This window comes from Ruegeria sp. CDSA246 (assembly GCF_059611225.1).
In genome coordinates, this window is the sequence record NZ_JBXWPD010000007.1 from 1 (window position 1) to 112,799 (window position 112,799).

Here is a 112,799-nt window from a genome sequence, read left to right on the forward strand (position 1 = left end):
GCAGATCGCCTTGGCCCTGGACAATCTGGAAGCCGTAATCAAAGGCGCCGGCATGGATCTGAGCAATGTCGTCAAGTAGTCAACAATAAGGAGGGCCGATGTCCGCTATGCGGAGAGGCTGTGTGAAAACTCGGGCCCACGAACTCTCTCGTCGCGCTCGTTTTCAGCGCCTGTGCGAATGGTCTCTCATAAGCGCGAGAGAATGCACATAAAAGGAGTTTTCGGCATGTTTCGCCGAACGGTCAGAGTTTTCACACAGCCTCCGGACTAAGCAGTCATTTGTCGATCAAGCGAATACTGTTAGACTTAAATCCATGCGGCCATCCGGGCAACACGTACGCCTAGGCATCATTGTTTTTAGAGGTCATCAATTGAAGAGGCTATTTCCATCCCTTCCCGAGGACGCAACGCTTGGCAGCGTCTTTCAAATGTTTCCGGACAAACTTTCACTCTGGTGCCAGTACGAGAGCCTTGTGATGCGAGGAGCGAGTGAGCTTTCCGCCTCCGAACGAGAGTTAATTGCTGCATACGTTTCCGGGTTGAATGCCTGCTCCTATTGTCACGATGCGCATACTGTATTTGCCCACGCCTACGGCATTGATCCAAAACTGGTTGAAGCGCTGATGGAAAACCTTCATTCAGCGCCCGTCGATCAACGATTCAAGCCCGTCCTGGCTTTTGTAAAAAAGCTCACGCTATCGCCTTCCCGTATGACCGAGGCGGACGCACGGGCAGTCTATGAAGCCGGGTGGTCGGAGAGTGCGTTGTTTGATGCGGTACAGGTTTGTGGTGTGTTCAACTTGGTGAACCGCCTAGTTGAGGGGACAGGTATAAGCAAAGTTGCTCGGGACCCTGAAACGATTGATGGGGAAACCGTCGCAAAGTTGACCAGTACGTCATTCTATACTGACTTCGGCAGGGCCAACGGGCTCGATGTGTGACCAAATGGGTTGGCTTGGGGCTCCGAACCGGAGCTTTGAGAAAACCCAACCGTACGTGATGCGAGTCCAGCAAAGGATGCAAAGTTCGGTAGTGCCGATGGTTCAGAAGTTTATGTCTCTGGTTCCAACCAATGTGCCGCTGTTAAACGGACCTCGTCTGGAATCTCAGCAGCTCTCCGGGTCTCTAGGCTCAATAGAACACATTTGAAAACTGTCTCGAAAGCGATGGTTTCTCCTTCTGACCTGATAAGCTGATGTCTAAATGTCATAGACTTGGAGCCAATCTCGATGACAGATGTCTCCAACCTTATCGCATCACCTGCAGACAGTTCGGCACGAAAGTCGCTTTGTGCGTTGACGACGGCAAATGAAAGTCGTCGACCGTCTCGCATATCATTTGCCGTCAGTCCCATTTCCGATTGGATGGCAAAAACACCGTCTGAGCAGGCAGCAAAGTAACGGGACACGTTCATGTGACCGAGAGAATCACAGTCAGACGGGTCAACTACAGAGCGAAAGGAAATCATCGCTGGCATCAACTCACTCCCAGATATAGTTCGGGGATCATACAGTCCTGGAGGCCTCCGACAAAGATCAGTTCTGGGCTCACAGCAGACATTCGATAGTCAACAATGAGGAACACCGATGTCCGCTGTGCTGGGCAAACCTCTAGTTCACGAGGTGTTTTCTTATGTTCGAATTGAATCAAAAGTTCAAATCGCGACGTCGCTTCTTTCTTTTGTACACGTCGTCAAAAATCGTCTCTACTTTTTTCTACGACCTCAACAAAAGCGACCGCCGCAGGGGATGGCGTTGCGTGCGGATGCATCGCAAGACCAATTTTTCGTGTCCTGACTGAATTCAGCGGTTTGCTGACCCAGCCCTCTTTACCATTCGTTGGCGGCAACGCCATCTCGGCCACGACCGAGACGCCCTGGTTGCGTGCCACCATGGTCAAAGTACTTAGCATCTGCGATGTCCGATACCGCACATTTGGACTAAGACGGGCCTGCGTGAACAAACGGCGAATGATCCGGGCAGAACCCGATTCCGGCATGATGAATGGCATTTCGCACAGTTGCTCCAATCGGATTGAAGATTGCATGGCCAAAGCACTGTCAGCGGCAACCAAGGCGACAAACTGGTCCTGTGCCACAGGCCAGGTCCGGAAGCGTTCATCTGGTAACACGACAAAACCAAGATCAATGCGCCGGTCTTCGATCCAACGGATAATCTCATCGTCAGCGGCTTCTTCAACCAGTACTTCGATACCAGGATGGGCTGCATGAAATGCTTCAAGAAGGCGCGGCAATATCTGCAATGATGACGTTGCACCAAAAGACCCAATGCGCAGTCTGCCGGTCTGCACTCCACGATACTCCGAGGCCTCCTGATGCATAGCGTCGGCTAGCCCAAGAATTTCGCGTGCGCGGGATAGAAGTCGTTCGCCCAACGGGGTCAGTTCGATTGGGGATACGGTGCGATTAAAAAGCGTGATGCCAAGCTCATCCTCAAGACTCTTGAGGGCATGAGACACTGCGGGCTGACTTATCCCAAGTCGCAATGCAGCAGCCGTAAACCCGCGCGTTTCGGCAAGAGTGACAAAAATATCAAGCTGACCAAAAGTCATAAGTAGATACTCATTTGACTATAACATAGTATAACTGAAATTCGGCATGGGCAATCCGATGTTTTAGGTGTTTCCATGTCCCAAGCCCTGTCATATCCCATAGCGTCGCAGAACGCTTTGCTTTACGTCCGGCTCTCAATGGTGGCCTTCCTGTGGGGCGGCACATTTGTTGCCGGCCGCGTCGTTTCGGGTGAAATGCCCCCTCTGGTCGCGGCAACCGCTCGGTTTGGCCTGGCATCTCTGGTATTGCTTTATCTTGTCTGGAAAGCGGAAGGTGGTTTGCCTCGCCTCACTTGGCGGCAGAGCGTGTTGATGGGGCTTCTCGGACTGTCCGGCGTCTGCCTTTACAACCTGTTCTTCTTTGCCGCTCTGGCTGAGATGCCAGCTTCGCGAACGGCACTGTTTGTTGCCTTCAATCCGATAGCCGTGGCTCTAGTCGGGGTACTGATCGCGCAACGGCTCCTACCGATTGGGCAAGTTGCCGGGATTTGTGTGGCACTAGCCGGGGCCGTGATCGTGATTAGCGGAGGGGACGTTGCCGGACTGATGACTGACGTCCGGCAGAGTTTTGGGCAGGGAGAACTGTTCATGCTGGCAGCGGTGGGTAGTTGGGTGGGCTATACGCTTCTTGGACGCAAAGCTCTAGGAAGCCTCTCGCCACTGGCGGCAACCACTTGGGCTGCGCTGATCGGGTTTTTACTTCTGGCATTGGGGTTGCCGTTGGCCGGTCCCGTGCAAGTGCCTCAGTTGCCCACGTTCACCTGCACTTTGGCCATCATCTATCTGGCCATTGGTGGAACAGTCGTGCCATTTGTTTGGTACTATCGGGGGGTACACTCGCTTGGACCTGAGCGTACGGCAGTATTCACCAATCTCGTCCCCGTCTTCGGGGTAGCCCTTGGGGCGGCTATCTTGCGCGAACCGGTTGAGGTTTCCATGCTGGTGGGCGGTGCGCTGGTGATAGCCGGAGTTTCACTCACCAACCGAGGATGACATTATATATGCCAAGAAACAGGCGGCTAGACAGTTTTTCGTAGATTGATTGCTGGCTGTCGCAGCGGACCTCAACGTGTTCAAACATCCGGGGCAATAACGGTAGATCGTTGCTTGGCCGAGGGCCGAAATCTCCCAAAGGGTAATTGGCAGAAGAAACGATCAGATTTGTGTCGCTTCAAAGGGCAGCTTAAATCCCGACGCTTTTCTATGACGAAAGCAATCCCGATAATTTGCTTGCTCCAAACTGCAAGAGCGACAGAAACTGCACTAAACTTTGCATTTCGTGACGCTGGGTTGGCGCGTGAACAGACAATGTTGCCACAAGCCGATTGTGTTTATCCAGGACGGGGACAGCTATTGCGGTCATCCCGGGCATGAATTCCTCGTCGTCCGTTGAGTATCCTTTTTGGGCGATACCCAAGATTTCTGCGCGCAATGCTTCTGGGTCAGTTATTGTTTTTTGGGTGTTCGGGTTCAGCTTACGGGCGGAAAGAAACCCATCCAGCGTGTTTTGACGAAGCGTGGACAGGTACATCTTTCCGCTGGCAGTGCAATGAAACGGAACCTGAGTGCCAATCGGCAATTGAATCCTCAAGGGCCATTCCGTTTCCACCCGGTCCAGATAAATCATTCCTTCCCGATCCGGGATGGCGAGGTTGCAGGTTTCGCCAATTTCGTCGGCGACGCCCCGAAGGATCGCGAGACGAGCAGTTCGAAGATGCTCCGATGACACCGTGTTTACCGAAAGCTCTCGCAACCGTGGTCCGGGTCCATACGATCGGCCATCGAGGTCTCGTTGAAGGAACCCTTCGGCCTCGGCCGTTTGCAGCAACCGATGGACCGTTGGTTTTGCCAGACCCAATGATTCAATCAGGTCTGACGGTTTGACTGCGACACCGCGCCTTGCAACCTCTTCAAGGAGAAATAGCAAACGCAGGTTCGTCGGGATTTGGGTTTCTTTCTCTCGTGTATCTGCGTTTGCCATTCCGCTAAACTCTAGTTGTTTGGCAGAAGTATCAAGGCCAGATCAGGCACCAGAGAAACCAAAATCCATACAGAGAGCAGAGCCACAAGGTACGGAACGGTGTAGCGCAGCAACCGGAAGTACGGCACGCCTGTCACACCTGACGCAACATAGAGGTTCAGACCATAAGGCGGCGTGATAAACCCAATCGATGCACCCACAAGGAAGATCACCGAAAAGTGGATCGGGTCCACACCCACCGACGCAGCAATTGGTGCGAGGATCGGCGCAAGGATAATCGTCACGGGCAAGCTTTCCAGCACCATGCCTGAGAAGAAGACAATGACCATCGATGTGAACAGAACCGCGTAATATCCCCCCATCGAAGTCACGAAATCTCCGATCGTTTGTTGTGCGCCAAGCAACGACAAGATCTGTTGCATGACAACCGAGATCGCAATCAGAGGGGCCAGAATGCCGGTGATCTGGGCCGAACGGATCACGATCGAAGGTATCTCAGGGATCGTAAATCCTTCTACGACGAACATTTCAGCAAAGCTCTTTTCGGTGGGTGAAACATCGTCGCGCGCACCCATTATTCTGTTGATCGGATAACTGACCAATCCGGCGATCACACAGAAGCCAACTGTGACGCCCGCAGCCTCGGTGGGGGAGAATTTGCCAGTATAAATGCCCCAAAGCACAAGCCCGATGGCAAAGAACCCAAGCCAGGCGCCAAAGGCGGTTTTTAGGATCCGGTTCAGTTGCAGCGGGATCAGGTGGCCCCAGCCGTTGATCCGGCAAATGATCCAGCATGCAAACTGCATGCCAAAGACCATCAGCGCGCCAGGCAGGATACCGGCGACAAACAGCTCGGAAATAGGAAGGTTCATCAAGAACCCGTAGACGATAAAGATGATGGATGGCGGGATGATGATCCCGACCGTACCGCCCGCCGCCGCCGTGGCCGCGCTAAAGCGTTCGTCGTAGCCGCCTTTAACCATCTCAGGGTGCAGCATTGAACCGATGGTTGCGGTCGTTGCAGAGTTCGACCCGGAAATCGCCGCAAACAATCCACATGCCCCAAGCGATGCCATAGCCAGCCCGCCGCGTATCCAGCCTAAACAGGAATAGGCAAAATCACTCAGCCGCCGCGCGATCCCCGACTTGTTGATTAGGTCCCCGGTCAGGATGAACAGCGGCATCGCCAACAGGGCGAAGCCTTTGTTGAACACGTTCAGCAGCTCTGCACCCATGTTGTCGAGTGTCAGGCCCAGAACGAATGAGCATCCGATCACCCAGTATCCGATGACAAGCAGTACCGGTACGCCCAACATGAACAGAAACGTCACGCCCAGCGAAATAAGTGTAACTAAAGTTCCGTCTGTCATCAGTCTGCCCCTATCACGGCCTGCTTGATCAGCGGCTCTCCGGTTTTCCAGTTGTGCAAGTCGTCAGCAAGGTTTTGAAACACTCGGCCAACCATCAGAAAGAAGGACACGGGCGCGGCCAACAGAAACCACCACTGCATGATGTTGTCTGTCCCAAGCACGATCTGGAAGTTCGAGGCCGACAGCGCCACGAGGCGTGTTGTGGTCACGATGACGATTACTGCAAAGATGAACCACAAAATGGCATCCAAAAACAAACACGCCAGTTGACCGCCGCGTGGCATCGCGGTGCGAAACTCGCTGAAGCTAAGATGCGTGCGCAGGCGGACATTATAGGACGCACCAAACCAGGCCATTATCATGAACAGAAGCGGAGGAATGGTGGTGGACCAGGGTTCCTGGTCGTTGAAGACAAAGCGGTCAATCACACCCCAAAAGATGATCAGCGCAATGGCCAGATAGGAATAGACCATGATCGACCGTTCGAAGTGGCGTTCAACAAAGGGCACTTTGCGATAGATCAGCATCACGAGAAAACCGCCGAGCGCAGCGGCAACAGTGCCGACAACCCAGGCGGCGTCAGATTCCAATGCGGATTGGATTTCGAATGAATCGCGAGTGAGCAAGGCGCTGAAAATTGCCCCGATATCTGCCCAAAATGACATGAACCCCGTCCTCCCAGTCGGTGTTTAGAGAAACCGGCCCACGAGGGGCCGGTTCGAAATGTTAGATCAGGCCGCGCCTTTCCACCAACGGCGGGGCTCAACGTTTTCGGGCAGTGTGTCTGCCGGAATTTCGCGCGCGATGTCGTAGATTTCCTGATAGGTGTCGATGCCACCGGCCCATTTGTTCAGTCGCTCACGCCACTGCGCCCATGGTTCAGGATTGAAGTTCGGCGCGCACATCTCTTCGGCCAGCTTGATCTGATCGTCAGCCAGGAACGCCGCACGAACACCGTTTTCGGCAAAGATCGTGTTGGGCAGCTGCGGATCCGAGAAACCGACCGTGTTCAGCAGTGCAGCTTCGTTCGCACCCTGAATAAGGGCCTGTGTGAAATAGGACGATTCCATAACGGCGTCCTGCAGCTCTCCACCTAGTCCGTCGAACACCTTGGCTGACATCGACGTGTGTTCGGTTCCGCAGAAGAACTTGAGGTTCACAGATTGGGAAACGACCGGAGCCATGTTCGCGTATGCAACGGCTGATGCCCAGGTCTCCGCCCCGTCAATCAGGCCGGTTTTTAGGGCATCCAGGGTTTCTTCCCACGCCACCGGTACCGGATTCAGGTTCAGTAGCTGCATGGCGATCCGGCCTAGCTGTGTCCCTGTCACACGGTTCTTTGTCCCGAACAGTTCTTCCAGTTTGGTGACTGTAGGTTTGTCAGAGAAGGTCGAGCCCATTTGCAGGCCGCGCAGTTCACAATGGGTGAACAGGAACTTCAGCCCGTGGCGCTTTTCGAGGGGGTCTCGCAGAATGCGCTGGCTTTCGGGACTGTAGAAGAAATGATATTGGGCCGCCCTGCTGGGGAACATATAGGCATAGTCCAGCACGTTCAGATATGGCGCACCGCCCGCAGAGTTCTGGGTCGACGCCGCATAGATGTCGACGATTCCCTGCTGCGTCTTCTCAACACAACTCAGCTGTCCGCAGATCTGGTTGTCGCCAATGAACTCGATCCGAATCTCACCGTCTGTGCGTTCTTCCAGATCTCGGGCGAATTCGATGGCCCCTGCCCGTTCGATCAGCAGGTTGCGCGTATTGAAACCTGATGCACCGAATTTCAGCGTGTGCTTGGGTTCTTTCGAGAACCTTTTTTCATAAGTTGATTCTGCAGCTTGCGCCAAATTGGCCAAACTCATTGCGCCGCCAAAGCCACCCGCTGCCAGCAGCGTTGAACTCATGCCATAGCGCCCGGCTACACGGAAAAAATCCCGCCGTGAGACACCGCTTAGTTTCTTACCGATCTCCATTGCTTACCTCCCTGATCGCAATTATTGAGACGTTTTGTATCAAAAAATGCTAGTATAGTTCCAGCAATTTGCATAGTGTTTTTTTCAGTTACCTTGGGAGGAGACCGTCATGGAGGTGGATTATGCAGTCGTCGGAGCAGGCTCTTCGGGCTGTGTCATTGCCAATCGGCTAAGCGCTGACCCCAGCACAACAGTGGCATTGTTGGAAGCTGGCGGACCTGACACCAACCCGTGGATTCACATACCGGTTGGATACTTCAAAACCATGCATAACCCTTCATTGGATTGGTGTTACCGCACTGAACCAGATCCGGGTTTGAATGGACGCTCGATCGATTGGCCGCGCGGAAAGGTCCTTGGTGGATCATCCTCGTTGAACGGGCTTTTATATGTTCGCGGTCAGAAAGAGGACTATGACCGCTGGCGTCAGATGGGCAACGTTGGCTGGGGATGGGATGACGTCTTGCCTCTGTTCAAACGCAGCGAGGATCAGGAACGCGGCGAAGACGCGTTTCACGGTACGGGCGGCCCGCTGTCGGTATCCAACATGCGCATTCAGCGACCAATCTGTGACGCCTGGGTCGCCGCCGCCCAAGAGGCGGGTTACCCGTTTAATCCTGACTACAACGGGGCCGATCAGGAAGGCGTTGGCTACTTTCAACTGACCACTCGTAATGGTCGTCGTTGCAGTGCCGCCGTTGCATACCTCAAACCGATCAGGAACAGGCCGAACCTGAACATCATTACCCGAGCATTGGTGACCAAGGTCGAACTGGACGGAAAAAAAGCAACCGGACTTCTTTATCGCGACCGGTCGGGTGAAGTGAAGTTGATCAAAGTGCGCCGCGAAATCATCTTGTCCGGTGGTGCCATCAACTCACCTCAGATTTTGATGTTATCAGGCATCGGAGATCCAGATCATCTGAAGGCCAACGGCATTGAACCCGTTCACTCGCTACCCGGCGTCGGCAAAGGGCTGCAGGATCACTTGCAGGCACGCCTGGTTTTCAAATGCAACGAGCCAACGCTGAATGATGAAGTGCGTAGCCTGTTCAATCAGGCGCGGATCGCGCTGAAATACGCACTATTCCGGGCCGGACCTATGACAATGGCGGCCAGCCTGGCCACCGGATTTCTGAAAACCCGCCCCGAAGTTCAGACTCCTGACATTCAATTCCACGTTCAACCCTGGTCTGCCGACAGCCCCGGAGAGGGCGTGCACCCGTTTTCAGCCTTCACAATGTCCGTCTGTCAGCTGAGGCCGGAAAGCCGCGGAGAACTGCGTCTGGATGGCCCCGATCCGGCCAGTTACGTCAAGATCATTCCAAACTATTTGTCGACGGAAACTGATTGCACAACGATCGTCGACGGCGTGAACATCGCGCGGGACATCGCCCGGCATAATCCACTGGCTTCTAAGATTTCTGAAGAGTTCCGACCAACCTCGGATCTATCGCGCGATGACTATGAAGGCACTCTAAATTGGGCGCGCTCGAATTCTGTCTCAATTTATCACCCGACAGGCACCTGCGCGATGGGCACCTCGGAAAGCTCTGTTGTGGACCCAAACCTGAAGGTCAAAGGGATCGAAAATCTGCGCGTCGCCGATTGCTCAATCATGCCGGAAATCGTCAGCGGCAATACCAATGCGCCAGCGATTATGATCGGAGAAAAAGCCAGTGAGTTGCTTAGCGCAAACAAGTGAGTTTTGGGCACTACGTATCGTTATGCCGGTCCGACATAGGTAAGTTCCGCAAGTTGGGACACGTCGCAGAAATTGGCACAAACACGCACGTTGATCGCGGTACAACGAAAGTCTGCTTTGAATCGTTTAGCTATACGGATCAAAAAGCGGCTTACTTGTTGGACAGAAATACAGAGATGGCATTGAGAATGCCAAGGTCGGCCTTTTGACCAATATGATTGGAAAGTTAGTCACGCTGTACTGCTCAAGATCGACGACAATGGGTAATGGCTGTCTGCAACCGGCTGAGACTTATTTCTTTGGGCCGCGACCGTAGGAAAAGAGCGCGGTTGGAATGTAACAGTTTTTGAAACAAAAGCTGGTGAAACCGAGTTGCGGAATTTCGAGTTTCCTTAACAAGATCAGTATCTGAAATGAGTGAGTTATCGCTGAAGTCAGATTGCAAAATTGATATCGCACAAACTTTACGGTAGGGATGACTACAATAATTGAATGAGGTCTGCAGGTGTCGGGAACCCATCCATCTCCGACTGGTCTCATAAAAAAATTTCCAACAGTCCGGACTATCGAGGGCTGAGGCTTCCGTAAACGTTGCACTCATTTTGACGACGATCCGCAAACATCGTTCAGCTTTGCTTTACTTGGTTTTTTGAAGCCCAGTTCCCAACCAGCATCAGATTGAGTGCCGGAACCAATGGGACATTTGACCTTTGGATATGGCTTCGCTCTCACCGGTTTTTCGCCTCGTTGATAGGTCCGGAGGCAATAAGAAGTAGAGTATTGTCATGTCTGGCATGGTTCGTGTTCTCGGCCGCGTAGAGATACAAGCTCAAGGTGGTGAAAACCTACCAATTACCAGTATCCGCTCGAAAGAGCTGATTGCGGCCTTGGGGAACCGCCCGGGGCATCCGGTTGAGCGCCGTCAGGTGATGTCCTGGATCTGGCCTGACAAGGATCCAGACAAAGCACGGCGCGCGTTGAACACCGAGGTCTGGCGCCTGAAGAAAGTAGTGGAAACGGCAGGTACTGACCCTTCTGCGCTTATTGATTCAACACCTCGAACACTGACTTTGCGCAATGATGCCGGCTATATCGTTGATATCGACATGCTGGCCCAGGGCGGGAACACTGCGCTTGAGAGTCTTCTTGCAGGTGAAATCCAGATCGGGCGTTTTGCAGAAGGGGTGGAAGCTGAATGGGTGGAAGAGTTGCGCCACGAGACGCAGGCGCGGATATTCAGGTTTCTGAAAAAGACGATCGAGGCCGCGTTGGAAACCAATCGACTGGCAGAGGCTCGATGGGTCGCAGAGAAGTTCCAGCGCGACAATCCCTATGACGAGGCCGCGACGCGCTGGCTGATGAAGATTGACATGATGTCTGGCCAGAATGGCAACGCGATCCAGCATTTCAACATACTCAAAACCGTTCTGAGCGATGAGCTTGGTGTCGTCCCGTCACCGGATACGGTGGCTTTGGCGCAAAAGCTTCAATCGGCAGATCTACCGGTGCCCAGGCCAGGTTTCAGGTTTGAGCCGGCAACTGATCCGCGTATCAGAGCGGCCTTGCGGCGCGTTGATGCGCTCCACGGGTTGGTGAGCGAGTTACGGCTAGAGTTGTCAGCGTTGACAGACGAGTTAGACCGCCTGGACGAGTGAAACTGCCCTGGCATACTTTCCAAACCTCTTTTGCTGCGAGATATCGACCCCCACTCACAAATTAAACAACGTCGTCTCGAAGTCGCCAGTGTTGAGGCGATGCAGGCCAGTCCCGAAAAGGCTGATCTGCCTGCTCTGAATGCCTGTGCCAGCGGCCGTGTCCTTTTTTCCGCCCAGCTCCTTCGCTCCCACTGAGGTTTTTTCCCAAACCTCCTTTTGTGATCGTTTGCTTGATTGCGTCGTGATTGGCCTGTGATTGCGCCATGCAATGTCTGGGCAGAACGGCAAACGCTGCGCAAGAGAGCAAGGGTGATCAACATGTCCCGCGATGCACGAAACCGGTTTTGGAATGCACCGGCTGAAGACGATTTTGAAGACTTCTTTGACGAAGAGTTCGCGCCAGAGTTTATCGATGCTGATAGCGCGTTCCCGGAGGAAATGGAAAGCGACGCCGAGTGGGGCGCGATTTTCGACGCAGGCTTCTCGCCGGAAGATGTCGCGCGCGAGGCTTTTGCCGAGATTGCTGATGCCGACGACACCGAGGTCAACGAGTTTCTTTTTCAGATGACCGAAGGCATGAGCCCCGAAGAACTGGAGAGCTTTTGGCGGGGTCTGGCCCGGTTCGGGCGCAAGGCGCTCAAGGTTGCGGCACCAGTCGTACGCACCGTCGCCCCGGTGGTTGGCACAGCGATCGGCGGCCCGATCGGCGGTGCTGTTGGTGGATTGCTTGGTCAGGGCGTAGGCGCACTTGCCGGGCAGCTCGGATCGCGTGGGCGGTCCAGACGTGGGCGCAGACGGCCTTCGCGGCGTGGGCGTTCGGTGATGACGCGCAGACCTGCGCGTGGTCGAGTCCGTCGCGCACGTCCCAGAAGACGCGGACGCCGCAGAGCAGGGTTGGCATCGATCGGTCAGCAGGCAGGAGCCATTCTACGAAATCCACAGATTCAGTCGATTTTGGCGGGCCTCATTGGCGGGCGCTCGCGCGAAGTCGTAGGCCGTTCGGGCGAGACGATGTCTGGACCCGTTGCAATCGCAGGGCTTATTGAAGGGTTGACCGAGGCGCTAAGCGAAGCAGAAGCCGCTGGAATCGACCTTGATGATTTTTCCGCAGATTTCGAAGCGGAGGATTTCGAAAGCGCTGCAGATGCATTTGCGCTTTTGGTGGAAATGATTGGAATTGACGAGGACGCCGGCGAGCGTGCCGGCCCCTGCCCCGAGACCGGTGAAGCCATTTGCCGGTGCAACACATGACCGCGCTCAACGAAATACTGCTAAAGGCGCTGACGAGTTCGGGTGAGATCGACCAGGCAGAGATTCTGGCGCATCTCACCGGGGCTGCTCAGGCAGAACAGCCTCACGAAACGCCTGCAGCTATTGATCTTGATGCTTGGCGCGAAGAGGCTGCCCGATCCGAGAAGGTGATCGAAAGCATGAGTGCACAGCTCGACATGCTGGCCTGTGCCTTAGGCGCGTGCCCGTCATGTTGGGGCGACAGCGAAGACTGCGAAGACTGTGGCGGGCAAGGTGCCGGAAGCCCCGGCACATTCCTACCCGACCCTGATTGTTTCAGGGCTTTGATTGTCCCGGTTCTCGAAGTGATGGTGGACCAAGGAAACCGTCGCCGCCGTCCCAGACGGCGTGCGAGGCGGCGTCCTTCGCCTCACGTCTCCGACAAGGTGGCGCATCCATTGACCATAGACGCCACGGTCATTCAACAGAAGGAAAGGTCTGACCCATGAGCTCATCAGGATTGATGGAACAGGACGATCTTTTGCGATTTGCGCTCGCTCAGAGCCAAGTCGCGGAGTTCGACGACGATGATGATGAAGATTTCGACGATGATGACGAAATGTTCGAGTTCGACGACGACGATGATGAAGATTTCGACGACGATGACGAAATGTTCGAGTTCGACGACGACGATGATGAAGACACCGACATGCTGGACATGGCTGATGACTTCGAAAGCGACGGCGAGGACTTTCCTGAACGCCGTCGCCGCCGTCGCCGCCGCCGTCGCTCCTTCCGTCGCCCGCGATTTCGCAGGTTCAGCCGCCGGCGTCGCATGGGCAAGGTCAAGGGGTCACGCTCGACCACAATGCGTGGGCGAAATGGCCGCCGCATGCGGGTGCGCTTTGGCAAGAGCTTTGCCACATCGGCAGAGGTAAACAAGCTGATCGCTTCTACCAACAAACGGTTTGCAGCCGCCATGAAGGAGCGAAAGGCGAACCACAACGCTCTATCCAAGCGAATAGCGTCTGCCACGAAGAACTTAGACGGCAAGGTTTCGTCGCTGCGCAAGTCGGTCAAGACACTTGAGCGGCAAGCCCAGACTTCCAGCCTCTTGGGGCTGTTAGGTGGTGCACCAAAGGCCGAAAAGATCAAGCTTTCGGGTGCAGCGGCAGGGGCTCTTGCTGGTCAGGAGATCGATGCCGAGATCACGTTCAAGAAGCAGGACATCCTGTTGCCGATCCTGGCTTCCGGCGCGTTTGGCAAGTCAGGCGGCGGGGATGACACGCTGATGTACGCCCTTCTCTTGGGCCGGAACTAAGGGGGTGAACAAATGCGACAGAAAGCACTACTGAATATCGTAGCCACACGCGATCTGATCCCGGATCTAACGACCGAGGCATTTCTGGCCTCCCGTGATGGGGTGCTCGGTGTCATGGGGCTCCAGCGTATCGCAGAAAGCCACGCCGAAGTGACCAAGGCGCGCGACACCGCCCTTGGAGAGGCTTCCAAATGGTACAAGGCATTGGAGAATGGCGTGAGGCTGCTTGAGCAGATGCCCGGTGGCACAGCGGTCACGCCAGCTCAGGTAGATGCGCTTGTTCAGCGGCTCGCTGAAACAGTGGCGCTGGATCCCGACAAACGGCCTGACGGTGTTGGAGATCCAGACGACGACGATCCTCAAAACCCACCTGCTGGTGGCCCCGGAGATTTATCCAATCCCGATCCTGATTGATTATCAAATGCTTTCAGACAGGGCGGCGCTGTCGCCCTGTCTTTCTTTTACGCAGGAGGACCGGCCATGTGCGGGTGTCAGTTGATACGTCTGGAGGATGTTAAACCGGTTGCACGGCACAAGCCCCTGAAACCTGGTGACTTCGGCGGGCCTTTGAAATCGTCGCCGCCAGTGCCCAAACCGCTTCCAAAAGGTCGGTTCTTTAGCTCGGGAAAATTGCCCAGGCCGCGCGCGACGATCGAGGCAGTGGCCACCGCTTTTCGTGCGCGAGAGGCCTTCGCGCGGGTGATGCAGCTTTTTCGTCAGCACAAGATCGAAAACGATGATGTTGACCAGGTGGCCCGCGCCATTTTGGCGGTGCCCGAGATGAGCCGCGACGAGATTGCAAAGACTCTTGGTGTTTCGGTCGATCAGATCGAAGAACTAAGCGCGGGCCTGAAAGCCCACGAAACTGCACTTCATGACGCATTAAAGAGTTTGCGAGCGTCAGAGCATCAGTTGACGACGATTAAAGGGATAGGCCCGAAAATTGCCAAACGGCTTCGGGAACATGGTGTCAAAGACTTGCGCCATCTCGCAGGCATGGACGATGCCGCTGTCGAGGCATTGGATCGGGATATCGATGCGCCCACTCAGGCCAAGAGCTGGCGCAACGAAGCACAGCAGATCCTCGAGGAACCCTAGCCATGGACCCGGCGCTGCGTGAACTTCTGGGCAGCGGGCGGCGGCGCGACAGCGTCGAGGCGATCCTCCGCCTGCACCCTGGAGCCAAAGTGCCAGAGAAATGGGTCAGACCGGTGACACGGTTCGGCGACATTCTGACGGTTCGGCTCAGGCGCGGCGACATTTTCCAAGTTTGGTCGCACCCATCGGTAAAATCACTGAAAGCAGCGCGTGTCTTTGGGCAAAGTCGAGAGACACCTCCAACGCCTGAGGTGTTTTCGCGTACGCGCGCGCCCACCCGTCAGGCCCACCCGCGCCACCGTGGGCAAGGTGTTGTGCTTGGAGTGATCGATTGGGGGTTTGATATTGCTCATCCGGCCTTTCGAGACGCCGCAGGTCAAAGTCGGGTACTGGCATTGTGGGATCAACGTGAACCGTCGCGCGGCGTGCAGCCGAAGCCATACGGATACGGTCGCGTCATTACCCGGCGAGAGATCGACCGAGCACTTACAACGTCTCGGCCCTATGAACGCCTTGACTACCATCCCGGTGACGCGGATCGGGGGCGGGGCGCGCATGGAACGCACGTTGCGGATATTGCTGGCGGTTCGCCGCGTTCAGATGGTGAAGGCGGATTGGCCCCAGAGGCTGATCTGGTGTTCGTACATCTCTCGGCGGCGCGTCTGGGCGGGCTTTCAGATCTTGGAAATTCTGCGCGGATCATCGAAGCGGTGGATTTCATTCGTCGCCTGAGCCGGGGGAGAGGTTGCGTCATTAACATGAGCCTCGGTCGACAGGGAGGAGCAAAGAACGGCACCAGCCTGGTGGAACGTGCACTTGATGCCTTTGTCACTGAGCGGGACGATGCAGCTATTGTGCAATCTGCAGGCAATTATTTCCTGGCCAATTGTCATGCCGCAGGAGTGCTGCCTCCGGGCCATATGCGCTGGATCGGGTGGGATATTTCCCGTCACGACCCAACCGACAATGAGATGGAGATTTTTTATTCGGCGCGCGACCGGATGCGTGTAAGTCTGCGGCCGCCAGGACAAGAGGCGATTACGGTCCCCTTGGGTGACACACGCAGCCTTCGCGACGTATTTGGGCGCGAAATTGCACGGGTTTATCATCGCGCGCTTGAGCCGAACTCGGGTGATCATCACTGCGATATTTTTGTCTACGCGAATGCACCCGGCGGGCGCTGGACAGTGGAAATCAGCGCGGATGTCGTAACCGACGGGCGCTATGACGTCTGGATCGAGCGGGACGGCTCTGGCCCGCGCCGTCAGTCCCGATTGGCCCCCGGCGAGGCCGATCAGACCTGCACCATCGGGTCGATCGCTTCGGGCTACCACTCAATCGTAGTCGGCGCCGCGCAGCAAGGCCGGGTGGGCGCTCGGCCTGCGCGTTTTGCCTCGGCTGGTCCCACCCGCGATGGCCGGACAAAGCCGGACGTTGTGGCACCTGGTGTGGCGGTGCGGGCCGCCCGCAATACACCGCTTGGCGAATCCCACCCGCGACCACGTCATACCCATATGTCTGGCGCAAGCCAGGCTGCCCCGTTTGTCGCGGGTCTTTTGGCAGCCTGTTTATCGGCTGCTGGCCCGGGGCAAGGCATTCACGATTTACGCAGAATGATCATTGGTACCGCCCGCCCGCAAGCGGCGCACAAGCTGGTTGACCGTCTGCGTCTGGGTGCGGGTCTGGTCGATCCGCAAACCGCGCTTCGTGTTGCTGAGCACAGTTCCTCACACCCCATAAGAGACAGAGGATTGGTACGATGAAATATGACAGAAGTTCATTCGGACATCGCAGACGCACCTATCGGCGCGGACGAATGGGAACTGCTGAGGCCGGTGGCCATGCTCATCATGGGGGGCACTCCATGACCTTTTGGGTTGATCCCAATCTTATGCGAGACAGGCCAGCGGAAGTGCGTGGATTTGAAGAATCCGGGCCACGCCAATTTACCCATTCGCGATTCAGAAACGATAGCTTTCTGACCCAGGTCCTGAATGGTCGACGTACCATGCGACGTGGGGCACGAGGCGCGTCTGTTCGCAAGGTACAGCAAGCGCTGATCGATCTTGGTTTCCAACTTAGGTTCGGCGCAGATGGTGATTTCGGGCGCGAAACAGATCGAACTGTCCGGGCTTTCCAGACAAATGTCAGAGCGCACAATTCCAGCTTCCTTGTCGATGGAATCGTGGGCGAGAATACCATTGCGGCCCTTGATGCGGCAATCAATCGCTTGCGGTTGCGAAAGGATGTCACTGCGCTGACCGCGACGGAGCAGGCCGCACTTGCTGGAGCGCTTCAGGCGCTGAATGCTGCGGATGAACGCAGGCAGTTCGTCGTTGACCATGCAAGGAGGGCTATCCATGGAAACGCAGGGTTCCTGCCCTGGCACAGGCAGTTCATCCTGAATTTTGAAAGCCGTCTGCGCCGCCATGATGACCGCGTGTCGCTGCCTTACTGGAACTGGTTCACTGACCCCGGGCAACGCGGAGGTGTGCGTATGTGGAACCGCGCGATGGAGCGCATATTGGGTGGCGATGGAGATCGGACCAGACCGGGGAATCGCCGCATCGGCTTTCCTGTCGTGTCAGGACCAATTGGGAGTGGATGGTCAAGCTTCACCGCGACTGGATCAGTCGATGAACCTTTTCTGCGAAGGGTATTTGGGGAACATCGCGGACGACCAAGCGGAGGCGTAACCCGCGCCCGTGTGATGCGGGAAAGAGTGTACGACGTGACGCCATTCGACTCGAGCGACCGACGCGGCTTTCGGCATGTTCTTGAATTTGGCCCGCATGGCGCCGGGCATATGTGGACCGGCGGGCAAATGGCCGATATCACACTGTCGCCAAATGACCCGGCGTTCTTCTTCCATCACTGCATGGTGGACAAAGTCTGGGCGGACTGGCAAGCGGGGAAACCGGCGGCTGCGGGCTATTTACCCAATACTCCTGTGGGTTCGGTGCCGGGGCGGAACACTTCTATGGAGGTGTTTGAAACCAATCGGCCAAGCCCTGGCAGCGTGACGCCTGCAGCGACACTGGATCTCACCAACCAAAGCGATAATCTGGGAAATACAGGGCTCTTGGTTCGGTACGTGTGAAAGCCGCATTGAGTTCTTGGATTATGTATTGGAGGCGAATGGCAACCCGCTATGCCCGGTGCACCAAAACCTTCTTTTCTGCTATCGCTCTCGCGGCAACCGTCATCTATTGGGCATGACGATTGATCGTAGTACGTCGAATGTGTCTTGAGTTCAGGATGCTGCACCGTGGGCCAACGTTCGACATGGAAACAAAAGCATGGGTCCAAGCCTCCAGTTGAACCCTGCCGCCTCTTCGGACACGCCCCACAGCTTTGTTATGACCGCTTATTCGTCAGCGTGGGGATGCAGAGTGCCTTTACCCTCTTGAAATCAAGCCGGAAAGCGATGCGGTGCGATTTAGCTTTTTTGATTTCGTTGCATATTCAGTAACCGATGAAATGTTTGCTCAACATTGCGATCATGAAGATTCTGAGGGTGATTGGCTTCAAATCTTTTCGAAGTCGTTCTTCATAGAATTTGTGGAACGAAGTACTTGGGCGACGCCAGAATTCCCCGGCAAATTGACACACTATCAGATCAATACACTTGATCACACGATTAACATCGCAACGCGCTACTCTCCTGAAATTCTCAAATTTGCACATTGAGGCAAGGTAAGTTCGGACCCGGTGCAGACGTTCACCAAATTTCGCTCACCATCTGATTTGCGGGCAACGTTGTTTGGCGTACCAGCGGCGCGGTTACCAGATCGACCGTCGCCTATTACAATCCAATTTTGGCTGTACAAATTCGGGCGGGCCGAATTCCTAGGACAGTTTGGAGTTTTTTTGCTACCCTAGCTTATTGTCACTGCACTTGGCTTTGCGTGGGGGCGCTGGTCTATTGAAAAAACCAATTTTTACAGCAGCGGTCATTTTGAGTACATTTTGTCCGCTTAGTTCAGATGATGTAGCGGCGGAAACCGCAGAAGAAGTTGAGACGGGCAACCGACTAGCAGCGGTGTTGCGAGCCGGTAGAAGTGTCGTGTCGAACAGTCAGGACCTAATCAACAATCCGGATGTCACGGACAAAGGGCTGTCCGGTGAAGTGTTTTACGAGAAAGTTATTGAGGCCTACTCGGAGGCTAACGGTGAACCACCGCTGCATGATGGGCTGGACCCACTAGAGCGTAAACTTACAGAAACGCAGCTGGACGCTATGGTCACGGTAATCGACGCAAACCAAGAGATAATAAATGCCGAGGGAGTGGCATTTAAAGGATTTATTCCAGCCGTATTTGCGCGGCTGGTAAATGAACAGTTCGCAGATGAAATTGGCACGTCTGCTGTGGTCAAGGTAACGGCGCCCTCGGAACTTGTCCGCAATCGCATGGCCCGTCCGGATTCCTGGGAAAACGCGATCATCGAGGAAAAGTTCAAGGACTCCTCTTGGGCCGAAGGGCAGCCATTTTTCGAAGAAACTGACGTTTCAGGAACACCCGCTTTCCGTATGCTGATCCCCGAATACTACTCTGAGTCCTGTCTTTCATGCCACGGATCGCCAGCGGGTGAAACGGATGTGACCGGTTTCCCAAAGGAAGGTGGGCAACTTGGGGATCTGGCAGGTGCAATCAGCATAACCCTTTTTAGATGAAACAAGATTCTGGTTTGAGTAACAATTGGAAGTGGGTGTCCGAAAACACTATTCCGGTGCGCATTGGGTCACTGTCAGCGCTATTGTTAACCGCTTTGGTCGTGAGCACCATTGTGATGGTCTACGATCTGGCGCGTAACCAAGCCCGCATACAAGACGCAAATACTGAGTTTCACCGGCTGGAAGTAGCTGGCCAGGCCGACCGTCATTTTGGCGAGATGAGGTATTGGCTGACGGATCTTTCTGTCAGTTTACTGACCCTTTCGGAGCGGCGCGCCAACGAAGCAAGGACGATGCTCAATAGCAGCCTCGAACAGCTCGCCGCTTTTGCACCAAAGTCCGCAGCCAGTGTACAAGAGCAGGCAAACTCCTACTACGAAACTTCTATGCAAGCAGCCGATGCTTACACAGATGGTAACCGGGTGCTGGGAAACACTCTACTGGCACAGGCCCGAGTGGCCAGTGATGCCGTCGACAAGACGTTGACGCAATTGGTCGATGACCTATCTGAAAGCGCCGACCGAACCAGAAATGAAGCAACGGTTGCCGCCAAGGCTGCGATGAACCGAGCGATCATTGCGTGTGTCGTCATTGTGATATTGGGAGCGCTTCTTACGTGGCGCGCTCTGAGGTCGATCGTTGTGCCGCTGCATGCAATCAACATCGCGATTTCAGGACTGATCCGGGGTGAACGGGATGTTACTCTGCCGCCCGAAGGCCCTGATGAGCTGGGCCGGATGTCCCAAGCGCTAAGAGCGCTTCGCGACAGCCAGGACAAACGGCGCGAACTAGAAGAAGAAGCGCGTGCGCAGCGCAATACGATTCTGACAGCAATTGAAACAATTCCAGACGGATTTGCGTTGTTCGACAACGAAGACCAACTCATACTCTTCAATGACCGGTTCCGCAGCATTTTTGCACATGTAGACGACATACTTGGGCCGGGCACGCGGTTCGAGGATATCTTGCGGCTGCAACTGGAACGAAAATCGGTTGATACCGATGGTGTGCCTGACGAAGAGTGGATTAGCAGCCGGCTTGCACGACATCGCAGGCCTGACGGAGATCGCCAAGAAGTCTTGCTGGGTGGCGCATGGATTCAGGTGTCAAAACGCCAGACCCCCGACGGGGGCACGGTCGCTGTTTACAGCGATATTTCTGACCTTAAGTCCAAACAGGAACAACTTGAAGAAGCCAACGCGCAGGCGATCGCTGCCAGCTCTGCAAAAAGCCAGTTCCTGGCTTCCATGAGCCACGAGTTGCGCACTCCTTTGAACGCGATCATCGGTTATAGCGAAATGCTGTCCGAGGATGCGCAGGACATGGGATTCGAGACTGCGACGGATGACCTGGAGAAGATCATGGCATCCGGGCGACATCTGCTCTCGCTCATCAATGACGTTCTTGATCTGTCCAAGATCGAAGCGGGCAAAATGGAAATGTACCCGGAACGCTTCGCACTGCGGCCCTTGTTGGACGAAGTCGCGTCGACCGTGGTTCCCTTGATGAGCAAGAACAGAAATGAACTGGTTCTCTCTTGTGATCTCGCAGACACTGACGAGATCGAAACTGATAAAACCAAGCTCCGGCAGAACCTTTTCAACCTGTTGTCCAACGCGGCGAAGTTCACCGAAGGTGGTAAGATTGAGCTTCTCGTCTCTAAACTCCGGAAAAATGATACAGATTTCTTTCGATTTGCGGTGCGAGATCAAGGTATCGGAATGACGCCGCAGCAACGCGACAAGCTGTTCCAAGCGTTCGTGCAAGCTGATCAGTCTACTACGCGGAATTTCGGAGGCACAGGGCTAGGGCTCGCCATTGCGCAGGAATTTACGCGTATGATGGGCGGGCATATTACTGTCGATAGCAAAGAGGGTGTTGGATCGACCTTCTCTTTCGAAATCCCAGCCCGCTACGATACCATTTCTACGTCGACTAACGAATACAGCGAAACGTCACCGGACACTGCTTTGGGCCGCGTTCTGATAGTGGATGATGAAGAAGACGCACGGAACGCGGTGGCAAAAATCGTGCGCGAGGAGGGGTATGATGTCTTGCTGGCATCGAACGCAGCGGCGGGCATGGAAATCGCGCGCTCGCAAAAGCCTGACGTCATTCTTCTGGACGTTATCATGCCTGAACGCGACGGCTGGTCTATGTTGAAGGAACTCAAGGCAGACTCGAAGCTGTGCGAAACGCCCGTTGTCCTAGCCACGATTGTCGCGGATCGCGACATGGGCCTTGCCTTCGGAGCGATCGAACACCTAATTAAACCAATTGATCCAGCGCGGCTGATCGCAACGTTGGATGCTATCGCCTCCGGACGCGACAAGGACGTGCTGATCGTTGACGACGATATGTCAACGCGAAACCTGTTTCGCCGCATCCTAACGCGCAACGGATGGACGATACGCGAGGCGGCAGACGGTCACGGCGCGCTCAGCCAATTGAAATCCAAAAGACCGACACTGATGGTATTGGACATTATGATGCCGAATGTGGACGGTTTCGATGTTCTCAAAACGGTTCGCACAACTGATGAGCTTGCAGATTTGCCGGTTATCGTAGCCACGTCCAAGGACCTGACGCGGGACGAACTGGATTGGTTGAAAGCCCATTCAGATGAGGTCATCCGCAAAGGAGATACCGGTCGAGGTGATCTGATTGCGGCACTGAAACGCCAGTTACAAGATTATTCATAAGTCGGAAAGATTAAGGCGATGGCAAAGATACTTATTGTGGAAGACAACGATATGAACCTCGATATGCTGTCGCGCCGGCTGCAGAGAAAAGGCTACGAAACCGTATCTGCCCGCGATGGTCAGGCCGGCGTTGAACAAGCCCTATCGGATAAACCGGATCTGATTTTAATGGACATGAGCCTGCCCGTAATCGACGGGTGGGAGGCGACCAGACAGATAAAAGCAAACCCAGATACAAACGCTATCCCAGTTGTCGCTTTGACCGCCCATGCGATGCAGAGTGATCGTGACAAGGCCATGGATGCCGGTTGCGACGAATTCTATACCAAACCGATCGAACTGCCCGGGTTGCTGGAAATTATTGAAAAACTGCTGGACGGGTAGCGCGGCATGGTTTCAGAGACCCGAAAAGACAAGTTGGCATTAGCCACCCGCATTTCCCAGAACCTCAATGGGCCGTCAGAAGCGATTGTTGGGTTTCATAATCTGCTGATCGAGGAAGTACGCAGATCAGGACCAGAGGCTGCGCTAGAGGATTTGCAAAAGATTGGCGCCGCCGCCAGCAACCTTGTTCAGTTGGTCGAACTGTTAGGGAAAAGTGCGCACCAAGTCACCGCCGACAAAGACGCGCAGGCAAAATTACGGCATGATTTACGCTCTCCGATCAATGCGATCATTGGGTATTCGGAAATGGTTCTGGATGATTTCGAGGCAGATCTGAAGCCTTCCGCTTGCAGCGACATAAACGCGATCCTGAGCGAAGCGCGCAAGCTGGCGCTACAGATCGACAGCACCATCAGTGATGCAGACATTCAGAATAACGCTGAGGACAGTGACCGGGATCAGGAAATTGCGGCCAACCTTGAACGCAGCCTTGCGAACTCTGATGCCGGTCGCGAAGCCCTGACCGGACGTATCTTGGTGATTGATGACGAGGCGGCCAATCGGGAAATCCTGACCAGGTTACTAGAGCGCAGAGGGCATAGTGTGCGGTCCGTCGGCTCGGCCAGGGAAACTTTTGAGGCACTAAACCGCGAGGGATTCGACCTTGTTCTGTTGGATATTCTTATGCCAGAGGTGAATGGCATCGATGTCCTCGAAAATATGAAAAAAGATTCGTCTTGGCGCGAAATACCCGTAGTCATGGTTTCCGGTCTTAACGAGACCGACGCAATCGCCAAGTGCATTAGTGTCGGCGCCGAGGACTATTTGCCAAAACCTATCGACCCAGTGTTGCTGCATGCGCGCGTCGATGCCTGCATGGAACGCAGCCGCTGGCGCGCTAAGGAATTGGCGCTCGCAAATGAGATAAAATACGAACGTGACAGGGCAGACAAATTGCTACACTCGATGCTGCCCGCGCCAGTTATCAAACGCCTAAACGATGGTGAGACGAACATCGCTGATCGCTTCGCTGGCGCAACCATAATATTCGCGGATATCGTAGAATTCACTCCGCTGGTTGCCCGCATGGACGCTGGTGACTTAATCCGGGAATTGTCAAAATTGTTTACTGCATTTGATGACCTGGCAACCCTGCACGGCATCGAAAAAATCAAGACAATTGGAGACGCCTATATGGCGGCATCGGGGATCCCCGTGCGACGCGAAGACCACGCGCTGGCGGCAGTAGGCTTTGCACGTGACATCCTAAGGAAGATGTCTGACAGCACAGTAAGCAGCGCGGGGCTGCAAATCCGCATAGGTGTCCATACCGGACCAGTCATTGCCGGTCTGATCGGGCGAAAACGGTCAATTTATGATGTATGGGGAGAAACCGTGAACCTTGCCAGCCGTCTCGAGGCCACAGGCAGGTCGGGGCACATCCACATCTCTGCCCAAACCAAAGATGCGCTGGGTGACCATTTGCCCAACGCGGAAGCGCAAACTCATTTTGTCAAAGGAGTGGGTGAGATAACATCCTACTTCGTATCCTAAGGCTTGTAATGCAGCATTGCGTCCTAATCGTTTCGGCGGTTTGATAGTTGAAAACGTCGAATTGGAACTTCGCCGTTCGGCCCAATTTGTGCTGCTAAAATGGGATGATTGCGGTCCAAAACCCTATGCTCAGTATCCACTGAATACCGTTAGGCTTCATTATCCCCGCTTCGAATTTCGAGCGGTGAACATGACTGATCCTGCGATCCGCCATACCCGCCCACAACGACAACCCGACAGTGACGCGAGACACTTTCACTGAATGCTTCCTCACCCCTGAGGCCCGCTTTGAGTCCAAACTAACGGCTTCTACGGGGTGAACGAATTGGCGCAAACCATTACGATTCAGACATTCAAACCTTTAGCCCTGGCCGGGAGAACACCCACTGTTAAAATGATACAGTTCCATTTATTCGCCGCATTTCTGCGCGTCAGTTCAGGGCGCTCCAGGCACCCCAAGTTTTTGTACTTTTCAGCGATGTATTGCCATCCATTCACCCGAATTTTTCGACCTCTATTATCCGTTCTTATTAGTTCCATTTGTTGCGCCGACGATCCCGGTATTCTGACGTACATCTTGCGCAACGAAATTTTTCGTCTACTCGATCGTCAGTTTCCCACTGTCGGGAGTTGTAGATGTTGGGCAAGACGCTGCCATGCCCGTTCAGCATGCTCGGACTGCGCCTCGCGGAGACGTACCAGGCGAATAATCAGAAGTTGCGAAGGTAAGACGTCGTCGATCCGCACCAACCGCCCTTGTGAAAGGTGTTCGACAATCAAGGAGTGCGGCAGCCAGGCAACCCCAATATCCGTTAGCACCAGTTGCAACACCGCCAGTGTCAGGGCGGTTTCGGCGGCCATTGACACGGTGGTGTCCTTGGGCAGGCGCGGATTGATCATCCGGGCGAAAACCTGCCCCAAAAAGACCTCTGACGGGTAGCTAATCGTTGGAAGAACCGCTGAATTGGCCTTGTTGCGGCCGTTCGGCGTTGCGACCGGGATCAAAAGGTCCGTTCCAAGATCCACCGTTTCAAAGGCATTAACCGGTACGGGTGCATCATCACCCGGAAGCGCATACATGATCGCAAAATCGACCTCTCTGGAGATCAAATGCATCAGACATTCATCCTGGTTGCCCGACCGCACCCGTGTCAAAACGTTACCATCCGTACTCAACGCCAGAACCACCTGCGGCGACACTGTGGTGGTCAGCGCATGCTGGCAGACAAAACCCAGTGATTTCGAAGCCTGATCGCTTGCGGTCTGCATGGTTTGGCGCAATTTGTGCATTCTTGCACTGAGATCACGTAACTCGGGCTCAAGCGCCCGTACGCCGGGCAACAGGGTAACCGGTTTGCGGCGGCGATCAAACAGTGCCGCGCCTATGCTGTCTTCAATGAGCCGCACCCGGCGAGTAAAGGCCGACTGCGTCAGAAACCGTTTTTCTGCCGCACGCGCCAAGGAGCCGCCATCAAGCACAGCTAAGATATCGTCTATCCATTCAAGCCGCATGGAACACAGATAGAGCAACCCACAATAACTTGCAATTCTTGCAATATATTGTCGGTATTTCGCATTAGGAGCCGCAATTTTAGACGGATATGTTGAGGAAAGCCAAAATTAGGAGTCTTCTTATGCATCTCGCCCGCTTTCCCCGGCTGCATCTTGCCCATCTGCCCACACCGCTTGAGCCGATGAAACGGCTTTCCAAAGAGTTGGGTTGTGAAATCTGGATCAAACGCGACGATTGCACCGGCATGTCAACGGGCGGCAACAAGACCCGAAAGCTTGAATTCCTCATGGCCGAGGCCGAGAAACAGGGCGCCGACATGGTGATGACGCAAGGCGCGACCCAGACAAATCATGGCCGGCAGACCGCTGCTTTCGCGGCCAAACTGGGTTTTGATTGTCATATCCTACTTGAGGACAGGACTGGCTATCAGGACGGGAACTACAACACCAACGGCAACGTCCTGTTGGATCACCTGCATGGTGCCACAACCGAGAAGTTTCCCGGTGGTCACAACATGGTTGAAGAAATGCAGAAGGCCGCCGAGAAGAAGCGTGCCGAAGGACGCAACGTTTACGTTATCCCCGGCGGTGGCTCAAACCCGACTGGTGCGCTTGGTTACGTAAATGCAGCCTTCGAACTTTTGTCTCAGGCTAATGAGCGGGGTCTTCGGATTGATCGGCTTGTACATGCGACAGGGTCTTCAGGCACTCAGGCCGGGCTGGTCACGGGCATGTGCGCGATGAATTCCATGGTCCCTGTTCTGGGCATAGGCACGCGGGCACCGCAAGCCAAACAGGAACAGATGGTTTATGATCTTGCCTGCAAAACAGCAGAAAAGCTGAGCTGCGCCGGCATCGTCAAGCGTGAAGACGTGATGGCCAATACCGATTATGTTGGCGAAGGCTACGGGTTGCCGACGGAAAGCGGCATTGAGGCGATCCGGATGTTCGCCGAGTTGGAAGGCATACTGCTTGACCCCTGCTATTCGGCTAAGGGCGCAGCGGGCCTAATCGACCTTGCTCGCAAGGGAGAATTCAAGGATCAGCGGGTTGTATTCCTTCATACCGGTGGCGCGGCGGCCCTGGGCGGCTACGAATTTGCCTTCGACCACGCAAATCGCTGGGTTCATATCTAAACCATGGGCGCGCTACGTCCTGTAGGCATACTTGGCGGCATGGGCCCCGAGGCGACAATCCTCCTCCAACGCAAGTTGGTGGAGGCCGTCCCGGCGCGGGATGACAACGACCACATTCCCCTTTTGATCGATATGAATCCGCAGGTCCCGTCGCGGATTGCCCACCTGATCGAGGGGACAGGCATTGATCCAGGGGATACTCTGGCAACTATGGCGCGTCGGCTTCAAACCGCCGGGGCCAAGGCTCTGGCGATGCCCTGTAACACTGCGCACCACTATGCCGGGGCAATCACAGAAGCAGTGGACATCCCCTTACTAAACATGGTCGAACTGGCGGCGGATCACGCCGCACAAAAGCTTGGAGCCGGAGGTTGTGTCGGCATGCTTGCCTCACCAGCGGTACGCCACACCCGACTTTTCGATACCGCTCTTTCAGAACGCGGGCTGTCTGTTGTCTGGCCTGCGAAAGACGATGCCCTGCTGGCGGCCATCCGTACGATCAAGGCCAAGGGTCCAGGCACATGTGCCCGTGACTCGGTGTTCGCAGCTTCGAAAGATCTTGTCAGCGCCGGAGCGGACCTGCAAATCATCGCCTGCTCAGAATTTTCGCTTGTTTCCGACAGTGTCGCTTGGGATGCCAATGTCAGCGATACAGTCGACCTCTTGGTCCAGGCTATCATCGAGGCGGCAACGGCCGACAGCTCCAAAGACATTGGGTAGCGAACGAATGCCTGCTTGCTTCCAACCGTTTACCGGGCGCCGAATTCGCCTGCGTCGAAGCTGCATGAGCGCGTCATGGGCTCAATGTTGAAATTCTCATCACCGCTGCCCGCCGAAACAATAGCGCGTAATATGCAGTTCCGCTAAAGCAGGTCCCACAATTTGCGTGCGGTCACATCAAAGGCGTCAGGGTTAGACAGGGCAGATATGGTTAAAGAGGTGCACCACGTATCGTCGCCAACCGGCACCAGTACTCCATCGGTAAGTTCGGTCGAAATCGCAGTTTCTGGCATCCAGGCAAATCCACTGCCTTTCAAAAGCCGCCGCTTGATCGTTTCGACCAATCCATCGACATAGATCGTCTCGGCATTCAGCATTTGCCGTTCGACTGTGTTCTCAACCACCATTCCCAGAAACGATGATCGCTCATACGCCAGATGTGGAATGGGCGGGCCGTCTGTCTTGCCAAGATCCCATCCGTTGGCCCGGGTTGTTTCAGCGGCGGCGACAGGGACAAGGCGGTCTATTAGTAGGTCTTTTTTTTCGAATGCCGCCTCATCGATCAATGGCGAGACTGAATGGTGATAGTAGCACAGCAAAACGTCGACCGCCCCTTCAACAAGAAGCTCGCAGCAAGTGCTGAGGGAATCAGACACCACACGTGTGCGCAATTCGGGGATTTGCAGCTGCAATTCTTCAATTCGCGTTGCGAGATAATTGACCGAAATTGTGTGAAGTACCGAAAACCGGATGAACCGGCTGTCCCCGCGATCCGCATCCCGTAACAATTGACGGGTCTCGGACAGTTGTGAAATCGCAGCCAAGGCCACCGGCAGAAACTGTTCTCCGGCGTCGGTCAGACGCACAGGATAGGTGGCACGATTAACCAAAGGAAGTCCAACCCAGTTTTCCAAGGCTCTGATTCTTCGGCTGAAAGCCGATTGCGTGATGTTTCTCTCGTCCGACGCCCGGGTAAAATTCAGGGTTCGGGCAAGGCATTCAAAGTCACGGAGCCAATTCAAATCCATTGTGCGTCCCAGTCTGTCTGCTGTGGTTGACGAGTGTAATCATAACTATGCAATGTTGGAATAGTTTGATGAAATGTTCGAATTGGCCTGCGGAATTCGCTTTGCTCTAGACTTTCAAGCAGGAATCGAAGGCCCGGCCTAGCATCGGACCACTGTCCAACAGCCATGAGGAGGTAATTGCTTTCCGGTCAAAGCCATGAGTTGGAGGCACAAAGAGATCAAAAAACTGACGTCGGAACACGGCGCATCTCAACAGAGGAGACTACCATGAGAACCAAACTGAAAACACTGGGTCTGGCGGCTGCAGTCGGCGCGTTTGCGATACCTGCTCTCGCCGCCGAAGAGGTCAAAATCGGCGTGCCCTCCTGGACTGGCGCACAGGCGATTGCTCATCTTCTGGGTGCTGTGGTTGAAACGCGCATCGGTGGTCAGGTTGAATACGTACCGGGCAACAACGCGACGATTTTCCAGGCGATGGATCAGGGCAAGGGAGACATTGATGTGCACCCCGATGTCTGGCTGCCGAACCAGGAAAGTTTCACCAAGAAATACGTTGACGAAGCGGGTACCGTAACCTTGTCGTCCAACCCCTATGAAGGAAACCAGGGCTTCTGCGTTTCGCAGGACTTCGGCAATAAGATGAACATCACCGATATTGCTGATCTGGGCCGCCCGGACGTCGCCTCAGCGATGGATAGCGATGGCAACGGCAAGGGTGAGATGTGGATTGGCGCCCCCGGTTGGGCTTCGGCCAATGTCAACGAGGTTAAGACCCGTGACTATGGCCTTCTTGATTTCATCGATCCGATCCGTGCCGAAGAAAGCGTCAAGACCGCGCGCATCAAGGACAGTATCGCCAAAGGCGAAGGTTATGCTTTCTACTGCTATAAACCACACGCGGTTTGGTACATGTTCGACGTCCAGATGCTGACCGAGCCGACCTTTGATCCGGCCAAATACGTGATGGTACAGCCGTCGGATGACCCTGATTGGTACAGCAAATCCTCGGTTGCCACCAAGGACGCTCTGAAGAACGTTCAGATTGCATGGTCAAATTCGCTTGAAGATCGCTCGCCTGCGATTGCGGAATTCTTTGCCAACTTTGCTCTGACTGCTGATGACGTCAGCGGTTTCGCCTATGAAATCAGTGGCAAGGGCCGTGATCCAGCAGAGGTTGCCCGTGAGTGGGTTGAAGCCAATCCCGACCGGGTCGACGCTTGGTTGGGCCTCTGATCCGGCGTCTGTTAATCATGCCGACACCGTTGATACCATTCGGTGTCGGCTTCTTTCCCCTTTCGCTTTTGCCCCTCAAACTTTGAGATGTCTCGCATGTCCTCTGAACCTGCCGATACCGTTGTCGAAATTTCGAATGTCTGGAAGATTTTCGGCGCGAACCCTCAAGTCGCTTTGCAGGCGATCCGTGACCGAGGCCTCAGCAAGGCCGAGATTCTGGCAGAGTTAGGCGCGGTGGTTGGCGTCGCCGATGTCAGCTTGTCGGTGAACCGTGGCGAAATCTTTTGCATTATGGGGCTGTCGGGCAGTGGCAAATCCACGCTGGTCCGCCATTTCAACCGCCTTTTGGAGCCTACGGCAGGTAAAATCGAAATCGAGGGCACCGATGTCATGGCCCTTGGCCCGAAAGAGCTTCAGGAATTTCGTAACCGAAAGATCGGTATGGTGTTCCAGAACTTTGCCCTGATGCCGCACCGTTCGGTTTTGGACAATGTGGCGATGCCTCTGGAAATCCGCCAGATCGCCAAGAACGAGCGTATGCGACAGGCGGCAGCCATTCTCGATATCGTTGAGCTGGGCGCTTGGGGATCAAAATTTGCTCATGAATTATCAGGCGGCATGCAACAGCGTGTCGGCTTGGCCCGCGCCCTGGCAGCAAACCCAGATGTTCTATTGATGGACGAGCCATTTTCGGCTCTTGACCCTCTGATCCGGCGCCAGTTGCAGGACGAGTTTATTCGCCTGTCCAAAATTTTGAAAAAGACCACGATCTTCATCACCCATGATTTGGATGAAGCGGTTCGTATCGGTGACCGGATAGCAATCATGCGCGACGGCAAGATGGTGCAGATAGGCACCGCTGAAGATATCGTTATGAATCCCGCAGATGACTACGTTGCCGATTTTGTCGCCGGGATTTCGCGGCTTAAAGTCGTGCATGCCCACGCCGTAATGCAACCGCTTGAACAATATACCGCCGCCAACGGACCGGTTCACAGAGATGCTCCACGGGTCGAAGAAGGCGAAACCCTTAGCAATCTGATCAACATGGCGATTGACGACCAAAAACCCATACTCGTGCAGGACGGCGACAGGGACGTTGGCATCATCACACGCGCCGACTTGCTGCGCACCGTGATCGAAGGAACAGAAGTATCATGAGCGAGCTCAACGATCTTGGCGTCAACCCACTTGAAGACACAGAAAGCGAAGCTGCCCTTGCCTATGCCGAGGAACGCCGCGACAACATCCGTGCCTTTGTCCGCACCAGCCCGGATTACTATATACGGAATTTTGATAAGATCGGTGCCTCATCCCGCTTCACACCGACCTTCAACATTATGGCCGGATTATTCGGTCCTATCTGGTTCGGCGCGCGTGGATTGTGGAGCTGGGCGCTGCCGTTCCTGATCATTGAAACCCTGGGCTTTGTTCAGATCGCGCGTGGTTTGTTTGGGGAACTGGCCGCCGACGCCATGCAGCGTATAGCATCCATTGAAGGCACACTTGAGCTGCGCCGCAAACAGCTTGCCGCAGCAATCGAAAGCGGCTCGGACAAGATCGACGTCTATCAGCGCACGGTCGAATCCCTTGAACAAAACATCGGTGGCATTCGGGCCGAAGCCGATGCGCTTGCCGCCCAAGGCCCTATGATCGTTCTAACCGGGATCGTGATCTTGTTGCTGGTTAAAGCAGTGCAATCCATAGTGGCCAATTGGGCGCTTGAGGCGCGGTTTTCCGATTGGCTGTCGGATCGTTCGATCCGGTCGGCAATGCCAATCACTCATATTGTGTTTAGCGCGGTTTTCATGTTTCTGATCGTCACCGCCGCAATGCTGCACTACAGCTTTCCGGGCCGTTTTTCCCTGCTCAGCCATTTTCCCACCGATCCGGCAATTCGCCTGACCAGCATCCAAGGGGTCGAAGACTTCATCGCATGGTGTGTACGCAACAGCGAGGCGTTTTTCGACGGGTTGACCTTTGGCATTCGCGCGCTTCTTGACGCGCTTGAGGTTATCCTGGTTCAGACGCCGTGGATCGTGATTGCCAGCCTGATCGTGCTTTTGACATGGCTCACGGCAGGCATCCGCACGGCCATCTATTCAGGGGCTTTTCTGGCCTATATGGGGCTTTTGGGGTTTTGGGAGGGGGCGATGACAACGCTGGCCCTATTGGGTACGGCGGCCTGTCTGTCCATTGTCATAGGGATTCCCTTGGGCATGTTCGCCGCACGCCGCCCACGTTTTTACGCCTTTATCCAGCCGATCATGGATTTTATGCAGACTATGCCTGCCTTTGTCTTCATGGTCCCGGTAATCGCATTTTTTGGTGTCGGCAAACCGGCAGCGGTGGTTGTCACCATGATTTTTGGTGGCACCCCAGTAGTGCGTTTAACCGTCCTGGGCTTGCGGGGTGTGCCCGAAAGCGTGCGTGAGGCGGCAATCAGCTTTGGTGCTAACAAATGGTATCTGTTGACCAAGGTTGATCTTCCTCTGGCGTCCCCATCAATCCGCGCCGGGATCAATCAGACAATTATGCTGTCACTGGCAATGGTCGTCGTGGCTTCGTTGATCGGGGCCAAGGGATTGGGTGAAGATGTCCTAGAAGCATTGCAATATGCCAATGTCGGACAGGGTATACTCGCTGGCTTCTCGATCCTGTTCTGCGCTATGATCCTTGATCGTATCGTGCAGGGCGGGCGCAAATGACACCGGTCGTTTTTGTGCATGGCTTCATGGGCGGAAGCCGACAATGGCAGGGGCAGGCCGATTCAGCAGTCGGGCACGAGATCATCAGCTTAGATTTGCCGGGATTTGGCGAAAATGCTTGTTGGAAAGCGCTGGACAGTATTGGCGACTATGCTGAATGGGTCCTAGGCCAACTGAGCACGCGCGGCATCGGGCGTTTTAACCTGGTCGGCCATTCGATGGGCGGGATGGTCGTGCAAGAAATGGAGGCGCGCGCGCCAGAGAGAATAGGGCGATTAGTGCTCTACGGTACCGGCGCCACAGGAGTCCTTCCGGGCAGGTTCGAGACCATCGGTACATCCAAACGCCGCGCTCAATTGGACGGACCGCAGGCCACCGCCAGACGGATCGCAGCGACCTGGTTTCTAAATCGGGAATATGCCGATGGCTACAAAGACTGTGCCGCCATCGCCGAGCAATGCAGATTGCCGACCATGCTAAATGGGCTTGACGCGATGGAGAATTGGAGTGGTGTCAAGCACCTGGAGAACATCGAGGCCAGAACACTGGTAGTCTGGGGTGACCGTGATCGAACCTACTCATGGAGCCAGACCGAACAATTGTGGCAATCCATTCCCAACGCCAACCTTCTGGTTATGCCGGAATGCGCCCATGCTGCGCATCTGGAAAAGCCTTGGCTCTTTAACAGTGTATTAAAGGATTTCTTTTCGATCTGATGTGGTGTCGATGTGGACGCTGTGTGTAATCAAGCTGTCATTGACGCAATCACGGCGAAAGTCTGTTTCGTCTGCATCGAGTGTTCGACCTTTCTGGCTGTTACGCCTGCAGCCAATGTTCGGTTTGACCGGCCGCAGCGCGTCGTGGGTTTGGTGTGGCAAAGGTATGAAAAGGGCCGCATGTTCAACAGTGCGAAGCGTCTGGAAAATTTACGAAGGTTAGATACGGCATTTAGTGTTAAGGCGCTCGCTTCAACACAGTCCTTTGCTTCCGCCTAACAGTTGCGTGAGATTTCGGGTCTGGGTTTAAGAAAACTTTGCTCTCTTAGCTGTCTCAACTCAATACTGAAACAAGTAGCTTTTCGGCGGAGATTTAATTGCGATTTAGTGTAGGCATTGCGGTGTCAATTCTGGTGGCTGTGTCTATCGGAGTGTCGACGTTTATTGTCCATTCCCTGTGGTGGACGACAGCGCGCGACAATAGCCGCATGCTTGCGGCAGAAATAAACGGCCAGATCGCAAACACTGTCCGTATCGAGGTGGGCGTGACACTCAGGTCGGCCGAAGCCGCCTGGGCGGCCGTTCGTACGATCTTTGTTCAGAACGTCATCGCGACGCGACAGGCCGACAAGCGGGAGTTTGTTTTTCTGTCACAATTGCAGGCGCAGCCGAATATTTCATGGATGTTCTTCGGCTGGCCTGACGGGAATTTTTTCGCGTCACATCGCCTGGGTGACGGCGGGCTTGAGATGATTGAAATCGATGAGGGAATCCGCGACCGAATGCTGCGGAAAGACCGCTACATCTTCATTCCCGGTGACATACAGTTCGAAGAGCGGACCTTTACCGAAACATCCTATGATCCGCGCGAACACGCCTGGTTTAAAAACTTCATGGGCCTCAATTCCTCTGGGTGGATCGAAGCGCGCGACCTTCCGGATAGTGACAGAACCGTTTACGCCTTTGCCGGTCCGATAGACGTCAATAGAGCGCGACAAGGCGTTCTGGCAGTTGCGATCGAAACGGATCGTTTGTCACGGTTTCTTGCCACGCTTGCGCCCGGCGAATTTGGCGCGGCATTTATCTTGAATGCCGATGGAAAGGTTATTGCGGTCCCCGATGCCGAAGCGGATGAGGTTACTCCGGCGCGCATGGGCGAGGGCAAGCTTTATGAAGTCGCAATGATCTCGGGCGAAAGGCTGTTGGCTGACCCACAAGCAAATGCCTCTGGTACATTGACGAAACGTGTCGTCATTGACGGCGTGCCTTATGCGGTGGCGCTGACGCCTTTGGGGTTTTACGGCTGGCGCGTTGCCACAGTCATACCTGAAGCGGCCTTTCTTTCGGGGATCGACGAGACGCTGATCAATCTGATTTACGTTTTGATCATTGTGGTAGTTGTCGCAACCGGATTAGCGATCTGGCTGATCCGCAAAGTCGTGGCAAATCCGTTGGCCCGCATCGCCGAAGACCTCGGTAAGATTGAGCGCTTTGACGTCGAACAAATTGAGCGCAGACCGTCCAAACTGTCTGAGCTTGCCAATCTTTCTGCGGCCACTGCTAGCATGGCAGCAGGTTTGTCGGCATTCCGAAAATACGTACCTACGGATCTCGTGCGCATGCTGCTTGCTGAAGGTATCAAGATACAGCCAGGCGGAGAGATGAAGCAGATCTCTGTTTTGTTCTGCGATGTCACGGGCTTCACTGGGCTGTCCGAAAAACTTGGCCCCAAGATTGCCCAACTGATGGAGCCCTTCTTCAGCGCAGCCTCGACGGCTATCGCTCACAATGGTGGGACGATCGACAAATTCATGGGTGATGCTGTGATGGCGTTTTGGGGGGCGCCGCGTACGGATGTGAACCACGCTGAAAACGCTTGCCGCGCAGCATTGGACCTTGTCGCTGCAGTGGACGCGTCCGGAATTGAAGATGATGCCGGCAATCCGTTACGTGTCAGGATCGGGCTGAACAGCGGCGAGGCTCTGGTCGGAAATATCGGATCAGAGCAGCGGTTGAACTACACCGCGATTGGCGATGTTGTGAATGTTGCCAGCCGGTTGGAAGGAGCCAACAAAGATTATGGCACGCTGATCCTCATTGGGCCGGAAACGAGACAACAGGCTGCCGGCACAATCGTGGTGCGCGAACTGGACACGCTTACCGTATTCGGACGCATTGAAGAGCTGGTGGTCTACGAACTGATAGCGATGGCAGATGGGTGTGAGGGATCATTTGCCTGGATACAGACCTATGAACAAGGCCTTGCGCACTACCGGGCAGGGCGGTTTGAAAAAGCTGTTGCTGCATTCGAGGTTGCGGACCGAACACGAAACGGAGATCCCGCCTCAGTCGCCATGATGGCCCGCGCCCAGAGCCTGTTAGACAGGCCTCCACCGGAAGACTGGCGCGCAATTACAAGTACCAAAAAATAGTAGTAGTCAGATCCGATCAAATTAAGATGTTCAAGTCCTGGGCTTTTTTGCGGAAATGATACCACCTGATTGCGCGCATGAGCGGCAGTGATTTGGGCCGCGTTCGGGAAAGTCCGACAAGCCGCGTGTTTTATGAGCTCAGCACGCCGCGGACTGCACAGTTGCTGCGAATGTCCGGAATACGGGACACGACCGCAGCATAGTTAAACTTGGCCGAGTAACCGGTATGGGCCAAAAGTGAATTACAACACGTTAATCAGCGTGCACTCGGCAATTAGACTTAAACCACCGAAAGCGCGTCATCCTCAAGCCTGGTTACGTCGACCACGACATCCTCGAAATCGGAGTCGCCCCCTCCCGTCAAGTCCTCGAAACCGATGGTCATTGACTGGCCACCCGACACGACACCCGAAAGCGCGTGTTGCTGATCGTCACTGTTCAAGGCCGCCTTTTCGGCATGAAACGTGGTCACGCCAGCAGAGTTTCCGTTCACCGTCAAAACAAAATCAAATTCGTCGTCCACGTCTGCCATGCCACCGTTGCTGGCAACAAAATTCAAGTCATCGCTGTCTGAAAGTGAATTAGCCCAATCTGCACCATCCTGAACGATGAAGAACCCTAGGCGGTTTCCGTCCGCCAAATTACTTAGCTCTACCGCGCCATTCGCTTCATTGGCGTTTTCAAACAGCAGGCGCACATTCGCGATTTCGCCGTTACTTAGAATATCATAAACGCCCAGGACATTGTTGAAGTCAGCTGTTCCGAGGTCGACCATCTGTATCCGAAAATCCGTCGCGCCATCGCCTTCGAGAAAGGATTTGTTCACGATGCCGTCGATCACGCTGCTGTCGACGCGGACCCCGGGCGCAAGGTCAGGCAGAAATTTAGCATAGCTGACCACGGTGTTTCCATCCTTGGTGATGGCAAAAAAGTCGCCGCCCGACTGCCCGCCGTCCAACGAAATCGTCAGATCCGTCCTACCGTCACCATCAACATCGAATTCAACGTTCGAATTATCGGTCAAGCGAATGTTGGACCGACTAAGCTCAACCCCTTCGATGACGAGGGACTTGCCCACTCCAAACCCGCTGATAACACTTTGATCCAGTTCTTCCGGCGTCACTCTAAGGGTATCCCCGTCGCCAAATGACAGATTCTCTTGCGAAGATGTCGAAACCGGATCTGCCGGTTCGCCCGGATCGGGAACGACCGGTATCGGATCGGAACCGCCGGCATCCGATCCTGCGCCAGTGTCCAACTGGACACTCGCCGTGGTGCGGGCAAAATTCTGGGTCACAACGACGGCAGGAATGCCACCAAATGAACCAATCTCAATCCCGATGCCGATGTATGCCAAGTTCGGATTCAGGATGTTTGCGCGGTGATTGGGGCTGTTCAAAAGCGCGTTGTGCAAATCGACGACATCGTCTGAAAACCCCGGCTCTCCGCCCTGACTTTGCCAGGCTATGTTCTCGGCAGTCGCCCAAGATCCGGACAAAACAAAACCCGCATCGCGCATACGCTGGGTGGCCGAGCTACCACCCTCACCCGTGTGCGAGAAGTTACCGGATTCCAGCATCCACTGGCTATGCTCTTCGGCCGAAGCGTTCAAGCGGAGTTCCAGTTGCACAGAATCAAGGCCACGCGATGCACGTTCTGCATTGATCAAATTAAGCATTTCACGCTCAAGCGTGCTGGCTTGCGACATCGTCCATCCCCTGATTCAGCGCAATCGTCGAAGCAAACTCGTTCAGATTTCCACAAACTGCAGTCGAAAAAACGCGCGCAAGCCTTAAACGGCAGAGTTTCGCTCGACGGGGTAGTGCGAACGGCGATATTTTGCGGAACGCGCGTCCGTTGGATGCAGAAGGTTCCCACGTTTACATTGATAGCTGCCCACGAAAGGCGGCTTAGATCAGGCGATCGATGCGGCGATGGTGCCGGGAATGGGGATAATGGTTGGCGATCCCGGAAGGACTCGAACCCTCAACCTGCTGATTAGAAGTCAGCTGCTCTATCCAGTTGAGCTACGGGACCGCTGGGCCCTTCTTGCTGTTTTTACTTCCGGGGTTCAAGAGCCAAGCGCATAAAGGCGCTGTTTGGGTCGCTTTCATATCCAAAAATCGGACCGCAATAGGAATACCCAAGCCGTTCATACAGCTTACGGGCGGCCGCGTATTCCGGCAGATGTTCCGCACCTGTTTCCAGAACCAAAGCCACCATCCCTTGGATACGGGCCTCATCTGTCAGGTGGTTCATCATCCGACGCGCCAGACCGCGTCCACGCGCCTGCAAAGCGATGTGAACAGATTTCACCTCGGCCGTTCCGTCAGGTAACGCCTTTAACGCTCCGCAGCCGACGGGCTGTCCGTCGTCAAACATGGCCCAGAACCTGATGCCCTCGGCAGCCAGAGCCTGTGCATCCATGGTATGGTTGCTTTCCGCAGGTCCGGCAGTTTCGCCATGGGCGAAATGCGCCTCGATCAATGGGCGCAGCGCGTCCGAGGTCGGGTCGGCCTCATGGATTTCGATCATTCAGTGGGTCCAAGGCGCGCGCCGATCGGTGGCGAAATTCTCACCATAGCCGCGCGAACGCAGGTTGGGTTTGCGTTTGTGCGGTTCGCTAACCTGGACTTCGATGCCATTGTCTTTGGCATAATCCAGGGCCTCTTCTTTGGTGTCGAACTTCAGGCGCACTTGAGTTTGCGTATCGTCGGAAGATGTCCAGCCCATCAGCGGATCAACCTCACGCGACGACGCGGGCGCGTATTCCAGAACCCACTTGCGGGTCTTGGCCATCCCCGAAGTCATTGCGTTCCTGGCAGGCTTGTAAATCCGTGCGCGCATGTCGCCTCTCCGTCCTCAATTGGCTGAGATTATTTATGCGTCAGAGCGTGCGCTGGGACAAGAACGGAATTGTCGCGGCCGCGCACGTTCTGATGTCAAAAACTGTCATCAGCGCCCTGTATTGATCGCGCAACCCCACAAAGAGGACAGCAACATGATCCACTACGAAAAAAGCCTGGAAATCGACGCCCGGCCCGAATCCGTTTGGGCCATTCTAAGCCGTTTCATGCATATCGACGAATTCGCGCCACAAGTCGCCTCGGTGGATGCGCTGACGACTGGGCAAAACGGCGTCGGGTCGAAACGGCGTTGCCACTTTGAAAACGGCACCTCGCTGGTCGAGGAAGTGACCGATTGGCAAGTCAACAAAGGCTATCGCGTACGCTTGTCAGAGATGCCGGCGATGCCTTTGACCCAAGCACATGCGGCCATCACCATCGAACCCCTCGCGAATGGCCATTCGCGAGTCGTCTGGAGCATGGATTACCAGATGAAATATGGCCTGCTGGGCTGGCTGATGGGTCAAACGCTGATGAAGGCGATGATGGGCCGGGTTCTGGAGAGCAATCTGAAAGCGCTGGCCGACAAGGTGCAATCGGTTCAAATCCCCGATGCACAGTATGCCTATTACTGAAACTGAGTTTCTGAACCGGATCAGGCCTTGCAGTTGGACAAAATAAGAACAAATGTAAGGGCCTGACCCGGAGCCTGCCTATGCCCTATGCCCATTCCGACAAGACACAGCTGACCGCTGATGACGTTCGCGCGCGCCTGAAACTCGAAGGCGGCAAGCAGTTCGTCATGCATACCGAGTTCGCGCCTGCTGGTGATCAGCCAACTGCGATCAAGGAACTGACCAGCGGTATCTTTGACGGCGAAAGAGAACAGGTTCTGCTGGGCGCGACGGGGACCGGTAAGACGTTCACTATGGCCAAAGTGATCGAAGAAACCCAACGCCCTGCGATCATCCTTGCGCCCAACAAGACGCTGGCGGCCCAGCTTTATGGCGAATTCAAAGGCTTCTTCCCGGAAAACTCGGTCGAATACTTCGTCTCTTACTACGACTATTACCAGCCCGAGGCCTATGTCGCGCGGTCGGATACCTATATCGAGAAAGAATCCCAGATCAACGAACAGATCGACCGGATGCGCCACTCGGCCACCCGCGCGCTGCTGGAACGCGATGACGTGATCATCGTGGCCTCGGTCTCGTGCATCTACGGTATCGGCTCGGTCGAAACTTACGGGGCGATGACGCAGGACCTGAAGGTCGGCAACGAATACGACCAGCGCCAGATCATGGCCGATTTGGTGGCTCAGCAATACCGCCGTAACGATCAGGCGTTTCAGCGCGGCTCGTTCCGCGTGCGCGGCGATTCATTGGAAATCTGGCCTGCCCACCTTGAGGATCGCGCCTGGAAGTTCTCGTTCTTCGGCGAGGAGCTGGAAACCATTACGGAATTCGACCCGCTGACCGGCGAACGTGCTGCGTCGATGGAGCAGGTGCGCGTCTATGCGAACTCGCACTACGTGACGCCGAAACCGACGATGAACCAGGCGATCATTGGGATCAAAAAGGAACTGCGCATCCGGCTGGATCAGCTGGTGGGCGAGGGCAAGCTTCTGGAGGCCCAACGTCTGGAACAGCGCACCAACTTCGATCTGGAAATGCTTGAGGCCACTGGCGTCTGCAACGGGATCGAAAACTACTCGCGCTATCTGACCGGCCGCGCACCGGGTGAGCCGCCCCCGACGCTGTTCGAATTCATCCCCGACAATGCCATCGTCTTCGCCGACGAATCCCACGTCTCCGTGCCGCAGATCGGCGGCATGTATCGGGGCGACTATCGGCGCAAGTTCACGCTGGCCGAACACGGCTTCCGCCTACCGTCCTGCATGGACAACCGCCCCCTCAAGTTCGAGGAATGGGACGCCATGCGCCCGCAATCTGTCTTCGTTTCCGCCACGCCTGCGAAGTGGGAGATCGAACAGACCGGCGGTGTCTTCACCGAACAGGTGATCCGCCCAACAGGCCTGTTGGACCCCGAGGTCGAAATCCGCCCTGTCGGCATGCAGGTCGACGACCTACTGGACGAGGTGCGCAAGGTCGCCGCCGATGGCTATCGCACGCTGGTCACCACCCTGACCAAACGCATGGCCGAGGATCTGACCGAATACATGCACGAACAGGGCATCAAGGTCCGCTACATGCACTCGGATATCGACACGCTGGAACGTATCGAAATCCTGCGCGACCTGCGTCTGGGGGCGTTCGACGTGCTGATCGGCATCAACCTGCTGCGCGAGGGGCTCGATATCCCCGAATGCGGGCTGGTCGCCATTCTGGACGCGGACAAGGAAGGCTTCCTGCGATCCGAAACCTCACTGGTTCAAACCATCGGTCGCGCCGCGCGGAACGCCGATGGCCGTGTGATCATGTATGCCGACAAGGTCACCGGCAGTATGGAGCGCGCCCTGAACGAAACCAACCGCCGCCGCGCAAGACAGATCGCCTATAACGAGGAAAACGGCATCACGCCTGCGACGGTGAAGAAAAATGTCGAGGACGTTCTGGCCGGTCTCTATCAGGGCGACGTCGACATGAACCGCGTCACCGCCACCATCGACAAACCGATGCACGGCGCGAATCTCGAGGCCCATCTGGACGGGTTGCGCGACCAGATGCGCAAAGCCGCCGAGAACCTTGAATTCGAAGAGGCTGCCAACATCCGGGATGAAATCAAACGTCTGGAAGCGGTCGACCTCGCCGTCGCCGACGACCCCATGGCGCGCCAATGGGCGGTCGAGAAAGCCTCGGAGGACGCGGTGAAATCGCGCGGACGGTCAACGGCTGGCAGGCCGGGGCAGCGGGGTGGGAATGTGAAGCGGCGGAAGCAGTAGCCCTAAAGCGAACAAATTGTGAGCTGTTTAATCGAAACATTTAACTAAAAGTTGTTCGATCTCATGGGTGCTATAGTCGCCATCTGCCTGTTTTTTCTTCTCGCGCTCAGCATAGGCATAACAACAATTTGGGTATGGCTCAGTGTTTTTACCGGGAAGCGAGAACCGACAATCGTTCGATCCATTTTTTTGCTGGCATCTGCGTTTTCAATTACTGCAATACTGTGCTTTGGCAACCCGATAGGCGATCCATTTTCGCACCTACTGACACTGTTTTTGTGGCCCTTCGTCTGGTTTTATGCGCTTCCAGATCTCGTTGCCGCAAACCTTAACTACTTTTTGGTGGGCGCCCTAGTAGTCTTGATGGCAACACTGGTTCTCGCATTCATGACCGCAAGGATTACACGAGTTTTGGTCACTTTTGCAGGTTCTATCTTGGCCGTTTTTGTACCCGCCTCAATTGAGAACTCAATTGTGAAAGAGCGAATGGCGTCACAAGCAAAAGAAGCCGACTTACTAGTCTTCGAGCAATACTCTTTTTTTCGATCCGCCAGAGAAGGTTATTCGGACAACAGAAATCCCCATGGTTACGCATGTGATTCTAGCGACTGGCCCTATCTTTGGAGCTATAGGCAGCGGGACTGGGTTTCGTTGCCGCCTGACTCTCGGTTTGGTCGGGGCAATCCTGAATTGGCCAGGTTCTACTGCAAGCAAAGCCGACGCAATTTAGTGGATAGTTCTTAAGGCAACCGTGGACCGAGCTTCCGATACATCCATCGCGCTCCCCCACGCTTCAAACTTGCAGCCCAGCGCGCATTCCTCCACGTTTGAAATCACAAATTGTGATTCCAATCGGTTGCCATGACGAAACCCAAAAATCTGCCCAGCACGCATGAGGTCCAAAGCGCCATTCACCGGGTGCGCGGCACCCGCGTGGTGCTGGCCGAGGATCTGGCGCAGTTCTACGAAAAATCCGTCAGCGCCTTCAATCAGGCCGTCTCGCGCAACAAGGACCTGTTCGAGGGCTACCGCTTTCGGCTGACCGATGCCGAGGTCGCCGATTTGCAATCACAGAATGTGATCTCAAAACCCAAAGGACGTGGTGGGCGGCGGGTCAATCCGTGGGTCTATACGGATTACGGCGTGGCCATCGCCTCGGCCCTGTTCAAGGACCCGCGCGCCATCAAGATCACGCGGATGATTACCGAGGCCTTTGTCGACGGCGCAAACGCTCTGGCCGAGACCCCGCGCAGCGTGCCGGAAATCCTACCGCCCGCGGACGCCCCCGCCCCGCTGCTGCCCAATGGCGATCAGCTGCGCGATCTGGCCGAAAACATCCTCGATTCCGGGCAACAGAGCCTTGTCGACTATATCGCCAACCCCACCACCAAGCGTCAACAAGCGGTGGCGATGATCATGAAAACTCTGGCTGAGACCGCAGGCGAAGAGGTGCGCACCCAGCAAGAACGCCTGCGCCTGCGCATTGCCGAGCGTCTGGCCACCGGTGACTACACGGATGACGGCGACCGAAAACAACTGCTGGAATTGCTGCAGGCGATGAAGGGCTAAACACCCAATTCCGCCCGCAATTTCTTGGTCAGCTTGGCCACGACCAGATCATAGGACGTCACGATATGCTCGCGCAGCGACGCATCGCTCATGCCGCGTTCGTCATAGACCTGTAGCCATTTCATACCCCGCGACGCCAGATAGGGCGCTGGGCGGATGCCGGGTTCGCCCCCCAGCACTTCAAAGGCCAGATCGGTTGCTTTGAAGGTGAAGGCATCCTTGCCGTCATTCCAGCCACAGAGCGCAAAGACCTTGCCACCCACTTTCCATACATCCGCATTGCCCCATTGCACTACATGGGTGGTGGCCTTGAGGTTGGCACAAAAGCTGTTGAATTCATCGCGGGTCATCAGCCCAATTTTGGCGATTGCGTGTCTTTTGGCAAGCGCTGGGCGAGGTATTATCCCTTGTCCCAGTGGACCACGACGTCATACCCTGCAGGCGACGGCGGACCTTCGAGAAACTCGGCAAAATGTCCCCAAAGTTTGGCCACTTTGGACGCGTTCGCGTTTGATGTTTCCTCGCTTTGGACAACTGCGACGACAAATCCGGTACCGTCTTCATTCATGACATTGGTAAAGCTGTGCATACCTTCCATGCCCATAATCTGATCTTTCAATTCATTCATTTTGGCCTCGGCAGCATCCCGCATGCCAGGCTTCATTTTGAACTGCGTAATACGTGCAAACATGACTTTCCTCCCTTTCAGGGCGAAATCCCCCACTGACGGCCGAAGCGGCGCGTCACGCGCACTATAGCATAGATTCGAATGTTTCGGATCGAGGTGATCAGGGCCGGACGAACTTGGCCGAACCCACCTGCCGTTGAGGCGCCGTCGCAGCCGGTTGAGGGTCCGCAGCCGGTTGGGGGATTGCGAACTGAGGAGCCGTCGCCCCGCAGGCCACACCATCTCCATCCGTATCGTTGCGCGTGTGGTATCCCGGCTCACCGTCCCAGTACGGCCCCGGCACCAAGGCTTCGGCGGCCTGGCAGCCAGCCAAGGCCACCAGATGCAACAGGGCATCGGGGCCTTCGAATTCTGATGTCCGCAAAAAAACACCCACCGCGATCGCCGCAGTGGTCGCGGGCAACATAAGGATCATGATAATAATACGAAAAGGCGACAGCGCCCGTCTGCGCTGCGCATCCGCGCGCCGATGTCGCGCTGCGGCTCTTGAGTTTTTCTTATTCGAGCCTTGCTCGGAATCATTGAGCGCCATACCGGACACCTAACCCGGATTTGTGGCAAAACCGAGACCCGAATGTCCCTCTCGCGTATAGGTCGCTATGCGGATAATGTTGCATCCGGATGTACCCCCAAGGCTAAAACACCGATGACCAAAACCGACCCGTATCGCCCGGTCGATGAATCAGCCTGCCAAATGGCACGCGACCTGATCGAAAACGCGACGTTCGGCGCGCTGGCCGTGTTGCACCCTGATACGGCGTTACCTTCTGTGTCGCGCGTAGCCCTTGCAACGGATGATCGGGGGCGGCCGGTCACGTTGATCTCAACCCTGGCCGACCATACCCGGGCACTGACCACCAATCCGGCCTGTGCGCTGTTGATTGGTGAGCCCGGTGATACAGGCGATCCGTTGACGCACCCAAGGCTGACGCTGCATGCCAACGCGCAGCTCGTCGCCAGAAAGACAGAGAAACACGCCGCGCTGCGCGCGCGGTATCTGAGCCTGAGGCCCAAAGCCAAGCTTTATGCGGACTTCACCGATTTCGGGTTTGTCACGTACACCATTTCCGATGCCGTTTTGAACGGCGGCTTTGGCAAGGCATGGCGCCTTGCCCCAACCGATATCTGGACCGATCAGCGCACCACATGAACGGCGCAGGCCGCATGGCGCACCACATGGTTGGTCGTGGAACCCAGCAACAAATCCTGCATCCCGGGACGGTGAGACGCCATGATGATCAGGTCGGGCTTATGTTCGACCGCCCAATCAAGAATTGTCCGGCCCGAATGACCCTCGACCAGAACACCATTGGCGTTGGGCAGTTTTTCGGCAAGCGCGTCCAGTTCCATCTGCAGCGCCTTGCGTGCCTCGGCCAGATACTCTGGCGGCATGTAGGAAATGGCGTAACTCGGGATGTGTTCGACCACGTGCAGCAACGTGACCTGCGCATCCGATGTCGCCAGTATTTCGGCCAGCTTCAACGGCCCCGAGATATCCCTTTCGGCATCAAAGGAAATGGGGACAAGAATATTGTGATACATGACGCGCACCTCCGTTTTCACGCCTGAATCCTGCACCATCTCAGGCTGTTAGGCATTGATTCAGATCAGGCTCCACCAAAAGTCCCGGCCACCTCATACATCACCGGCTCAAAACTTTTGCACAGCTCGTTAATCTGCCGATTGCGGTTTCGCATTTCCGTGGTGCGCAGCATGGCCAGAAAATCCTCGCGGCGTTCCCATTGCGAATAGTTGGCGATCCGCGTCTGCGCGTCATTCACGTGCAGTCCCGCAGCGACAAATCCGGGCTGTTTCGAGATGAATTCCGCATAAGCGTCTGTCAGAGCTTCCAGCAAGTCCTGGCAGGTGCCGGGCGTCATCTCAAAGGTCGTGATAACTGTCTGGACGCTGGCGTCTTTGGCAATCTTCGGCATCTGGATTCTCCTCTATCTGTTTCAAACTTAACATAGGTTTTGAAAAGGTCTTGTGTTTCCTTTGTCATTCAGCGGCATAGAATTCCTGCAGAATTCGGCCAAATCCTAACGATCCGTTAACCATGCTGGCGGATGCTGCGCGCATGCGCCAGGTTTCAATCCTTCTGATTTTGTTGTTGGCAGCCTCACCAGCCTGGTCTGGCGCTTGGTTGCGGGACAAGGGCGCAGCTTTTGTATCGACTGCCGTAACGGCGTTTAAGGAACCGGATTACGGATACGACTACAAAGGGTCATTTTATGCCGAGTACGGGTTGCGGGAGAAGCTAACGCTTGGCCTGGACGTTGAAGAGCACCGCGACATTTATGGGCATGCTCTGGTGTTTGCCCGCTTGCCTGTCGCCGAATTCGAAAAGTCAGGGCGCTTTGCTGCCGAGATTGCAATCGGTGCCCATCATCGCCAGATGCGAGCCTGGGCCTTGTACAAAGCCACGCTCTCGTACGGCAAGGGGTTTCAGACCGGCTGGGGCAATGGCTGGATCGCCATTGACGCTGCACTGGAATTTCGAACGCATGATGCGGTATATCGCAAGTTGGACCTTACTGCAGGCCTGTCATCCCCGCGCCTTATTAACCCCCTGCTGCAGATCGAAACCGCGTACCAAAGCGACCACCCCCTGCACTGGAGGATCAAGCCCTCAATCATGATCCGCACCAAGGACAGCCCCACCACATGGGTTCTGGGCTTGGAACGCAATGATGCCCGCAAGAATACGGGCATCAGGCTGGCTATCTGGAATACATTCTAAGACGCCCGTGATGGGGGCCGCTTAGTATTCCATACGCATGATGGCCGACACCGACCCACTGACGGGCAAAGGCCAGCGCATTTGGATGGTGTCCTGATTTGCGCCCTGCTCTAGCTCGACATAGGGCGTGGCATGAACGATCTGCCCGCCCGCATTTCTGAGCGGCCCCAACACCGTAACCGCATCGCATCCGCGTGCCTTGCCGCCAAAGGGCAACCGGCCGTCAGCAGGAATGGTCCAAACCGAAGATGCCGATTGTTGCGAGCGTCGGATCCGCAACGGGTTTTCCACCTTTGCGTTGATGCCATTGAACGTGTTGTCTTCGAAAATCACGTTCAGATGCGCCGAATGGTTCAGATCGGCAAAGCTGGTATCGACGCGGTCGGCCCGGTCGATACGACCGCTGCTTGACCTGAATTTGTTCCCGGTCACGACCACTCCGTTCAGATAGTGCCCGGCCCCATGAGGGCGAATGACGATCTGACTGAACCACGGCGCGACTTCGCTGGCATAAAAGATGTTGTCCGAAATTGTCATCGAACTGAAGGAATATCCGCTTGTGTAGACCGGGTTTGCATCCCGCTCGTTGGTCCATTCGACAAAGCAGTTGTCGACATAATTTTCGGAAATGGTCGAGCTGTTATAAGTCCCGGTCATGATCAGCCCGGCACTGCGGATACCCTGCGGAATGCTGTCTCCTTGGAAAAAGTGGTTGCCTAAAATCAGGTTGTTGGATCCGGCCAACACAGCAAAATGCAGGAACCGCACGGCGCGATTGTGCCGTAGTTTGATATCGTTTGCATTGGCATTCAACGCAATGGATTTGCGGTCGGACACGTTGAAGGATTCTTCGGTCGACAGGAACTGGCAATTGTCGATCAACATCCCCTGACATCCGGTCCCGTGCGAGCTGATGCCGCGATCTTTGGGCCGGCTGATAAAGCAATTCGTCACCGCGAAGGTACTGCCGGACGGCGCAAGCCGGATCGCGCTGCTGCGGCCGTTGCACTGAAATTCGATCTCTTCCATACCAAATTTGCGCAACGTACTGAAACCGCTGAAATCCAACAGGTATTTGAACGACTGGAACGTGAAGGTTTGCGTCCCCGCCGCATCAAAGAGCGGGTCATTCAGCCTGATCTCTCCGGCACCGACATCCTTGGAGCGCACATAGATTTCACGCCCAACACCATTGCCCTGCACCAGCGCGCCAACCGGAATATTGGCGATGTTCTCCACATTGGTCAGCTTGGTCGAATCCGCCGGGTTGTAGGTTGCGACCGAGGTGAACGTCTCGGTATCCCAGGCCGCACTGCTTTTGACATCGAACTGCCCGTTACGGATGATGCGCCGGGTCGAAAAACCGCCCTGCCGGTTCGGAACGGCGGCGGCCATGTTAATCGGCGCCGTAACCGAGATTTTACGCCCGCCCATATCCAGCGATTCATGGTCCGAATTGTTCAGCAACGCCTGAAACGCTTTTTTGAACGCCAGTTCTTCATCCCCAAATGCCGCGATATACGCTGGAAGGTCGAAGTTCTTTGTCAACAATAACATCTTGTCGTCAGGCATGGTGATGGTGCCTTCAAAATCCATCTCGGACGACATCGATGTGTTCTGCGCCAGCAAATACGTCCCCTTCGGAACATAGATCCGGCGACCGCCGGCCGCCTGATCCGCTGCTTCGAACGCTACGGAATCGTCGACGACGCCATCGCCGATTGCACCATAATCACGCACGTCGACAGTGCTGATCATTTCGCGCAGGAAGATGCTGGTGACATCGGTGATCTCGATATCATCGACCCGAACGAGCGAACCGTTGGCACCATCGATATTCAGGCCGAAATGCCCATAAAGCGCAGCAACGCCCCAGGGCATGTCGACGCCCGAGCGTTGACCATTGCCAACGATAGCTGTGATTTCATGGACGGTGCCATAGCCCGATAGCTGCGTGACCGGCCCCTGATCAACGACGCCGTTTACCTGCTGGTCACCTGCCCCGCCAGCCCAGGCCGCAATACGAACCTGGGGCAAAGGACCGCTGATGGCTTTGACACGTGCTTTGATTTGCAAATAGCACCCCGGGATCAGGGGCGTCTGTCCCATGTAGCGAAGCTGCTGGGTTGCCTGCACCTTCAGGATTTCAAGGCAACCGCCGAAATCCGGGTCTGCCGGAACGAATGCCCCATTCGGTGCCCCATTATAGGTTGGCGAACCCGGTGTCCCGTCGCCTCTGGACCAGACGCTCAGACCATTCGCGAAAGCAGGCGGCATGAAGACGATGCCGTCGGTGATTGCCTTGTTCATAGAAATCCCTTTCCCAATCGCCCGCAGCAGGTCGCCGCGCGCACAAACCCAGTGTCCGGGGCTGCCCGAACGCAAAAGTCTGAGTACCGAATAGGGATTAACCGCCGCTCATATCACCGTGACGGTGGTGTTGCATCATGCAGCTGGATCTGAATTTCCCAAAAGCTGCACACCATTGATCTTCCAGCCGTTTTCCTGCCGAACCATCTGATAATCCAAAACGTGCACTTGTCCATTGCCATCCGTGACCATAACCTTCTGCCACAATGCGCCAGCAACCTCTCGCAGTTCCAGAAAGCGAACATCTGCAGGTCTCCAGACCATGGGATAGCCATTGCGAACCATCGCTCCGAAATTCTCAGGCGTTCCGAAAAAGCTCTGGATGTTGGGGCTTGCGAAGGTAAAGGCAGTGGCAAAATCATCCGCCTTAAACGCCTGTATTTGCGCCGCAATATTTGCCTCGATCTCGGCACTTTGGGCAAACGCGCCCGTAGCCAGTCCGGCACTGAGTGATACAGCAAGTAGTAAACGACGCATGGGGTCACCTCCTGATGAAAGGGTAGGCCCATGCGGTTTCAGGTCAAATCAGGCCAGATCCCCGGCCAAAGCCTTGTCGATCAATGCGATGGTTTCCGGCACGCCGTAAAGGGCAATAAACCCGCCAAAGCGTGGACCCTGCGAGGCACCCAGCAGCACCTCATAAAGCGCAGTGAACCAGCCGCGCATCGGGTCGAACCGTTCCCGCCCGATGGAATACACCACCGATTGCAGCGACTCGTCCTCGACCGGGCCATCGTACGCCTCAAGCGCGGCTTTCAGAGCCTCCAGCGCTTCGCGTTCGTGATCGGTCGGCGCGCGGTGCTGGCGGGTGGGTTTGACGAAATCGTTGAAGTAACGCACGGCAAAGCCAGCAGCCTGATCCAGATCCGGGTGCGTGTCGGGCGTGGCCTCGGGCGCATAACGACGGATAAAGCCCCACAGCGCCTCTTTGTCCTCGGCCCCGGACACAGACGCCAGGTTCAGCAGCATCGCGAATGGCACGATCAGGGTGGATTCCGGAACGTTCCCGCCATGAATGTGCCAGACGGGATTGTTCAGCTGTGCTTTCAGATCCTGTCCCGGATACGCCCTCAATTGCTGATGATATTCATCATATGCCTTCGGGATCACGTCGAAATGCATCCGCTTGGCCGTCTTGGGCTTTTGATACATGAAGTAAGTCAGGCTTTCGGTCGGCGCATAGGTCAGCCATTCGTCGATCGACACACCATTGCCCGAAGATTTGGAGATCTTCTGACCGTTTTCGTCCAGGAACAGTTCATACGAGAAATGCTCGGGCGCGCGGCCACCCAGCGCACGACAGATCGCGTCATAGATCTTTTCGTTCGTGGCGTGTTCCTTGCCGTACATCTCGAAATCAACGCCCAGCGCAGCCCAGCGCGCGCCGAAATCCGGCTTCCACTGCAGCTTGACGTGGCCGCCTGTGACAGGAACCGTCCATTCTTTACCGGTCTCATCGTCAAAGGTCACGGTGTAGGTCTCAGCACAGACCTTTTTCATCGGCACATACATGACCCGCCCGCTTTCGGGGTGCAGCGGCAGGAAGATTGAATAGGTCTGCTTACGTTCGTCCCGCAGGCTTTTGAGCATGATCGCCATGATCTCGTCATAACGCTCAACCGCACGCTTCAGGATCTCATCAAACCGTCCGGACTCGTAGAATTCCTTGGCCGAGTAGAATTCATACTCGAAACCAAACGTATCCAGAAAACGGCGCAGCATCGCGTTGTTATGTTCGCCAAAGCTGTCATGCGTGCCGAAGGGATCTGGCACCGAGGTCAGCGGGCGCTGCAAGTGCTGTTCCAGAATCTCGGGGTTTGGCACATTGGTTGGCACCTTGCGCATGCCGTCCAAATCATCCGAGAAACAGATCAGCTTCGTCGGGATGTCCGACAGCGCCTCGAACGCGCGTTTGACCATCGTCGTTCGCGCCACTTCGCCAAACGTGCCGATATGCGGCAGACCTGAGGGACCATAGCCCGTTTCAAACAGCACGTATCCCTTTTCCGGAGCACCTTTCTGATAGCGTTTGAGCAACCGGCGCGCCTCTTCAAAAGGCCAGGCCTTGGACGACATCGCGGTTTCACGCAGTTCAGACATCAGATTTGCTCCATCGGGAAAAACAGTGTCGGTCGCCCGATGCAACCGACCGACCCCTCCTATTGTGCCGGTGCAGCATGAGTCAATAAAGCGCGCTGTTTTTCCTGATGGAAAGGACGATTTAAGCTGTCAACTGGTCCAGTTTCGCAGCCCAGATAAAGTCATTTTCGCTGAGGCCGCCGATTTCGTGGGTCGTCAGTTTGACATCCACATATCCCCACCCGAAGCAGACTTCCGGATGGTGCCCCTGCTGATCGGCCAACCAAGCGCAGAGATTTGCAAGATAGGTCGCCTTGGCAAAGCCTTTGAACTTGAAGTGCCGGCTCAGCATCTTTGCATCCACGTCCAGTTGCCAGTCGGACGAGAGCTCCGCAAAATGGGTGTTGGCCTCATCGCGAGTCAAAGCCGGGACGCCGCCGGAACAGGGCACACAAGTACGGTCCGACAGACTGCAGGTTTCTCCTGATGTGGTCATGATCCGTTTACTCCGCTGCGGTTGCTTTTTCCGGAAACTTGTTCGGCAGCAATCCAAGGGATTGAGCTTTGCGCACGTCCTGCAACAGGTCGCGCTCGGCAGCTGCAAACAACTCCTCAGGTGAGTTTAACACGAAATAGCCCATTTGGTGCATGTCGATCCGATAGGGCGTGCGCAGGATTGCCATAATGTCGAACGGGTCCCGATCGGGGATATCGCTCTCGACAGCATAGACAAGCTCGGTCGGCGAAGACGCAAGCCCTGAGCCCAGTGCCCTGATCTCACCATCCTGACGACGCAGACCAAATTCGATTGAGAACCAGTACAGTCGGATCAGCCAAGAGTAATCCTTGTCGCTGGCCTGTACCCCGGCCTTCCCAATGGCATGGCTGAAAGCCGCAAAGCGGGGATCGCTCAGCAGGGGCGTATGACCGAAAATCTCGTGAAAGATGTCAGGCTCTTCGATATAGTCGAAATCTTCGCGCGAGCGGATAAAGGATGCGGCGGGAAAGACCCTGTCCGCCAGCATGCCGAAAAAAGTCTTGAACCCGATCAGCGCAGGCACCGGTTGGACCCGCCAGCCGGTCATATCCAGAAGCCGTTCAGAGATATCGGCACAAGACGGCACGGTGGTTTTGGGCAGATCCAGTCTTTTCAACCCGTCCAGATAGTCCTGCGCCATATAGCGCTGAACATTTTCCTCTTGGGCTGCGTAAAGGTCGGCCCAAACCGCATCCTCTTCTGACGTGTACGCGATATGGCCGCGCGCATCGGCGATCTTGGCGATATATTTGGTCGACTTGGGCATCACTTTTTCTCCTTGTGAAGAGTTTACCCCCTTGGATTGAGAAAATTGGTTTATAGTCGCAGATAAATCTGAAAGTTTTGGCAAATACATATCGCGGAGTGATTTTTTATGAAACAAACGCTTCAAGTTGCCGACATCGCCATTTTGCAAGAGCTTCAAATGGATGGCCGCCAGTCCATGCAGGACCTAGCAGATCGCACAGGGCTATCCGCGTCGCAGTGCTGGCGGCGAGTGCGCGACCTTGAGGCCACTGATATAATCTCTGGCTACACAGCGCAGGTGCGCGCCAAATCCGTTGGGCTGAACGCCATCGCCTATGTCCACGTGGCTTTGCGCGAACATCAAGAGGACAGCATCAATGCGTTCCTGCGCCTGATTGAAACCGAACCTCAGATCGTCGAGTGTGCCTCGATCACCGGAGATCATGATTTCATTCTGAAAGTCTACGCCAAAACCCCAGAGGAACTTGAGCACTTCATTATGCAGCGACTATTGAAATCCGGCCTTGTGCGCGACACACGCAGCAATTTTGTACTGCGGCAAACCAAAACGCGCGGTCCTTTGCCCATTCTCTAGCCTCGCCGAAGCGAAACCCGTTGAACCTGCCCGCTTGCCCACCTATCGTGCTGACGCAGAAAGCCTAATCAGGACGACACCATGACCGAACAAGTACCCCATCCAATGTCCCCACAGGATTGCCTTGTAGCGATCATGGTTGCAATCTCTGCGTCTGATGAGACCATCCGCACCGCTGAGCTGGTCAAGATCGAAGGCGCGGTCAATATGCTGCCGGTTTTTGCCGAGTATGACATCGACCGAACCCGCCGCGTTTCGCAAACTGTGTTTGACCTGTTTGAACAAGAAGACGGGCTGGATGCGCTGTTCGGCCTGATCCGTGACAACCTGCCCGAACGGCTGAACGAAACCGCCTATGCGCTGGCCTGTGATGTGGCCGCCGCCGACGGCTCGTTGGCGGAATCCGAGCTGCGCCTGCTTGAAGAAATTCGTTACGAGCTGAGCATTGATCGCCTGCATGCCGCCGCGATCGAACGCGGCGCTCGGGCACGTCACACTACCTGATCTTAGCTTCCGGCCATAGACCCCCAGCGCTCGATCAGTGCGCGTTGGAGTTTGCGCGAGCGATTGTTCCAGCTTCGCGCGCCTTGTGGTCGTTCGCGCTGCGCGCGCGGAATCGTGGCACGGTGGTCGACATCTGCAGTAAAAATCGCAAAGGCAAGTTCGGAACCGCCCGGCGCTGTGATGAAACCTCCAAGGCCGGATACGAAGTTCAACGTACCGGTTTTAGCATCAACCTTGATCGGGTGGTCTTGAACGGGCCGTCCCTGACTGTCCGCAAGGGTGAATTTTTTCAGCAAGGGTTTCAATGCGCCCGCCTGTTTCGCAGCAACCAGAGCTGTTACCAAATCTCCCGGTGCCATTCGGGACGCATCACCCAGGCCCGAGTGATCCACCATGGCGATCCCAGTCACACCGTATGTCTCGGTCGCCCAACGGTTCATCTCGGCCGCAGAATCCGCCAATGATTGCAAGTTGGCGCCGCGCGCTTGCGAGGCCGCCATACCAACCATCTCAGCCGTCAGGTTGGTCGAATACTTCAACATGCCGCGCAGTATACTATCCAGCGGGTCACTGTGATGCACCACAAGCAAGGTTCCCTTCGGTGTTTCGCGCATGACCTGCACGCGACCCAATTGGATCCCATTCGCGCGCGCCAGCGTCCTGAACACATCCCCCGCATAAAGCGCAGGCTTGCGCACCGGCAACCACCGCGCCCCACCAGTACCAAGCGCCCCTTGCGCCACGGTCCAGCGGTCCTGCCGCGCGCTGGATTCATAGGTGTAGATAGGCGCTTTTCGTTTCTCAATCTGCATAGAGGCCACATCGACCGACGGTTTGTACCGCGCGCTGCGCGCATCCATGGACACGTCATAGCGGGTACCATCACGTTTCCACTCAAAGTGCACCCGGTTGAAATTCAACGATATGCCACTGATTGAAGGACTATAGCCCAGATGATCCGGCTGCCCCGGATCGATACTGAACACATAAGGCAGCGCCCCCTCATAAACCTTGAACGCACCCTGAACTTCGGAAATCCCAGCCTCGCGCAAATTCGCCGCCAAATTGGCCAACGCATCGGTGTCCAGCAGCGGGTCGCCACCTCCCACAAGGATCAAGTCACCTTTCAGGATACCATTTTCGATCGGTCCATCCGCCATCAGGGCGGTCTCGAACCGGTAGTCCGACCCCAAGACATCCAACGCATAAAGAGCTGTCAGCGCCTTGGCCACGCTTGCCGGCGGCAGCCCCTGATCGCCGCTGAACTCTTCCAGCTGCGTGCCCGTTGTTGCATCCGCCACCGCGAACACCACCTCACCACGTAACCCGGCCGCTTGGACAAGTCGCTCGACCCCGGTCGGTACGTCGCCTCGCAATTGAGGGCGCAACGAGACCAAAGGCGCCTCGGCCAGCACAGCAGAAGGGATCAAAGCTGCCCCCAGCCCTGCTAAAAATCCACGTCGAGAAAATCGATCAGTCATAAGTCGAATAAAATCTCACAGATTAAATACGCACAACCACAGATATAGATTATGCGCGCATGGGGCTATTCCGGCAACACCTCAGCGCCCCAGCCACCGCGCTCCCGGATTTGGCTGGAACTTACATCGACCATCGGTACGTTCACGAAACACCACGCGGGCGCATCGGCGCGCCCCAGCAGACGCCGCGCCTGCCCATCTATGCGGTACTTGGCGTAAAGCCGCGCAGCAGGGGACATTCGCGCAGAAATCCGGTCGCCGGGGCGCGCAATCACACCGACAGGCACGCTGTCCATGATCAACCGCCAATTCTTCCACTTATGGAACTGCGCCAGATTATCCGCGCCCATGATCCAGACAAACCGCACTTTGGGATAAAGACGCCGCAGTTCGGCCAACGTATCCGCCGTGGCCCGCGTCCCAGTCTGCGCTTCGATATCCGTCACCTCGACCCCAGGGTGTTGCATCAGCCCACGCGCCGCCGCCATTCGCTGCGCAAGCGGCGCAGGCCCCCGCGCCTTCAAAGGGTTGCCCGGAGACACCAACCACCACACCCGATCCAGTCCAAACGCCTTCATCGCCTCAAGCGTGACATGCACATGCCCCTGGTGCGGCGGGTCAAACGACCCTCCGAACAGCCCGATGACCTGCCCGGGCCGCGCGTATGGAATACTAAAACGATCCATGCCTTGCTGATGTTCAGAACTGGACAACGTTGTCAATCAATCGGTCGAACCTCATCGCCCAGCTTGCCCCGCCCGGGCCGCAGCACTTCGGCGCACCATCCCCCATGGCCGCGCACGGCAGAGTACCCGCCTGTGCCCAGCGCCTCTTCCATCCGGCTGCAAGGCGCACAGATGATGGTGATGCGTAAAACGGCCTCCCCCACCTGCACCTCGCGCCCCTTGAGCGCCGCCAGATTGATCCCTGACACCACCAGATTGCGCCGTAGGATGTCCGGGGAGACGGCACCCCGCCCAAGATAGGATCCGATCGCCGCCAGATGTTCTTGCTGAATCAAAGTCACCGCCCGCTTGCCCGCGCGGCTGCGGTCGCCGTCGAGACCGTCATTGGAAATCACGACCTCGTTCACAACAACCATCTCCGACCGCCGCTCAGACCGAAGACCGATCCATTCAATATGACCCGGCTGCGACCAACCGGCAATGAGATCTTTTAAGGACAAAAAAGGCTCCGAGAATTTCACACCTCCCCTCATCTAGCAGTCTGGCCGTTCCCGAGGCAGCCGCTAATAGCAGCGCTGATTGATTTGTGAATTGGAGCCAAACATGCGCCCGACCATTCCCGAACCCAAAATCAAGCTTTACAAAGATGGGTTTGACGAACACGACAAACTCTCACGCAAACCCACCGGCGAAAAACTATCGGAACTGGTTGAGCGCGTCGACGACCCACTTGTGATTGCTTTGGACGGAGCGTGGGGGGGCGGCAAATCGTTATTCCTAAAGTGTTGGGTTGGAGAGCATCTGAAACGTGACGGGAACACGACTCAAACCGTTTATTTCGACGCGTTCGAACATGACTTTCTGGACGATCCTTTGATTGCGCTGACCGGAGCGATTGCCGAACGGTTCGAAGAAGCAGATGACAAAACCGCTCAGAAGGCTTGGAAAAAAGCCAAACAAGTCGCCCCCGCCCTCGGCCGCGCGCTTGTGCGCACTGGGGTTTCAGTGGCAACGGCGGGCCTCGTAACTCAGGCAGACGAATTGGCAGATGCCGCTATCAACACCGTTTCCAGCGAGCTAGACGGCGAAATAGCCGAGTTCTGGAAAAGAGAGAGCGGAAAACGCGTAGCTATGGAAGGTTTCCGTCAAGCACTTATTGATTTGACAGAACCAAACGAGGATGAAACCCCAACACGAAAACTCATCGTTGTAATTGACGAGTTGGACAGGTGCCGCCCGGACTATGCACTTTCGCTGCTGGAGATCATCAAGCACTTCTTCAACGTATCAGGCGTTCACTTCGTATTGGGGGTAAACCTATCGGAATTGGAGAACAGTGTTCGTGTACGGTATGGGAGCAAAGTAGATGCGGCGACTTATCTTCAGAAGTTCTACTCTATCGTTATGAAACTGCCGCGACGCATTCAGTACACTCAGGACTATGAACTCTACTTCCTTCACGCGTCTGGCCAAATGCAGATACCCAAATCCATTCACGAAATAACAGGTGCGTTGCTAAAGCTTTACAAAGGTCCGACACCTATGACCCCAAGGACTATTCAACGGATCCTGTCAGTTCTTGCCTTGCTTCCACCAAACAGGCCGCAACACATTTCAGACGAGATATTGGTCACTGCAGCAATCGTGAAGGTTTGCGCTCCTGGCGTGTACGAAGCGATGAGACGGAACGAGGTAACGGTACAAAACCTGCAACAGGTTTTTAGCTTTGGTTCGGACGAACAGCACCTGTGGAACCTTGTATTGAAGGCTGCTTCTGGAAGCCAAGTGGAATGGGGACCAGGCCAGCTATTGATATCCGAGTATCTCCTTCCAGAAACATGTGACGAATATCTGGAGGTCTTTGACTCTAGCGCACTGGAAATCAGATAGTGCCGTTGCAATCATCCGCGATTGCCCCCACCCAAAGCATCCGCTATCACACCGCCCAACTTGATTTCCCCGACCCAGAGGACGCGACATGGCCGCCTATCAATATGTCTACCACATGCAGGGTGTCTCCAAGACCTATCCCGGTGGCAAGAAGTGCTTTGAAAACATCCACCTGAGCTTTCTGCCCGGTGTGAAAATCGGTGTTGTAGGCGTCAACGGCGCGGGTAAATCGACGTTGATGAAGATCATGGCGGGCCTCGACAAGGACTTCACCGGCGAGGCCTGGGCCGCCGAGGGTGCCAAGGTCGGCTATCTGCCGCAGGAACCGAAACTGGATGAAACCCTCAGCGTTCGAGAAAACGTCATGCTAGGCGTGGCCGAAAAGAAGGCGATCCTTGATCGCTATAACGAACTGGCGATGAACTACAGCGACGAAACCGCTGATGAGATGGCCAAACTGCAGGACGAGATCGACAGCCAAAACCTGTGGGACCTCGACAGCCAGATCGACGTCTCGATGGAGGCGCTGCGCTGCCCAGCAGACGACGCCAACATCGCCAACCTGTCGGGCGGTGAGAAACGCCGGGTCGCGCTCTGCAAACTGCTGCTGCAGGCCCCCGACATGCTGCTGCTCGATGAACCGACCAACCACCTGGACGCCGAAACCATCGCCTGGCTGCAGCAACACCTGATCGACTACAAGGGCACTATCCTGATCGTCACCCACGACCGCTATTTCCTGGACAGCATCACCGGCTGGATCCTTGAACTCGACCGTGGTCGGGGCCTGCCTTACGAGGGCAACTACTCCGCATGGCTGGAACAAAAGGCCAAACGATTGGAACAGGAAGCCCGCGAGGACAAGTCCAAGCAGAAAACCCTGCAGCGCGAACTGGACTGGATGCGTCAGGGCCAAAAGGCCCGTCAGGCCAAATCCAAGGCCCGGATCAACGCCTACAACGAGCTGGCCGAACAGTCCGAACGCGAAAAGCTGACCCGCGCCCAGATCGTCATCCCCAACGGCCAGCGCCTTGGCGGCAAGGTGATCGAGGTCGAGGGTCTGTCGAAACACATGGGCGACAAGCAACTGATCGAGGGGCTGGACTTTGCCCTGCCCCCCGGCGGCATTGTCGGTGTAATCGGCCCCAACGGCGCCGGTAAATCGACCCTGTTCAAGATGCTCACCGGTCAGGAACAGCCCGATAGCGGCACCATCACGCTGGGCGACACGGTCGAGCTGTCTTATGTCGACCAGTCCCGCGACGACCTTGCCGACAGCGACACCGTGTGGGAGGCGATTACTGGCGGTGCCGAGATCATCCAACTGGGCGACGCGCAGGTCAATTCTCGCGCCTATTGCTCGTCCTTCAACTTCAAGGGCGGCGATCAGCAGAAGAAAGTCTCGTTGCTGTCCGGCGGTGAGCGCAACCGCGTCCACATGGCCCGCCTGCTGAAAGAGGGCGGCAACGTCCTGCTGCTCGATGAACCAACCAACGATCTGGACGTCGAAACCCTGCGTGCGTTGGAAGACGCGCTGGTCGATTTCGCCGGCTGCGCCGTGGTCATCTCGCACGACCGCTTTTTCCTGGACCGGATCTGCACGCATATTCTGGCGTTCGAGGGCGATGCCCATGTGGAATGGTTCGAGGGCAACTTTGAGGATTACGAAGAGGACAAAAAGCGCCGCCTTGGACCGGATGCGCTGGAGCCCAAGCGGTTGAAGCATAAGAAGTTTGCGCGGTAAGAACTTAGATTGAAGCCCGGAACCAACGTATTTGATTCCGGGCCTCAAATAGCCTGATTGAAATGAGTAACAACGTAGATATCGGTAATACGGTTTGACTGGCGTGTGCGGCTGTTATTCTAAGCTTCTCCAGACCATTTGTGAGCCTTAAGCAGCCGGTCGGAGTTCAGCCTCTCACAACACAAGTCACGTTGTCCGCGCGTTCTCGATCTGTGCCTTACAACAGTCTACGGAAGTCAGTTACTTTTGCGACTGGCCGACTGGCTGTTGGTTTTCACCACTCCGAACCTGCTTCTCGTTCAGAACATCTCCAAAAAGCACAGTCAGTTCCTTTTTGTTAACCGCTCCAGAGTTCGCAATTTGCGTTTTCCCGGCAAGCTCTTTTGGCACCGAATTTTCCTGCTCCGCTGATTTGAAAATGTGGTCTAAGATCGACTTGAAAAACATATCTTTCACCGTGCGTGTTGGGTTTCTCGAAATTGTTAAAACTGAATATTCGTTGCAATGTTCCGCTGCGGGCCGATCCGAGCGTGCGGTGGACGTCGGCTCAAGGACCGTGTTTCCGTGAGTGGCCACCCGCAGCGGTGCAGCGTACATATGAAAGAATGATCAAGTGCCAACGGGGAAGAAATCCGCGTTCTGCGTCATTTTTGAACAGCCAGTCAAAAAGTCTTTTTGTGATGTGGCTTTGCGAACTAAAGCTCATGCCACCGCCCCTATCGTGACGTTACGGCACTATTTTTTGCTGATAGTTTTAAGTGCTTCTTTTGCGGATTGTCGGGGTTCTAAACTTAGGTTCTGCAGAGGAGTGATGGGTGAAATCACCCATCCTACGGTTCGACAATCTCCCTTTTGGTGGCGATGCCACTCCATTCCAGATCAACGCGACCCGCACCAATATCGTGGTGAATGGACGAATTCGGCCTATGGGTTGGAAGCTCTAAAAACCGTGTTTGACAGGATTACCCCAGCAATGTGCCATGTGATTACGAAAATCTCGCTCATCACGGATCCAGTGCTCCGAAAACCTGCGTTGCCAAATCCCACGTTTCTATTCGACAACTTTCGACCCGCCCCGCGGACCGAATACGCCGACACCCCGTACAAACCGAATTTTGGTCAACCGCCACCGTGTCGAATAATCCACATCTCCCGGCGGCAAGGTTCAAACCGCGTGCCGATGATCCGGCAACACAACAAACGCGTCACCACAAAGGCCGCGCGCAATTGCTCCAACTCGCGTACTAACAAATCCGATAATCGATCGGCCAGAGACGCGGCAAAAAAGTACTTGGCTCCGGGAATGCGGATGCGGCAGTGATTGCTCATGCTGCAACCTGATCACAGGCTTGGTTGGAGTTTTCTAGATGCCCACTCAGCGCACAGATCGCATGGCCTTTCCTTATCAAAGACCGCTGAACCAATAGCCAAACCCATCGGCGGATTCTTGTGCAAATCGGGAAACTGGCCCTCAAACCCTTGTACGAAACGCACAAAATCCCTTGTCACACGCCCACCCCGATGCCATATCAATGGGGCTTACGTTTTTCTATTTCGACCCACTGTCACCGTTTCCGGCGCTCAGTCTATCGATACAGACAACGACGCCGGGCTGCCGCAACTCCGTGGGCAGCACTAAACAGGAGACAACGGATATGCCCACAGGCACCGTAAAATGGTTCAACACCACCAAAGGTTTTGGCTTTATCGCACCTGAGGATGGCGGCAAAGACATCTTCGTTCACATCTCGGCTGTCGAGCGTTCGGGCCTGACCGGTCTGGCCGACAACCAGAAAGTCACGTACGAGCTGCGCGCTGGTCGTGACGGCCGCGAAAGCGCCGACGATATCGCACTGGCCTAAGGCCATGAAAGGGCAGAGGTTACCTCTGCCCTTTTCACATCACGCGGGACAAAACTGCAACACAAGTGTGTCCCTGCGATTACATCACAATACGGTTACTCTTGGCAGATGATTGACCAGATCGGTTATCATTCCGACACTGGTTTACGATTTTCCTGTTGTCCTTAAGAGAACCGATATGTTCACACGTCGCACTTTCCTTGCAGCATCTGCTGCCGCTGGCCTGACACCCGGTATTGCTTCGGCCAAGAAGAAAGCCGTTGAATACGACCCCACGCCCCAGTTCGTTCGGGTCAAGAAACAATTTCTGCCGGGGCAGCTTCTGGTCGCGCCACGGTCCTTCTACCTGTATCTCATCACAGAACCGCGCAAGGCGATCCGCTATGGGTGCGGCGTTGGCAAGGCAGGTTTGGAATTCACCGGCACAGCCACGATCGACGTCAAGAAAGAGTGGCCGACATGGCGCCCCACGAACGAGATGATCGAACGTGAACCGCTGACTTACGCCAAGTTCAAGGACAATGATTATGTTCAACCGGGCGGAGATGGAAACCCGCTGGGGGCACGCGCGCTCTACCTGTTTCAGAATGGGGTCGACACCTATTTCCGTATCCACGGCACGACGCAACCGCAAACCATCGGGCGCGCGGCCTCAAACGGATGCATTCGGATGCTGAACGCCCATGTCATCGACTTGTATGAGCGTGTACCGGTGGGAACTGTGGTCACGGTTGTCTGAGGCGGTCACGACCCGGACCAGTCTACGTCCGTCGCCTCTTCGATCTGCAACAACCCGTCCGGCCAAGGTTGCGCCAGAGCCTTGGCGTCGTCCTCGGTTCCTGTAACCCATGTCTGAATGTCGGCAGGTTGCAGCAGGACGCCCATTCGATGGTGTATCGGCTCCAGATCAGCATTAGGTGGGCAGGTCACAGCTGCAAACTGGTCAACCCGCAGACCGCCCGGAGCCTGCCAACTGTCGGTGATCGCAGCGAAGAACAGAGGTGAGCCATCCGCCGAGGCGATGCGCCATGCTGTTTTTCGACGTTTTTCGCCTATCCACTCGTACCACCCGTCGACTGGAACAACGGCTCGGCCAACGCCATCGAAGGCGGTTTTGTCAAAGACGGTTTCGGATCGGGCGTTGATTATGGTTTCCATCACCGGTCGACCGCGCGCATTGACGCGCCCAACCGGGATCATGCCCCAACGCATGGGCGTCAGACCTTGGGTAGTCAGAACGATCAGTTCCTGACCCGGTTGAATGTTCCTTCGCGGCGGCTGTGGGTCCACGTCACACTGGACATTCAAAAACTGGGCGATCTCAGACATTGGCCGTGTCAGAAAAAATCGCCCGGGCATCTTCTCAATCCTGCTTGGTCGAGGTTTCGACCAGCTCCAGCACGTAAGGCCCAAGCGCTGCTACAATCCGCGCCACGCCTTCTTTGTTGGGGTGAATTCCGTCCGGTTGCATGAACTGCCGGACTGCGCTCGGGTCGCCGTTTGGCTGCAACCCTTCAAAAAAGCTTTCCGCAAACACAAGCTGATATGCCTTGGCCAGATCCGGGTACATCGCATCAAAGGCCTGCTTGTAATCGACCCCGTAATTCCCCGGTGCCTGCATTCCGATCAGCAACACCTCAACCTCCGCCACCCGGGCGGAGGTTACGATTGTCTCAAGGTGCGCGCGCGAGACAGCCGGGTCGATACCGCGCAGCAGATCGTTGCCGCCCAGCGCTACGATCATCGCGTCCACGTCAGGTGTAAGCGTCCAATCCACACGGGCCGCGCCGCCAGCTGTCGTATCCCCGGAAACTCCGGCATTGATCAATTGCACGTCTGCGCCCTGATCCTTCAGCCATTGATCCAACTGTGGTACGAACCCGTCCTGTTCCGGCAGCCCGTATCCTTGTGTCAGCGAGTCCCCGAGGGCCGCGATGACCAACGGTTCCGCTGTGGCGGCAAAGCCGCAACACGCAAACAGTAAAGCCATCAGAGCCTTGCGCATTTTTTGAACAACTCCATATCCCAAAATGACCGTCTCCTTTTGGACGTACTTATGACGACACCAGTTCTTTCGCTCCAAAATGCCGCTTTGTCGCTGGATGGCAATGCCGGCCGGGTCAATATCCTGCACGATATTACCCTGACCGTCGCCAAAGGCGAAACGCTTGGGCTTGTCGGACCGTCCGGGTCCGGCAAATCCTCGCTGTTGATGCTGATGGGCGGGTTGGAACAGGCAAGCGCGGGCAAGATCACAGCCCTTGGCCAGGATCTGACTGGCATGGATGAGGATTCTCTGGCCCGTTTCAGACGCAATGCGATGGGGGTCGTCTTTCAGAACTTTCATCTGATCCCAACAATGACCGCCCTGGAAAATGTGGCCACGCCGCTGGAATTGGCCGGACACAAGGATGCGTTTCAACGCGCTGCGGCAGAACTTGACGCGGTTGGCCTGTCGCACCGCCGCGATCATTATCCGGCGCAATTGTCGGGCGGCGAACAACAACGCGTTGCGCTGGCCCGGGCCGCCGCGCCGCGTCCGCAAATTTTGCTGGCGGATGAACCGACAGGAAATCTGGACGAAACGAACGGCGCGGCTATCGTCGATTTATTGTTCGGCCTGCGCGACAAACACGGCGCCACTCTGGTGCTTGTAACCCACAGTCATAGTCTGGCGCGCAAGTGCGATCGGGTTGTACGCTTGCGCGACGGGCGAATTTCGGAAGACAGCCAGCAAAAGGCTGCGGAATGAGCTTTCGGCTGGCCGGGCGTCTGGCACGCCGTGAACTTCGGGGCGGGCTGCATGGGTTTCGCGTTTTCCTCGCGTGTCTTGCGCTGGGTGTCGCCGCAATCGCAGCAGTTGGATCGGTGCGCCACGCGATCCAAGCTGGATTGGCCGAAGAAGGCGCGGCCCTGTTGGGCGGGGATGCGCAACTGGAATTCACCTACCGATTTGCCACAGATGACGAACGCGCCTGGATGGACCAGACCGGGACAGCTGTCTCTGAAGTGGTCGATTTTCGCTCTATGGCTGTTGCTGATCAGGGCGCTGAAACGCAACGCGCGCTGACACAGGTTAAATCAGTCGACGACACCTACCCGTTATTGGGGTCTCCGGTTTTGCAGCCTGCACTGCCCCTGTCGGCGGCTTTAGGGACGCATCAAGGGCTTCCGGGCGCAGTTATGGACCCGTCGCTTATTGATCGGCTAAGCCTTTCCGTCGGAGATCGCTTTGCACTGGGGACGCAGGAATTCATCCTGACCGCCGCATTGATCCATGAACCGGACGGGGCGGCAGATGGCTTTGGTCTGGGCCCTCGCACGCTGGTGCGGACCGAAGACTTGCAAGCATCCGGCCTGTTGGCCCCGGGAACTCTGTTTTCCACCAAATACCGCCTGGCCCTGCCATCAGGAACCGATCTGCAAGATCTAGCGGTAGAAGCGCGTCAGAATTTTGAGGGCACCGGTATGCGATGGACCGATGCTCGCAACGGAGCGCCGGGGATTGCGGAATTCGTCGGGCGGCTCAGCGCATTTCTGGTTCTGGTCGGGTTATCAGGCCTTGCAGTCGGCGGTATCGGAGTATCGGCGGCTGTGCGCGCCTATCTGTCGCAAAAGACCGAGACTATCGCGACATTGCGCACTCTGGGCGCTGACAGGGCGACAATTTTCCAAACTTATATGATCCAGATCGGTGTCCTGTCGGGGATCGGGATCTTGCTGGGCCTTGCCTTGGGCGGGTTGCTGCCGCTGCTGCTGGCCCCCTTGATTGAAGCCCGGTTGCCTGTACCCGCGGTTTTCTCATTTTATCCGGCACCGCTTGCCGAAGCAGCGTTGTACGGTTTACTGACGGCCTTTCTGTTCACGCTCTGGCCCCTTGCCCGCACCGAAGACGTCCGCGCAGCGACCCTGTTTCGGGATGCTCTGACCTCGGCACGTGCGGTTCCACGAGGGGTATACCTCATCGCAACTGGTTCCGGCCTCGCGCTGCTGATCGCGTCAGCTGCCTGGTTCAGCGGCTCGGCGCGCCTGACGTTCTGGACCGCCGGAGGGTTGGTGGGCGCGTTGCTGCTGCTGTCCGCTGCGGCCTATGCGGTGCGCCGGCTGGCTCGGCTTAGCGCCCCATCAGCGCGCGGGCGTCCGGCCCTTCGGTGGGCCTTGTCGGCCATTTCCGACCCTCGCGAGGGCGCTGCATCCGTTGTACTGTCTCTGGGTCTTGGGCTTTCGGTTCTGGCGGCCGTTGGGCAGATCGACGGCACCTTGCGCAATGCAATTTCCGGCAACTTGCCGGACGTTGCCCCGTCTTACTTTTTCGTCGACATCCAGAAGGACCAAATGCCGGGTTTTAACGACAGGTTAACCACCGACCCCGGCGTCAGCCGGATCGAAAGCGCACCGATGCTGCGCGGGATCATAACGCAGATCAACGACAAGCCCGCCCGCGAAGTGGCAGGCGATCATTGGGTACTGGATGGCGACCGGGGCATCACCTATTCCGTCCGGCCACCTGATAACGCGCGCATAACCTCGGGCGAATGGTGGGCCGAAGACTATACCGGTACCCCGCAGGTGAGTTTCGCAGCCGAGGAGGCGGAAGAAATGGGCCTTAAACTCGGCGACCAATTGACCGTGAATATTTTGGGCCGGGACATTACCGCAGAACTTACATCAACGCGCGAGGTTGATTTTTCAAACGCAGGTATGGGCTTTATCATGTCCATGAACCCATCGGCCCTTGCAGGTGCCCCGCACAGTTTCATCGCGACGGTCTATGCCGAAGAAAAGGCCGAAACTGCAATTCTGCGCGATTTGGCCGGGAAGTTCCCCAACATAACGGCGATCCGGGTGCGCGATGCGATTGACCGCGTCTCGGGCCTGCTGGCGGGCATCGCAGCAGCCACGTCTTATGGCGCGGGTATTTCTCTGCTGACCGGCTTCTTGGTCCTCATCGGTGCTGCCGCGGCCGGGGAACCCGCGCGCCGATATGAGGCCGCCATCCTCAAAACACTGGGCGCGGACCGGCGGCGCATCCTGTTCAGCTTTGCCCTGCGCGCCGCGCTGTTGGGCGCGGCTGCTGGTGGCGTTGCGCTACTGACCGGCATCCTAGGTGGGTGGGCCGTTGCCACCTATATTTTCGACACGAAATTCTCGGTGATCTGGCCGTCCGCAATCGGAATTGTTCTGGCGGGCATCATCGTGACGCTTGGCGCGGGGCTGATCTTTGCCCTGCGTCCCCTGGCCGTCCGCCCTGCCCGCATCCTGCGTGCCAGCGATTAACCGGCGCGCGCGCAGGCAACCGGTTGCAGGATCTGCAGCAAAGGATCGTTGTCGCAGATCAGGGCGTCGAGCGTGATCTCGTCCAGTGAGGCATAGAAGACCTCAGCCGCGTCCTGAAGCGCCATCCGCAATCGACATGCATCCGTCAATGGGCAGGTGTTGTCGGCATCCGCAAAACACTCGGCCAGCGGCAGGTTGCCTTCGACATCACGAAACACCGATCCGATCCGGATCTGTTCGGCCGAACGCGCCAGAACCATACCACCGTTACGACCGCGTTGGGTGCTAAGATAGTCCAACTGGCTTAGCTGATTGATGACCTGCGCAAGATGGTTCTCGGAAATATTGCAGACTTCGGCAATCTCGGACTTGGTAACCAGCCTATCCTGATGAGCTGCACAATACATCAGCAGCCGTACCGCAATGTTCGTCCGTTTGGTTATCCGCATCGTGACCTCCCAAGTTTCAAGATGCAGACTTATTGCATGTCCGGCATAAAAGCGGTTTGACATACATCAATCGTCAGGAAAGGACGCACAGGCCCATGGCAGATCCCTATTTCTTTGGCTACGGCAGCCTTGTGAACCTTTCGACGCACGACTTTCCCGATCCGCATCCTGCCCGGCTAAAAGGCTGGCGGCGCGCGTGGCGACACACTGACCTGCGACCGGTCGCCTTTCTGACGGCAGTTTCGGACCCTGCGTCCGAAATCGAAGGCATGATTGCGCATGTGCCGAAAAATGATTGGATCGCCCTAGACAAACGGGAATGGGCCTATAAACGAATTCCCGCCACACAATCCGTCACGCACCCGGTAAAGCATGAGGTCGAGATTGCCGTCTACGCTGTGCCTCTTGACCGGCACAATGCTCCAAGCAATCACCACCCATTGCTACTGAGTTACATTGATGTGGTCGTGCAGGGATACCTGCGCGCATTTGGTGAAGACGGCGCAGATCGTTTCTTTGCCACCACAGATGGATGGGATGCACCAATCCTGAACGACCGGACCGAGCCCCGATACCCGCGCCATCAACAATTGAAACCAGCCGAGGCTGAATTCGTGGATGATCGTCTCAGCCGTCTCTCAACCCGGATTGTGCAGAACGCATAGAAAAAAGCGGGATCGAACGACCCCGCTTTTCCTCATTCTCTCCAATACGCTCAAGCTTTTGCGCGGATTACCTGCAGCAGGGGCAGCAACGTGGCCATCTCAGGCCCGCGTTCCATGCCGGTCAGCGCCTTGCGCAACGGCATAAACAGGCCCTTGCCCTTGCGGCCGGTCGCTTCTTTGACCGTGCTGGTCCATTTGCCCCAGGTTTCGCCATCGAACGAACCTTCAGGCAGCAGCGCCATAGCCTCGGCGATAAACTCACGATCCTCATCCGCGATCAGCGGCTCAGCCCCATCGCGGCACAGCTCCCACCAGCCCTTGAGATCAGCCAAAGTGGTGATGTTCTCGCGCGCCATCGCCCAGAAGGGTTCGGCCAGATCGGCAGGAACACCAGCATCAGCCACAGCCTCGGCCACGTCGGCCAAAGGCAGGGACTGCAGATGCTTTGCCGTCAGCGGGAACAGGTCCTGCACATCGAACTTGGTCGGCGCAGCCCCAAAACGGTTCACATCGAAACCTTCAATCAGTTCCGCCATTTCCGAGCGCAGCTCAACCGGGTCGGAGGAGCCTAGACGCGCCATCAGGCTCAGCAACGCCATCGGCTGCACGCCCTGTTCACGCAGATCACGCAGAGCAAGCGTGCCAAGTCGCTTCGACAGGGCCTCTCCTTGCGGACCGGTCAACAGCGAATGGTGCGCAAAACGCGGGCAGGTGCCGCCCAGCGCCTCGATGATCTGAATCTGGGTCGCGGTGTTGGTCACATGGTCCGAGCCACGCACCACATCGGTGACGCCCATTTCGGTGTCATCCACCACCGACGCAATCGTGTAGAGAACCTGACCGTCGCCACGGATCAGAACCGGATCGGACACGGATGCCGCATCGATCGAGATGTCGCCCAGAATGCCGTCATTCCACTCGATCCGCTCGTGATCCAGCTTGAAGCGCCAGACGCCGCTGCCACGCTCGGCCCGCAGCGCTTCTTTCTCGGCATCACTGAGGTTCAGCGCCGCGCGGTCATAGACCGGCGGCTTGCCCATGTTCAGTTGCTTCTTACGCTTGAGGTCCAGCTCGGTGGGCGTCTCGAATGCCTCATAGAACCGGCCCATCTCGCGCAACTTGTCTGCGGCTTCGGCATAACGGTCCAGACGATCCGACTGACGCTCAACCCGGTCCCAGTGCAGGCCCAGCCACTCCATATCCTGCTTGATCGCATCGACATATTCTTCCTTCGACCGCTCAGGATCGGTGTCATCGATGCGCAGGATGAACGTACCGCCGGCCTTGCGTGCGATCAGATAGTTCATCAGGGCGGTGCGCAGGTTGCCCACGTGGATGTAACCGGTGGGCGACGGGGCAAAACGGGTGGTTGTCATAGGTGTCTCCTGTTGGCGCGGCTCATGTCACAGGATTGGTCGATTGTCCAGCTAAGGCGTTCAGGTCGGCTGGACCGGCCAGTGCTGATTCAAGTCCTTTAGCCCGGCGCAGATCAGTTCAGACAGAACATTCGTGTTAATATCCGCCAGCTTGTTCACATAGAGACAGGACTTGCCCAGCTTGTGTTTACCCAGTCTGGATAGAATATCCCCGAAATCCGCGTAGCCGGGCATTATGTAGATCGACAGAGCCGTTTTGCGCGGGGAAAACCCGGTTGCCAGAAACTCTCCTTCGCGCCCGGACTTGTAGCGATAATGGTAACGACCATAGCCCACAATCGACGCCCCCCACATAACGGGTTCAAACCCGGTCGCGTGCCGAAAGAGGGCATCCAACGCACGGGCATCATCTGCCTTCTTCGCCGGTTGAACAGCCGCCAAAAAGCCCTCGACGCTTTGCCCTGTGGGGGCAGTTTTATTCCCAGATCGCGCCATAAACAAAAATTAACACGTAATGTTCATCCACGCAGCCCATTTGAAAAGGGTATACACTGGCAAGAGACTCGCGCCGATCTAATTCACCTATTGGTGTTCTGACAGGGAGAACCAACATGACCATCAAATTGACACGCCGCGCAGCACTGGGATCAGCGGCAGCTTTACCTTTTGCCGCAGCCGCCGCACCGGTTCTGGCAGCCGGAGCCGAGACCAAGGCAAATTCTACCATCGCCAAATCGTTCACTTTGGGCGATTTCACCGTCACGACGTTGCTGGACGGCAGCCTGCCCCGTGACGGAGCGCAAGAGATATTTGGCGGCGGGGCATCTGATGAAGACTTTGCAAAGGTCTCAGCAGACAATTTCATCTCACCAGATGTCGCGCAATTCTTCTTTACCCCGACTTTGGTCAATACCGGGTCGGAGTTGGTCTTGTTCGACACAGGGCTGGGCCAAGGTGGTATTCAAGCGGCACTGGCTGATGCGGGTGTTACCCCGGATCAAATCAATGTCGTCGTCATCACCCATATGCATCCCGACCATATCGGCGGCATGACAACAAATGACGCGCCGACATTCCCGAACGCGCGCTATGTTACCTCCTCTCCGGAATATGACTTCTGGGCGGCGCAGGACGCAGGCAATCGTGTCGGGGATCTGGTCGCTGCCAAGGTCACGCCATTGGCCGAGAAGATGACCTTTGTTGAAAATGGCGGTGAAGTCTCGTCGGGCATCACTGCTGTTGCAGCTTATGGCCATACGCCTGGTCATACGGTCTATCATCTGGAAAGCAATGGGCAGCGTCTGGTTCTGACGGCCGATCTGGCCAACCACTACGTCTGGTCCTTTGCCCACCCCGAGTGGGAGGTTCGCTTTGACATGGATAAGGCCGCAGCCACGGCGTCGCGCCGCGACGTGCTGGGCATGCTGGCCGCCGACAAAGTTCCGATGATCGGCTATCACATGCCATTTCCGGCGGCTGGCTTCGTTGAACCCCGTGGCGAAGGGTTCCGCTTTGTGCCGGTCAGCTATCAGATGATGGGATAGTACCCTAGTATCCCGGGTCCGGCCGCACCTTTGAACCATCCGTAAATCGGGACAGGCGAAAGGCGGCCGGATCAACGCATGGCGTGGTTTCACAAACCAGATCAGCCATTAAACGCCCCGCTCCGGGGCCGATCCCAAATCCATGACCTGAAAACCCCGTGGCGATGAACATCCCTGGCATGGTATCGACCGAGGATATTACCGGAATGGCGTCCGGGGTGACGTCGATCAAACCTGCCCAGCTTTGAATGATCTCTGCCTGCTCCAATACCGGGAACCCTTTGCGCGCGCGTGCCCATGTCTGCCTCAGGACCTTGGCAGAGGGCTCAGGGTCTAGCACCCGGCAATGTTCGAATGGCGTGACGTCGGTGTGCAACCATGATCGGTCCTCGCCCGCCTCTGCCGCCCAGCGCTTGGAAAGCCTGAACCGCAGGGATCGCCACTCCTGCCGGAACGCCGGAACAAACTGCATTGCAAGCCGAAAACTGTCCGGGACAATATCCACGGTGTTCTCGTGCCCGGACGCAATTGTATAGCCGCCATCGGCCCTTTTTCGCATCGCAAAGTCATCTGACCATATTGCCGTTTCCGGCCCATCCACCGGGGATGTGCGTAAGACCGTGTTGAGAACCTTAAGCTGTGGCAGGTCAATCCCCGCATTTCCCGCAAAAAGGCGCGACCATGCACCCCCGGCCAGAACCACTCGCGCACAGGCCACCCGACCACGCTCAGTAAACACACCCGAGACATGACCGTTCTCAACATCCACGCTGCGCACAGCGCAGTTGGTCATCAGGCACGCCCCTTTGTCACGTGCGCCTTCAGCGATCGCAGGGGCGGCCCATTGCGGTTCGGCCCGTCCATCCCTTGGCATATGCAGGGCAACTTTCAGGCCCGATTGATTGTCGGGCAGTAAGCCATCCAGTTCAGCACCCGAAACCATCTGAGCGCCAGTTTGCAAACCTTCAACATGGCGCATCCAGCGTCCAAGATTTGCATGACCCCGTTTTCCCGATGCGCCAAAAAGGATGCCGGAACGCGTAAAACCGGTTTGGCGTCCGGTGCGTTGATCCAGGCCCTGCCAGATCTGCTGCGCCTCTAACATGAGCGGGATTTCCCGGGGGTCTCGCAGCCCCAATCGCACCCATCCCCAGTTTCGCGAACTTTGTTCGCCCGCGATATGGCCTTTTTCGCACAGCAAAACCGACGCGCCCCGCTCTGATAGCTCTAAAGCCGTTGATGCGCCGATGATTCCGCCGCCTATGACCACAACGTCAACAGACTTGGGCAGATGCAGATCGGGTTCTACAGGAGTTGGTTTTGGACCGGGCATCCGCCGCTCTTACTTCATTGCTCGGACCGCAATGAATGCGCGGTATCAGACAATAGGCAACATGTCGCCTGACGCGCCGATCACAATTTTCAGAAGCTGTGATTATAGTGCCAGAATGATCTCTGGCACTGTTCAGTTCAGCGGGCTCGTGCCGTCAAGCAGCGCCGCAGAGTTCCGCCCATTTCTGACGCAATGTGGCTGTAAGCCCAGCATCGTTGTCGGCAGAGTCTTCGGACATGCTTTCTTGTGAAAGCAGTTCAGGAAGAATCGAAAAAGCCACTGATTGCCCTGATGCCGTCTTCTGCTCTGGCGGCGTCTCAGCCCCCAAGAGGTCGGCAATGGCAGAATCGACCTGATCTTCGTCTATTTCATGACCCTCAGATTCCATCGAACGCCACGGAAGCGGCGAGTGGAGTGGTCTATCGTATTGCTCACGCATTTTCACACCAAATCGTTAACACAGACACCCAATTCACGATGCGTAACAAACAAAACTCGATTAAAGATACCGAGCTACTTAAGAATGCGCCGCATCTGCCCCACATGAGGCGGCAATTAAGCCAAAATGTGTCAGAAAAATGTCCTAATTTCAAGCGTGTTAAACGACCTAAGCCGAATACAGACACGCGCTGTCCCCGCCATGGGGACAATGCGCAAACGTGTGCCCTCAGACACCTATTTCGGAAACGATTGGAGGCTTATGAAATGCGCTTGGTATCGACTCAAGACCGATCACGCCAACGATTCACAATCGGGTATCTGCGATCCAGCCAGAAGGCTCGCTTGGTCAAGCGTGTGCCTGGTGCGGACTGAAACCGCTTGTATTCGCTGATATAGATCAGATGCTCTACCCGGCGGGCGACATCTGCTTCGAATCCTGCGGCTTCGCAATCAGCAATCGAACCATCGCGGTCGACCAGGATTTCCAGGATCGCGTCCAGTTCCGGGTAGTCCGGCAGGCTGTCGCTGTCTTTCTGGTCTTCGCGCAGCTCAGCACTGGGGGGTTTGTCGATCACCGACGGGCGGATCACCTCGCCTACGGGGCCCATCATCCAGTCACGGTGATTGGCATTGCGCCAGCGGCATGTTTCGAACACGCGCGTTTTATACAGATCCTTGATCGGGTTATAGCCGCCATTCATGTCGCCATAGATGGTCGCGTAACCCACAGCCACCTCGGACTTGTTGCCCGTGGTCAGCAGCATTTCGCCAAACTTGTTCGAGATCGCCATCAGCAGCAAACCGCGCAGGCGGGATTGGACGTTTTCCTCGGTCAAATCCGCCTCGCGGCCCGCAAACAACGGGGCCAAAGTGTCTGTCACCGCCGCCCGACTGTCCGAGATCGGAACATAGTCGTAATGCACGCCCAGCGCCTTGGCGACGGCTTCAGCGTCATCCAGCGAGGCCTGGCTGGTGTATTCCGATGGCAGCATCACGCAACGGACGTTTTCCGCACCGATTGCGTCAACGGCAATTGCCGCGACCAACGCCGAGTCCACTCCACCCGACAGCCCCAACAACGCCTTTTTGAACCCGGTCTTGCCCATGTAATCGCGCAGGGATTGGACCATGGCACGATAGTCCTGCTCCCATTCGTCCGGCTGCGGCACAACTTCAGCAGGCACAATACGCCAGCCCTCATCACCGTGTTCCAGATCGACATGTGTTACGGCCTCATCAAAGACCGGCATTCGAAAGGCCAGTTCTCCGCCCGGGTTAAGGCCGAAAGTCGCGCCATCAAAAACCTGATCGTCCTGACCGCCCACCATGTTCAGGTAGATCAGCGGCAAGCCGGTCTCGACCACACGGGCGACCATGTGATTGAGGCGCACATCATATTTGTTGCGGAAGTAAGGTGAGCCATTGGGGATCAGCAGAAACTCGGCCCCGGTCTCTTCCAGTGTTTCCGAGACATCCGGGTGCCAACTGTCTTCGCAGATCGGGCTACCGATCCGCGAGTTACCAACCGAGTACGGCCCCCCCAACGGGCCCGCGTCGTAAAGGCGAACTTCGTCGAACACGGTTTCATTCGGCAGGTGATGTTTCAGCACCTTGCTGCCGATGCGACCGCCCTTGAGGATCAGGTAGGCATTAAAAAGCTTGCCGTCTTCCGTCCACGGACCACCAATTGCAATGGCAGGGCCATCGGCACATTGTGCAGCCAGCGACTGAACCGCCGCCATGGCCGCTTGATGGAACACCGGCTTCATCACCAAATCCTGCGTGTTGTAACCGGTGATGAACATTTCAGGGAAGGCCACAAGGTCGGCACCTGCCTCGCGCCCCTGTTCCCACGCCGCAAGCGCCTTGTCCAAGTTGCCTTGGATGTCCCCAACAACAGGGTTGAGTTGTGCCAGAGTAATGCGGAAACGGTTGGCCATGCTACCCTCTTGCCCTCGTCAGTCCTAATGCCATTTAGCAGATCGCACCGCGAGTGAAAGTCAAATGCGGCAAAACACGTTGCTCTGTCCGCACGGGTATCTTAGTTTTGCTTTAAAACGTGACAACCGGGCAAGGCAGGAAAAACCATGAACGCTATCCGCATTTCTTTGGCCGCTACGGCGATGGCTTTGCTGGCCGCATCCGCCTTTGCGCAGGACGGGCAGGTCATCGTTGCGGATGATGATGTTGGCGGCGTGTACGAGGGCACATTCCTGAACGGCCTGCGCCACGGCGAAGGCACTTACCGCCTGCCGAACGGGTTCGAATATGTCGGCGAATGGGTCGAAGGCGAAATTCAGGGCAAAGGCATAGCGCGCTACGTCAACGGTTCAGTCTACGAGGGGATGTTCGCAAAGGGGCAACCCGAAGGGCAGGGAAAGATCATCTACCCCGACGGCGGCAGCTATGAGGGGGATTGGGCCGAAGGGTCGATCAACGGGACCGGAGTTGCAATATACACCAACGGCGTCCGATACGAAGGCAGCTTCAGCGACGCCCGCTATCACGGCAAAGGCGTTCTGACCGATCCCAGCGGTTACGTCTACGATGGCGACTGGAAGGATGGCGTCAAGCACGGCGAGGGCAAAATCACCTCGACGCAAGGCAGCGTCTATGAAGGGCAAATCAACAACGGCCTGCGGGATGGTCAGGGTACTCTGACCGTTCCGGATGGCATGACATATACCGGTGATTGGTCTCAGGACCGCATGACCGGCAAGGGCCGCTTGTTGCAGGCCAATGGCGACCTTTACGAGGGCGATCTGGTTGATGGCCGCCGTCAGGGCGATGGCAAGGCCACCTATGCCAACGGCGCGACTTATGAGGGCGAATATGCCGATGACCGCCGCCATGGAAAAGGACGCTTTCTTGGGACCGACGGGTTTGATTACACCGGCGAATGGGTGGACGGCCAGATCGAAGGGCTGGGTGAGGTCACCTATCCTGACGGCGCGACCTATACCGGTGATTTCAGCGCAGATCTGCCGCACGGCAAAGGCGTTCAGACCTATCCGGATGGCACCGTCTATGACGGCGAATGGACGGCTGGCATCTTTGAGGGCAACGGCAAAGCCACGTATCCCAACGGTGTTGTTTACCAAGGAAAGTTCAAAAACGGCCTGAGCCATGGCACGGGCGTTCTGACATTCGCGAACGGGTATCGCTACGAAGGCGACTGGGTAGATGGCGCGCGTCAGGGCAAAGGCAAGGCAACATTTCCCGACGGAACGTCCTATGAAGGCGATTTCCAAGACGGTCAGCGTCACGGCGAGGGAACTATAAAAACCCCACGCGGATTCAGCTATACCGGCGGCTGGGCCGAAGGCAAAATCAGTGGTCAGGGTGTGGCGACTTATGCCACCGGTGACGTGTACGAAGGCACCTTTCTGGATAACAAACGCCACGGTAATGGCACGATGCGTTATGCCAATGGTCTGGAAGAAACCGGCGTTTGGGAAAACGGCGTCCTGCCCAGCGAGAACGTAAGCGCGCCCGACGCGACGGATACCGAAACCGAGCCTGATACGTCCGCCTCTGACGGGTAATCAAGCTACCAGGGTACTGGCTTTCCTGCCCAGTCAAAAAACCCTCCCGTATCAACAGGGGCCAAGGCGGCTGCGACCGTTAGCAGGTTCCGGGCGGCCTCATCAGGCGTAACCGCAGGGTGCTGCCCAACATATTTCCGGGTGAATGCTGTCGTGACCGTACCGGGGTGCAAGGCGACGCAGATCGACTGTTTATGGCTCCGGGCAAGTTCGATCGCGGATGTGCGGACAATCTGGTTCAGCGCCGCCTTGGACGTCCGATAACTGATCCATCCACCAAGCCGGTTGTCACCAATCGACCCCACTCGCGCAGACAACACGGCGAAGACGGCGCGCCGGTCGCGCGGCAGCAAGCGCGCGGCATGCGCAAGAACTAACGCAGGTCCGACCGCATTCAGCGCGAACTGATCCATCATCGCCGGAGCGGATAGCAGTCTGATGGTTTTCTCGGGGGTGGCACCATTAACCTCAAGAGCGCCAGCCGCGACCAGGATCAGGTCGAACGGACCGGAAACGCCCGCCAGCGTCCGATCTACGATCTCGGGGTCGGTCAAATCAAATCCGTCCTGTGACCGGGACAATGTGGTGACGTCGACCGACTGTTGCCGAAGCCGGTTGGCAATTGCACCTCCGATCCCACCCGAGGCGCCGATGATAAGTGCTGTTTCCATGCGGGTTGAACTAGCCGTCGGCAATGCGTGATCAACACATGTGGGAAAAAAGAAATCTCTTCATATGCCGGAGGAAAATTCGTTCTTTTCATTCCCGCCGCGCGATGTATAACCTCAACCCCATGATCAACCGCGCAGATATCCTGATTGCCGACACCGCCCTTCGCGGTGCGTCTCTGCGTGGCCTACTGATCCTAATCCGCCTCTGAGCGTGCCATCCGGCGCGCCCGCTCAGAGGAGGACGCCCGCGCGCCATAGGCTTTAGGACAGAAGAAGAAAGAGAATCCCATGACCAACGTGACCGACCAAGACCGCGTCTTGATCTTTGACACAACCCTGCGCGACGGAGAGCAAAGCCCCGGCGCAACTATGACCCATTCGGAAAAGCTGGAGATTGCCGAGCTGTTGGACGACATGGGCGTCGATATCATCGAGGCCGGGTTCCCCATCGCCTCCGAAGGTGATTTCAAGGCCGTGTCCGAAATTGCCGAACGGTCAAAGAACAGCCGTATCTGCGGTCTGGCCCGCGCCAATTTCGCCGATATCGACCGGTGTTGGGAAGCTGTGAAACATGCAGGTAAAAGCCGCATCCACACCTTCATCGGCACCTCGCCGCTGCACCGTGCCATCCCGAACCTGACACAGGACGAGATGGCCGACAAAATCCACGAAACCGTGAGCCATGCGCGCAATCTGTGCGAAAACGTGCAGTGGTCGCCTATGGATGCGACGCGGACCGAATGGGATTATCTGTGCCGCGTGATCGAGATTGCGATCAAAGCCGGTGCGACGACGATCAATATCCCAGACACGGTCGGCTACACGGCACCGATGGAGTCTGCCGATCTGATCAAACGTCTGATCGAAACGGTTCCGGGCGCGGATGAAGTGGTCTTCGCGACCCACTGCCACAACGACCTTGGCCTGGCGACCGCAAACTCGCTGGCTGCTGTTGCGGGTGGTGCGCGTCAGATTGAATGTACCATCAACGGCCTTGGCGAACGCGCCGGTAACACCGCGCTGGAAGAGGTGGTGATGGCCCTGCGCACCCGCAATGACATCATGCCTTGGAATACGGGCATCGACACGACCAAGATCATGCATATCTCGCGCCGGGTCGCGACGGTGTCGGGCTTCAACGTGCAGTTCAACAAGGCCATCGTCGGAAAGAACGCCTTCGCGCATGAAAGCGGTATCCATCAGGACGGCATGCTGAAGAACCGCGAAAACTTTGAGATCATGCGCCCTGAAGACATCGGTCTGTCCGGCACGTCTTTGCCGCTGGGCAAGCACTCGGGCCGTGCGGCGCTGCGTGATAAGCTGAACACGCTGGGTTATGAGGTTGGTGACAACCAGCTCAAGGACATTTTCGTTCGGTTCAAGGAACTGGCCGACCGTAAGAAAGAAGTGTTCGACGACGATCTGATCGCGTTGATGACGCTGGATGATGACGGCGGCAACGATCACCTGCAACTGGTTTCAATGAAGGTTACCTGCGGAACCGTCGGCAAAGCCGAAGCCACTATCGAAATGGAAGTGGGCGGCAAGGAAATCATCGCCACTGAACAAGGCGACGGCCCGGTCGACGCAGCATTCCGCGCCATTCGCGTTGTGCATCCGAATACGGCGCACCTGCAGCTTTATCAGGTGCACGCCGTGACCGAAGGCACAGACGCGCAAGCCACGGTATCGGTGCGTCTGGAAGAGGACGGCATGATCGCAACCGGCCAATCCGCCAACACCGATACTGTCGTGGCCTCGGCCAAGGCGTATATCCACGCGCTGAACCGCCTGATCGTGCGCCGTCAAAAGGCGGGTCCGGGCGCAGATACCCGAGAAATCAGCTACAAAGATCTTACTTGAACAAAAAAGGGGCGGTCGATTGTCGACCGCCCCTTCTCAAATATCTCCAGCCGCTTTACGGCCAATAGAACAAGGTCAGATCTGCTGGCTTCTCTGTCCCGATCAACGAGTAGTCATACACCGGCGTGTCGTTGAGATCGTTCAGCCCCGATACTGCATACCCTTCGGTTGGTATGTAGTTCGCGTCATAGTTCAGATCGTAATCCCCGTTTTCATCGTGAAACGCGATAACAGCGAAATACACATTGTCGAGGTCGGGAAAGTCGAAACGGAGCGGGTCCCCGGACGCTGGTGCCTCAAGATAACCGGCGGCTTTGGTGTAATCCATGTTGTCGAACGCCGTCGCCTGGTCAAAAGCCATGACAATCACGTTGCCCTTGGTGCTGCGCGCACCGTGCAGATTGACGGTCAGACCCTTGTCTTGCGAGGTCCCTGTGGTGGAAGCCGCTGCTTGGTCAATATCTGTGGTGAAACCAGAGGCGACCCAGGCGCCTCCGACGAACAGACCTGCCGTTACGATGGCCGCCACGATGCGTTGTGTGTTGCTTGGCATCTTTTGCGCTCCTACGCCTTACTTAGCGGGTTTACTCTGTTTACGACCGTTCTTTGGCTGCCAGCCCGGAGGTCCGAAGAAAACACCCAGCTTATTGCCGAACCCCGGCATGTTCCGGACATCCTTGAACAGGCGGGCAAAGCCGTGAAAGAAGGCGACGAAGGGATTGATCGAGTCGATCGGTTTGACGAGGCCGTAGACCACCTCTTCCTTTTCGTCCTCGAACGTTCCGAACATACGGTCCCAGATGATCAGAATCCCGGCATAGTTCTTGTCCAGGTATTTCGGGTTTGATCCATGGTGAACGCGGTGATGCGACGGCGTGTTGAAGATGTATTCAATCGGGCGCCACAGCTTTTTGATAACTTCGGTATGCAGGGCCGTCTGATACAGTTGCACCAACAGTTCCGCGACCAGCACCATGAATGGGTTGAACCCCAACAGCACAAGCGGCAAGTGGAAAAACAACGGCCAAAAGCCATCCAACGGACCATGGCGATAAGCCACTGATATATTGAAGAAGGGAGAGCTATGGTGAACCGAATGCGTTGCCCAGAGGAAGTTGATCCGGTGCAGAATCCGATGCTCCCAGTAATAGGCCAGGTCTGCAAGGATCAGCACGATGATGAACGAAGCCCATGTTGTCGGAATATTGAACACCGCAAATTGCGAAGCCCAGACATAGGCACCGATATAGAAACCAGCCAACAGAACAAAGCTGATACCGATGAAGAAAACGAGCGTGATGAAATTGGTGACGGTGTCACCCATCATCTGCCAGTTCAGTTTTTTGACGACTGCGTATCGGATCAATTCGAAGGCCAGAAAGGCCATGGCGAAGACGAAGAACCAATCGTCAATCAAGGTTTCCCAGTAATTCAGATGAAAGTCACTGATATGGCGGCTTAGGAAGTCCATCGAAGCAAACCGATTCCCATTTGTTGTCACATGTGACAGCCTATTTACGAGATCATCGCCAGAAATCAAGGTCCCGGCGTTGAAAAAACGGTTTTTCCTGAAAGCCCATTGCTGTCACAGCAGATTTTATACCTGCGAGGCCTACTTTAGGAAAATCACATGTGATCACTGATTGCTCATCCGCGCAGTTTGCCAAACAGGCCGTCCAGCGTTTTGGCGCACTCGTTCAGACCATAGGGCGCGTTCACAACAAACATTCCCGATCCAACCATACCATGCCCTTCGCGTGCGGCCGGAAAGTGGACCTCGTCGTGTAGAACCTTAGGGAAATCCCGTTTTGTCAAAGCGTCGCGCATGGCCTGATGCCGCCCATTGGCCAGTATCGGATACCATAACGCGATCACACCCACGTTCCATTTCCGATTCAGCGAAGCCACGATGCCGGGCAGCCTGTCATAATCGGATTTGACCTCATAACTTGGATCAATCAGCAAAACGCCACGGCGCGGCGTTGGCGGCAGCAGGGACTGGGCCAGTTCAAAGCCATCCTGCTGATAGGTCCGGGCACCGGTCGTGATCATGGCGTCAGACAGCGCGCGGTATTCCTGCGGATGCAATTCAGCAAGGTGCATCTTGTCCTGCGGGCGCAAAAGATTCGCCGCGATCAGCGGCGACCCCGGATACGCCGTTTTGCCATGCCGATCATGCACAGCGGCGATGGCCCTGCTCAGGGGATGATCGGCGTCAAACCAGCCTTCGGTCAACGCACGTTCAATTCCCGCAGCTGCTTCACCGGTCTGAACGGCCTGATCCGAGTCCAACTGGTACAACCCCCGCCCCGAATGGGTTTCGATGTAGCTTAGCGGTTTGTCCTTTTGGGTCAGATAGGCCAGCGTTTCTGCCAAAATTGCGTGCTTATGGACGTCCGCAAGGTTACCGGCGTGGTAAATATGTTGATATGAGAGCATGATGCCTTCTAATGTCCCTGCAATTAAGGCGGAAAGGTGCTGATTGTCGCGGAATCAGCCCTTTTACCGAGCGAGTTGGCACCCTATAAGTCATCCGTCCCGGAACCGTCGAGTCGCGGGCAGTAGAAAACTGACATACAGGATCAGGGAAAAATATGGGGATCTTTGGCAATCTGGGCGGCCTGTTCACAGCGGACATGGCTATCGACCTTGGGACGGCGAACACGCTGGTTTATGTCAAGGGGCGCGGTGTAATTCTGTCTGAACCCTCGGTCGTGGCCTATCACGTCAAGGACGGCGTGAAGAAAGTTCTTGCCGTTGGCGAGGACGCAAAATTGATGCTGGGCCGAACACCTGGGTCTATCGAAGCCATCCGCCCGATGCGTGAAGGCGTAATCGCGGACTTCGACACTGCCGAGGAAATGATCAAGCACTTCATTCGCAAAGTGCATAAGCGGTCTACATTCTCGAAACCAAAGATCATCGTCTGCGTCCCCCATGGCGCGACGCCAGTTGAAAAGCGTGCGATCCGTCAGTCTGTTCTGTCCGCAGGCGCTCGTCGCGCTGGCTTGATTGCCGAACCGATTGCAGCCGCGATTGGTGCGGGCATGCCGATCACCGATCCGACGGGCAACATGGTCGTCGATATCGGCGGCGGCACCACAGAAGTTGCGGTCCTGTCACTGGGCGACATCGTCTATGCGCGCTCGGTCCGCGTCGGTGGCGACCGGATGGACGAAGCCATTATCTCGTATTTGCGCCGTCAACAGAACCTGTTGGTCGGTGAATCCACCGCCGAGCGGATCAAGACCACCATCGGTACCGCACGGATGCCTGATGATGGCCGTGGCCAGTCGATGCACATCCGGGGCCGCGACCTTTTGAACGGCGTGCCTAAAGAAATCGAGATCAGCCAGGCCCAGGTGGCCGAGGCGCTTTCAGAACCCGTTCAGCAGATTTGTGAAGCAGTGATGACCGCACTGGAAACCACCCCGCCTGATCTGGCGGCGGACATCGTTGACCGGGGCGTGATGCTGACCGGCGGTGGCGCGTTGCTGGGCGATCTCGACCTTGCCTTGCGCGAGCAGACTGGCCTGGCCGTGTCAATTGCCGACGAAAGCCTGAATTGTGTGGCTTTGGGCACCGGCAAGGCGCTGGAATACGAAAAACAACTGCGCCACGCGATTGACTACGAAAGCTAAGGCGCGCACCCTTTACCACATAGGGTAAATTCGGCACGAGCAGCACGGGAAGGAGTCCTGTGGCAAAAGACCGATCACAGCGCGATGAATACACAACCCCCTTGCGCCGCCTGCTGCTGGGGATTGTTGTGCTGTGTCTGCTGGGAATCTTTCTGATCTGGCGGATCGACAGCCCGCGCGTGGAACGGTTTCGCGCACAGGTCGTGGACAGTGTTGTGCCGTCGATGGAATGGGCTATGGTTCCTGTCACCGCCGCCGTCAATCTGGTGCGCGATTTCCAAAGTTATCAACGACTGAGCGATCAGAACCAAGAATTGCGCAGCGAATTGCGCATCATGCGCGCCTGGAAAGAGGCCGCGTTGCAGCTGGAGCAGGAAAATGCCCGGCTTCTGGACCTGAACAATGTACGTCTTGATCCGCGCCTGACCTATATCACCGGGGTGGTCATGGCCGATAGCGGCTCGCCCTTCCGCCAGTCGGTCCTCCTGAACGTGGGTGAGAGAGACGGGATCAGGGACGGCTGGGCCACCATGGACGGGATTGGCGTCGTCGGGCGTATCTCGGGCGTTGGCCCCGACACCGCGCGTGTTATCCTGATGACAGATGCTTCCAGCGCAATTCCGGCCACAATTCAACCGTCTGGCCAAACCGCCCTGATCACCGGCGACAACACGCAATCCCCATCGGTGGAGTTTCTGGAAAACCGCGAACTGGTACGTCCCGGCGACCGCGTTGTAACCTCGGGTGATGGCGGCGTGTTCCCCGGAGGGTTGCTGATCGGGCAGATCACCGAAGACCCAGGCGGGCGTTTGCGGGTGCGCCTCTCCGCAGATTTTGAACGACTGGAATTCCTTCGCGTTCTGCGCTTCCACTTGGCCCCGGTGATCTCGGATCCTGGCGGCATCGTGGGCCCACGGCAACCCGAGGCTGCCCTGACCCCACCGGAGGTCGGCGATGGATAGGCAAACCTCTCATCTTTGGCTCAAACGCAGTTTGTACGTGTTTCTGGCATTGCTGATCATGTTCCTGCATCTTCTGCCGTTGGACACGCAGCCGGATCGCTGGCCGTTTCCGGACATGCTTATTGCGTTAACGTTCGCCTGGGTACTTCGCCGACCGGAATATGTTCCCATTTTTCTGGTTGCTGCGGTGATGCTGATGGCCGATTTGCTGCTGCAACGGCCTCCGGGCCTGCTGGCAGCACTTGTGGTTTTGGGATCGTCGTATCTGCGCTCGGCCGCGCCCGGAATGCGCGACGCCGGGTTTATGGCTGAATGGACAACGGCCGCTGTGGTGATCGCGGGAATTTTTATTTTGAACCGCGTTGTTCTTGCTATTCTATCGGTACAGCAAGCAGCTTTGGGTCCTGTGGTGATACAAGTGGTTCTGACAATTGCGGTTTATCCTCTCGTCGTACTTCTCAGCCAGAATGTGCTTGGCGTTCGGCGCGTGTCAGTGTCGGACCCCGGCACAAGAGGGGCCAGGGCATGAAACAACGCAATCCCAAAGCGCAAGGATTGGCCTATAAACGCCTGCCGCGCCGCGCGTTGATCCTGGGTGGGTTGCAGACTGCGTTTATCGGCGGCCTGGCAGCGCGAATGCGCTTTATGCAAGTGGATCAGGCTGACGAGTACCGTCTGCTGGCCGAAGAAAACCGGATCAACATTCGCCTGATCCCGCCAACGCGCGGGCGCATCTATGACCGCAACGGCCAGATCATCGGACAAAACACGCAGTCCTATCGTATTGTTATGGTCCGCGAAGATGCGGGCGACGTCGACAAAGTCATCGCCAAACTTTCAGAGCTTATCCCGCTGACTCAGGAAGAGATTAATCGCGCCAAGACCGAGATGCGCCGTTCTGCCCCGTTCCTGCCAGTCACACTGGCCGATCAGGTCACGTGGGAGGATATCTCCAAGGTCGCTGTCAATGCGCCCGCCCTGCCCGGCGTTACGCCTGAGGTGGGCATGGCCCGTCAGTATCCCCGCTACGAGGATTTCGCTCATGTCGTTGGTTACGTCGGGCCGGTCAGTGACTATGATCTCAGCCTGATCGAAGATCCCGAACCGGTGCTGCGTATCCCCCGGTTCCAGATCGGCAAGGTCGGTCTGGAGTCCAAACAGGAAATCAGCCTGCGCGGAAAAGCTGGCGCAAAACGTGTCGAGGTCAACGCCACAGGCCGCATCATGCGCGAGCTTGACCGGCAAGAAGGCGAGGCAGGGGCCGATCTGCAATTGTCCGTTGATGCGGACCTGCAGCAATACGCCCAGGCGCGCCTGGCCGGTGAAAGCGCGGCTGCAGTCGTCATCGACTGCGAAACCGGGGATATCCGGGCCATCAGTTCTGCCCCCAGTTTCGACCCGAACCTGTTCGTGCGCGGGATATCGGTCGCGGATTACCGGGCATTGACTGAAAATAACTACCGCCCGCTGGCCAACAAGACGGTTCAGGGCACCTACCCGCCGGGTTCGACCTTCAAGATGATCACCGCTCTTGCCGCGCTTGAGGCCGGAGTGGTTAGCCCCGGCAACACCGTCTATTGCCCTGGGCACCTGAAGGTCGGTAGCCGCCGCTTCCACTGCTGGAAACGTGGCGGGCATGGGACAGTGGATCTCAATTTGTCGCTAAAGCGCAGCTGCGACGTCTACTATTACGATGTCGCGGTGCGTACCGGCATCGACAAAATCTCTGAAATGGCGCGCAAGTTCGGACTGGGCGTCAAGCACGACATCCCGATGTCAGCTGTCGCTGCCGGTTTGGCCCCCAATCAGGAATGGAAAGAGCGGGTCCATGGTGAAGGCTGGCTGGTAGGCGACACGGCGAATGCCTCGATCGGGCAAGGGTTCATGCTGGCCTCGCCCCTACAGCTTGCGGTCATGACGGCAAGGATTGCCACAGGCCGGGCCGTGAAGCCGCGTTTGGTGCGGTCCGTCAATGGCGTCGAGGAACCGTCAGGAGCAGGTGAGCCGCTGGACGTCAATCCGTACAACCTGAATCAGGTGCGCAAAGCGATGTTCTCGGTCTCAAACGACAGGGCTGGCACCGCCTATCGCAGCCGCATCATCAATGATGAATTCCGCATGGCCGGTAAGACAGGGACCAGCCAGGTGCGCAACATCACCAAGGCCGAACGCGCGGCTGGCGTAATCCGCAACGAAGACCTGCCGTGGGAACGGCGCGACCACGCGCTGTTCGTCAGCTATGCGCCGTACGACAATCCGAAATACGCCGTGGCAGTGGTGGTGGAACACGGCGGTGGCGGATCCAAGGCAGCGGCCCCGGTCGCGCGGGATATCATGCTGCAGGCTCTGTACAACGGCACCCCGCCGCTTGAGGCTTATCCAGTTGCAGATCGTGACCGCATCAAGGAACAACAAAAACGGCTTGAGGGCGACCGCCGCCCCAAAGCGCGACCTGATGAAAAGGACCGCGCATGAGCTATCTTGAGTACGCCGTCAAATCCACGCCAACAGGGTTTCGCAAATTCCTCTATATGAACTGGCCGCTGACTTTGTTGCTGATCAGCGTCGCCAGCGCCGGATTCCTGATGCTGTATTCGGTCGCGGGCGGGTCCTGGATGCCCTGGGCCGAACCCCAGATTGAGCGGTTCGGACTGGGACTGACCGTTATGTTCATCATCGCGTTGGTACCGATCTGGTTCTGGCGCAACATGTCCGTCTTGGCCTATCTCGGCTCGATCGTTCTGCTAATTTTTGTGGAACTCTTCGGCACCATCGGCATGGGTGCGCAGCGTTGGATCGACCTTGGTTTCATGAGGCTCCAGCCTTCCGAAGTCATGAAGATTGCGCTGGTCATGGTTCTGGCCGCCTACTACGATTGGTTGCCTTCTCATAAGACATCGCGACCGCTCTGGGTGCTTATTCCGGTCATCCTGATCCTGATCCCTACGGCTATGGTTCTGAAACAACCCGATCTGGGCACGTCGATCCTGTTGTTAGCGGCGGGCGGGGGACTGATGTTCCTGGCTGGTGTGCACTGGGCTTATTTCGCCGCCGTTATCGCGGCGGTGGTCGGCTTGATTGCGACCGTGTTCAACAGTCGGGGCACCGAGTGGCAGTTGCTCAAGGATTATCAGTTCCGCCGAATAGACACTTTCCTTGATCCCTCCACCGATCCGCTGGGTGCAGGCTATCACATTACCCAGTCGAAAATTGCGCTGGGGTCAGGCGGCTGGAACGGGCGCGGGTTCATGCAAGGGACGCAGTCGCGCCTGAACTTCCTGCCCGAAAAGCACACGGACTTCATCTTTACCACGTTGGCCGAGGAATTCGGGTTTGTCGGAGGCATCACTTTGCTGACCCTTTACGCCCTGATTATTATCTTCTGCATGGTTACGGCTTTGGCGACAAAGGACCGGTTCTCATCCCTGGTCACCTTGGGCGTTGCGCTCAACTTCTTCCTGTTCTTCGCGGTCAACATGTCAATGGTCATGGGCCTTGCGCCGGTTGTGGGCGTGCCCCTGCCGATGGTCAGCTACGGCGGGTCCGCCATGCTGGTTCTGATGGCTGCCTTCGGCATTGTTCAAAGCGCGCATATTCACCGCCCTCGCTGAATTGAAAGGCCCCTCATGCCCGTCAACGTCCTGTTTTCCGCGCGCCCAGAACAATGGCCCGTGTATGAACCTCTACTTACAAAAGGGCTGTCGCAGGCCGATCTGGACTTCCGTCTGGCAACCGAGTTTGCGCCTGATCAGGTCGACTATGTTGTCTATGCACCAACAAGCGGGCTGCTGGATTTTTCACCCTATACACAACTGAAGGCGGTTCTGAGTCTTTGGGCAGGTGTTGAAAAAATCGCGGGCAACGAAACGCTGACCGTGCCGTTGGCCAGGATGGTTGACCACGGGCTAAAGCACGGCATGACGGAATGGGTCGTCGGTCAGGTGCTGCGCTATCATCTGGGCATGGACCGCTACATCACGGTGCAGGACGGTGTCTGGACACCTGACGCCCCGCCGCTTGCCAGCGAGCGGGATGTGTGTGTGCTGGGCCTTGGTGCATTAGGAGAAGCCGCCGCAACGGCGCTGGCCGCGCTGAATTTCAAAGTCACGGGTTGGAGCAGAACCGCAAAGGACATCCCCGGCGTGACCTGCCTGCACGGCACTGACGGCTTGCGTACCGCTTTATCTAGTGCCGAGATCGTGGTTCTATTGTTGCCCGATACCCCGGCGACGGTGAATGCACTGAATGCGGACACTCTGGCCTTGCTGCCCAAGGGCGCGCGGATCATCAACCCCGGGCGCGGACCATTGATCGACGACGATGCACTGCTGGCCGCGCTGGATTCGGGGCACGTTAGCCACGCCACGCTAGACGTGTTTCGCGTGGAACCCCTGCCGTCAGAGCACCCCTACTGGGCGCATCCCAACGTGACGGTCACGCCGCATATCGCGTCCGAAACCCGCCCGGCGACCGCAGCTCAGGTGATCTGTGAGAACATTATCCGAGGCGAGGAAGGAAAGCCCTTCCTGCACCTCGTTGACCGCCATCTGGGCTACTGATCCGGTCAGGCCGCAACTAGCCCACGGCCTTTCAACAGCGCTTCGACCCCTGGCAAACGTCCGCGGAACGCAAGATACAGGTCTTCGGCTTCGCGGGACCCGCCTGTGGATAAAATATTGTCCTCAAGGGCCTTTGCCCGTTCCGCATCAAAGGCTCCGCCAGCTTCTTCGAATGCAGCAAATGCGTCTGCATCCATGACCTCGGACCACATGTAGCTGTAGTAGCCAGAACTATAGCCGTCGCCCGCGAAGACATGCGCAAAATGCGGTGTCGCATGGCGCATACTAATGGCTTTTGGCATTCCGATATCGGCCAGTACCTCGACCTGTTTTGCCATCGGGTCAGATGGTGCTGCGCCATCATGGAATGCGAGATCAACCAGTGCCGAGGCCACGTATTCCACGGTCTGGAACCCTTGATCGAAATTCGCCGCCTTCAATACCTTGTCCAGCATGTCTTGAGGCATCGGCTCACCGGTTTCAGCATGGGTCGCAAATTCCGCCAGGACCTCGGGTACCTCCAGCCAGTGTTCATAGAGCTGACTGGGAAGTTCTACGAAATCACGTGCAACGCTAGTACCCGAGATGCTTTCGTAGGTCACGTTGGACAACATCTGATGTAAGGCATGGCCAAACTCGTGGAACAGCGTGCGCGCATCGTCATACGACAGCAGCGCGGGGTCACCTTTGGCGAAATTGCAGACGTTGATTACGATTGGGGCCTGTTCCTTGGGGAACTTTGCCTGACCCCGCATGGCGCTGCACCATGCGCCCGAGCGCTTGGACCCACGCGCAAAGTAATCGCCAATGAAAACCGCAATATGCTGCCCGTCGCGCGTCACGTCCCAAGCCCTGCAATCAGGGTGATAAAGCGGCACGTCCAGCGTGGTGAACTCTAACCCGAATAGCCTGTTGGCACAGGCAAAGGCAGCCTCGATCATGCGATCAAGCTGCAGGTAAGGTTTCAGCGCTGCCTCATCCAAATCATGTTCGGCCTTGCGGCGTTTTTCGGCGTAGTAGCGCCAGTCCCAAGCCTCGAGCGGGCCATTCACGCCATCCTCCTGCATCATGGTGGTCAGGATTTCTGCATCCGCGTCCGCCCGCTTTTTTGCCGGTTCCCAAACCTGCATCAATAGATCGCTAACACGGTCTGGCGTTCGAGCCATTTCGGTTTCCAACTTGTAGTCCGCGAAACTGGAATAGCCCAAAAGCTTGGCCCGCTCTTCGCGTAGGCTCAGGATCTCGGCAGCAATCTCGCGGTTGTCCGTTTCACCGCCATTGGCCCCGCGTGCTGTCCAGGCGCGGTAGGCTTTCGCTCGCAAATCCCGGCGGGGAGAGAATTGCAGAAACGGAACGATCAGCGACCGGGATAGAGTGACGACAGGTCCATCAGCCCCCTTCTCATCCCCAGCGGCCCGCGCCGTATCCACAACGAATTCCGGTAACCCTTCCAAATCATCTTCGGACATGTCCATTGACCATTCCCGTTCGTCCGCCAGAAGATTTTGGGTGAACGAAGTCCCCAGCGAGGCAAGGCGCGACTTGATCTCCTGCATGCGGGTGTCATCGTCGCCATCCAATGCGGCACCTGCACGCACGAAACCACGATGCGTTAACATCAGAACGCGGGCTTGTTCGTCGGTCAGCTTCAACTGATCCTTGCGCGCCCACAGGTCCGCGACCCGCTGAAACAGTGCTTTGTTCGAAGAAATCCCTGAAAAATGCGCCGACAGTTTGGGCGAAAATGCACGCTGCAGCTCTTCCCGCGCCGGGTTGCTGTCAGCCCCAGCAACAGTAAAAAAGACAGACAAAACCTTGTCCATCTGCTCTCCGGCCGCTTCAAGTGCCTCGATTGTATTGGCAAAACTGGCCGGTTCGGGGTTGTTTGCAATCGCGTAGATCTGCGCGTTATGGGCTGCCATCGCCTGTTCCAAAGCAGGAGCGAAATCGTCATCCGAAATCCGGGCGAATGGCGCGATTTCAAATGGGGTGGTCCAGTCGGACAGGATCGGATTGGTCATGCGGATCTCCTTTGCTGGTCAAGCTAGGGAGGCGGGGTGGAATGGTCCAGAGGCCGTGCCTGCAATACATCGAAATTCTACTGCAATGCTGGCGCGACGATTGCCCTACGCGTCTTCTGCTCGGCAGATGGGGCAATCTGAGCGTCGGGTCAGTGTGATCTTGCGGCTTTCGCCATAAAGCGCGTCATAGATCAGCATTTCGGCGCGCAGCGCCTGCCCGGCGCCCGTGATTACTTTGATCGCCTCAACCGCCATCATCGAGCCCACCACGCCGGGCAACGGGCCAATGACACCGGCCTCGGCACAAGATGGGGCCAAGCCAGGAGCCGGGGCCTCGGGGAAGATACACTGATAACACGGGGCACCGTTGGCCGGGTCAAAGACGCTCAGTTGGCCTTCCCATTGTGACAGAGCACCCGAAATCAGCGGTTTACCCAGCGCCACCGCAGTGCGATTGGCCAAATAGCGTGTGTCGAAATTGTCGGTCCCGTCGAGGATCAGGTCAAAATCGTCGAACAGGTCCGCTGCGATTTCATCGGTCAGGCGGCGATGGTAAGGCAGGACAACGACGTTTGGGTTCTGGGCCTGCATGGCCTGCTGGGCCGAGAAAACTTTAGGCATCCCGATATCGGCGTCGCGATGGATCACCTGCCGCTGCAGATTGGCGTTTTCAACAATATCGTCGTCGATCACGCCGATGGTGCCCACCCCAGCCGCCGCAAGATACTGCAATGCAGGCGCACCAAGACCGCCCGCGCCGATCACCAGCACACGGGCCTGTTTCATCTTTTTCTGCCCCGGCCCGCCCAGTTCGCGCAGGACGATGTGGCGGGCATACCGCTCCAACTCGGTCTCAGAGAACTTGTCAGACTGCATCGCGGTTTCCTCGGCTGGCTGTGGCGCGGCACGGTTGCGCAGCGTTTTGAGCACCTTGCCATAGCTCAATACCAAAACCGCTGCGCCCCCCAGGATCAACCACAATGCCGCAGACCCGCCGGTTGCCTCGCGCAGCGGGTGCCCACCCGGCAACGTCACTTGGATAACAAGTACTCCGATCAGCAAAACGCTGACCGACACGGAGCGAGCAGTTCGGGACACCCCCGCTACGTACCCAATGCCCCATAGAGCACCGGCAAGGATCAGAACTAGAAGCATCAACCGCGTCCAGTCGAGCCAAAACCGCCTGCGCCGCGATCTGTGTCGCTGAGCACCTCAACGGGTTCAAACGCAGCCTGCACGACTGGGGCGACGACCAGTTGCGCGATGCGTTCACCATGCGCAATCTCAAAACTTTCCTGACCGGCGTTCAGCAGAATCACCCCCAGCGGGCCGCGATAGTCACTGTCGATCGTGCCGGGCGTATTAGGCAGGGTAATCCCGTGTTTCAGCGCAAGGCCAGACCGGGGTCGAACCTGCACCTCGTACCCGTTTGGGATCTCGATCCGTAACCCCGTGGGGACCAAGGCGCGTTGTCCCGCCGCCAGCGTGATAGGCGCGCCATCGGGCAGGTTTGCCCGGACGTCCGCCCCCGCCGCTCCGGTCGTTTCATAAGACGGCAAAGCGATGGCCGGATCAGCCCCGTCTTCGCGGATCACACGAATTGCTACCATCACTGCACCTCTTGTTCAGCTTGCCAAAGCGTCGGCGATCTTTTGCGCCAGACGTTGCGCCACGGCATCCTTGCCCATACGCGGCCATTCTTCAGCCCCATCGTCCGAGATCAGGGTAACCGCGTTTTCCGAGCCCCCCATGATGCCGGTCGCCGGGCTGACATCATTGGCGACGATCCAATCACAACCTTTTCGCGCACGTTTTGCGGTCGCGTGTTCAAGCACGTTGTCAGTTTCTGCGGCAAAGCCAACCACCAACGTCGGCCGCCCCGCATCCAGCCTGGACACGCGTTTGAGGATGTCCGGGTTCTCAGCAAACTCAAGCACCGGAAGACCATCGCGGCTTTTCTTAAGCTTCTTGTCCGAAGCAGCCGCCATGCGCCAATCCGCAACCGCAGCAGCAAACACACCCGCATCTACCGGCAGTGCAGCGTCGACCGCGTCAGACATCTGCTGCGCGGTTTCCACGCGGATCACCTGCACACCTTCGGGCGGCGAAACATCGGCAGGGCCGGTGACAAAAACCACATCAGCACCCAGCGCAGACAACGCCCGTGCCACCGCAGTGCCCTGCGCGCCCGAGGACCGGTTGGCGATGTAGCGCACCGGGTCGATCGGTTCATGTGTCGGGCCGGAGGTGACCAGAATGCGCTTGCCCTTCAGCGGACCGTTGCCGAGTTGCGCCTCGACCGCGGCCACAATCTCAAGAGGCTCCGACATTCGACCTGGGCCGTACTCTCCACAAGCCATGTCGCCCTCATTGGGGCCAACGAACCGGATGCCATCTGCCTGCAGTTGCTTGAGGTTGCGCTGTGTTGACGGATGGTCCCACATGCGAACGTTCATCGCCGGTGCGCACAAAACCGGGGTATCTGTCGCCATCAGCAGGGTCGAGGCCAGATCGTTGGCCAGCCCAGCCGTCATCTTTCCCATCATGTCCGCTGTTGCCGGTGCGACCACGATCAGATCGGCGGACCGTGACAGTTGGATATGGCCCATCTCGGCCTCGTCCGTCAGGTCAAATAGATCGCGATAAACCTTCTCTCCAGCCAGCGCCGAGACCGACAGCGGGGTTACGAACTCTTCTGCCGCGCCTGTTAGAACCGGTGTTACCGAAGCACCACGTTCTTTAAGCCGCCGGATCAGATCCAGCGACTTATAGGCCGCGATTCCAGCGCCGATGATTAGAAGAATGCGTTTCGATGCCAGCATATTGTGCCCTTCCCGTCCCGGTCGGCCCGACATTAGGCAAGGCCGACGGACAGTTCCAGCGGTTAATTCTGTGTCTCAAATGCCAGACAAGGGTCTTCACGTTCGTTGCCGGGGCTGTCGATCACAGCGTCGAACTCACCGTCGATGACGCCATCCTCGGACTGACCCAGTACGAAAACTTTCAAACCGGGGCGTAGTCGGGACAGAAAGGTTGGAATCCCTCTGTCCTTACGGGCATGACCATTGCCGGTGATCACTGCAACAGGTCCGCCCGTATCATCCGAAGCGCGCAAAATGGCCCTTGTCAGAACCGCATCCCGCAACCGTTGGATTGCGACCAGTTGCGGCAGCGCAGTCTCTGGTATTGCGTTGCAATGGGCAGCGAGTTGATCAGCCTCACGCTCGGCCTGCTCATCCTTCGGCAGTGGCACCGTCAATCCATAACGGGCAGCATCAGCACCCAGAGCCGTGGCGGCGCCACGTTCCATTGCCGCGCGGGCCGCCGCACGCGGAACCATGGCACCGTAAACCGGCGCGTCTGAGGCCTGAAAGACCGGGTAGTACATGCTAAGCGGCGGCCAACCGGATTCGAGCCACTTCAGAATTCTGGCAAGCTCTTCCGGATCGGAAATGGCCTTGTCCGCCAATCTCTGAGCACCTTCTTCAGTCACCATTTCCCAGACAACCGCCGAGGGATTGATGGCCTTCAACGCCTCGGCCTGAATGATGTGGTGCTGCGGGTTGTCGTGAATTTCGCCTAATATGACGACGTCCGCAGACGTCATCGCAGACACAACGTCGTCGGGTATCAACTCATCGGCATGGCCAGGGTTGGCCATAACCACCAGTACACAAAGCAGAATCGCAAGATGTTTCATGCGATGAAGTGTTGCACCTCACGCGATTGGGCTTCAAGGTTCTTGCGCATTTTCACAAAAGCCGCAGCCTCAAGCTGACGCACGCGCTCCTTGGACAAACTCAGTTCCTGACCAAGGCTTTCCAGCGTTCGGGCGGGTTCGCGCAACTTGCGTTCGCGGACAATGAACCTCTCGCGATCATTCAAAGCCTGCATTGCCGTCACCAGCCATTCACGCAATTGCTGGGTATCGTGACTGTTTTCGACCGCCTCCGCGGCTTGTTCGCGCTCATCTTCCAGCGCATCGATCCATTCCCGGCCGTCTTCATCTGCCGATTGAACGGCATTCAACGAGAAATCAGAGCCTGACAGGCGGCCTTCCATCATTTCAACGTCCCGCAGCGGCACGCCTATTTCGGCGGCGATCATCTGATGCAGCTGATGCCGGTCCAGATCCATGCCATCGGTTGCGGCCTCACGCTCTAGTCGGGCTTGCACACGTCGCATGTTAAAAAACAGTGATTTTTGCGAAGATGTGGATCCGGTCCGAACCATGGACCAGTTGCGCATCACATAATCCTGAATGCTCGCCTTGATCCACCAGACCGCGTAGGTCGAAAACCGCACCCCCCGATCGGGATCAAACTTGTCGGCGGCCTTCATCAAGCCCAGACCTGCCTCTTGGATCAGGTCATTCATCGGCGCGCCATAGCGTTTGAACTTGGCCGCCATTGAAATAGCCAGGCGCATATAGGCTGTGATCAACCGGTGAAGGGCCTGTTCATCGCGGTCATCCCGCCACGCATATGCCAACTTCAATTCTGTTTCCGCATCCAGAAGTTCAGCTTTCATTGCCCTCCGGGACATCGAGAAGTCGTTCGCATTGTCCAGTGCCATTGAAATCTCCCCTTTTCACAGGCGCGGGCCGGGGTTGCTTTGCCGACCTATGAACGATACGCAAAACAAAACCGGGTGGATCACATGGAAGGTAATTATCGTGAGTCCGGATTTAACCTTTGTGTTGGGCGGCGCGGCCTCGGGCAAGTCGGCTTTTGCCGAACATCTTGTTGTTTCATCAGGAAAAAAGAGAGTTTACCTAGCGACATCACAAGTGTTTGATGATGAGATGCGAGGTAAGGTTCAGCGCCATATTTCCCAACGGGGCGAAGGCTGGAAGACGATCGAGGCACCGCTTGACCTTGGCCCGACATTGGCAGATTTGTCCCCGAACTCTGTTTGTCTGATCGACTGCGCCACCATGTGGCTGACCAATCACTTGCTTGCAGAAAACGATCTGGAGCAGGCGCAAAGCGCGCTCTTGCAGTCCCTACGCTTGTGTTCCTCACAGGTCGTCATCGTCTCGAACGAGGTTGGACACGGGATCGTCCCGGACAATGCGCTATCCCGTCGGTTCCGCGAGGCGCAGGGGCGGCTGAACATCGCGTTGGCCGCCGAGGCCGATCTGGTGGTGCAGGTAACGGCCGGATTGCCAATTGTAGTGAAGGGACAACTGGATTGACACGTCTGCATCTTGTGCGTCATGGCCCAACTCATGCCAAAACGATGGTCGGTTGGTCCGACCTTCCCGCCGATCTGAGCGATCGCGCAGCCGTTGCCCGCTTGCATGATCACCTACCCGCCAAGGCACTTGTTGTTTCCTCTGATCTGAGCCGGGCCGCAGATACCGCCTCAGCCATACAGGGCAGTCGCCAGCGATTACCGCATCGATCCGCGCTGCGCGAAATCAATTTCGGCACGTGGGAACTGCGTGCTTTCAAAGAGATCGAGGCCGAAGACCCCGAGCTTGCATTCGCATATTGGGATAGCCCCGGCGACGTACGCCCCCCCAACGGGGAAAGCTGGAACGAGGTTCGCGGACGCGTCAACGCAGCCGTAGACGAACTAATCGCGCGCCACAGCGGGTGCGATATTGTGGTCGTGGCGCATTTTGGCGTGATCCTGACACAGGTCCAAAGGGCGCTGGACGTCGACGCGCAAGAGGCTTTCAGCCATCGCATCGACAACCTTTCGGTTACCGAAATCACGCATCACGGAAAACACTGGTCCGTTGGGCAGATCAATCATCTTCCGTGATGCAACCGCGCACAAATCACTGATTTACTGAACGGGTCGGCCACGCCATCCTTGCCGTATGACTTATGAATTGTTTATTGGAGACCGCCTGTTTTCCAGTTGGTCCATGCGCGGGTGGCTGATGCTTGAGAAGTTCGGTCTGCCCTATCGTTCCCATATGATCGGCCTTTATTCGGGGACCATGGCCGAGGATATGAAACCCCTCGCCCCTGCGCGCCTTGTCCCCGCCCTGCGATTGCCCGATGGCACCGTTGTTGGGGAAAGTCTGGCGATGGCGGAAACGCTGGCCGAGTTGCATCCGGAAGCCGGGTTGTGGCCCGAAGATCCTGCCGCGCGCGCCACCGCGCGATGGCTTTGCGCGGAAATGGTAGCTGGATTTGGCGCATTGCGCGGGCAGTGTCCGATGCAACTCAAACAGTGTTGGCAAGGGTTCGTTCCTTCGTCAGAGACGCGCACCGATCTGGCAAGGATCGAGACCTTGTGGGCTCGTGCCCGTGATGTGTCAGGCGCAAATACCGGTCCTTTGTTCGGTCGCTATTCGCTGGCTGACGTGTTCTACACACCAGTCGCAGCGCGGATCATCGGCTACGGCTTGCCCGTGTCTAATGCCAGTCGCGAATACTGTCTTGAGTTGCTGTCAGATGGACCCGTCCGCCAATGGCGTGCGATGGGACTGACGGTCGAATACGACCCGTTTCCCTACCCAATGGATCTGCAATCAAAACCTTGGCCAATCGGCGGCACGTCGCAGGCAAAGGCGGTGCATGGCACGACGTCAATCAATGACACCTGCCCCTATTCCGGCAAAGCCATTACTGCAGTTCTTGAACTCGACGGCCAACGCTGGGGGTTCTGTAATTCGTTCTGCCGTGACAAAACTGTCGCTGATCCCGGAGCCTGGCCGAAATTCACCGAAATGACCCGCGTTGTTAACGATTCTTAAACCGCGACCGTGGCAGCAACGACCTGTTAACCAAAAAGGTCATTCATGGTTGCCCGCGCCCATACTGTTGCTTTTCAAGGGGTTGATGCCCGCCCGGTCGAGGTGCAATGCGCCGTCTCGCCGGGATTGCCCGCCTTTTCCATCGTAGGATTGCCCGACAAAGCTGTGTCCGAAGCGCGGGACCGCGTCCGCAGCGCGTTAAGTTCCATGGCCATCGCATTGCCGTCGAAACGGATCACGATCAACCTGTCACCCGCCGACCTGCCCAAAGAAGGCAGCCATTTCGACCTTCCCATCGCGGTCGCGCTGCTATCTGCGTTAGAGATCATTCCTCGGGACGCCGCCGAAGGGTCGGTGTCGCTGGGCGAACTGTCTCTGGACGGCTCTCTGGTACCTGTTGTTGGCGCCTTGCCTGCCGCAATGACCGCTGCAGCAGAGGACCGCGCTTTGCTTTGCCCGCGCGCGTCAAGCGCCGAGGCTGCTTGGGTCGATGCGACGCAGGTCATCGGGGCTGGGTCTCTTGGGGACGTGGTGCGGCATTTCTCGGGCCAGTCCCCTCTGCCCGCCGCGCAACCCGGCGAAGTTACACTTGAGCCCAGCGCGAGGGATCTGCGCGACGTCAAAGGGCAAGAGCGCGCCAAACGCGCCTTGGAAATCGCCGCGGCCGGGCGACATCATCTGATCATGACCGGCACGCCCGGATCAGGGAAATCTATGCTGGCTGCTAGGCTGCCCGGAATTTTGCCGCCGCTCACGCCAGCAGAGGCCTTGGAAACCTCAATGATCCAATCTCTGTGCGGGCTCTTGGACGAAGGCGGAATCAGTCGCAGCCGCCCGTTTCGCGAACCTCATCACACGGCGTCCATGGCGGCGATCGCTGGTGGCGGCAGGGGGGCAAAGCCGGGCGAGATTTCGCTGGCCCACAACGGCGTTCTGTTCATGGACGAGTTCCCGGAATTTCCGCGCACGGTTCTGGAGACACTACGCCAGCCGATTGAAACTGGAGAGGTCATGGTCGCGCGTGCAAATGCCCATGTGAAATACCCCTGCCGGTTCATGTTGGTCGCGGCGGCCAACCCTTGCAAATGCGGCTACCTCACCGATCCCGGGCGCGCTTGTTCCCGCGCACCTGTTTGCGGAGAGGATTATCTGAGCCGAATCTCCGGGCCGCTGATGGACCGGTTTGATTTGCGGATTGAGGTGCCCCCGGTCAGTTTCACCGATCTGGACCTACCACCCTCGGGTGACGGTTCCGCCACCGTTGCCGCGCGCGTCGAACAAGCCCGGTCGATTCAGGCAGAGCGGTTTCGCGACACACCTTCCACCCGTCAGAACGCCGATGTCGAGGGTAAATTGCTGGATGAAATCGCTGCCCCGGATGTTGAAGGCAAAGACCTGTTGCTGAAGGCGGCCGAGCGATTTGGCTTGTCCGCCCGCGCCTTTCACCGAATCCTGCGTGTGGCGCGTACCATCGCTGATCTGGACGGGGCACCGGATGTCCGGCGCCCTCACATTGCCGAGGCGCTCAGCTTTCGTATCAGCGCCAAGGCCGCGTCTTAAAGCTTGGCCTCAATCGCCTGCCAGATCTTTTCAGCGACGTTCACGCCGTTAAACCGCTCAAGTTCCTGAATGCCGGTCGGCGAGGTCACGTTGATCTCTGTCAGGTAGTCGCCGATCACATCGATACCCACAAAGATCTGGCCTTTTTCTTTCAGCAACGGTCCAATCGCGGCACAAATTTCCAAATCGCGCTCAGACAGGCCGATTTTCTCAGGGCGACCGCCCACATGCATATTCGAACGCGTTTCGCCCGCGGCCGGTACGCGGTTGATCGCACCGACTGCGTCACCATCGACCAGAATCACACGCTTATCGCCATTGCTGACATCCGGCAGGAATTTCTGAACAATCAAAGGCTCGCGCGAGAATCCGGTGAACAGTTCATGCAATGAGGTCAAGTTGCGATCATTCGCATCCAGTCGGAAAACTCCTGCACCACCGTTTCCATAAAGCGGTTTGAGGATGACGTCGCCGTGCTTTTCCTTGAACGTCTTGATGGTCTGCAGGTCGCGCGCAATTGTTGTCGGCGGGGTCAATTCCGGGAAATCCAGAACCAGCAGTTTCTCGGGGTAGTTCCGTACCCAGAACGGATCATTCACAACCAACACCTGGCCCTTAAGACGGTCCAGCAGGTGGGTCGATGTGATGTAATGCATGTCAAACGGCGGGTCCTGGCGCAGCCAGATCACGTCGAACTCTGCCAGGTCCACTTCATGTTCCGGGCCAAGTTCAGCCGGATTGCCTGCCACGCGCTGAACTTTCATGTCCTGACCGCGTGCGGTGATCCGCCCCTCTTGATAGGCCAGCTGATCCGGGCTGTAGAAAAACAGCGAGTGTCCGCGCGCCTGCGCCTCTTCGGCCAGACGGAATGAGCTGTCGGCATTGATATCCACGGCCCCGATCGGGTCCATCTGAAAGGCGATTTTCATGGCGTGTCCCTCAGTTTCACGCCAGATACATGGCCCAGCCACGTCGGGGGTTCAATGGGGATCAGGTTAAACCGAAGGCGTTTTCGATAATTTGAACGGCGCCCGAGGCATCCACCAAAGCCGCGTCAAACCGCACATTGGTCAATTGCCCGTTTGGTTCGGTTTCCAGGAATTGGGCCGCAGATGCGCAGATGCGATCCATCTGGCGGCGATTGATCCGGGCGGCGGCCGCATCGAAACTGATGCTTTTCTTAACCTCGACAAAGACAACTCCGCGAGCGTCGCGCGCAATAAGATCGATCTCCCCACCGGCGCCGCGCCAGCGGCGATTTAGAATGGAATAGCCGCGTTGTTCATAATTTGATGCAACCTGCTGCTCCGCAGCCTGCCCGGCATGAAAAGACACCGAACTTCGAACGGATCGTGCGGCCATGTCATCCCTTTCCCAATTTCAGAGCCTTCTGATAGATCGGGCGGCGTGGCAGCTTGTACATCTCTGATACCAGATCGGCCGCGTCGCGAACCGAATGGGTTTCCAAGGCTCGTTTCAACGCCTCTTCTACGTCAAATTCGTTAACAGTTTCCGAATGTCCGCGGTCCACGAGCAGAACAATTTCACCTTTGACTGTCTGCCCTTGCAGGTCGGCCGCCAGTTCATCCAACGTCCCGCGGCGAACTTCTTCGAATTTCTTCGTCAGCTCGCGGCACATTGCGGCCTGACGGTCATTGCCCAGCACGGTTGCAAGATCCGACAAGCACGCCGCCACGCGTTTCGGAGATTCGTAAAACACCAATGTGCCCGGCACGTCTCGCAATGCCTCGATCCGCGACCGGCGCGCGCCGGTCGCGTTCGGCAAAAAGCCCGCAAAAAAGAACGCATCTGTCGGCAGCCCGGCCAGTGTCAGCGCCATCAGCGCCGCTGACGGTCCCGGTGCACAGGTCACCGTATGACCCGCTTCGGCGGCCTGCTTCCCCAAATCGTATCCCGGATCGGCAATCAGCGGCATTCCGGCCTCGGAGGCATAAGCGACAGACTTCCCGTCCTGCAACGCATCAAGGATTTTGCCGCGCGCGCCTACGCCGCTGTGATCGTGATAGGCCAGGATTCGCCGCCTATCCAGCGGGACTCCGTGAATCTCCATCAACCGGCGCAGGCTGCGCGTGTCTTCGGCGGCGATGACATCCGCCGAAGCGAGCACATCCAGCGCTCTAAGCGTGATATCGCGCGCCGCCCCGATCGGAGTGGCAACAAAATACAGGCCCGCGCCCAATCTTACTTTTTGGAAATTCAAAGCTGGACCCTCACAGCGTGACGTTTATTATCGCGGCATAACAGATTGGTGGTACCCCAAGCCGCCGGGACAGGGAGTTTTCATTTAGATGTTTACCGTTTGCAAGCCCGTTCGCAAGCTGGCGAAATCCGCCGCGATCCTGGCAACCGCCGCATTCCTCGCTGCATGTGAGCCCGGCGGCCTTGGTGGAGGCCCATCCATTAACACGTCGAAACCCGTTCCGGTCGCACTTTTGGTTCCGGCGGGATCGGGAAATTCGGGCGACGCTCAACTTGCACGGAGCCTTGAGAACGCAGCGCGTCTGGCCATGGCTGATCTGCAGAATGTTAAGATTGATCTGCGCGTTTATGACACGCGGGGCAGCTCGAACACGGCCGCGACAGTGGCGCAACAAGCCGTCGCGGATGGGGCGAAGATCATCATTGGCCCGGTTTACGCGCAGGCAGCAAACTCGGCAGGCCTCGCTGTGCTAAACAACAAGGTCAACGTGCTGTCCTTCTCGAACAATACAAGCATTGCAGGTGGCAACGTCTTTGTTCTGGGCCCGACCTTTCAGAACACGGCTAACCGTTTGGTCAACTTTTCCGGATCACAAGGCAAGACCAGCATGGTCATCGTCCACAGCAACGATGCAGCCGGGCAGCTTGGTCAATCGGCGATTGCAACTGCGCTTGCCAGCAGCCGCGTAGCGAATGCTGGTACGGTTGGCTATGACCGGTCCCAGCAAGGCGTCATCAACTCGGTTCCGACGATCAAGGCAACCGTGGATGTTGCCGGTGCGGATTCGGTGTTTCTGACAGCGACGACGGCTGGTGCGCTGCCGCTGTATTCGCAACTGTTGCCAGAAGCTGGTGTGTCGTCGGCCACCACCCAATTCCTCGGCCTGACGCGCTGGGACATACCGGCACAGACGTTAGAACTGCCGGGTGTTCAAGGGGGCTGGTTCGCCCTGCCCGACCCGGCAAAGGCGCAGGCATACCGCCAGCGGTATAACAACACCTATGGCGAGGCTCCGCACCCGATCAGTGGTCTGGCCTATGACGGCATTGCAGCAATTGCGGCTTTGGTCAGCCAGGGCAAATCCGACGCGTTGACCACGTCAGCCCTGACCCAGAACGCCGGATTCCAAGGCGTTGGTGGCATCTTCCGCCTTCGGTCCGACGGTACGAATGAACGCGGTCTGGCCGTTGCCACGATCCAGAACAAACAGGTAGTAGTGATTGACTCCGCCCCTCAAAGCTTCTCTGGCGCCGGTTTCTGATCAGCCGATGCTGACGCTCACCCCCAAGGGTGAGCTGATCTGCCCGGCCGATGAAATTTTCGACAGTACCGCCATCCTGGCGCAACTGTCGGAAGCCTTTGAAAATATTCAAGACAATGCCGCGCGGCGGAATGAAACCGTGCGCATCCTGCGCGATGCCCAAAAGGCTGGGCGCAAGACCATTGCGGATGCCTTCGCTAAACGCCCCTTTGACGCCAGACCTTTGACACGGTCCTACACCTATCTTACCGACGGGTTGGTCTGCACGGCGATGCAGGTGGCCAGCACCTATCTGCATCGGCTGGCAACCCCGACGCAGGGCGAAAAGATTGCGGTTCTTGCTGTTGGTGGATATGGCCGCGGCGAAATGGCCCCGGCCTCGGACGTCGATCTGCTATTTCTGACCCCGTACAAGATCACCGCCTGGGCCGAGAGTGTCATCGAGTCCATGCTCTACATGCTTTGGGATCTGCGCCTTAAGGTTGGCCATTCATCCCGAACGATCAAGGATTGTCTGCGACTGGGCACCGAGGATTTCACCATCCGCACCGCCATGCTGGAGCAGCGTTACCTGGCTGGCGACGCGGTCCTTGCCGAAGAGCTTGATAGCCGCCTGAAAACCGAGATGTTCAAGGGCAGCGAGCGTCAATTCATCGAGGCTAAGCTGCAGGAACGTGACGAGCGCCACCACAAACAGGGCGAGCGCTATATGGTCGAGCCCAACGTAAAAGAAGGCAAGGGTGGGCTGCGCGATCTTCAATCACTCTACTGGATTGCAAAGTACATCTATGGCGTTCAAGACGTGGCCGAGCTGGTCCCTCTGGGCCTGTTTGAACCCGAGGAATTCAACACCTTTGTTCAGGCCGAAGAGTTTTTGTGGGCGGTCCGATCCCATCTGCATCTGGTAACCGGTCGCGCCACCGAGCAACTGACTTTCGACCTGCAGGTCGAGGTTGCCGAGCGTATGGGTTATGAAGACAGGGCTGGGCGACGGGCTGTTGAAGTTTTCATGCAGCGCTATTTCCGCGAGGCCACTAAGGTCGGTGAACTGACCCGGATCTTCCTGACAAAACTCGAAGCGGCACATGTCAAAGGCGAGGCCCTGCTGGAGCGCATCTTCCGGCGCAGGCCGCGTGTTAAGCCGGGATACAAGGTGGTTCACGGTCGTTTGGACGTGGCGGATCATAAGAAGTTTCTTACCGACAAATTGAACCTGCTGCGTTTGTTTGATGAAGGTTTGCGTACGGGCATGCTGATCCACCCGGACGCAATGCGGCTTGTAACTGCCAATCTGCAACTCATTGACGACGACATACGCCAAAACAAAGAGGCGCAGCGCATTTTTCTGGACCTGATGCTGAAACACGGCAACCCAGAACGCGCCCTGCGCCGCATGAACGAACTGGGAGTATTGTCGGCATTTCTGCCAGAGTTCGAGCACATCGTCGCGATGATGCAGTTCAACATGTATCACAGCTATACTGTGGACGAGCACACGATCCAGACCATCGTCAACTTGGCTCAGATTGAACGCGGTGAACTGGTTGAATCGCTGCCGCTGGCGTCATCGATCCTGAAACGCGGGATTAATCGCAAAGTTCTCTACGTCGCGTTGCTTTTACACGATATTGCCAAGGGGCGACCCGAAGATCACTCGATCCTGGGTTCTCAGATCGCGCGCAAGGTCGCACCGCGTTTGGGCCTGAACAAATCCGACTCGGAAACCGTGGAATGGCTTGTGCGATATCACCTGTTAATGTCGGACATGGCGCAGAAACGCGACATCTCGGACCCGCGCACAGTGCGCGACTTTGCCAAGGCGGTGAAGACAGTCAAACGGTTGGATCTGCTCACGGTTATGACCGTGTGTGACATTCGCGGTGTTGGGCCCAACACCTGGAATAACTGGAAGGCCACCCTGCTGCGCGCCTTGCACGCTGAAACCATGCGGGCGCTGGAAACCGGGATGGAAGACCTGAACCGGGCCAACCGTGGCGCAGAAGCCAAAAAGGCGCTGCGTTCGGCGCTTGAAGATTGGTCGAAGGCTGACCTAAAGGCCGAAACAGGACGACACTATGCGCCCTATTGGCAGGGCCTGAACCTGTCCACTCATATTGAGTTCGCAAAAATGCTACGCGCGCTGGAACAAAGCGGCGACCCCGGCGCAATGGAAATTCACCTGCACCCGGATGACGACCGCGACGCCACCCGTGCGTGTTTTGCCATGGCAGACCATCCCGGGATATTCGCCCGCATCGCCGGGGCGCTTGCGCTGGTTGGGGCTAACGTGGTCGACGCCCGTAGCTATACCACCAAGGACGGGTACGTCACCGATGCGTTCTGGATTCAGGATGCCGAGGGCCACCCTTTTGAGGCAAGCCGTTTGCCGCGACTGACACAAATGATCCAAAAGACGCTCAAAGGCGAAGTCGTAGCGCGTGACGCTCTGAAATCGCGCGACAAGATCAAAAAACGCGAACGCGCCTTTAATGTGCCGACCCATATAATCTTCGATAATGACGGGTCCGAGATCTACACCATCATCGAGGTTGATACCCGCGACCGTCCAGGCCTGTTGTATGACCTGACAAGAACACTGGCTGCGGCCAATGTCTATATCGCCAACGCCGTGATCGCGACCTATGGCGAACAGGTTGTCGATACTTTCTACGTCAAGGACATGTTCGGCCTGAAGTACCATTCCGAAAGCAAGCAACGCGGTCTTGAGGCCAAGCTGCGCAAAGCCATTACTGAGGGTGCGGAGCGCGCGATCTCATGAAACAGATCCGATTGTTTTCAGGCCTGTTCACGGTCGGATTCTGGACGCTGGCCAGTCGGATTCTGGGATTTCTCCGCGAGATTCTGTTAACCGCCTATATCGGGCCCGGTCCGGTGATGGACGCCTTTGTCGCCGCTTTCCGCCTGCCCAACATGTTTCGCCGTTTCTTTGCCGAAGGGGCCTTCAACGCCGCCTTTGTGCCAATGTTCTCGAAACGACTGGAGGGCGAAGAAGACGCCGAAGGGTTTGCTCAGGATGCCTTCAACCTGTTGGCGGCGGCTGTTTTGGCACTGGTTGGATTGGCGATGGTTTTCATGCCTGGACTTGTCTGGCTGACCGCCGAAGGGTTCTATGGCGATGAACGCTTCGACATGGCCGTCGACTACGGTTACGTCGTTTTTCCCTATATCCTGTTCATGTCGCTGGCCGCGCTGTTTTCCGGCGTTCTGAATGCCACCGGTCGGTTCGCCGCTGCCGCTGCCGCGCCTGTCTTACTCAATATCTTTGCCTGTACTGCTTTGATCGCAGGCGCGCTGTCTGGCGGCGACGTAATCTGGTGGCTGATCACGGTCATTCCGCTGGCAGGGGTCGCGCAACTGGCGCTGGTTTGGGTGGCGACAGAACGTGCAGGTATTCGCATTCGTCCCGGCCTGCCCAAGCTCAGCCCGGAAATGCGACGCATGGTTCGCATTGCAGTGCCCGCCGCTTTGGCGATGGGCGTCACGCAGGTCAATCTTGTGGTTGGCCAGTTGGTCGCGTCCAAAACCGAAAAGGCTGTCAGTTGGCTGTTCGCAGCGGATCGGCTGTATCAATTGCCATTGGGCGTGGTCGGTATTGCGGTGGGGATCGTCCTACTGCCCGATCTGTCGCGCCGCTTACGGGCCGGGGACAAGGACGGGGCGCGCAATGCCTATTCCCGTGCCGGAGAGTTCACACTGCTGCTGACCCTGCCGTCCACCGTTGCCTTTCTGATCATTCCAATACCTCTGGTGTCGGTCCTGTTCGAACGCGGCCAATTCAGCCCCGAGGACACTGCAGCCACTGCCTTGGCCGTAGCTATCTATGGCGTCGGCCTGCCCGCTTTCATGCTGCAAAAGCTGCTGCAGCCCTTGTTCTTCGCGCGCGAAGACACCCGCTCTCCGTTTCGCTATGCCGTAGTTGCGATGGTGATCAATGCCGGGCTGGCCTTTGGTCTTTACCCGTTGGTGGGGTGGATCGCACCGGCGATCGCGGCTTCGGCTGCCGGTTGGGCGATGGTCGCCTTGTTGGCGATTGGAGCGCGCCGTTTCGGCGATGAAGCACGGTTTGACGACCGGTTCAAACGACGCGCCGGGCGTGTCGTCGCGGCATCGCTGGGTATGGGCGTTGTGCTTTTCGCCGCCCTTCACATTTTTGGCTGGATTTTCCAGGTACCAGGATGGCGTTATCTGGCGCTGCTTGTCCTAATCATAATTGCAGCTGCCGCCTACTTCTTACTCGGTCACCTCTTCAAAGCGTTCGAGCTGTCCGAATTCAGAAAAGCGCTGCGTCGGTCCTGATCAGTCGCGGCGAATACGTCCCACGATCCGCGCCCATCCGCCGGGTGCCAGAAAAAACGACAGGCCGAAACCGGTGGCAAAACCGCCCAGATCGGCAACCCAGTCGGACGTGCCGCCAAACAAAAGCCCAAACACCAGCTGGATGCCCATCAAAACCGCGATCAGGCTGAAAGCACGGGACTGGTTTTCACCGACCAGTGACAACTTGCGCCACAGCAGCCATGTGAACGCGCCGATCAGACCGTAGACCGGTGGGAATCCTCCGACCAGCGGATAGGCGGGATTCAGCAACAGCCCATAGACCAACGCGCCACCGATACCGGACAAAACGAAAATGATCAGCATCTGAAAACCGCCGAACACTTCGGCCACCATTTTGCCCATTGCCAGAACGAAGACACTGACAAAAACCGCCTGGGTAAAACTGCCCGAAACGAACGGATAGGTCACGAAACGGATCACATGTTCAAACGGCCAACGTCCATTCTCGATCATCCAGTGAAAGATATCCGGGGAAAAGGTGTAACTTTGCAGGGCATCCAGCCGCCAACCTACCGCTGATGGCCCGCCCACAAGACCACGTGCGCCCAGCGTAAACGCCAATTCGATCCCCATGATGAACAGGACCAACGCCACCACAACGGGCGGCAGAGGGTTCACGGCGGGTGTATAATGCTCACTGCTCATTGGGCTGGCCTTTCGCGGCTGTTGACGTCCCTTGACCTCATGGGTAAGCGACGGGGGCTGATTTTTCCAGACGGGAGTTCCCTTCGATGACCGAAACCAAGTTCACGCCGCGCGTGTTTTCCGGCATCCAGCCTTCGGGAAACCTGCACCTTGGCAACTATCTGGGTGCACTAAAGCGTTTTGTGGATATGCAAGGCGAAGATTTCGAGACCATCTACTGCATGGTCGACCTGCACGCGATCACCGTCTGGCAAGACCCTGCCCGTCTGCGCGAAAAGACCCGTGAGGTATGCGCCGGTTTTATTGCTGCCGGTCTGGACCCTGAAAAGTCCATCCTGTTCAACCAAAGCCAGGTGGCCGAGCACACGCAGCTGGCTTGGATCTTCAATTGTATCGCCCGCATGGGTTGGATGCAGCGGATGACGCAGTTCAAGGATAAGGCGGGCAAGAATGCTCAGAACGCCTCGCTGGGTTTGTTTGCCTATCCGGCGCTGATGGCGGCGGACATTCTGACCTACCACGCGACACATGTGCCGGTGGGCGAGGACCAGAAACAGCATCTGGAGCTGACTCGCGACATCGCGATCAAGTTCAACCATGACTATGGCGTGGATTTCTTTCCGGTGACCGAGCCGGTAATCGGTGGACCCGCGCCGCGCGTGATGAACCTGCGTGATGGCTCGCGGAAGATGTCATCTTCGGACCCGTCCGACATGACCCGGATCAACATGACGGACGATGCCGACGAGATCGCCAAGAAGATCCGCAAGGCCAAGACTGACCCGGATGCCCTGCCTTCGGAAACCGACGGTCTGTCCGAACGCCCCGAGGCGCGCAATCTGGTGAACATCTTCGCCGCGCTCAGCGATCAAACGGCGGAACAGGTTTTGGCCGAATTCGGCGGCAAGCAATTCGGTGAATTCAAACCGATGCTCGCTGAGCTGGCGGTCGCCAAACTGTCGCCGATCTCGACCGAGATGGCCCGTCTTATGGGTGAAGAGGCCGAGATTGACCGGATTCTTGCACGCGGCGCGGAAAACGCGCGGGCGATAGCGGCCCCGATCCTGCAACAGACCTACGACATCGTGGGTATGGTTGGCGCAAAACAAGGCTGATTGCGCTGGACCTTCCCGTGACGCCTTCCTAGGTTGCCCCAAGGGCAAAGGAGGGCGTCATGGCAGTCGGCAAAAATATCCGCACCTATTTTGATGGTCAGTGGCACAACGGGGATGCCCCGATCATGCGTGCGGCAGACCATGGCGCTTGGCTGGGGTCTTCGGTCTTTGACGGCGCGCGATTCTTCGACGGGCTGACCCCGGATCTGGTGGCCCATTGCGAACGGGTCAACCGCTCGGCCGAGGCGCTTTTGCTGACACCGACCGTGACGACCGAACAGATGGTCGAAATCGTCCGCGAAGGGCTGGATGGCTATGCCAAAGGTTCCGCCGTCTATATTCGGCCGATGTATTGGGGCATCGACGGCGATGCGACAGCCATCGTTCCTCAGCAGGACAGCACCGGCTTTGCTATCTGTCTGGAAGAAATACCAATGGCACCGGAAACAGCTTCGGTCACGCTCACCACCACGCGATTCCGCCGACCGGTTCTGGAATCATCCGTTGTGAATGCCAAAGCCGGATGCCTGTATCCCAACAACGCCCGAATGTTGAAAGAGGCCAAGTCCAAAGGGTTCTCGAACGCACTGGTGGCGGACGCCTTGGGTCATGTAGCGGAAACCGCGACCGCAAACATCTTCATGGTTCGCGATGGCGAGGTCTTCACCCCTACGCCCAATGGAACTTTTCTGGCCGGAATCACCCGAGCGCGACATATCAAAAACCTGCGCGCCGACGGCGTGACGGTCCACGAATCCGTCCTCAGCTTTGAAGATTTTCATAAGGCGGACGAGGTGTTTATGACCGGTAACATGAACAAATTAACCCCCGTCACGGCGTTGGAGGACACTCAATATCAGGTCGGACCGATTGCACGCCGCGCGCGCGCGCTCTATTGGGACTGGGCTGCAAGCACTCGGTAGTCATACGCCGTGTTGCCAGCCCGCATTTGGTCGGGCATGATCCCCCTAAATACACGAGGACACCCATGCGTAAGTTTCTAGTCATTCTGGATGACAGCCGCGAATGCCTTAACGCGATGCGTTTTGCTGCAATGCGTGCAGCCCATACCGGTGGAGGGGTAACGATCCTGTCCGTCATCCCACCCGATGAATTCAATCACTGGATCGGTGTGGCCGAAACCATGCGCGAAGAGGCGCGCGAACGCATCCATGCGCATTACGAAGTTTTCGCCAAATGGATGCGCGACAAACAAGGGATCGATCCCGAGCTGTCAATTCGCGAAGGCGACCCTGTCCCTCAGATCATCGAACATGTCCAGTCAGACCCGGACATCGGCGTTCTGGTCCTGGGGGCTGGCATCGAAAAGAAAGGGCCCGGTCCACTGGTGACGCAGCTGACCAAAAACTCGGGCAGCCTGCCGATTCCGATCACAATTGTGCCCGGCGACCTAAGCAAGGAAAAGCTGGAAGCCATCACCTGAGGCCACCCAATGCAATGCCGCATCCAGTTCTGGTTCGAATTCGCATCGACCTATTCCTACCTCAGCGCCATGCGAATCGAACAGGCTGCGGCACAGCATAACGTCGCCGTAGAATGGCATCCCTTTCTTCTGGGGCCCATTTTCGCGGCGCAGGGCTGGAACAATTCTCCGTTTAACATTTACCCGGCCAAAGGGCGCTATATGTGGCGCGATGTGGAGCGTTTGACGACGCAGCGCGGCCTGCCCTTCCGGCAGCCGGACCCGTTTCCGCAAAACGGCCTGAAGGCTGCGCGCCTCACGCTGGCTATTGAAAATCAGACCGACAGGGCGCGATTTGTTCGGGCGGTCTATAAAGCCGAATTCGCACAAGGTCAGAATGTGTCGGACGATGCAGTTCTGGTTGATTGCCTGAAATCCGCCGGTTTGCCTGACGACCTTTTGGACAGAACCCGAGACCCCGAGATCAAGTCAGCTCTGATCGAGCAGACCAAAACCGCACAGGCCAAAGGACTGTTCGGTGCGCCGAGTTTTCTGGTCGGCGACGAACTATACTGGGGAGATGATCGGTTGGATGATGCGATCCGGTTGGCGGCCAACATTTAGAATCGTTCCAAATCTTGACTTATCCGGCCCGGACCCGCATATCAGAAGCAACTGAAACGGAGCCGTGACATGTTCATCCAGACCGAATCCACGCCGAACCCTGCAACCTTGAAATTTCTGCCCGGCCAAACCGTGCTGGAAGCGGGCACTGCGGATTTCCCATCGGCTGAAGCCGGTGAAAAATCACCTTTGGCAAAACGGATTTTTGCGGTTAGCGGAGTAACGGGTGTATTCCTCGGCAATGACTTCGTGACCGTCACCAAGTCCGATGATGTCCAATGGGATCACATCAAGCCTGCGATTCTGGGTGCGGTGATGGAGCATTATCAATCCGGCCAACCGGTCATCGGCGCTGGTGAAACAGCCGCATCGGGCCATGCAGAGCACACCGGCGAGGATGCAGAAGTAGTTAATCAAATCAAAGACTTGCTTGATAGCCGCGTCCGTCCGGCAGTTGCTCAGGATGGCGGCGACATCACGTTCCACGGGTTTGACCGGGGCGTTGTCTACCTGCACATGCAGGGTGCTTGCGCGGGCTGCCCGTCTTCGACCCTGACGTTGAAGATGGGTATCGAAAACCTGCTGCGCCACTACATCCCCGAAGTGACCGAGGTTCGTCCTGTTGCCGTCTGACCCCATTATTTTGGCTTTTGATACATCGGCCGCGCATTGCGCGGCCGCTTTGTTGTGCGGCAACCGGATCGTGACTTCGCGCATCGAAGCCATGTCGCGCGGTCAAGCCGAACGTCTGATGCCGTTGCTGGAAGAAGTTCTGGCCGATGCCGGATATGGGTGGAAAGACCTGTCCGCGATCGGTGTCGGCGTTGGACCCGGAAACTTTACCGGCATCCGAATCTCGGTTTCTGCGGCGCGCGGCCTAGCCCTAGGGCTTGGCGTTCCAGCGGTAGGCGTGTCCGGGTTCGACGCTTTGGCCGAAATGCCTACGGACGCCCTGCCTGCGATCCGCGCCCCGCGTGATCAGGTTTACGTGGCGTTCCCGGACCAAGGTCCGATGCTAACGCCTCAAACTGAGGCAGAATCACTTGGCCCTCTGATCCTGAATGACGACGCCGATGCACAGGTTCGTGCTATTGCCCGGGTCGCCGGGCAAAGGTGGCAAACCGAAACTGCGCAGCCAGCACCACTCTATGTTCGGCCTGCGGATGCGGCCCCTTCCAAAGACACACCCCCGGTTTTGCTGGACTGATGAGCCCCGAGGAACTTGCCAAAACACACGCGGCGGCATTTACCCAGTCACGGTCGTGGGCTGCGGTCGAATTTGCGGATCTTCTGAACAATCGATTCATACATATCGTTGGAAATACTCAATCTTTTTCGCTGTTCCAGGTGATCGGCGATGAGGCTGAATTGCTGACAATCGCCACGCATCCAGACGTTCAGCGGCAGGGCCTGGCCCGAGCGTGCATGCAAGAGTGGCATTCCAAAGCAAAGGCTTTGGGCGCGACGCGCGCTTTCCTGGACGTCGCTGCGGATAACCTGCCCGCCATCGCGCTGTATGAACACAGCGGTTATCGCGCCTGTGGTTTGCGCAAGGGGTATTACCTGCGCGAAAACAATCAGAAAATCGATGCTATCGTGATGGAATCCGCGCTGGATTGACCGCTTAAGACATATTTTTTCGACCAAATGGTCAAAAATCTGTTGACCACGGCGGTTGCAAACGTCCTTAATTCCCGCCATCACAACAGTTATGCTCGCTAACAGTGGGTGAACGGGGCTATCTTCGCCCCGACCGATAATAACAAACGGGAGTATAAAATGACCCTGATGAAATCCTTGATGGGTGCCACCGCCGCAGTCGCACTTACGGCTGGCGCTGCGCTGGCAGATCCTGCCCTGATCTTTGATCTCGGCGGCAAGTTCGACAAATCGTTTAACGAAGCCGCCCACAATGGCGCGTCGCGTTGGGCCGAAGAAACAGGCGGCACCTACAACGAGATCGAAATCCAGTCCGAAGCACAGCGCGAGCAAGCTCTGCGCCGTTTCGCTGAATCCGGCTCAAACCCAATCATCACGATGGGATTTGGTATGGCAGATCCGCTGTCCGCCGTGGCTGCTGACTACCCGGACACCAAATTTGTTGCAGTTGACGTCAACTGGTTGGACATCCCCAACATCCGTCAAATCGGTTTTGCCGAGCATGAAGGATCATATCTGGTCGGCATGATGGCCGCGATGGCATCGGAATCCGGCACCGTTGGCTTTATCGGTGGCATGGATATCCCGCTGATCCGACACTTTGGCTGCGGTTATGCGCAGGGTGCCAAGGCTGTAAACCCTGACATCAATGTTGTTGCCAACATGACCGGTACCACCCCGGCAGCATGGAACGACCCGGTGAAGGGTTCGGAATTGACCAAAGCACAAATCAGCCAGGGCGCTGACGTGATCTATGCAGCCGCTGGTGGCACCGGTGTTGGCGTACTGCAGACCGCGGCAGACGAAGGCATCCTGTCGATCGGCGTGGACAGCAACCAGAACCACCTGCACCCGGGTAAGGTTCTCACCTCGATGCTGAAACGCGTTGATGTTGCCGTTTATGATGCGATGTCAGCGGGCGAAGGCCTGGAAACCGGCGTGTTCCAGATGGGTCTGGCCGAAGAAGGTGTTGGCGTCGCCATGGATGACAACAACGCACCTCTGGTCTCGGACGAGATGAAAGGCGCAGTCGACAAAGCGCGTCAGGACATCATCGACGGTAACGTCTCTGTTGTCAGCTATTATGAGAACGACAGCTGCCCGGCACTGCAGTTCTGATATCGCGCAAGGCGGGGGTACAACCTCCGCCTTGCCCCCGACTCTGCCGCGTATGACACCGCGGCCCTTTCGGCAATTGAGGACAAGACATGACCGTCCCCGCCATTGAGCTCAAAGGGATATCCAAAGCCTTTGGGCCGGTTCAGGCCAATAAAGACATTTCTATCAGCGTCGCCCCCGGTACGATCCATGGGATCATCGGTGAAAACGGTGCGGGCAAATCCACGCTGATGAGCATCCTCTACGGCTTTTACAAAGCCGATAAAGGTGAAATCTGGATTAACGGCAACAAGACCGACATCCCTGACAGCCAGGCGGCCATTGCTGCCGGGATCGGGATGGTGTTCCAGCATTTCAAACTGGTTGAAAATTTCACCGTTCTGGAAAACATCGTTCTCGGTGCCGAGGATGGCGGGCTGCTGGCCCCGTCCTTGTCCAAAGCGCGCAAAGAACTGAAAGCGCTGGAAGAGGAATACGAGCTGTTCGTAGATCCCGACAAGCGCATCGACGAGATTGGCGTCGGCATGCAGCAACGGGTCGAAATCCTGAAAGCCCTGTATCGCAAGGCCGAGATTCTGATCCTGGACGAACCCACCGGGGTTCTGACACCGTCCGAGGCTGACCAGCTGTTCCGCATCCTTGACCGCCTGCGGGCCGAAGGGAAGACGATCATCGTGATCACGCACAAGCTGCGCGAAATCATGGAAAACACCGATACGGTTTCGGTCATGCGGCGCGGTCAGATGACGGCGACGGTGAAAACAGCCGACACCAGCCCCCAGGAGCTGGCCGAGCTGATGGTGGGCCGC

General features: G+C 56.7%; 111 protein-coding genes, 1 tRNA gene and 1 pseudogene (1 of these 113 running past the window's edge). 64 read left to right on the forward strand and 49 right to left on the reverse strand.

Translation table 11 applies throughout. From position 1 onward, the window contains the following. Positions 1–428 precede the first annotated feature (428 nt). Positions 429–941, forward strand: coding sequence for a carboxymuconolactone decarboxylase family protein (locus AC2FI9_RS10140; protein ID WP_496767320.1), 513 nt, complete (start codon positions 429–431; stop codon positions 939–941). A 110-nt stretch (positions 942–1,051) separates the two neighbouring features. Here AC2FI9_RS10140 and AC2FI9_RS10145 read toward each other — a convergent pair whose 3' ends face one another. Beyond that, the gene (locus tag AC2FI9_RS10145; RefSeq protein ID WP_496767322.1) at positions 1,052–1,477 is read right to left on the reverse strand and encodes an acyl-CoA thioesterase; all 426 of its coding nucleotides are present in this window, start codon (positions 1,475–1,477) and stop codon (positions 1,052–1,054) included. Between the two features lie 215 nt (positions 1,478–1,692). Next, a complete protein-coding gene (locus tag AC2FI9_RS10150) occupies positions 1,693–2,571 on the reverse strand; it encodes a LysR family transcriptional regulator (protein ID WP_496767324.1) in 879 nt (292 codons plus the stop codon). Between the two features lie 75 nt (positions 2,572–2,646). On the opposite strand from AC2FI9_RS10150, the gene AC2FI9_RS10155 reads away from it, so the two are divergent. Next, positions 2,647–3,564, forward strand: a complete 918-nt coding sequence (locus AC2FI9_RS10155; protein ID WP_496767326.1) for a DMT family transporter — start codon at positions 2,647–2,649, stop codon at positions 3,562–3,564. 208 nt (positions 3,565–3,772) lie between these two features. On the opposite strand, the gene AC2FI9_RS10160 is transcribed toward AC2FI9_RS10155, so the two are convergent. From AC2FI9_RS10160 to AC2FI9_RS10175, 4 genes are all read right to left on the reverse strand, one after another. Beyond that, positions 3,773–4,552, reverse strand: a complete 780-nt coding sequence (locus AC2FI9_RS10160; protein WP_496739001.1) for an IclR family transcriptional regulator — start codon at positions 4,550–4,552, stop codon at positions 3,773–3,775. Between the two features lie 11 nt (positions 4,553–4,563). Continuing rightward, positions 4,564–5,922: a TRAP transporter large permease gene (locus AC2FI9_RS10165; RefSeq protein WP_170561336.1), complete on the reverse strand. Its 1,359-nt coding sequence runs from the start codon at positions 5,920–5,922 to the stop codon at positions 4,564–4,566. After that, positions 5,922–6,587: a TRAP transporter small permease gene (locus AC2FI9_RS10170; RefSeq protein ID WP_496725939.1), complete on the reverse strand. Its 666-nt coding sequence runs from the start codon at positions 6,585–6,587 to the stop codon at positions 5,922–5,924. The genes AC2FI9_RS10165 and AC2FI9_RS10170 overlap by 1 nt, the downstream gene beginning before the upstream one ends. Positions 6,588–6,653: 66 nt before the next feature. Further along, complete coding sequence (locus AC2FI9_RS10175; protein ID WP_496725938.1) at positions 6,654–7,892, reverse strand: TRAP transporter substrate-binding protein; 1,239 nt, start codon at positions 7,890–7,892, stop codon at positions 6,654–6,656. A 109-nt stretch (positions 7,893–8,001) separates the two neighbouring features. Between AC2FI9_RS10175 and AC2FI9_RS10180 the strand changes: the two genes are divergently transcribed. From AC2FI9_RS10180 to AC2FI9_RS10245, 14 genes and pseudogenes are all read left to right on the forward strand, one after another. Further along, positions 8,002–9,597 carry a GMC family oxidoreductase gene (locus AC2FI9_RS10180; RefSeq protein WP_496767328.1) on the forward strand — a complete coding sequence of 532 codons (1,596 nt, stop codon included), beginning with the start codon at positions 8,002–8,004 and terminating at the stop codon, positions 9,595–9,597. A gap of 785 nt (positions 9,598–10,382) precedes the next feature. Next, positions 10,383–11,252: an AfsR/SARP family transcriptional regulator gene (locus AC2FI9_RS10185; protein WP_496767329.1), complete on the forward strand. Its 870-nt coding sequence runs from the start codon at positions 10,383–10,385 to the stop codon at positions 11,250–11,252. Between the two features lie 318 nt (positions 11,253–11,570). Beyond that, positions 11,571–12,503 (forward strand): hypothetical protein, encoded by a 933-nt coding sequence (locus tag AC2FI9_RS10190; RefSeq protein WP_496767331.1) that lies wholly within the window; start codon positions 11,571–11,573, stop codon positions 12,501–12,503. Continuing rightward, positions 12,500–12,991, forward strand: a complete 492-nt coding sequence (locus AC2FI9_RS10195) for a hypothetical protein (RefSeq protein WP_496725934.1) — start codon at positions 12,500–12,502, stop codon at positions 12,989–12,991. Before AC2FI9_RS10190 ends, AC2FI9_RS10195 begins: the two co-directional genes overlap by 4 nt. Then, positions 12,988–13,803 carry a hypothetical protein gene (locus AC2FI9_RS10200; RefSeq protein WP_496725933.1) on the forward strand — a complete coding sequence of 272 codons (816 nt, stop codon included), beginning with the start codon at positions 12,988–12,990 and terminating at the stop codon, positions 13,801–13,803. Before AC2FI9_RS10195 ends, AC2FI9_RS10200 begins: the two co-directional genes overlap by 4 nt. A gap of 12 nt (positions 13,804–13,815) precedes the next feature. After that, positions 13,816–14,217, forward strand: a complete 402-nt coding sequence (locus tag AC2FI9_RS10205; RefSeq protein ID WP_496767340.1) for a hypothetical protein — start codon at positions 13,816–13,818, stop codon at positions 14,215–14,217. A gap of 216 nt (positions 14,218–14,433) precedes the next feature. After that, positions 14,434–14,901 (forward strand): helix-hairpin-helix domain-containing protein, encoded by a 468-nt coding sequence (locus tag AC2FI9_RS10210; RefSeq protein ID WP_496767342.1) that lies wholly within the window; start codon positions 14,434–14,436, stop codon positions 14,899–14,901. A 2-nt stretch (positions 14,902–14,903) separates the two neighbouring features. Then, positions 14,904–16,664 (forward strand): S8 family serine peptidase, encoded by a 1,761-nt coding sequence (locus AC2FI9_RS10215; protein WP_496767344.1) that lies wholly within the window; start codon positions 14,904–14,906, stop codon positions 16,662–16,664. Between the two features lie 101 nt (positions 16,665–16,765). Next, positions 16,766–18,001: a tyrosinase family protein gene (locus AC2FI9_RS10220; protein ID WP_496767346.1), complete on the forward strand. Its 1,236-nt coding sequence runs from the start codon at positions 16,766–16,768 to the stop codon at positions 17,999–18,001. Positions 18,002–18,030: 29 nt separating this feature from the next. Continuing rightward, positions 18,031–18,120: pseudogene (locus AC2FI9_RS10225) on the forward strand (IS5/IS1182 family transposase); the annotation flags it as partial. 706 nt (positions 18,121–18,826) lie between these two features. Further along, on the forward strand, positions 18,827–19,576 hold the full coding sequence (locus tag AC2FI9_RS10230; protein WP_496725928.1) for a Tll0287-like domain-containing protein: 750 nt from the start codon (positions 18,827–18,829) through the stop codon (positions 19,574–19,576). Between the two features lie 101 nt (positions 19,577–19,677). Beyond that, the gene (locus AC2FI9_RS10235; RefSeq protein ID WP_496767348.1) at positions 19,678–22,278 is read left to right on the forward strand and encodes a response regulator; all 2,601 of its coding nucleotides are present in this window, start codon (positions 19,678–19,680) and stop codon (positions 22,276–22,278) included. A gap of 18 nt (positions 22,279–22,296) precedes the next feature. Beyond that, positions 22,297–22,662, forward strand: a complete 366-nt coding sequence (locus AC2FI9_RS10240) for a response regulator (RefSeq protein WP_496725926.1) — start codon at positions 22,297–22,299, stop codon at positions 22,660–22,662. Between the two features lie 6 nt (positions 22,663–22,668). Further along, positions 22,669–24,216, forward strand: a complete 1,548-nt coding sequence (locus AC2FI9_RS10245) for an adenylate/guanylate cyclase domain-containing protein (RefSeq protein ID WP_496767350.1) — start codon at positions 22,669–22,671, stop codon at positions 24,214–24,216. A 609-nt stretch (positions 24,217–24,825) separates the two neighbouring features. Here the strand turns inward: AC2FI9_RS10245 and AC2FI9_RS10250 are convergent. Then, positions 24,826–25,728: a LysR family transcriptional regulator gene (locus AC2FI9_RS10250; protein WP_496767352.1), complete on the reverse strand. Its 903-nt coding sequence runs from the start codon at positions 25,726–25,728 to the stop codon at positions 24,826–24,828. Between the two features lie 122 nt (positions 25,729–25,850). Between AC2FI9_RS10250 and cuyA the strand changes: the two genes are divergently transcribed. After that, the gene (cuyA, locus tag AC2FI9_RS10255) at positions 25,851–26,864 is read left to right on the forward strand and encodes a D-cysteate sulfo-lyase (RefSeq protein WP_496767354.1); all 1,014 of its coding nucleotides are present in this window, start codon (positions 25,851–25,853) and stop codon (positions 26,862–26,864) included. Between the two features lie 3 nt (positions 26,865–26,867). Then, a complete protein-coding gene (gene cuyB, locus AC2FI9_RS10260; RefSeq protein WP_496767357.1) occupies positions 26,868–27,584 on the forward strand; it encodes a cysteate racemase in 717 nt (238 codons plus the stop codon). A 143-nt stretch (positions 27,585–27,727) separates the two neighbouring features. On the opposite strand, the gene AC2FI9_RS10265 is transcribed toward cuyB, so the two are convergent. Next, positions 27,728–28,612, reverse strand: coding sequence for a LysR family transcriptional regulator (locus AC2FI9_RS10265; protein ID WP_496767358.1), 885 nt, complete (start codon positions 28,610–28,612; stop codon positions 27,728–27,730). A 267-nt stretch (positions 28,613–28,879) separates the two neighbouring features. Here AC2FI9_RS10265 and AC2FI9_RS10270 point away from each other — a divergent pair, with 267 nt between their 5' ends. The 5 genes from AC2FI9_RS10270 to AC2FI9_RS10290 all read left to right on the forward strand — a co-directional run bounded on the left by AC2FI9_RS10270 (position 28,880) and on the right by AC2FI9_RS10290 (position 35,701). Further along, positions 28,880–29,845 (forward strand): ABC transporter substrate-binding protein, encoded by a 966-nt coding sequence (locus AC2FI9_RS10270; protein WP_496767362.1) that lies wholly within the window; start codon positions 28,880–28,882, stop codon positions 29,843–29,845. A 96-nt stretch (positions 29,846–29,941) separates the two neighbouring features. Further along, positions 29,942–31,006, forward strand: coding sequence for a quaternary amine ABC transporter ATP-binding protein (locus tag AC2FI9_RS10275; RefSeq protein WP_496767364.1), 1,065 nt, complete (start codon positions 29,942–29,944; stop codon positions 31,004–31,006). After that, positions 31,003–32,553: an ABC transporter permease subunit gene (locus AC2FI9_RS10280; RefSeq protein ID WP_496767366.1), complete on the forward strand. Its 1,551-nt coding sequence runs from the start codon at positions 31,003–31,005 to the stop codon at positions 32,551–32,553. Before AC2FI9_RS10275 ends, AC2FI9_RS10280 begins: the two co-directional genes overlap by 4 nt. After that, positions 32,550–33,269: an alpha/beta fold hydrolase gene (locus tag AC2FI9_RS10285; protein WP_496725917.1), complete on the forward strand. Its 720-nt coding sequence runs from the start codon at positions 32,550–32,552 to the stop codon at positions 33,267–33,269. The genes AC2FI9_RS10280 and AC2FI9_RS10285 overlap by 4 nt, the downstream gene beginning before the upstream one ends. A gap of 377 nt (positions 33,270–33,646) precedes the next feature. Next, positions 33,647–35,701, forward strand: coding sequence for an adenylate/guanylate cyclase domain-containing protein (locus AC2FI9_RS10290; RefSeq protein ID WP_496767367.1), 2,055 nt, complete (start codon positions 33,647–33,649; stop codon positions 35,699–35,701). A 280-nt stretch (positions 35,702–35,981) separates the two neighbouring features. Here the strand turns inward: AC2FI9_RS10290 and AC2FI9_RS10295 are convergent, their stop codons facing one another. The 4 genes from AC2FI9_RS10295 to AC2FI9_RS10310 form a co-directional block, all read right to left on the reverse strand. Further along, on the reverse strand, positions 35,982–37,409 hold the full coding sequence (locus AC2FI9_RS10295) for a CAP domain-containing protein (protein WP_496767370.1): 1,428 nt from the start codon (positions 37,407–37,409) through the stop codon (positions 35,982–35,984). Between the two features lie 252 nt (positions 37,410–37,661). Then, positions 37,662–37,738: transfer RNA gene (locus AC2FI9_RS10300), tRNA-Arg, on the reverse strand. A gap of 21 nt (positions 37,739–37,759) precedes the next feature. Continuing rightward, positions 37,760–38,236: a GNAT family N-acetyltransferase gene (locus AC2FI9_RS10305; protein WP_496767372.1), complete on the reverse strand. Its 477-nt coding sequence runs from the start codon at positions 38,234–38,236 to the stop codon at positions 37,760–37,762. Further along, a complete protein-coding gene (locus AC2FI9_RS10310; protein WP_109312827.1) occupies positions 38,237–38,548 on the reverse strand; it encodes an ETC complex I subunit in 312 nt (103 codons plus the stop codon). It lies immediately after the preceding gene. A gap of 154 nt (positions 38,549–38,702) precedes the next feature. Here AC2FI9_RS10310 and AC2FI9_RS10315 point away from each other — a divergent pair, with 154 nt between their 5' ends. From AC2FI9_RS10315 to AC2FI9_RS10330, 4 genes are all read left to right on the forward strand, one after another. Beyond that, on the forward strand, positions 38,703–39,182 hold the full coding sequence (locus AC2FI9_RS10315; protein ID WP_496767374.1) for an SRPBCC family protein: 480 nt from the start codon (positions 38,703–38,705) through the stop codon (positions 39,180–39,182). A gap of 80 nt (positions 39,183–39,262) precedes the next feature. After that, complete coding sequence (gene uvrB / locus AC2FI9_RS10320) at positions 39,263–41,449, forward strand: excinuclease ABC subunit UvrB (protein ID WP_496767376.1); 2,187 nt, start codon at positions 39,263–39,265, stop codon at positions 41,447–41,449. A gap of 51 nt (positions 41,450–41,500) precedes the next feature. Further along, positions 41,501–42,193 (forward strand): hypothetical protein, encoded by a 693-nt coding sequence (locus tag AC2FI9_RS10325; RefSeq protein ID WP_496767378.1) that lies wholly within the window; start codon positions 41,501–41,503, stop codon positions 42,191–42,193. A 117-nt stretch (positions 42,194–42,310) separates the two neighbouring features. Then, complete coding sequence (locus AC2FI9_RS10330) at positions 42,311–43,018, forward strand: ORF6N domain-containing protein (protein ID WP_496767381.1); 708 nt, start codon at positions 42,311–42,313, stop codon at positions 43,016–43,018. Here the strand turns inward: AC2FI9_RS10330 and AC2FI9_RS10335 are convergent. From AC2FI9_RS10335 to AC2FI9_RS10345, 3 genes are all read right to left on the reverse strand, one after another. Further along, on the reverse strand, positions 43,015–43,368 hold the full coding sequence (locus tag AC2FI9_RS10335) for an MmcQ/YjbR family DNA-binding protein (protein WP_496725909.1): 354 nt from the start codon (positions 43,366–43,368) through the stop codon (positions 43,015–43,017). The two genes, AC2FI9_RS10330 and AC2FI9_RS10335, sit on opposite strands and share 4 nt — an antisense overlap. Before the next feature lie 50 nt (positions 43,369–43,418). Then, positions 43,419–43,709, reverse strand: a complete 291-nt coding sequence (locus AC2FI9_RS10340) for an antibiotic biosynthesis monooxygenase family protein (RefSeq protein ID WP_170414756.1) — start codon at positions 43,707–43,709, stop codon at positions 43,419–43,421. A 97-nt stretch (positions 43,710–43,806) separates the two neighbouring features. Beyond that, the gene (locus tag AC2FI9_RS10345) at positions 43,807–44,238 is read right to left on the reverse strand and encodes an excalibur calcium-binding domain-containing protein (protein WP_496767385.1); all 432 of its coding nucleotides are present in this window, start codon (positions 44,236–44,238) and stop codon (positions 43,807–43,809) included. 114 nt (positions 44,239–44,352) lie between these two features. On the opposite strand from AC2FI9_RS10345, the gene AC2FI9_RS10350 reads away from it, so the two are divergent. Then, a complete protein-coding gene (locus AC2FI9_RS10350; RefSeq protein WP_496767387.1) occupies positions 44,353–44,856 on the forward strand; it encodes a HugZ family pyridoxamine 5'-phosphate oxidase in 504 nt (167 codons plus the stop codon). Here AC2FI9_RS10350 and AC2FI9_RS10355 read toward each other — a convergent pair. Together AC2FI9_RS10355 and AC2FI9_RS10360 are read right to left on the reverse strand one after the other, a co-directional pair. Continuing rightward, on the reverse strand, positions 44,841–45,248 hold the full coding sequence (locus tag AC2FI9_RS10355; RefSeq protein WP_496725906.1) for a universal stress protein: 408 nt from the start codon (positions 45,246–45,248) through the stop codon (positions 44,841–44,843). The two genes, AC2FI9_RS10350 and AC2FI9_RS10355, sit on opposite strands and share 16 nt — an antisense overlap. A gap of 65 nt (positions 45,249–45,313) precedes the next feature. Further along, a complete protein-coding gene (locus AC2FI9_RS10360) occupies positions 45,314–45,640 on the reverse strand; it encodes an antibiotic biosynthesis monooxygenase family protein (RefSeq protein WP_058278712.1) in 327 nt (108 codons plus the stop codon). 122 nt (positions 45,641–45,762) lie between these two features. Between AC2FI9_RS10360 and AC2FI9_RS10365 the strand changes: the two genes are divergently transcribed. Further along, complete coding sequence (locus AC2FI9_RS10365; protein ID WP_496767389.1) at positions 45,763–46,446, forward strand: hypothetical protein; 684 nt, start codon at positions 45,763–45,765, stop codon at positions 46,444–46,446. 21 nt (positions 46,447–46,467) lie between these two features. On the opposite strand, the gene AC2FI9_RS10370 is transcribed toward AC2FI9_RS10365, so the two are convergent. The 5 genes from AC2FI9_RS10370 to phhA form a co-directional block, all read right to left on the reverse strand. Next, positions 46,468–48,756 carry a glycosyl hydrolase family 28-related protein gene (locus tag AC2FI9_RS10370; RefSeq protein ID WP_496767392.1) on the reverse strand — a complete coding sequence of 763 codons (2,289 nt, stop codon included), beginning with the start codon at positions 48,754–48,756 and terminating at the stop codon, positions 46,468–46,470. Between the two features lie 135 nt (positions 48,757–48,891). Continuing rightward, positions 48,892–49,293 (reverse strand): DUF4864 domain-containing protein, encoded by a 402-nt coding sequence (locus tag AC2FI9_RS10375; protein ID WP_496725903.1) that lies wholly within the window; start codon positions 49,291–49,293, stop codon positions 48,892–48,894. Between the two features lie 48 nt (positions 49,294–49,341). Next, positions 49,342–50,916 (reverse strand): lysine--tRNA ligase, encoded by a 1,575-nt coding sequence (locus tag AC2FI9_RS10380; RefSeq protein ID WP_496767394.1) that lies wholly within the window; start codon positions 50,914–50,916, stop codon positions 49,342–49,344. A 121-nt stretch (positions 50,917–51,037) separates the two neighbouring features. Beyond that, entirely contained in the window at positions 51,038–51,391 is a 354-nt protein-coding gene (locus AC2FI9_RS10385; protein ID WP_496767396.1) for a 4a-hydroxytetrahydrobiopterin dehydratase, read from the reverse strand. A 7-nt stretch (positions 51,392–51,398) separates the two neighbouring features. Next, positions 51,399–52,199 (reverse strand): phenylalanine 4-monooxygenase, encoded by an 801-nt coding sequence (gene phhA, locus AC2FI9_RS10390; protein ID WP_496767398.1) that lies wholly within the window; start codon positions 52,197–52,199, stop codon positions 51,399–51,401. 108 nt (positions 52,200–52,307) lie between these two features. On the opposite strand from phhA, the gene AC2FI9_RS10395 reads away from it, so the two are divergent. Both AC2FI9_RS10395 and AC2FI9_RS10400 read left to right on the forward strand, forming a co-directional pair. Further along, complete coding sequence (locus AC2FI9_RS10395; RefSeq protein ID WP_496767400.1) at positions 52,308–52,775, forward strand: Lrp/AsnC family transcriptional regulator; 468 nt, start codon at positions 52,308–52,310, stop codon at positions 52,773–52,775. 81 nt (positions 52,776–52,856) lie between these two features. After that, complete coding sequence (locus AC2FI9_RS10400; protein ID WP_058273455.1) at positions 52,857–53,279, forward strand: tellurite resistance TerB family protein; 423 nt, start codon at positions 52,857–52,859, stop codon at positions 53,277–53,279. Between the two features lie 2 nt (positions 53,280–53,281). On the opposite strand, the gene dacB is transcribed toward AC2FI9_RS10400, so the two are convergent. The 3 genes from dacB to AC2FI9_RS10415 all read right to left on the reverse strand — a co-directional run bounded on the left by dacB (position 53,282) and on the right by AC2FI9_RS10415 (position 55,946). Continuing rightward, a complete protein-coding gene (gene dacB, locus AC2FI9_RS10405; RefSeq protein ID WP_496725898.1) occupies positions 53,282–54,760 on the reverse strand; it encodes a D-alanyl-D-alanine carboxypeptidase/D-alanyl-D-alanine endopeptidase in 1,479 nt (492 codons plus the stop codon). A gap of 65 nt (positions 54,761–54,825) precedes the next feature. Then, complete coding sequence (locus AC2FI9_RS10410; protein ID WP_496767402.1) at positions 54,826–55,446, reverse strand: nicotinate-nucleotide adenylyltransferase; 621 nt, start codon at positions 55,444–55,446, stop codon at positions 54,826–54,828. A gap of 32 nt (positions 55,447–55,478) precedes the next feature. After that, positions 55,479–55,946: an MOSC domain-containing protein gene (locus AC2FI9_RS10415; protein WP_496767404.1), complete on the reverse strand. Its 468-nt coding sequence runs from the start codon at positions 55,944–55,946 to the stop codon at positions 55,479–55,481. A gap of 103 nt (positions 55,947–56,049) precedes the next feature. Here AC2FI9_RS10415 and AC2FI9_RS10420 point away from each other — a divergent pair, with 103 nt between their 5' ends. Beyond that, positions 56,050–57,336: a KAP family P-loop NTPase fold protein gene (locus AC2FI9_RS10420; protein ID WP_496767406.1), complete on the forward strand. Its 1,287-nt coding sequence runs from the start codon at positions 56,050–56,052 to the stop codon at positions 57,334–57,336. Positions 57,337–57,424: 88 nt separating this feature from the next. Further along, positions 57,425–59,080, forward strand: coding sequence for an energy-dependent translational throttle protein EttA (gene ettA / locus AC2FI9_RS10425; protein ID WP_496738966.1), 1,656 nt, complete (start codon positions 57,425–57,427; stop codon positions 59,078–59,080). A 240-nt stretch (positions 59,081–59,320) separates the two neighbouring features. On the opposite strand, the gene AC2FI9_RS10430 is transcribed toward ettA, so the two are convergent. Beyond that, positions 59,321–59,536, reverse strand: coding sequence for a hypothetical protein (locus AC2FI9_RS10430; protein ID WP_496767408.1), 216 nt, complete (start codon positions 59,534–59,536; stop codon positions 59,321–59,323). Positions 59,537–59,895: 359 nt separating this feature from the next. Between AC2FI9_RS10430 and AC2FI9_RS10435 the strand changes: the two genes are divergently transcribed. Further along, positions 59,896–60,024, forward strand: coding sequence for a hypothetical protein (locus tag AC2FI9_RS10435; RefSeq protein ID WP_496767410.1), 129 nt, complete (start codon positions 59,896–59,898; stop codon positions 60,022–60,024). 175 nt (positions 60,025–60,199) lie between these two features. Here AC2FI9_RS10435 and AC2FI9_RS10440 read toward each other — a convergent pair whose 3' ends face one another. Continuing rightward, on the reverse strand, positions 60,200–60,409 hold the full coding sequence (locus AC2FI9_RS10440) for a hypothetical protein (protein WP_496738963.1): 210 nt from the start codon (positions 60,407–60,409) through the stop codon (positions 60,200–60,202). Between the two features lie 326 nt (positions 60,410–60,735). Between AC2FI9_RS10440 and AC2FI9_RS10445 the strand changes: the two genes are divergently transcribed. Then, positions 60,736–60,942 carry a cold-shock protein gene (locus tag AC2FI9_RS10445; RefSeq protein ID WP_058273677.1) on the forward strand — a complete coding sequence of 69 codons (207 nt, stop codon included), beginning with the start codon at positions 60,736–60,738 and terminating at the stop codon, positions 60,940–60,942. 178 nt (positions 60,943–61,120) lie between these two features. Next, on the forward strand, positions 61,121–61,681 hold the full coding sequence (locus AC2FI9_RS10450) for a L,D-transpeptidase (RefSeq protein WP_058278724.1): 561 nt from the start codon (positions 61,121–61,123) through the stop codon (positions 61,679–61,681). A gap of 5 nt (positions 61,682–61,686) precedes the next feature. On the opposite strand, the gene AC2FI9_RS10455 is transcribed toward AC2FI9_RS10450, so the two are convergent. Next, positions 61,687–62,301, reverse strand: a complete 615-nt coding sequence (locus tag AC2FI9_RS10455; protein WP_496767412.1) for an SOS response-associated peptidase — start codon at positions 62,299–62,301, stop codon at positions 61,687–61,689. 4 nt (positions 62,302–62,305) lie between these two features. After that, on the reverse strand, positions 62,306–62,932 hold the full coding sequence (locus tag AC2FI9_RS10460) for an arylesterase (protein ID WP_496767414.1): 627 nt from the start codon (positions 62,930–62,932) through the stop codon (positions 62,306–62,308). Positions 62,933–62,998: 66 nt separating this feature from the next. Here AC2FI9_RS10460 and AC2FI9_RS10465 point away from each other — a divergent pair, with 66 nt between their 5' ends. Further along, a complete protein-coding gene (locus AC2FI9_RS10465) occupies positions 62,999–63,694 on the forward strand; it encodes an ABC transporter ATP-binding protein (protein WP_496706040.1) in 696 nt (231 codons plus the stop codon). Then, on the forward strand, positions 63,691–66,219 hold the full coding sequence (locus AC2FI9_RS10470) for an ABC transporter permease (RefSeq protein WP_496767417.1): 2,529 nt from the start codon (positions 63,691–63,693) through the stop codon (positions 66,217–66,219). The genes AC2FI9_RS10465 and AC2FI9_RS10470 overlap by 4 nt, the downstream gene beginning before the upstream one ends. On the opposite strand, the gene AC2FI9_RS10475 is transcribed toward AC2FI9_RS10470, so the two are convergent. Next, on the reverse strand, positions 66,216–66,668 hold the full coding sequence (locus AC2FI9_RS10475; protein ID WP_282169762.1) for an RrF2 family transcriptional regulator: 453 nt from the start codon (positions 66,666–66,668) through the stop codon (positions 66,216–66,218). The genes AC2FI9_RS10470 and AC2FI9_RS10475 overlap by 4 nt on opposite strands. Positions 66,669–66,763: 95 nt before the next feature. Between AC2FI9_RS10475 and AC2FI9_RS10480 the strand changes: the two genes are divergently transcribed. Continuing rightward, positions 66,764–67,333, forward strand: coding sequence for a gamma-glutamylcyclotransferase family protein (locus AC2FI9_RS10480; protein ID WP_496767419.1), 570 nt, complete (start codon positions 66,764–66,766; stop codon positions 67,331–67,333). A gap of 50 nt (positions 67,334–67,383) precedes the next feature. On the opposite strand, the gene gltX is transcribed toward AC2FI9_RS10480, so the two are convergent. Further along, complete coding sequence (gltX, locus tag AC2FI9_RS10485) at positions 67,384–68,709, reverse strand: glutamate--tRNA ligase (RefSeq protein ID WP_496767420.1); 1,326 nt, start codon at positions 68,707–68,709, stop codon at positions 67,384–67,386. 60 nt (positions 68,710–68,769) lie between these two features. Next, positions 68,770–69,204: a DUF1801 domain-containing protein gene (locus AC2FI9_RS10490; RefSeq protein WP_496725885.1), complete on the reverse strand. Its 435-nt coding sequence runs from the start codon at positions 69,202–69,204 to the stop codon at positions 68,770–68,772. Positions 69,205–69,320: 116 nt separating this feature from the next. Between AC2FI9_RS10490 and AC2FI9_RS10495 the strand changes: the two genes are divergently transcribed. Then, positions 69,321–70,253 carry an MBL fold metallo-hydrolase gene (locus tag AC2FI9_RS10495; RefSeq protein ID WP_496767422.1) on the forward strand — a complete coding sequence of 311 codons (933 nt, stop codon included), beginning with the start codon at positions 69,321–69,323 and terminating at the stop codon, positions 70,251–70,253. A gap of 4 nt (positions 70,254–70,257) precedes the next feature. On the opposite strand, the gene AC2FI9_RS10500 is transcribed toward AC2FI9_RS10495, so the two are convergent. From AC2FI9_RS10500 to AC2FI9_RS10510, 3 genes are all read right to left on the reverse strand, one after another. Continuing rightward, positions 70,258–71,586 carry an NAD(P)/FAD-dependent oxidoreductase gene (locus AC2FI9_RS10500; RefSeq protein WP_496767424.1) on the reverse strand — a complete coding sequence of 443 codons (1,329 nt, stop codon included), beginning with the start codon at positions 71,584–71,586 and terminating at the stop codon, positions 70,258–70,260. A gap of 154 nt (positions 71,587–71,740) precedes the next feature. Further along, complete coding sequence (locus AC2FI9_RS10505) at positions 71,741–72,025, reverse strand: hypothetical protein (protein WP_496767426.1); 285 nt, start codon at positions 72,023–72,025, stop codon at positions 71,741–71,743. A gap of 283 nt (positions 72,026–72,308) precedes the next feature. Beyond that, positions 72,309–73,967: an NAD+ synthase gene (locus tag AC2FI9_RS10510; RefSeq protein ID WP_496767428.1), complete on the reverse strand. Its 1,659-nt coding sequence runs from the start codon at positions 73,965–73,967 to the stop codon at positions 72,309–72,311. 147 nt (positions 73,968–74,114) lie between these two features. On the opposite strand from AC2FI9_RS10510, the gene AC2FI9_RS10515 reads away from it, so the two are divergent. Further along, a complete protein-coding gene (locus tag AC2FI9_RS10515; RefSeq protein WP_496767430.1) occupies positions 74,115–75,572 on the forward strand; it encodes a 2-isopropylmalate synthase in 1,458 nt (485 codons plus the stop codon). Positions 75,573–75,577: 5 nt separating this feature from the next. Here the strand turns inward: AC2FI9_RS10515 and AC2FI9_RS10520 are convergent, their stop codons facing one another. Then, entirely contained in the window at positions 75,578–76,243 is a 666-nt protein-coding gene (locus tag AC2FI9_RS10520) for an SDR family NAD(P)-dependent oxidoreductase (RefSeq protein ID WP_496767433.1), read from the reverse strand. A gap of 288 nt (positions 76,244–76,531) precedes the next feature. On the opposite strand from AC2FI9_RS10520, the gene AC2FI9_RS10525 reads away from it, so the two are divergent. Beyond that, positions 76,532–78,106, forward strand: a complete 1,575-nt coding sequence (locus tag AC2FI9_RS10525) for a 2-isopropylmalate synthase (protein ID WP_496767434.1) — start codon at positions 76,532–76,534, stop codon at positions 78,104–78,106. 55 nt (positions 78,107–78,161) lie between these two features. Here AC2FI9_RS10525 and AC2FI9_RS10530 read toward each other — a convergent pair whose 3' ends face one another. The 3 genes from AC2FI9_RS10530 to AC2FI9_RS10540 all read right to left on the reverse strand — a co-directional run bounded on the left by AC2FI9_RS10530 (position 78,162) and on the right by AC2FI9_RS10540 (position 80,545). Then, positions 78,162–78,659, reverse strand: coding sequence for a DUF2141 domain-containing protein (locus AC2FI9_RS10530; RefSeq protein ID WP_496767436.1), 498 nt, complete (start codon positions 78,657–78,659; stop codon positions 78,162–78,164). Between the two features lie 18 nt (positions 78,660–78,677). Beyond that, positions 78,678–79,577: a sterol desaturase family protein gene (locus AC2FI9_RS10535; RefSeq protein ID WP_496767438.1), complete on the reverse strand. Its 900-nt coding sequence runs from the start codon at positions 79,575–79,577 to the stop codon at positions 78,678–78,680. A gap of 176 nt (positions 79,578–79,753) precedes the next feature. Beyond that, positions 79,754–80,545 carry a 23S rRNA (adenine(2030)-N(6))-methyltransferase RlmJ gene (locus tag AC2FI9_RS10540; RefSeq protein WP_496767441.1) on the reverse strand — a complete coding sequence of 264 codons (792 nt, stop codon included), beginning with the start codon at positions 80,543–80,545 and terminating at the stop codon, positions 79,754–79,756. A gap of 155 nt (positions 80,546–80,700) precedes the next feature. Between AC2FI9_RS10540 and AC2FI9_RS10545 the strand changes: the two genes are divergently transcribed. The 6 genes from AC2FI9_RS10545 to AC2FI9_RS10570 are packed head-to-tail and all read left to right on the forward strand — an operon-like array spanning position 80,701 to position 87,268. After that, complete coding sequence (locus AC2FI9_RS10545; protein ID WP_039523195.1) at positions 80,701–81,747, forward strand: rod shape-determining protein; 1,047 nt, start codon at positions 80,701–80,703, stop codon at positions 81,745–81,747. Positions 81,748–81,806: 59 nt separating this feature from the next. After that, on the forward strand, positions 81,807–82,709 hold the full coding sequence (gene mreC / locus AC2FI9_RS10550) for a rod shape-determining protein MreC (RefSeq protein WP_108860807.1): 903 nt from the start codon (positions 81,807–81,809) through the stop codon (positions 82,707–82,709). After that, positions 82,702–83,238 carry a rod shape-determining protein MreD gene (locus tag AC2FI9_RS10555; protein ID WP_496767444.1) on the forward strand — a complete coding sequence of 179 codons (537 nt, stop codon included), beginning with the start codon at positions 82,702–82,704 and terminating at the stop codon, positions 83,236–83,238. Before mreC ends, AC2FI9_RS10555 begins: the two co-directional genes overlap by 8 nt. Further along, the gene (gene mrdA, locus AC2FI9_RS10560) at positions 83,235–85,184 is read left to right on the forward strand and encodes a penicillin-binding protein 2 (RefSeq protein ID WP_496767446.1); all 1,950 of its coding nucleotides are present in this window, start codon (positions 83,235–83,237) and stop codon (positions 85,182–85,184) included. Before AC2FI9_RS10555 ends, mrdA begins: the two co-directional genes overlap by 4 nt. Next, a complete protein-coding gene (rodA, locus tag AC2FI9_RS10565) occupies positions 85,181–86,320 on the forward strand; it encodes a rod shape-determining protein RodA (RefSeq protein ID WP_058273483.1) in 1,140 nt (379 codons plus the stop codon). The genes mrdA and rodA overlap by 4 nt, the downstream gene beginning before the upstream one ends. Positions 86,321–86,335: 15 nt before the next feature. Next, positions 86,336–87,268 carry a 2-hydroxyacid dehydrogenase gene (locus AC2FI9_RS10570; RefSeq protein WP_496767448.1) on the forward strand — a complete coding sequence of 311 codons (933 nt, stop codon included), beginning with the start codon at positions 86,336–86,338 and terminating at the stop codon, positions 87,266–87,268. Positions 87,269–87,273: 5 nt separating this feature from the next. Here the strand turns inward: AC2FI9_RS10570 and AC2FI9_RS10575 are convergent, their stop codons facing one another. The 6 genes from AC2FI9_RS10575 to AC2FI9_RS10600 form a co-directional block, all read right to left on the reverse strand. After that, positions 87,274–89,289 (reverse strand): M3 family metallopeptidase, encoded by a 2,016-nt coding sequence (locus AC2FI9_RS10575; RefSeq protein ID WP_496767449.1) that lies wholly within the window; start codon positions 89,287–89,289, stop codon positions 87,274–87,276. Positions 89,290–89,394: 105 nt separating this feature from the next. Further along, the gene (locus AC2FI9_RS10580) at positions 89,395–90,444 is read right to left on the reverse strand and encodes a HesA/MoeB/ThiF family protein (protein ID WP_496767451.1); all 1,050 of its coding nucleotides are present in this window, start codon (positions 90,442–90,444) and stop codon (positions 89,395–89,397) included. Next, entirely contained in the window at positions 90,444–90,899 is a 456-nt protein-coding gene (gene dut, locus AC2FI9_RS10585) for a dUTP diphosphatase (RefSeq protein WP_496767453.1), read from the reverse strand. The genes AC2FI9_RS10580 and dut overlap by 1 nt, the downstream gene beginning before the upstream one ends. Before the next feature lie 15 nt (positions 90,900–90,914). Next, the gene (coaBC, locus tag AC2FI9_RS10590) at positions 90,915–92,111 is read right to left on the reverse strand and encodes a bifunctional phosphopantothenoylcysteine decarboxylase/phosphopantothenate--cysteine ligase CoaBC (protein WP_496767456.1); all 1,197 of its coding nucleotides are present in this window, start codon (positions 92,109–92,111) and stop codon (positions 90,915–90,917) included. A 62-nt stretch (positions 92,112–92,173) separates the two neighbouring features. Beyond that, positions 92,174–92,989 carry a ChaN family lipoprotein gene (locus AC2FI9_RS10595; protein ID WP_496767459.1) on the reverse strand — a complete coding sequence of 272 codons (816 nt, stop codon included), beginning with the start codon at positions 92,987–92,989 and terminating at the stop codon, positions 92,174–92,176. Continuing rightward, the gene (locus AC2FI9_RS10600; RefSeq protein ID WP_496738943.1) at positions 92,986–93,864 is read right to left on the reverse strand and encodes an RNA polymerase factor sigma-32; all 879 of its coding nucleotides are present in this window, start codon (positions 93,862–93,864) and stop codon (positions 92,986–92,988) included. The genes AC2FI9_RS10595 and AC2FI9_RS10600 overlap by 4 nt, the downstream gene beginning before the upstream one ends. A 100-nt stretch (positions 93,865–93,964) precedes the next feature. Here AC2FI9_RS10600 and cobU point away from each other — a divergent pair, with 100 nt between their 5' ends. The 4 genes from cobU to AC2FI9_RS10620 are packed head-to-tail and all read left to right on the forward strand — an operon-like array spanning position 93,965 to position 97,564. Then, on the forward strand, positions 93,965–94,486 hold the full coding sequence (gene cobU, locus AC2FI9_RS10605; RefSeq protein ID WP_496738942.1) for a bifunctional adenosylcobinamide kinase/adenosylcobinamide-phosphate guanylyltransferase: 522 nt from the start codon (positions 93,965–93,967) through the stop codon (positions 94,484–94,486). Next, positions 94,483–95,061, forward strand: a complete 579-nt coding sequence (locus tag AC2FI9_RS10610) for a histidine phosphatase family protein (protein ID WP_496767461.1) — start codon at positions 94,483–94,485, stop codon at positions 95,059–95,061. The genes cobU and AC2FI9_RS10610 overlap by 4 nt, the downstream gene beginning before the upstream one ends. A gap of 58 nt (positions 95,062–95,119) precedes the next feature. Further along, a complete protein-coding gene (locus tag AC2FI9_RS10615) occupies positions 95,120–96,004 on the forward strand; it encodes a glutathione S-transferase (protein ID WP_496767462.1) in 885 nt (294 codons plus the stop codon). 45 nt (positions 96,005–96,049) lie between these two features. After that, positions 96,050–97,564, forward strand: coding sequence for a YifB family Mg chelatase-like AAA ATPase (locus AC2FI9_RS10620; protein ID WP_496767465.1), 1,515 nt, complete (start codon positions 96,050–96,052; stop codon positions 97,562–97,564). Here AC2FI9_RS10620 and gshB read toward each other — a convergent pair. From gshB to rsmI, 3 genes are all read right to left on the reverse strand, one after another. Beyond that, complete coding sequence (gene gshB, locus AC2FI9_RS10625; RefSeq protein ID WP_496725863.1) at positions 97,561–98,493, reverse strand: glutathione synthase; 933 nt, start codon at positions 98,491–98,493, stop codon at positions 97,561–97,563. The two genes, AC2FI9_RS10620 and gshB, sit on opposite strands and share 4 nt — an antisense overlap. A 61-nt stretch (positions 98,494–98,554) precedes the next feature. Beyond that, positions 98,555–98,926 (reverse strand): YraN family protein, encoded by a 372-nt coding sequence (locus AC2FI9_RS10630; RefSeq protein ID WP_496767467.1) that lies wholly within the window; start codon positions 98,924–98,926, stop codon positions 98,555–98,557. 1 nt (position 98,927) lies between these two features. Continuing rightward, on the reverse strand, positions 98,928–99,785 hold the full coding sequence (rsmI, locus tag AC2FI9_RS10635; protein ID WP_496767469.1) for a 16S rRNA (cytidine(1402)-2'-O)-methyltransferase: 858 nt from the start codon (positions 99,783–99,785) through the stop codon (positions 98,928–98,930). A gap of 88 nt (positions 99,786–99,873) precedes the next feature. On the opposite strand from rsmI, the gene AC2FI9_RS10640 reads away from it, so the two are divergent. Genes AC2FI9_RS10640 through murJ form a run of 3 tightly spaced genes read left to right on the forward strand, consistent with a single transcriptional unit; the run spans position 99,874 to position 105,363 of the window. Continuing rightward, on the forward strand, positions 99,874–101,046 hold the full coding sequence (locus AC2FI9_RS10640; RefSeq protein ID WP_496767472.1) for a penicillin-binding protein activator: 1,173 nt from the start codon (positions 99,874–99,876) through the stop codon (positions 101,044–101,046). Positions 101,047–101,053: 7 nt separating this feature from the next. Next, entirely contained in the window at positions 101,054–103,825 is a 2,772-nt protein-coding gene (locus AC2FI9_RS10645) for a [protein-PII] uridylyltransferase (protein WP_496767474.1), read from the forward strand. Continuing rightward, positions 103,822–105,363 (forward strand): murein biosynthesis integral membrane protein MurJ, encoded by a 1,542-nt coding sequence (gene murJ / locus AC2FI9_RS10650; RefSeq protein ID WP_496767476.1) that lies wholly within the window; start codon positions 103,822–103,824, stop codon positions 105,361–105,363. The genes AC2FI9_RS10645 and murJ overlap by 4 nt, the downstream gene beginning before the upstream one ends. Here the strand turns inward: murJ and AC2FI9_RS10655 are convergent, their stop codons facing one another. Further along, entirely contained in the window at positions 105,364–106,050 is a 687-nt protein-coding gene (locus AC2FI9_RS10655; RefSeq protein ID WP_282120136.1) for a rhomboid family intramembrane serine protease, read from the reverse strand. Between the two features lie 86 nt (positions 106,051–106,136). Here AC2FI9_RS10655 and trpS point away from each other — a divergent pair, with 86 nt between their 5' ends. The 9 genes from trpS to AC2FI9_RS10700 all read left to right on the forward strand — a co-directional run. Continuing rightward, the gene (gene trpS / locus AC2FI9_RS10660) at positions 106,137–107,165 is read left to right on the forward strand and encodes a tryptophan--tRNA ligase (protein ID WP_496767478.1); all 1,029 of its coding nucleotides are present in this window, start codon (positions 106,137–106,139) and stop codon (positions 107,163–107,165) included. A 59-nt stretch (positions 107,166–107,224) separates the two neighbouring features. After that, positions 107,225–108,088, forward strand: coding sequence for a branched-chain amino acid aminotransferase (locus AC2FI9_RS10665; RefSeq protein WP_496767480.1), 864 nt, complete (start codon positions 107,225–107,227; stop codon positions 108,086–108,088). A 65-nt stretch (positions 108,089–108,153) separates the two neighbouring features. After that, a complete protein-coding gene (locus AC2FI9_RS10670) occupies positions 108,154–108,609 on the forward strand; it encodes a universal stress protein (RefSeq protein ID WP_058273504.1) in 456 nt (151 codons plus the stop codon). Positions 108,610–108,618: 9 nt separating this feature from the next. After that, positions 108,619–109,212 (forward strand): 2-hydroxychromene-2-carboxylate isomerase, encoded by a 594-nt coding sequence (locus AC2FI9_RS10675; protein ID WP_496767483.1) that lies wholly within the window; start codon positions 108,619–108,621, stop codon positions 109,210–109,212. Between the two features lie 69 nt (positions 109,213–109,281). After that, on the forward strand, positions 109,282–109,845 hold the full coding sequence (locus AC2FI9_RS10680) for a NifU family protein (RefSeq protein WP_058273506.1): 564 nt from the start codon (positions 109,282–109,284) through the stop codon (positions 109,843–109,845). Next, entirely contained in the window at positions 109,835–110,419 is a 585-nt protein-coding gene (tsaB, locus tag AC2FI9_RS10685; RefSeq protein WP_496767485.1) for a tRNA (adenosine(37)-N6)-threonylcarbamoyltransferase complex dimerization subunit type 1 TsaB, read from the forward strand. The genes AC2FI9_RS10680 and tsaB overlap by 11 nt, the downstream gene beginning before the upstream one ends. Further along, on the forward strand, positions 110,419–110,832 hold the full coding sequence (locus AC2FI9_RS10690) for a GNAT family N-acetyltransferase (protein ID WP_496725851.1): 414 nt from the start codon (positions 110,419–110,421) through the stop codon (positions 110,830–110,832). The genes tsaB and AC2FI9_RS10690 overlap by 1 nt, the downstream gene beginning before the upstream one ends. A gap of 159 nt (positions 110,833–110,991) precedes the next feature. Then, positions 110,992–111,990: a BMP family lipoprotein gene (locus tag AC2FI9_RS10695; protein ID WP_282152454.1), complete on the forward strand. Its 999-nt coding sequence runs from the start codon at positions 110,992–110,994 to the stop codon at positions 111,988–111,990. 89 nt (positions 111,991–112,079) lie between these two features. Then, positions 112,080–112,799, forward strand: partial view of an ABC transporter ATP-binding protein gene (locus tag AC2FI9_RS10700; RefSeq protein ID WP_496767489.1) — the start only. It continues 810 nt past the right edge of the window; only the first 720 of its 1,530 coding nucleotides appear in the window; it begins with the start codon at positions 112,080–112,082; its stop codon lies off the right edge, out of view.

What these genes read in the sequence shown, in the direction of transcription:
- AC2FI9_RS10195 (WP_496725934.1), top strand. Translation starts at nt 12,500, where the DNA reads ATGACCGCGCTCAACGAAATACTGCTAAAGGCGCTGACGAGTTCGGGT.
- AC2FI9_RS10350 (WP_496767387.1), top strand. Translation starts at nt 44,353, where the DNA reads ATGACCAAAACCGACCCGTATCGCCCGGTCGATGAATCAGCCTGCCAA.
- AC2FI9_RS10185 (WP_496767329.1), top strand. Translation starts at nt 10,383, where the DNA reads ATGTCTGGCATGGTTCGTGTTCTCGGCCGCGTAGAGATACAAGCTCAA.
- uvrB (WP_496767376.1), top strand. Translation starts at nt 39,263, where the DNA reads ATGCCCTATGCCCATTCCGACAAGACACAGCTGACCGCTGATGACGTT.
- gshB (WP_496725863.1), bottom strand. Translation starts at nt 98,493, where the DNA reads ATGAAAATCGCCTTTCAGATGGACCCGATCGGGGCCGTGGATATCAAT.
- AC2FI9_RS10460 (WP_496767414.1), bottom strand. Translation starts at nt 62,932, where the DNA reads ATGGCTTTACTGTTTGCGTGTTGCGGCTTTGCCGCCACAGCGGAACCG.
- AC2FI9_RS10450 (WP_058278724.1), top strand. Translation starts at nt 61,121, where the DNA reads ATGTTCACACGTCGCACTTTCCTTGCAGCATCTGCTGCCGCTGGCCTG.
- AC2FI9_RS10675 (WP_496767483.1), top strand. Translation starts at nt 108,619, where the DNA reads ATGCAATGCCGCATCCAGTTCTGGTTCGAATTCGCATCGACCTATTCC.
- AC2FI9_RS10190 (WP_496767331.1), top strand. Translation starts at nt 11,571, where the DNA reads ATGTCCCGCGATGCACGAAACCGGTTTTGGAATGCACCGGCTGAAGAC.
- dacB (WP_496725898.1), bottom strand. Translation starts at nt 54,760, where the DNA reads ATGACTGATCGATTTTCTCGACGTGGATTTTTAGCAGGGCTGGGGGCA.
- AC2FI9_RS10455 (WP_496767412.1), bottom strand. Translation starts at nt 62,301, where the DNA reads ATGCCCGGGCGATTTTTTCTGACACGGCCAATGTCTGAGATCGCCCAG.
- AC2FI9_RS10340 (WP_170414756.1), bottom strand. Translation starts at nt 43,709, where the DNA reads ATGTTTGCACGTATTACGCAGTTCAAAATGAAGCCTGGCATGCGGGAT.
- AC2FI9_RS10665 (WP_496767480.1), top strand. Translation starts at nt 107,225, where the DNA reads ATGGCAGTCGGCAAAAATATCCGCACCTATTTTGATGGTCAGTGGCAC.
- AC2FI9_RS10355 (WP_496725906.1), bottom strand. Translation starts at nt 45,248, where the DNA reads ATGTATCACAATATTCTTGTCCCCATTTCCTTTGATGCCGAAAGGGAT.
- AC2FI9_RS10250 (WP_496767352.1), bottom strand. Translation starts at nt 25,728, where the DNA reads ATGCGGCTTGAATGGATAGACGATATCTTAGCTGTGCTTGATGGCGGC.
- murJ (WP_496767476.1), top strand. Translation starts at nt 103,822, where the DNA reads ATGAAACAGATCCGATTGTTTTCAGGCCTGTTCACGGTCGGATTCTGG.
- AC2FI9_RS10630 (WP_496767467.1), bottom strand. Translation starts at nt 98,926, where the DNA reads ATGGCCGCACGATCCGTTCGAAGTTCGGTGTCTTTTCATGCCGGGCAG.
- AC2FI9_RS10295 (WP_496767370.1), bottom strand. Translation starts at nt 37,409, where the DNA reads ATGTCGCAAGCCAGCACGCTTGAGCGTGAAATGCTTAATTTGATCAAT.
- AC2FI9_RS10180 (WP_496767328.1), top strand. Translation starts at nt 8,002, where the DNA reads ATGGAGGTGGATTATGCAGTCGTCGGAGCAGGCTCTTCGGGCTGTGTC.
- AC2FI9_RS10515 (WP_496767430.1), top strand. Translation starts at nt 74,115, where the DNA reads ATGAACGCTATCCGCATTTCTTTGGCCGCTACGGCGATGGCTTTGCTG.
- AC2FI9_RS10595 (WP_496767459.1), bottom strand. Translation starts at nt 92,989, where the DNA reads ATGAAACATCTTGCGATTCTGCTTTGTGTACTGGTGGTTATGGCCAAC.
- AC2FI9_RS10570 (WP_496767448.1), top strand. Translation starts at nt 86,336, where the DNA reads ATGCCCGTCAACGTCCTGTTTTCCGCGCGCCCAGAACAATGGCCCGTG.
- AC2FI9_RS10270 (WP_496767362.1), top strand. Translation starts at nt 28,880, where the DNA reads ATGAGAACCAAACTGAAAACACTGGGTCTGGCGGCTGCAGTCGGCGCG.
- AC2FI9_RS10465 (WP_496706040.1), top strand. Translation starts at nt 62,999, where the DNA reads ATGACGACACCAGTTCTTTCGCTCCAAAATGCCGCTTTGTCGCTGGAT.
- AC2FI9_RS10330 (WP_496767381.1), top strand. Translation starts at nt 42,311, where the DNA reads ATGACGAAACCCAAAAATCTGCCCAGCACGCATGAGGTCCAAAGCGCC.
- AC2FI9_RS10580 (WP_496767451.1), bottom strand. Translation starts at nt 90,444, where the DNA reads ATGCTTCTAGTTCTGATCCTTGCCGGTGCTCTATGGGGCATTGGGTAC.
- AC2FI9_RS10645 (WP_496767474.1), top strand. Translation starts at nt 101,054, where the DNA reads ATGCTGACGCTCACCCCCAAGGGTGAGCTGATCTGCCCGGCCGATGAA.
- AC2FI9_RS10385 (WP_496767396.1), bottom strand. Translation starts at nt 51,391, where the DNA reads ATGACCACATCAGGAGAAACCTGCAGTCTGTCGGACCGTACTTGTGTG.
- AC2FI9_RS10400 (WP_058273455.1), top strand. Translation starts at nt 52,857, where the DNA reads ATGACCGAACAAGTACCCCATCCAATGTCCCCACAGGATTGCCTTGTA.
- AC2FI9_RS10245 (WP_496767350.1), top strand. Translation starts at nt 22,669, where the DNA reads ATGGTTTCAGAGACCCGAAAAGACAAGTTGGCATTAGCCACCCGCATT.
- AC2FI9_RS10205 (WP_496767340.1), top strand. Translation starts at nt 13,816, where the DNA reads ATGCGACAGAAAGCACTACTGAATATCGTAGCCACACGCGATCTGATC.
- AC2FI9_RS10655 (WP_282120136.1), bottom strand. Translation starts at nt 106,050, where the DNA reads ATGAGCAGTGAGCATTATACACCCGCCGTGAACCCTCTGCCGCCCGTT.
- AC2FI9_RS10620 (WP_496767465.1), top strand. Translation starts at nt 96,050, where the DNA reads ATGGTTGCCCGCGCCCATACTGTTGCTTTTCAAGGGGTTGATGCCCGC.
- AC2FI9_RS10500 (WP_496767424.1), bottom strand. Translation starts at nt 71,586, where the DNA reads ATGCCCGGTCCAAAACCAACTCCTGTAGAACCCGATCTGCATCTGCCC.
- AC2FI9_RS10440 (WP_496738963.1), bottom strand. Translation starts at nt 60,409, where the DNA reads ATGAGCAATCACTGCCGCATCCGCATTCCCGGAGCCAAGTACTTTTTT.
- AC2FI9_RS10360 (WP_058278712.1), bottom strand. Translation starts at nt 45,640, where the DNA reads ATGCCGAAGATTGCCAAAGACGCCAGCGTCCAGACAGTTATCACGACC.
- AC2FI9_RS10545 (WP_039523195.1), top strand. Translation starts at nt 80,701, where the DNA reads ATGGGGATCTTTGGCAATCTGGGCGGCCTGTTCACAGCGGACATGGCT.
- AC2FI9_RS10510 (WP_496767428.1), bottom strand. Translation starts at nt 73,967, where the DNA reads ATGGCCAACCGTTTCCGCATTACTCTGGCACAACTCAACCCTGTTGTT.
- cuyA (WP_496767354.1), top strand. Translation starts at nt 25,851, where the DNA reads ATGCATCTCGCCCGCTTTCCCCGGCTGCATCTTGCCCATCTGCCCACA.
- AC2FI9_RS10165 (WP_170561336.1), bottom strand. Translation starts at nt 5,922, where the DNA reads ATGACAGACGGAACTTTAGTTACACTTATTTCGCTGGGCGTGACGTTT.
- AC2FI9_RS10530 (WP_496767436.1), bottom strand. Translation starts at nt 78,659, where the DNA reads ATGCCAAGCAACACACAACGCATCGTGGCGGCCATCGTAACGGCAGGT.
- AC2FI9_RS10265 (WP_496767358.1), bottom strand. Translation starts at nt 28,612, where the DNA reads ATGGATTTGAATTGGCTCCGTGACTTTGAATGCCTTGCCCGAACCCTG.
- AC2FI9_RS10345 (WP_496767385.1), bottom strand. Translation starts at nt 44,238, where the DNA reads ATGGCGCTCAATGATTCCGAGCAAGGCTCGAATAAGAAAAACTCAAGA.
- mrdA (WP_496767446.1), top strand. Translation starts at nt 83,235, where the DNA reads ATGAAACAACGCAATCCCAAAGCGCAAGGATTGGCCTATAAACGCCTG.
- AC2FI9_RS10275 (WP_496767364.1), top strand. Translation starts at nt 29,942, where the DNA reads ATGTCCTCTGAACCTGCCGATACCGTTGTCGAAATTTCGAATGTCTGG.
- AC2FI9_RS10145 (WP_496767322.1), bottom strand. Translation starts at nt 1,477, where the DNA reads ATGCCAGCGATGATTTCCTTTCGCTCTGTAGTTGACCCGTCTGACTGT.
- AC2FI9_RS10200 (WP_496725933.1), top strand. Translation starts at nt 12,988, where the DNA reads ATGAGCTCATCAGGATTGATGGAACAGGACGATCTTTTGCGATTTGCG.
- AC2FI9_RS10215 (WP_496767344.1), top strand. Translation starts at nt 14,904, where the DNA reads ATGGACCCGGCGCTGCGTGAACTTCTGGGCAGCGGGCGGCGGCGCGAC.
- coaBC (WP_496767456.1), bottom strand. Translation starts at nt 92,111, where the DNA reads ATGCTGGCATCGAAACGCATTCTTCTAATCATCGGCGCTGGAATCGCG.
- AC2FI9_RS10280 (WP_496767366.1), top strand. Translation starts at nt 31,003, where the DNA reads ATGAGCGAGCTCAACGATCTTGGCGTCAACCCACTTGAAGACACAGAA.
- AC2FI9_RS10445 (WP_058273677.1), top strand. Translation starts at nt 60,736, where the DNA reads ATGCCCACAGGCACCGTAAAATGGTTCAACACCACCAAAGGTTTTGGC.
- AC2FI9_RS10490 (WP_496725885.1), bottom strand. Translation starts at nt 69,204, where the DNA reads ATGGCGCGATCTGGGAATAAAACTGCCCCCACAGGGCAAAGCGTCGAG.
- AC2FI9_RS10690 (WP_496725851.1), top strand. Translation starts at nt 110,419, where the DNA reads ATGAGCCCCGAGGAACTTGCCAAAACACACGCGGCGGCATTTACCCAG.
- AC2FI9_RS10475 (WP_282169762.1), bottom strand. Translation starts at nt 66,668, where the DNA reads ATGCGGATAACCAAACGGACGAACATTGCGGTACGGCTGCTGATGTAT.
- AC2FI9_RS10175 (WP_496725938.1), bottom strand. Translation starts at nt 7,892, where the DNA reads ATGGAGATCGGTAAGAAACTAAGCGGTGTCTCACGGCGGGATTTTTTC.
- AC2FI9_RS10640 (WP_496767472.1), top strand. Translation starts at nt 99,874, where the DNA reads ATGTTTACCGTTTGCAAGCCCGTTCGCAAGCTGGCGAAATCCGCCGCG.
- phhA (WP_496767398.1), bottom strand. Translation starts at nt 52,199, where the DNA reads ATGCCCAAGTCGACCAAATATATCGCCAAGATCGCCGATGCGCGCGGC.
- AC2FI9_RS10335 (WP_496725909.1), bottom strand. Translation starts at nt 43,368, where the DNA reads ATGACCCGCGATGAATTCAACAGCTTTTGTGCCAACCTCAAGGCCACC.
- AC2FI9_RS10680 (WP_058273506.1), top strand. Translation starts at nt 109,282, where the DNA reads ATGTTCATCCAGACCGAATCCACGCCGAACCCTGCAACCTTGAAATTT.
- AC2FI9_RS10310 (WP_109312827.1), bottom strand. Translation starts at nt 38,548, where the DNA reads ATGCGCGCACGGATTTACAAGCCTGCCAGGAACGCAATGACTTCGGGG.
- AC2FI9_RS10600 (WP_496738943.1), bottom strand. Translation starts at nt 93,864, where the DNA reads ATGGCACTGGACAATGCGAACGACTTCTCGATGTCCCGGAGGGCAATG.
- AC2FI9_RS10520 (WP_496767433.1), bottom strand. Translation starts at nt 76,243, where the DNA reads ATGGAAACAGCACTTATCATCGGCGCCTCGGGTGGGATCGGAGGTGCA.
- AC2FI9_RS10285 (WP_496725917.1), top strand. Translation starts at nt 32,550, where the DNA reads ATGACACCGGTCGTTTTTGTGCATGGCTTCATGGGCGGAAGCCGACAA.
- AC2FI9_RS10535 (WP_496767438.1), bottom strand. Translation starts at nt 79,577, where the DNA reads ATGGACTTCCTAAGCCGCCATATCAGTGACTTTCATCTGAATTACTGG.
- AC2FI9_RS10480 (WP_496767419.1), top strand. Translation starts at nt 66,764, where the DNA reads ATGGCAGATCCCTATTTCTTTGGCTACGGCAGCCTTGTGAACCTTTCG.
- AC2FI9_RS10155 (WP_496767326.1), top strand. Translation starts at nt 2,647, where the DNA reads ATGTCCCAAGCCCTGTCATATCCCATAGCGTCGCAGAACGCTTTGCTT.
- AC2FI9_RS10695 (WP_282152454.1), top strand. Translation starts at nt 110,992, where the DNA reads ATGACCCTGATGAAATCCTTGATGGGTGCCACCGCCGCAGTCGCACTT.
- AC2FI9_RS10470 (WP_496767417.1), top strand. Translation starts at nt 63,691, where the DNA reads ATGAGCTTTCGGCTGGCCGGGCGTCTGGCACGCCGTGAACTTCGGGGC.
- cuyB (WP_496767357.1), top strand. Translation starts at nt 26,868, where the DNA reads ATGGGCGCGCTACGTCCTGTAGGCATACTTGGCGGCATGGGCCCCGAG.
- AC2FI9_RS10370 (WP_496767392.1), bottom strand. Translation starts at nt 48,756, where the DNA reads ATGAACAAGGCAATCACCGACGGCATCGTCTTCATGCCGCCTGCTTTC.
- AC2FI9_RS10420 (WP_496767406.1), top strand. Translation starts at nt 56,050, where the DNA reads ATGCGCCCGACCATTCCCGAACCCAAAATCAAGCTTTACAAAGATGGG.
- trpS (WP_496767478.1), top strand. Translation starts at nt 106,137, where the DNA reads ATGACCGAAACCAAGTTCACGCCGCGCGTGTTTTCCGGCATCCAGCCT.
- dut (WP_496767453.1), bottom strand. Translation starts at nt 90,899, where the DNA reads ATGGTAGCAATTCGTGTGATCCGCGAAGACGGGGCTGATCCGGCCATC.
- AC2FI9_RS10140 (WP_496767320.1), top strand. Translation starts at nt 429, where the DNA reads ATGTTTCCGGACAAACTTTCACTCTGGTGCCAGTACGAGAGCCTTGTG.
- AC2FI9_RS10555 (WP_496767444.1), top strand. Translation starts at nt 82,702, where the DNA reads ATGGATAGGCAAACCTCTCATCTTTGGCTCAAACGCAGTTTGTACGTG.
- AC2FI9_RS10395 (WP_496767400.1), top strand. Translation starts at nt 52,308, where the DNA reads ATGAAACAAACGCTTCAAGTTGCCGACATCGCCATTTTGCAAGAGCTT.
- AC2FI9_RS10575 (WP_496767449.1), bottom strand. Translation starts at nt 89,289, where the DNA reads ATGACCAATCCGATCCTGTCCGACTGGACCACCCCATTTGAAATCGCG.
- AC2FI9_RS10615 (WP_496767462.1), top strand. Translation starts at nt 95,120, where the DNA reads ATGACTTATGAATTGTTTATTGGAGACCGCCTGTTTTCCAGTTGGTCC.
- AC2FI9_RS10160 (WP_496739001.1), bottom strand. Translation starts at nt 4,552, where the DNA reads ATGGCAAACGCAGATACACGAGAGAAAGAAACCCAAATCCCGACGAAC.
- ettA (WP_496738966.1), top strand. Translation starts at nt 57,425, where the DNA reads ATGGCCGCCTATCAATATGTCTACCACATGCAGGGTGTCTCCAAGACC.
- AC2FI9_RS10540 (WP_496767441.1), bottom strand. Translation starts at nt 80,545, where the DNA reads ATGCTCTCATATCAACATATTTACCACGCCGGTAACCTTGCGGACGTC.
- AC2FI9_RS10150 (WP_496767324.1), bottom strand. Translation starts at nt 2,571, where the DNA reads ATGACTTTTGGTCAGCTTGATATTTTTGTCACTCTTGCCGAAACGCGC.
- AC2FI9_RS10670 (WP_058273504.1), top strand. Translation starts at nt 108,154, where the DNA reads ATGCGTAAGTTTCTAGTCATTCTGGATGACAGCCGCGAATGCCTTAAC.
- AC2FI9_RS10365 (WP_496767389.1), top strand. Translation starts at nt 45,763, where the DNA reads ATGCTGGCGGATGCTGCGCGCATGCGCCAGGTTTCAATCCTTCTGATT.
- AC2FI9_RS10525 (WP_496767434.1), top strand. Translation starts at nt 76,532, where the DNA reads ATGACCAACGTGACCGACCAAGACCGCGTCTTGATCTTTGACACAACC.
- AC2FI9_RS10495 (WP_496767422.1), top strand. Translation starts at nt 69,321, where the DNA reads ATGACCATCAAATTGACACGCCGCGCAGCACTGGGATCAGCGGCAGCT.
- AC2FI9_RS10380 (WP_496767394.1), bottom strand. Translation starts at nt 50,916, where the DNA reads ATGTCTGAACTGCGTGAAACCGCGATGTCGTCCAAGGCCTGGCCTTTT.
- gltX (WP_496767420.1), bottom strand. Translation starts at nt 68,709, where the DNA reads ATGACAACCACCCGTTTTGCCCCGTCGCCCACCGGTTACATCCACGTG.
- AC2FI9_RS10240 (WP_496725926.1), top strand. Translation starts at nt 22,297, where the DNA reads ATGGCAAAGATACTTATTGTGGAAGACAACGATATGAACCTCGATATG.
- AC2FI9_RS10505 (WP_496767426.1), bottom strand. Translation starts at nt 72,025, where the DNA reads ATGCGTGAGCAATACGATAGACCACTCCACTCGCCGCTTCCGTGGCGT.
- AC2FI9_RS10410 (WP_496767402.1), bottom strand. Translation starts at nt 55,446, where the DNA reads ATGGATCGTTTTAGTATTCCATACGCGCGGCCCGGGCAGGTCATCGGG.
- rodA (WP_058273483.1), top strand. Translation starts at nt 85,181, where the DNA reads ATGAGCTATCTTGAGTACGCCGTCAAATCCACGCCAACAGGGTTTCGC.
- AC2FI9_RS10170 (WP_496725939.1), bottom strand. Translation starts at nt 6,587, where the DNA reads ATGTCATTTTGGGCAGATATCGGGGCAATTTTCAGCGCCTTGCTCACT.
- AC2FI9_RS10315 (WP_496767374.1), top strand. Translation starts at nt 38,703, where the DNA reads ATGATCCACTACGAAAAAAGCCTGGAAATCGACGCCCGGCCCGAATCC.
- AC2FI9_RS10375 (WP_496725903.1), bottom strand. Translation starts at nt 49,293, where the DNA reads ATGCGTCGTTTACTACTTGCTGTATCACTCAGTGCCGGACTGGCTACG.
- AC2FI9_RS10305 (WP_496767372.1), bottom strand. Translation starts at nt 38,236, where the DNA reads ATGATCGAAATCCATGAGGCCGACCCGACCTCGGACGCGCTGCGCCCA.
- AC2FI9_RS10220 (WP_496767346.1), top strand. Translation starts at nt 16,766, where the DNA reads ATGACCTTTTGGGTTGATCCCAATCTTATGCGAGACAGGCCAGCGGAA.